We start from the raw sequence: 115343 nt of genomic DNA, 5'->3' as shown, positions 1-115343 counted from the left end.
GGTATCGCGCGACTTAAGCGCCTGGCGCGGTCGCTATCATCCGTACGCAACATAAGCCATTCAATCTGATAACCGACGAGGTTCGAACGTGGAAACTGGTTTTTGCGGCCCCGGCCTGATGGGCGCGCCGATGATCCGGCACCTGCTGCGCGCGGGTCATAGCGTGCATGTGTGGAACCGCACGCGCGCGGTCGAGCAGATCGTGTTCGGCCCGGCGGGGGAGCGCCTACGAGACCGGCACGCCGATGCCGGTCGGCGTCGACGGTCCAGCAATTGCTGCGACTGGGTGCGGCAATGGGGCTCGCCGACGCGGATTTTTCGGCCTTTATCGACATTCTGCAGACGCCGCGCAGCGGCTCGAGCGGGTGACGCGGGCCGCGCCGGAACAACTGTCCGGTTGAAAACTCCAAACCTGCTAAAATATTGGGTTTTTCGCCGATATCACATTCAAAGGGACGCGCTGTGCTGTCTACTGCCAATATCACCATGCAATTCGGGCCGAAGCCCCTCTTCGAGAACATTTCGGTCAAATTTGGGGGAGGGAATCGCTATGGCCTGATCGGTGCGAACGGCTGCGGTAAATCCACCTTCATGAAGATTCTCGGTTCGGATCTCGAGCCCAGCTCGGGCAACGTGATGCTCGAGCCGAACGTGCGTCTGGGCAAGCTGCGCCAGGACCAGTTCGCGTACGAAGACGTGCGCGTGCTCGACGTCGTGATGATGGGCCACGCCGAAATGTGGGCCGCGATGACCGAGCGCGACGCGATCTACGCGAACCCCGACGCGACCGACGACGACTACATGCACGCGGCCGAGCTCGAAGCGAAGTTCGCCGAGTACGACGGCTACACGGCCGAAGCGCGCGCGGGCGAGCTGCTGCTCGGCATCGGCATTGCGATCGAAGACCACAACGGCCCGATGAGCAACGTGGCGCCCGGCTGGAAGCTGCGCGTGCTGCTCGCGCAGGCGCTGTTCTCGAAGCCGGACGTGCTGCTGCTGGATGAGCCGACCAACAACCTCGACATCAACTCGATCCGTTGGCTGGAAGATGTTCTCAACCAGTACAACTCGACGATGATCATCATCTCGCACGACCGGCACTTCCTGAACCAGGTCTGCACCCACATGGCCGACATGGACTACGGCACGCTGAAGGTCTATCCGGGCAACTACGACGACTACATGCTCGCCAGCACGCAGGCGCGCGAGCGTCAGCAGGCCGCCAACGCGAAGGCGAAGGAGCGCGTGGCCGATCTGCAGGACTTCGTGCGCCGCTTCTCGGCGAACAAGTCGAAGGCGCGCCAGGCCACCAGCCGTCTGAAGATGATCGACAAGATCAAGATCGAGGAATTCAAGCCGTCGTCGCGGCAGAACCCGTTCATCCGCTTCGAGTTCGAGAAGAAGCTGCACAACATCGCGGTGGTCGCCGACAGCATCTCCAAGAAATACGAGCGCTCGATCTTCAATAACTTCAGCATCAGCGTGCAGCCGGGCGAGCGCATCGCGATCATCGGCGAGAACGGCGCGGGCAAGACCACGCTGCTGCGCTCGTTGCTCGGCAATCTGCAACTCGACCACGGCACGGTGAAGTGGGCGGAAAACGCCAACGTCGGCTACATGCCGCAAGACACGTACGAAGAGTTTCCGGGCGACGTCACGCTGATGGACTGGATCGACCAGTACCGCAAGGAAGGCGACGACGAGCAGATGGTGCGCGGCACGCTCGGCCGGCTGCTGTTCAATGCGGACGACATCCGCAAGTCGGTCAAGGTGCTGTCGGGCGGCGAGAAGGGCCGCATGATCTGGGGCAAGCTGATGCTGGGCCGCCACAACGTGCTGCTGATGGACGAGCCGACCAACCACATGGATATGGAGTCGATCGAGTCGCTGCAGATCGCGCTCGACAAGTTCGACGGCACGCTGATTTTCGTCTCCCACGACCGCGAGTTCGTGAGCGGCCTCGCGAACCGGATCATCGAAGTGAAGACCAATGGCACGCTGAACGACTTCGGTGGCAACTATGAGGACTTCCTGACGAGTCAAGGCGTGCAATAAGCGCTTCGGTTCACGCTGATCGAATCGCGTCACAGCAAAAAGCCCGCTTCGTCGAAGCGGGCTTTTTTTATGGTCGCGTCAACGTGCGATGCGCGCAACGAACACGCTCACACCTTGTCGTTCTGAAACCGCATCGCCGTGCCTTCCCGTTCGATCCGAGTCCAGATCGCGCGCTTTTCCTCGTCGCTCAGAAACACCCAGTTCGACACTTCGGTGGCGGTGCGGCCGCAGCCTTTACAGACCTCGTCGAAGAGCGTGGAGCAGACACCGATGCACGGGCTGTCGGGAAGATCGTGGAGATTCGAAGTCATCGGAAACCTTGAGGCGGGGAGGCGAAGTCCCGCTATGTTAACCGATGCGCGCCGTGCGCCTTGCATGCGTCGCTCAGCGTCGTGCGAACTTCATGTCAATTGCGCTGACCTTTGCGTCTGCGATCACGCCGAAGTCGCCAGTTGCCACATCAGCGCGCCATTGAGCGCAATGATGCACGCCGCCGACAGCCATGACAGCACGAGCGGCACGCCGTGCACGCGCCAGCCGCGCATCAGCGCCGCATCGGACGCGCAGCGGATCAGCGGCACGACCGCGAGCGGCAATTGCAGGCTCAGCACGACCTGGCTCGCGACCAGCAACTGATTCGAGCCATGCTGGCCGAACACGCCCACCGCGAGCAGGGCCGGCCCGATCGCGAGCGCACGCGTGAGCAGCGCGCGTTTCCAGCGCGGTAACCGCAGCCGCAGGAAGCCCTCCATCACCGTCTGACCGGCCAGCGTGCCCGTGACGGTCGCGCTGAGTCCGCACGCGAGCAGCGCCGTCGCGAACAGGATGCCGGCCCAGCGGCTGCCGACGAGCGGCGCGATCAGCCGATGCGCATCGGCCAGATCGGTCACGTCGCGATGACCGCTGGCATAGAACACGGCCGCCGCGACGATCAGCAGCGCCGCGTTGATCACGAACGCGAACGCAAGCGAGCCGAAAGTATCGAGATTGACGACGTGCAGCGCGGCTTTGATCTGCGCGTCGCTGCTGTCGGGCGCGTGATGCTTGACCAGCGCCGAATGCAGATACAGGTTGTGCGGCATGACCGTCGCGCCGACGATGCCGGCCGCTAGCCACAGCATGCCCGCGCTTCTGATCAGCTCCAGGCTCGGCGCGGTGCCGGCGAGCGCCGCGTGCCAGTCGGGCCGCGCGAGCGCGAGCTGCACGACGAAGCACAGGCCGACGAAGCCGATCAGCGAGGCGATCACCGCCTCCAGCCTGCGGCCGCCTTTCTGCTCCGGCAGGCGCCGGCGCCGGTCGGGACGCATCGCGAAAGGATTGGTGTTCATCGTGCCAGAGCTTGTGGGAAACGCATCCCGTTGCAAGTCAAATGCCGATCGCACGCGCGCAGCGGCTGGCCGGCCGTCGCGCGACGACGTCGCGCAATACGCATCAAAAGATCATGATAGGAGCATTCGTGGCGGCGCCGCGGCGCATGAAAGGCGCGCCGGACGCCGACGCGGCTCTGCACCGGCAAGCACCGTCCGGCACTCGCGCGCGCCAGAGCGGCGCACCGCCCAGGTGCGAGCCAACGCCGAGCTGACAACCAGATAACAGCGACGCGATGAAACCCTCGCAGCCTGTGCCCAGCGCGGATAAAGCGCGGCCGACGACCGCGTATTTTTCGGTAGACACGGGCCGATAACCCGTTAAAATTTCGGCCATTTTGCAAGGGTGCGGCCAGAGCCTGTACCGTTTGCGCGACAGCTCCGGGTTTTTTTTTGTGCGGGCAATAATTGGTGGTAGTTTTCGGGGTTTTCAGGGGACCGTGCGGGCGACGGCGCGGCTTGAGTGACGAGAGATCGGAGAACGGGATGAACAAGCGGATAGTGGGGCATATGGCGGCGCTGATCTTGTGCGCGGCGCCGTGGTTGACGGCCGCTGCGAAGGATACGCAGCTCAACGTGTATAACTGGTCCGACTACATCGCGAAGGACACGATACCGAACTTCACCAAACAGACCGGCATCCAGGTCAAGTACGACAACTACGACAGCGACGACACGCTGCAGGCGAAGCTGCTCACCGGTCACTCGGGCTACGACATCGTCGTGCCGACCAGCAACTACGCGGGCAAGCAGATCGCCGCGGGCATCTTCGAGCCGCTCGACAAATCGAAGCTGCCGAACCTGAAGTACCTCGACCCGTCGCTGATGGCGCTCGTCGCCGGCGCCGATCCGGGCAACAAGTACGTGGTGCCCTGGGCGTACGGCACGACCGGCCTCGGCTACAACGTGACGAAGGTCCAGCAGATCCTCGGCAAGGACGCGCCGCTCGATAGCTGGGACATCCTGTTCAAGCCGGAAAACATCTCGAAGCTCAAGGCCTGCGGCGTGTCGGTGCTCGACGCGCCGGACCAGATGTTCGCAGCCGCGCTGCACTACATAGGCAAAGACCCGATGAGCACGAACCCGGCCGACTACCGCGCCGCGCTCGCGATGCTGAAAAAGATCCGCCCGTACATCACGCAGTTCAACTCGTCGGGCTACATCAACGACCTCGTCGGCGGCGACATCTGCTTCGCGTACGGCTGGTCGGGCGACGTCGTGATCGCCAAGCATCGCGCGATCGAGGCGAACAAGCCGTACAAGATCGAGTACTTCGTGCCGAAGGGCGGCGCGCCGGTGTGGTTCGACGTGATGGCGATTCCGAAGGATGCGAAGCACAAGGAAGCCGCGCTCGAGTGGATCAACTACATCGAGACGCCGCAGGTGAACGCCGCGATCACCAACGCCGTGTACTACCCGAGCGTCAATATGGAAGCGCGCAAGTACGTGGACAAGGACGTCGCGAACGATCCGGCCGTGTACCCGTCGCCGGAAACCATCAAGACGCTGTTCCTGTTGAAACCGCTGCCGCAGGAAATCCAGCGGCTGCAAACGCGACTGTGGACCGAGTTCAAGTCCGGCCGCTAAGCGCGCCAACAAACAGATAAGCAGCCTATGAAGCCCTCGGTGTTCACCGGGGGCTTTGTTCGTCAAACGCCGGAGTGAAGCAGCATTATGATGAGTAGTGACCAGCCGGGCGCGCTGGCCGGGACGGCCGTGCCGTCGACGGGCTCGAACGCCGTGACGGGCGACGCAGCGGAGCAGTTCATCCAGATCGTCGATGTCGTGAAGAAGTTCGGCGAGACCGTCGCGGTCAAAGGGGTCAATCTGACGGTGAAGAAGGGCGAGCTGTTCGCGCTGCTCGGCAGCTCGGGCTGCGGCAAGTCGACCCTCCTGCGCATGATGGCCGGGCTCGAAACCGTGACATCGGGCAAGATCCTGATCGATGGCGAAGATCTCGCGCAACTGCCGCCGTATCGCCGGCCGGTCAACATGATGTTCCAGTCGTACGCGCTCTTTCCGCACATGACTGTCGAGGCCAACGTGGCGTTCGGCCTCAAGCAGGAAGGTGTGCCGAAGGCCGAGCTGAAAGATCGCCTGCACAACGCGCTCGAACTCGTGCAGATGGGCCGCTTCGCGAAGCGCAAGCCGCATCAGCTGTCGGGCGGGCAGCAGCAGCGCGTTGCGCTCGCGCGCTCGCTCGTCAAGCGGCCGAAGCTGCTGCTGCTCGATGAGCCGATGTCGGCGCTCGACAAGCAGATCCGCCAACGCACGCAGATCGAGCTCGTCAACATTCTCGACCAGGTCGGCGTCACCTGCATGATGGTCACGCACGATCAGGAGGAAGCGATGACGATGGCCAACCGCCTCGCCGTGATGAGCGAAGGCCAGATCGTGCAGCTCGGCACGCCGCATGAAGTCTACGAGTACCCGAACAGCCGTTTCTCGGCGGAATTCATCGGCTCGACCAATCTGTTCGAAGGCCGCACGGTCGAGGACGAGCCCGATCACGTGTTCATCGAAACGCCGGATCTGACGTGCCATTTGCACGTCAATCACGGCATCACCGGTCCGCTCGGCATGCCGGTGACGATCTCGGTGCGCCCCGAACGCATCGCCCTCACGCGTAAGCCGCCGGAGGGCGCCTACAACTGGGGCAGGGGCGTCGTCACGAATATCGCGTACATGGGCGGCTATTCGCTGTATCACGTGAAGCTCGACGGCGGCAAGACCGTGATCGCGAACGTGACGAGCCTGGCGCTCACCGAAATCGATCCGCCATCCTGGGGCGACGAAGTCTACGTGCGCTGGAGCGCATCGGCCGGCGTGGTGCTGACGTCATGAAAGAGGCGCTTTCGTCGTTTTTCGCGTGGCCCATGCGGCGTCTGAAGTTCAGGGGACGCACCGCGGTGGTGGCGGGGCCGTTCATCTGGCTGCTGCTGTTTTTCCTCGTGCCGTTCCTGCTGGTCGTGAAGATCAGCTTCGCCGATTCGCAGCTCGGCATTCCGCCGTACACGCAGCTCGTCACCTTCGCGGAAGGCGCGCTGCACATCACGCTCGATCTGTCGCACTACGCGTTTCTGTTGACCGACAGCCTGTACTTCGCGACCTATGTGAATTCGGTCGTGGTCGCGGCGATTTCGACCGTGCTGTGTCTGCTGATCGGCTATCCGATGGCGTACTACATCGCGCGCTCCAATCCGGCCACCCGCAATCTGCTGATGATGGCCGTGATGCTGCCATTCTGGACCTCGTTCCTGATCCGCGTGTACGCATGGATCGGCATTCTGAAGAACAACGGGCTGCTGAATAACTTCCTGATGTCGGTCGGCCTGATCCATTCGCCGATCGAGCTGTATCACACGAACACGGCGGTCTATATCGGCATGGTCTATTCGTACCTGCCGTTTCTCGTGATGCCGCTGTACGCGCATCTCGTGAAAATGGACCTGACCTTGCTCGAAGCCGCCTACGACCTCGGCGCGAAGCCGTGGAAGGCGTTCTGGCAGATCACGCTGCCGCTGTCGAAGAACGGCATCATCGCCGGCTGTCTGCTGGTGTTCATTCCGGCAGTCGGCGAGTACGTGATTCCTGAGCTGCTCGGCGGCGCGAACACGCTGATGATCGGCCGCGTGATGTGGAATGAGTTCTTCGACAACGCCGACTGGCCGATGGCGTCCGCCGTCACATGCGCGATGGTGTTGCTGCTGCTGGTGCCGATGGCGCTGTTCCAGCATGCGCAGGCGAAGGCATTGGAGGAGGGCCGCCAATGAAGCCGAATCGCATGCTGCAGCTGATCGCTCTGGGCATAGGCTTTCTGTTTCTGTATATCCCGATCGTCAGCCTCGTCGTGTATTCGTTCAACGAATCGCAACTGGTGACGGTGTGGACGCGCTTCTCGACGCGCTGGTACGCGGCGCTGTTGCAGGACGGCGAGCTGATCACGGCGGCGTGGCTGTCGCTGCGTATCGGCCTGCTCACGGCGTTCGCGTCGGTGATCATCGGCACGTGGGCCGGCTTCGTGCTCGCGCGCATGGGGCGCTTTCGCGGCTTCACGCTGTACACCGGCATGATCAACGCGCCGCTGGTGATCCCCGAAGTGATTCAGGGCATCTCGCTGTTGCTGCTGTTCATCGAAATGGCGCGCTGGATCGGCTGGCCGGCCGAACGCGGCATCTTCACGATCTGGATCGGTCACGTGATGCTGTGTATTTCGTACGTCGCGATCATCGTGCAATCGCGCGTGCGCGAACTGCATCCGTCGCTCGAGGAAGCCGCGCTCGACCTCGGCGCGACACCGCTGCGCGTGTTCTTCTTCGTCACGCTGCCGCTGATTTCACAGGCGCTGGTGGCGGGCTGGCTGCTGTCGTTCACGCTGTCGATCGACGACGTGGTGCTGTCCGCGTTCCTGTCGGGTCCCGGTTCGACGACCTTGCCGCTCGTCGTATTCTCGCGCGTGCGACTTGGTCTGAACCCGGAGATGAATGCGCTCGCGACGCTGTTCATCGCGGTCGTCACGGTCGGCGTCGTCGCGGCGAACTTCTTCATGCAGCGCGCGGAGCGCAGGCGGGCCGTGATGGCGGTTTGAGCTTGCGCGACGCGCGGGCATCGCGCGCCACGCGTGATCGAACTGGAAATCGCGGCCCTCACTTCTTCTGACGATAGCGATGATCGAGTCCCTTCTGCGCGTGCTGGACTGGCAGCCGCTCTATCGGCTGTGGGAACTGATCGTGATCATCGTGAAGTTTCTATGGGAGCTGTTGCAGTTGCTGGGCGGTGGCGGGTAACGAATGCGCCGGCCCATGCCCGCGGCGCCGGATTGCCATTGTGCGGACTCAGCGCGCGAAGCGGTAATCCTGCGGCCGCACGCGGCGCGTACGCTTGCGAAAGCTGAACGTGAAGCCGGGCCAGATCGCGGTGACTTTGCCGCTCTGCGTCTGATACCAGCTGTGGCAGCCGCTCGTCCACACCGCGTGCCGCATCTCCTGTTGCAAACGCGTGTTGAAATCGCGCTGCACGTCGGCGCGCAAGGTCATCGTGCGCGCATTCTGTTTGCGCAGCACGCGCAGGCAATCGCCGATATATCGCAGTTGCGACTCGATCATGTAGATCATCGAGTTATGGCCGAGCCCCGTGTTCGGGCCGACGATCATGAAGAAGTTCGGGAAGTTCGCGATGCTCGTGCCGAGATAGGCCTCGGGGCCATCGCGTAGCCATAGCGTGCTGAGGTCGGTGCCGTCGAGGCCGGTCACTTCGAACGGCGCAGGCACGTCGTTGACCTGGAAGCCGGTGCCGCAGATGATCGCGTCCGCGTGGTGGTGCACGCCGTCGTCGGTCACGATGCCATCCGCGACGATCTCGCGGATACCGCTCGTCACGACGTCGACGTTCGGCTGACAGACGGCCGGGTAATAGTCGCTCGACAGCAGCACGCGCTTGCAGCCGAGCCGGTAGTTCGGCGTGAGCTTCGCGCGCAGCGCCGGGTCCTTGACGCGTCGCTGCAGATAGCTGAGACCGAACTTCATCGGCATCTTCATCAGCTTCGGATTGACGACGAACGCGATCCCACGCGACTCGAGCTGCCAATAGATCGCGCTGCGAACGAAGCGCTGCGTGAACGGCAGCGTACGGAACAGCCATTGCGCGCGTAGGCCGATCGGCTTGTCGCGCTTCGGCATCACCCACGGCGCGGTGCGCTGGAACAGAGCCAGATGCGCGACGCGCGGCTGGATTTTCGGCACGAACTGGATCGCGCTCGCGCCCGTGCCGATTACCGCGACGCGTTTGCCGTCGAGCGGATAGGCGTGGTCCCAGCGCGCCGAATGGAACAGCTTGCCCTCGAAACGTTCGATGCCGGCGATGCGCGGCAGCGCGGGACGCGACAGCGGACCGTTCGCGGCGATCAGCACGTCGGCCTCGACGATTTCGCGCGCGCCGTTCGTGTCGAGCTCGACGAGCCAGATCTGCCGCGCTTGGTCGAAGCGCGCGGCGCTCACTTTCGCATTGCAACGCACGTAGCGATCGACGCCGTACTTGTGCGCGCAGTGCTGCAGATACGCGAGAATTTCGGCCTGGCTGCTGAACGAGCGCGACCACGCCGGATTCGCCTCGAACGAGAACGAGTAGAGATGCGAGGGGACATCGCAGGCCGCGCCGGGGTAGGTATTGTCACGCCACGTGCCGCCGATGCCGCTCGCGGCCTCATAGACCGTAAACGACGTGATGCCCATTTGCTGCAGACGGATGGCCATGCCGATGCCGGCAAAGCCACTGCCGACGATCGCAATGCGCAGCGCGGTGGATGAAGCGGAAGGGGCGGGCGTCACGGCGGTCTCCGGCACGGGGCGAAAGCGGCGGGTGAAACGATAGCGGCTACGGCGCGCTGGACTCGTGCGGCGCGACGGGCAGGGGCGAAATCGCGCGTCTACAGCTGTCTACACACGGCTTAACGCGCAGGGTAGACAACTGTACACATCGCGTCAAGATCGTTTAGAGTGCAGCTATTAAACGCGCATACCGCGCGATGATTGAACGCACGATGACGACCGTCCCCGAAGCAGCGTCCGTCGCCGGCCCGCAGTTGCCGCCCGGCAAGCGCAAGCTGATCGAAGCCGCGCTGCGGTTGACCGCCGGCGGCCGCAGTTTCGCGAGCCTCGGCTTGCGCGAGCTCGCACGCGAGGCGGGGCTCAATCCGAACACGTTCTACCGCCATTTCAGCGCGCTCGACGAGCTCGCGCGCGAAGCCGTCGCCTCGGTGAGCCGACGGCTTCGGCCGATGCTGCGGCGCGAGCGCTGGCTCGCCGCGCACGACGAACCGCACAGCGTGCCGCGGCGCGCGTGCGTCGCGTTTTTCGCGTTCGCGCTCGCGAACCGCGAGGCGTTCCTGAGCGCGCTGGCCGAATACCACGGCACGTCGCCGGCCTTGCGCGAAGCGGTGCGCGCGAACCTGCACGAGGTGTCGGCGGAGATGGCGGACGACGTCGTGCAGCTCGAATTGATGCCGCGACTCGCGCGCGAGACCGTCGACGAAGTCTGCACGCAGATCGTGCTGCAACTGTTTCATCTATCCGCTGAATACATCGATGCGAACCCCGCGCGCCGCGACGCATTGATCGATTACGCGGAACGTTTCATCGTGCGGCTGTTTGCGGGGGCGGTCGTGCTCGCGCAGCATGAGGGTAGCCAGGCGGAGTCGGCGCGGGCCTGACTTGAACGAAGGCGGTACACAAATCCGGCAGGCAAAAAACAGGCTCCGCGAAGGAGCCTGTCTTTTCATTCGACGCGGATCGATCGGGTTCGATCAGGTATCGGTCCAGCCGCCGGAATCGTCGTTGCTGCCCGTGTCGATGCCGCCGCTGCCGTCATCGTTCCAGTCGTTCGAACCCTGACCCAAGTCGAGGCCGCCGCCGTTTCCGCCGTCGTTGCCGCCCCGGCGCAGTTCGTCGGGGTCGACGACCACGTCGCGCTCGACTACGCGGTCACGCCCGTGACTGAGCGCCTCGCCAAGCAGCACGCCGGTCAGCAGGCCGCCCATGCCGCCACCCATGCCACCGCCTTGCTGCACGATGACCTGCGGCTGCTGCTGATAGGGACCCTGTTGCGGATAAGGCGGTTGCGGGTTGCCGAAGCGCTCGGCCTCCTGCGCGTACGTCGATTGCTGAGCGCTGCCCACGGAGGCGGCGGTCGGATCGGGCCGGCCGTCGGCGCGCGCGCGCAGGCTCGCGATGCGCTGCTCGAACTCGTCGAGTGCATAGGGCGGCAGCGGATTCTTGCCGTTCGACAGCGTTTCGACGGCGCCGCGCAACTGCTCTTCGGTCGCTTCGACGTCTTTCTCGAGCAACTCGTGACCCGGCGCGGTGGATAGCTTCACGTCGAGCTTGATCGAACGCACCGCGTTGAGCATGTCGGTGGCGCGCTTCAATTGCGCGCGGCGGTCCTCGTCGGCGCGCGTGTCTTCCTGGCTGCGCGCGCGGCGCAAGGTCCAGCGCAGCACGAGCGCGATCACCGCGATCAGAACAATGATACCGATCCACATACCCACCCCCGGACCATGCCGTTGTTGCGCTTGCGACATCATCGCCGACTGTTGCTGCACAGCAGGCGCATTCTGCTGCGCGAACGGATTCGCGGCGTGACGGGTGACGTTGCCGCCCGCGCGTTCCGCGTCGCGGCGCAGGCGCGCTTCGGTTTGCGCGAAGCGGCTCGGGTCGGTGAAGCGGATCTGCGGATCGAGCGTCTTTGCCTGTTGGAGCTGCGCGAGCGCCTCGGCGGAACGGCCTTCGCGATCGAGCACCTGGGCGTACAGATAGTGCGCGTGTGCGTTGTTCGGATGCGCTTGCAACACTTCGGTGAGGCCGGCGTCGGCCTGCTGCCAGTTGCCCTGCGACATCGCCGATTCGATTTGCTGGGCGGTCGGCACCGCGAACGCCGCGGCCGACACGAGCAGCAGCGAAGCGAAGGCGGTTGCGAAAAGTTTTTTCATTTGCGGACCGGGCGGGGCGCGCCCGTCTCCATCAGTCGATTGCGGTGGCCGCCTGTGGCGGCCGGTATGCCGGTGCGTTCAGAAGCGAGCGCACCGGCATGTACTGCTACTGCTGTCATTGCTGCGTGTACTTGCTGCGAGGAAGTACACGCATCCGGCATTTACTGCGCCGGCGTATTGAGCTGCTTCTTCAGCGCTTCGAGCCGATCATCGACGGACGGGCCGCGGTTCAGATCCGCGAGCTTGTCGTCGAGCGCCTTGCCGCTTTTTTCGTCGGCGGAGTTCAGACGTGCGTCGGAACGCGCGTTCGACAGCGCGACTTTATCTTCGAGCTTCTGGAAATCCTCGGACAGGTTCGTGCCGCCGATGCCGCCGAGTGCGGTGGCCGCGGTATCTTTCGCCTGCGCGATCTGCTGCTTGGCTTGCAGGATGTTCGAGCGCGCGTTCAGGTCGTTGCGGCGCGTGCGCATGTCCTCGATCTGGCTCTTCAGTTGCGCGACCGACGGCTCCAGCGAAGTCAGTTCTTTGGTCAGCGAATCGCGTTCGGCTTCGGCCGTGGCCTGCGCGCCGAGCGCTTCACGCGCGAGCGCTTCGTCGCCGGACTGCAGCGCACGGCGAGCACCGTCTTCATACTTCTTCGCCTTGTCCGCGGCAACATCGCGCTTGCTTTGCTGGGTGGCGACCTGCGCCTGAATCTCGATCAGCGAGTTTTCGGCCTTGCCGATGCTGTCGTCGAGTTCGCGCACGATCTGGCGCGAGTCGCGCGACGGATCCTGCACCGAATCGGCCGCATCGTTCAAAAGACCTTTGAGCGTGCGCGAAATGCTGTCAAAAAGCGACATGAAAACCTCCAGAGAATGTGAGCGGCGCCGACGATGCGTGCGCGCCTGACTGCCTTGAACTACTGCTACTTTACGCCGCCGTGCGCCATGCTGCGCAACGTTCGGACCGGAGTTCGGGGCGCACTTGCCAATTGCAATAGCGCGGTCCGTTTTTGTTGAGGCGCAATGCCGGTTGAGGATTGCCTCGATGATGGAAAGCCGCGATGGGCATGGACTTGACGGCGGATCATGGACTTGACGGCGGATATTACACCACCGGCTGTCTTAAAGATCGCTTAATCGATGCGGCTACCCGAAGGCTCGAAGGATGCGCGAAAAGCCGCTGTTTGCGGGTGTGGGCGGGCGTTACCGAGCGGCGTTTCACGCAGGTGTCACTGATGTAACGATATGCAACGGGGACTCGTTGCGTACGCTCGCCTGCTCGCTCGGATGCAGTGATTGCGGCTCGATGCGCAGTAATTTTCCGTCACGCTTTGCGTCACGCGAAACGGCCGCCTTCGGCGCTCGGGTCGCTGTGCGGTTCGTCGTCGTCGGAGTCCTGGTCGTTGGGGCGGCGCTTGAGTGAGTTGCGCAGACGCGCCGACGTGCCGGGCAGCCGTTTCGACGCGGCGTTGTCGATTGCGTCCGCTTCGGCGTTTTCCGCATTTTCGGCGGCTCGTGCTGCCGTCAGACGCGCGACGGCTTCGGCGGTGGCCGCGGCCTGTTCGTCCTGCTCGGCGGCGAGCGCGGCGGCGACGCCCGCCGGAAGCAGCGGGGCGGGGGCATCCACAGCGTCGGTCACGGGAGCGGGGCGACCGGCTTGCTGCATCGAGGGCGAATCCACGGCCTCGGCCGCGCCGGCAGCCGCCGGAGCCGCCGGAGCCGCCGGAGCCGCCGGAGCCGCCGGAGCCGCCGCGTCTTTCTCATCCGCTCGCAGCGCTACCGGCAGCGCGGCGCGCGCATAGCGCGTACCGCGCGCGACGCGCTGCAGCGCCGCGTTCAGCGGATCGGGCGCGCGCGGCGCGCGCAGCCGGTCGACGATGCTCGCGGCCTTGACCTGTTCGCTGGTCGCGCCGAAGCTCAGCACCGCGCGCCGCATCAGTTCACTCACGCTGATGCCCAGATCCTCGGCAGTCGCGGTGATCGCACGTTTCTGCGCGGTCGTGACGAATACGACGATGCGCTCACTGGGCTTGGACATGATCGACTCGCAGTCTTGTTAGCATGGGCGGATCGGCGCGTGCCTTCGGATACGGTGTCGGAACCCGTCATCGGAACTGCCGTTGGATCCCGCCGTTGGGGTCCCCGTCACGCGCATCGAGGGACGCGCGCGGGGTTCATCATATGACGAGTTGCGCCGCCACGGAACAAGCGCGGTGCGAAAATCCCGTGGCATCAATGAGTTGTAGTGTTTGCGGCCGGTTTGTCCACAGCCCTTTCAACAGAAAATGTTGATAACCCCGCATAAGCTGCGCGTCGCGCGCACGCTGCAATGCGCGCTGCGCGAAATTACAGACCCTTACCAAGGAAAAGGCGGCCGGCAAAGGGAATTCTTACAAAAAAACTGCCTTGGACCGCCGCCGATTTCTTTAAAATGCGCTGTTACGTTGCGCCGGACATGGTCCGAGGCGTGCCGTGCGGCCGGCCGGGGGCAAGGTCCGCAGGGCGGCGTACGTCCCGGCCAGGATGTCGAACACGACCCATGCGCACGCCGCGAGCGCGTGCAGACAGGCGCGCAGTTGCGGGCCCATTATTCCAGTCATGCCAATCATCAAACGACCGCATTCCTCGAACTCTCCGGCCGGTGAAGACCGGGACTCCCACCAACGCACCCCTGGACGCAATGCCGCTTCGCGCGAGCCCGAGCGCGGCCGTCGTTCGATCGGCGCGTCGCTCGTGCTGTGGTGCTTCGGCCTGATCGCGACCGTCGCCGTGGTCGGGGCGCTGATCGTCGGCTATGCGCTCGTCGTGATGGGGCCGCAATTGCCGTCGCTCGACGCGCTGACCGACTATCGCCCAAAAGTGCCGCTGCGCGTCTACACCGCCGATCACGTGCTGATCGGCGAATTCGGCGAGGAGCGGCGCAGCCTCGTGCGCTTCCAGGACATCCCCGACCAGATGAAAAAAGCGGTGCTCGCGATCGAGGACTACCGCTTTTACGAACACGGCGGCGTCGACTTCGTCGGCATCCTGCGCGCCGGTTTCGCCGACCTTGCGCATGGCGGCGCGTCGCAGGGCGCGAGCACGATCACGATGCAGGTCGCGCGCAACTTCTTCCTCTCCAGCGAGAAGACGTACACGCGCAAGATCTACGAGATGCTGCTCGCGTACAAGATCGAGCGCGCGCTGACCAAAGACCAGATCCTCGAGCTGTACATGAACCAGATCTATCTGGGCGAGCGCGCGTACGGCTTCGCCGCGGCCGCGCGCGTGTACTTCGGCAAGGACCTGAAGGACCTCACGCTGGCCCAGGCCGCGATGCTCGCGGGCCTGCCGAAGGCGCCGTCCGCGTATAACCCGGTCGTCAATCCGAAGCGCGCGAAGATCCGTCAGGAGTACATCCTGCGACGCATGCTCGTGCTGAACTACATCACGCAGCAGCAGTACGACCAGGCCGTGAAGGAAGAGATTCACACGAAGAATCCGGGCAACGAGTACAGCGTGCACGCCGAGTACGTCGCCGAAATGGTGCGGCAGATGATGTACGCGCAGTACAAGGACGAAACCTATACGCGCGGCCTGAACGTGACCACCACGATCGATTCCGCCGATCAGGACGCCGCGTATCGCGCGGTGCGCAAGGGCGTGATGGACTACGAGCGGCGCCACGGCTATCGCGGACCGGAAGGCTTCGTGCAGTTGCCCGAGGCGGGCGACGACCGCGACCAGACGATCGACGACGCGTTGACCGATCACCCGGACAACGGCGAGATCATCGCCGGCGTGGTGACGGACGCGAGCGCGAAGCAGGTGGCCGCGCAACTGGTCGACGGCACCCAGGTGACGGTGTCGGGCGACGGCCTGCGCTTCGTCGCCGCGGCGCTGAGCCCGCGCGCGAACGCGACGCTGCGCATCAAGCCGGGTTCGATCGTGCGCCTCGTCGCCGACGACAAGGGCAACTGGCAGATCACGCAGCTGCCGCAGGTCGAGGGCGCGCTCGTGTCGCTGACGCCGCAGGACGGCGCGATCCGCGCGCTGATCGGCGGTTTCGACTTCAACAAGAACAAGTTCAACCATGTAACGCAAGCGTGGCGGCAGCCGGGTTCGAGCTTCAAGCCGTTCATTTATTCGGCGGCGCTCGACAAGGGGCTCGCACCGGCGACGATCATCAACGACGCGCCGCTGTACTTCCCGCCGAGCACGCCGGGCGGCGACGCGTGGGAGCCGAAGGACGACGACCAGCCTGATGGTCCGATGTCGATGCGCCTCGCGCTGCAGAAGTCGAAGAACCTCGTGTCGATCCGCATCCTGTCGTTCATCGGCACCAGGTACGCGCAGGACTTCGTCACGCAGCGCTTCGGCTTCGACGCCGACAAGACCCCGCCGTATCTGCCGATGGCGCTGGGGGCGGGTCTCGTCACGCCGCTGCAATCGGCGGGCGCGTACTCGGTGTTCGCGAACGGCGGCTACCGGATCAATCCGTATCTGATCAACGAAGTGACTGACGCGCGTGGCGTGGCGATCTCGCGCGCGCAGCCGCTAGTCGCTGGGCACGACGCGCCGCGCACGCTCGAGCCGCGTAACGCATACATCATGAACAGCCTGTTGCACTCGGTCGCGACCGCGGGTACGGGCGCGGGCACCAACGTGTTGAAGCGCTCGGACCTGCAGGGCAAGACCGGTACGACCAACGACGCGAAGGACGGCTGGTTCGCCGGCTATCAGCAGTCGCTGGTGGCGGTCGCGTGGATGGGCTACGACCAGCCGAAGAGTCTCGGCAGCCGCGAATTCGGCGCGCAGCTCGCGCTGCCGATCTGGGTCGAGTACATGCAGCGCGCGCTGCGCGGTGTGCCACAGGCCGAGCCGCAGCAACCCGACGGTGTGACGGTGATGAACGGCGAGCTGTTCTTTACCGACAAGTTGCCGGGGCAAGGCTTCGTCGCGAGCATCGGTCTCGATTCGGGCAATCCGATGGCCGGCGCGACCGATGCGGTGGGCGGCGTCGGCCCGGCGGGCATGACGCCGCCGGTGGTGCCGCCGCCGAGCGTGTCGACGACCGAGAAGAAGCAGATCATGGATCTGTTCGAGTCGAACAAGCCTTGATGTCTCGGATGGCGGGTGCGCGGGGGGCCGCGGATTCTTAAGCGATACGGGCACCGGCCCGCTCTCGCCGCATACCGTCATGTCAGCGGCGAAACACCTCGACGCGAGGCACATCGTCGGAAAAAGCGGACTGAAGTGCCCACTCGTCGTAGCGTTTCGCGCCGGCAAGATGTTCCGATAACTTCATGGTCAGATCATGCCAGGCTGATGCATCGATCTGATAGCACGATTCAGTGATCGATAAACACCGTTGAGGCGCTGCAGAGCACGTGTACTGCGGCTTGCTTCTGATTCGTTTCGCACCGTACAAACAAATCGTATTAGGTTCAATGCGTTAGCCCGTTGTTCAGACAGTTTTCAACAGGCTCATCAACACGAACTGGGGATAAGTGCGCCGCGATCCGTACGGAATCCGAGATTTAGTTGGATGTCACCGTGTTCGTCGTCCCAACCGATGCAGGCGCAGAAGCCGAAGTCGCCGCAGCCGATGATGCGCCTGCCTGATCAACCGGCGGATTCCCCATCGCCTGAAACAGCGCGGCCGTATCCGTCAGCCGCGCGCTCATATAGCGGATCTCATCGAGCTGCGCGTTGCGCCATTGCTGCTCGCTCGAACGCGTCGCGGCGACGGGCAGCGCGCCGAGCCGATAGCGCGCCGAGGTCTCGTTGAACACACCCTGTGCCGAACGCGCGGCGACGTTCGCGGCGTCGAGCGACTGCGCGTCGTGCTCGAGCGAGGCGAGCGTGTCGGCGACGTTCTGAAACGCGGCCAGCACAGTCTGTTTGTACTGCGACACGCTCGCTTCGTACGTGTGCTGCGCCGCGCGGCGCTGCGCGAGGAGCGCGCCGCCATGAAACAGCGGTTGCGACAGCGACGCGCCGATGCTCCAGATGGCCCCCGCACCGGACATCGCGACCGGCCAGCTAAACCCGCCTTGTCCCATCGATGCCGACAGGGACAGACTCGGGAACATCTGCGCGGTGGCGACGCCGACATCGGTCGCAGCGGCCTTCAGCGCGGCGTCGGCGGCCTCGATGTCAGGCCGCGTGCGCAGCAATTCCGACGGCACGACGACCGGGACCTTCTCCGGCACATGCAACTGCGCGAGATCGATGTCGTCCGGCGCGGCATCGGGCGTGCGGCCGAGCAGCACCGCGAGCGCGTGACGTGTGGTGAGCCACTGCTGCTTCAGCGCCGGCAGACTTGCCGACACGCTCGCCGCGCTCTGCTGCGCGTTCAGCAGATCGGCATGCGATACCGCACCGAGCGCGAAGCGCCGCTCGGTATCGCGTGCCTGATCGTTGGCGAGGACCACGAGCCGCTCGGTCGTGTCGATCTGAGCATGCAGCGCGGCGCTCGTGATCGTCGCGGTCACGATGTTCGCGGCGAGCGCGCGCCGCGCCGCCTCGAGCTGGAAGACCTGCACGTTCACGCGCGCGGCGAGCGCCGCGTTCGCGAGACGCGCGGCGCCGAACAGATCGAACGTGTAGTGCGCCTGCAACTGACCGACGAACACGTTGTACAGAAACGTGTTCGGTCCGATCTCGGGGATCGCGAGCGCGCGATTGCGGGTGACCTGGCCGCCGGCGTCGATGGTCGGCAGCAGCGAGCTGCCGACCTGCGCGCGCAATTGCTCGCGCGCGGCGGCGAGGCTGCGGTCGGTCGCGTCGAGCGTCGGACTATTGCGCAGGCCTTCGTCGACGAGCGCGTTCAGCGCATCCGAGCGGTACAGCTTCCACCATTCGGGCACCGGCTGCGCGCCGGTCACGAACTGCTGCGTGACGCCCTGCGCGGGCACGGTTTGCGTCGGTAGCGGCTCGGCACCGTAGTGCGCGGGCTGCGGCATCGCGGGCGCGTCGCCGTTCGGTCCGAACGAGCAGGCGCCGAGCATGCAGGTGATGCTGGCGATGCTGGTGGCAAGCGTGGTACGGGCCAGCGCGTCGAAGCGCGCGCGGCGGTGGCGGGAGAGGGCAGGAATAGTCGTGCTCATGCTCAGTTACCCGTGTGCGTGGCGCCGGCACCGGACGGCGTCTGCGGCTCGCGCTCGTCGCTGCGCACACGGAACGACGCGGCGTACAACGCGGGCAGATAGAACAGCGTGAGGATCGTCGCGCTCGTGATACCGCCCATCAGCGCGGTCGCCATCGGCCCGAAGAAGTTCGAGCGCAGCAGCGGGATCAGCGCGAGCACAGCGGCCGCGGCGGTCAGCGTGATCGGCCGGAACCGCCGCACGGTCGCGCCGACGATCGCATCGAAGCGCTTGTGCCCCGACGCAATGTCCTGCTCGATCTGATCGACGAGAATCACCGAGTTGCGCATGATGATGCCGAACATCGCGATCACGCCGAGCATCGCGACGAAGCCGAACGGCTGGCCGAACAGCAGCAAGGTGAGCACGACGCCGATCAGGCCGAGCGGCGCGGTCAGGACGACCATCAGCACGCGCGCGAAGCTTTGCAGTTGGATCATCAGCAGCGTGAGCACCGCGATCACCATGATCGGAATCTGCGCGTTGATCGAGGTTTGACCCTTGGCGCTTTCCTCGACGGAGCCACCGATCTCGATCCTGTAGCCGACCGGCAGCGTCGCGCGGATCGGCGCGAGCGCGCGGTCCAGCGCGTGCGTGACGTCGATGCCTTGCGCGCCGGCCGACACGTCCGACTGCACGGTGATGGTCGGCTGACGGTTGCGTTCCCAGATCACGCCGTATTCGAGGTCGTTGCGCAGATGTCCGAGCGTGCCGAGCGGCACCGGGCCGTTGGGCGTCGGCATCGCGAGCGCGGTCAGCCGCGACGGGTCGACGCGTTCGGCGCGCGGCGCGCGCAGATCGACGCTGATCAGCTTGTCGCGCTCGCGATACTGCGTGACCGTGTAGCCGGACATCGTCATCGCGAGGAAGCTGGCGATGTCTTCGGACGTCACGCCGAGCTCGCGCGCGCGTTTCTGGTCGATCTCGAAGCGCACCGAGCGCTCGGCGGGTTCATCCCAGTCGAACTGCACGTTGCGCGTGCCGCGATTGGCGCGCATCGTCGCGGCGACGCGTTCGGCGATCGAGCGTACGGTCGCGATGTCGTCGCCGCTCACGCGGAACTGCACCGGATAGCCGACCGGCGGCCCGTTCTCGAGGCGCGACAGGCGCGTGCGGATCGCCGGGAAGTTGTTGAGCAACTCCGGTTCGAGCCACTGCGCGAGCTTCTCGCGATCCTTGACCGACTTCGCGGTGATCACGAACTGTGCGAAGTTCGGCTGCTGCAATTGCTGATCGAGCGGCAGATAGAAGCGCGGCGCGCCGGTGCCGACGAAGCTGACTGAGTGATCGATTTCAGGCCGCCCTTTGAGAACCTGTTCGAGGCGCTGCGCCTGGCGCAGCGTTGCATCGAACGACGCGCCTTCGGGCAGCCGCACATCGACCAGCAACTCCGGCCGGTCCGAGCTCGGGAAAAACTGCTGCGGCACGAGCGAGAAGCCGGCCATCGCGAGCACGAACAGCAGCACGGTGATCGCGAGCACGACGAAGCGCCGCTCGATGCACCAGCCGATCCAGCCGCGCAAGCGCGTGTAGAAGCGCGTGTCGTAGATGTCATGTTCGTGATCGTCAGGCTCGTGCGTATGGCGCTTGCGCTCGGGCAGCATGTGATAGCCGAGCAGCGGAATCAGCACGACCGCCGCGAGCCACGACGCGATCAGCGCGATCGCCGACACCTCGAAGATCGAGCGCGTGTACTCGCCGGTGCTCGACTTCGCGAGCGCGATCGGCAGGAAGCCGGATACGGTGACGAGCGTGCCGGTCAGCATCGGAAACGCGGTGCTGGTGTACGCGAAGGCCGCGGCGCGCGTGCGGTTCCAGCCTTGCTCGAGCTTCACCGACATCATTTCGACCGCGATGATCGCATCGTCGACGAGCAGGCCGAGCGCGAGCACGAGTGTGCCGAGCGATACCTTGTGCAGGCCGATATCGAACAGGTACATGCACAGCGCGGTGACCGCGAGCACCACCGGAATCGAGATCACGACCACCATGCCGGTGCGCACGCCGAGCGACACGAGGCTCACGATCAGCACGATCGCGACCGCTTCGGCGACCGCTTCGAGGAAGTCGTTGACCGAGCGCGCGACCGCGTGCGGCATGCTCGATACTTCGACGAGATTCAATCCGGCGGGCAGCGCGGCGCGCAGTTGGGTCATCTGCTGATCGAGCGCGCGGCCGAGCCGGATCACGTCGCCGCCCGGCTGCATCGTCACGCCGATACCGAGCACGGGTTTGCCGCCGAAGCGCATCTGCGTGACGACCGGGTCGTCGTAGCCGCGCTTGATCGTCGCGATGTCGCCGAGACGGAGCGTGCGGTTGTTGATGCGGATCAGCGTGTCGGCGAGCGCGCCCACGTCGTTGAACTGGCCGCTCGGGCGCACGAACACGCGGTCGTCCGTGGTGGTCAGCGTACCCGCGGGAGCGATCGTGTTCTGCGCGTTGATCGCCTGCCCAAGCTGTTGTGGCGAGATGCCGAGACGCGTCAACTGCGTGTTCGCGATCTCGATGTAGATGTGCTGATCGGGATCGCCGAAATAGTCGACCTTGCCGACGCCCGGCACGCGCAGCAGCACCGAGCGTAGCTGGTCCGCGTAATCGTGCAGTTGCGCGGCGGAAAAGCCGTCGCCTTCGAGCGTGTAGATGTTGGTGTAGACGTCGCCGAATTCGTCGTTGAAGAACGGGCCCTGGATGCCCGGCGGCAAGGTCGACGCGATGTCGCCGACTTTCTTGCGCACCTGGTACCACGTCTCGGGCACCTCGCTCACCGGCGCCGAGTCCTTCATCGTGAAGAAGATCAGCGATTCGCCGGGACGCGAGTAGCTGCGCACGAAATCGATGTACGGCGTTTCCTGCAGCTTGCGGCCGATGCGATCGGTCAACTGCTCCTGCACCTGGCGCGCGGTGGCGCCCGGCCAGAACGTGCGGATCACCATCACGCGGAACGTGAAGGGCGGGTCTTCGGACTGCGCGAGGCGCGTGTAGGCGAGGATGCCGAACGCGGTGGCCAGCGCGATCAGGAATACGACCAGCGCCTGATGACGCAGCGCCCACGCGGACAGATTGAAGCGTCCTTCTTCGTGCGACGTGCTCATGAAGCGAAGTCCTCGGGATGCAGCGGCGCGATCGCGCGGACTTTCTGGCCGGCGCTCACGGTGTGCACGCCCTGCAGCACGACGCTTTCGCCATCTTTCAGGCCATCGCTGACGACGAACGTGCGCTCGTAGTAGCGCGTGACGGTTACGCGACGCAGTTCGAGCGTGTTGTCCGCGGCGCGCACGACCCACACGGCCGGTTCGCGCCCCTCGTGAAACAGCGCGGTGACCGGCAGCGTGAACACGCCGTGCTGCGCGGCCGCCGCGGCGAGCGGCACGGCCGGCGTGACGTCGGCGGTCATGCCGAGGCGCACGTCGGCGCCGGCATCGAGCAGGGTCAGACGCGCGCGCCAGGTGCGGCTCTGCGGATCGGCGGCCGGCGACAGCTCGCGCACGCGTGCGCCGAGCTTGCGGCCCGGCAGCGCGGCGAGCGTGACGCTCGCGTTCTGGCCGACCGCGAATGCGGCGAGCGCGCTTTCGGGCACGTCGCACAGCACGTCGACGTCGCCGCTCCACGCGAGGTTGTAGACGGCCTGACCCGCCGACACGTTCTGGCCCGTGTCCGCCTGTTCAGCCGTGATGACGCCCGCATGACCGGCGACGAGCGTCGTGTACTGCAGCTGGTTCTTCGCGAGTGCCGCCTGCTGCTGCGCCTGATCGCGCTGCGCGAGCGCGGACGCGTAGGCGTTGGTGGTCTGTTCGAGCTGCGCGGGCGCGATCAGGTTTTCTTTGGCCTGCGCCCTGTCGCGTTCGAGCTGCTGCTGCGCGTAGACGAGGTTGTGCTGCGCGGCGTCGAGCTGCGCCTGCGTGCTCGCGGCGTTTTTCTGCGCATCGGCCGGGTCGAGCAGCGCGACGACTTCGCCGCTTTTCACCGTGTCGCCGAGCCGTACCCGCCGCTCGATGATCTTGCCGGCGACGCGGAACGACAGCGGCGTCGAATAGCGCGCCTGCACTTCGCCGGGCAGCGACGCCGCCTGCAGCGCGTGGCCGTCCGCATGCACGGCGAGCGCGACCACCGGGCGCGGCGCGGGCGCCGCGGCTTCCTTCTTCGAGCAGGCCGCAAGCGCGAGCACGCCTGCCAGCGCCAGCGCGCAGGTCTGCCTGGAGAAACCGCGGTGAGAGGATGGGGGAGATTGCTGGCGCATCGCTGACGATGCGGGAGAACCGGGACGCTTCACAATTACCCCAACTGGAGACAGCGAACGAACACGGCAAGCCGCGCGGCCCGCCAGCGAAGACCCGCATGCCACGTCATGCTAATGGCATACAGGGATGGCTTTGAATGAAGAAGCGCATTCTAATACACTCGTGTATCTGAATGCATAGATGGATTTGAATTCTTTTGGGTGCTAGGCTTGCGGCCATGAAACGTCAAAGACTGACAAGAGAGCAGAGCAAGGACCAGACGCGGGAGCGGCTGCTCGATGCCGCGCAGGCAATTTTCATGAAGAAGGGCTTCGTCGCGGCGAGTGTCGAGGACATCGCGGCGGCGGCTGGCTATACGCGCGGCGCGTTCTATTCGAACTTCCGCAGCAAGACCGAGCTGTTTCTGGAGCTATTGCGGCGCGATCACGAAGCGATGCAGGCGGGCCTGCATGCGATCTTCGAAAGCGCGGCGTCGCGCGAGGAGATGGAGGCGCGCGTGCTGCGCTACTACAGCTCGCTGCATCGTGAGAACAAGCGTTTTCTGTTGTGGGTCGAGGCGAAGCTGCTGGCGGTGCGCGACGGCCGTTTCCGGCTGCGCTTCAACGCGTTCATGCACGAAAAGATCGAACAGTTGAGCGCCTATGTGCGCGAGTTCTCGGAGCGCGTGGGCACGCCGATGTCGATGGCGCCCGAGCAGCTCGCGATCGGCCTGATGGGTCTGTGCGACGGCGTGCAGTTCTTCTACACGGTCGATCCGCAGAATGTCCCGGCGGAGATGGCCGAAACGGTGCTGGCGGGGTTTTTCTCGCGCGTGGTGTTCGGGCGCGATGCGTAACGGTAGGCGTTGAGCCTGGAGGCGCAGATGCGCGAATGCGCGACCCGGAGGGATCGCGCATCAGATACGGTTCAAGGCGGAAAAATCATTCGACCGGCAGTTGCGCGCAGGCCTCGGCGGCGGGCGCCGTGCACGCGAACGCGTATTGGCCGCTGGCGTCGAGGAATTTTTCCCCGGCGTGCAGGGCAACCTTGATATCGGGGCAGCGCTCGTAACCGATATAGGCCGAGCTCGCGGCGGCCGACCAGCAAACCAGCGAAAACGCGATCTTTTCCAGCAGACGAAAACGATGTGGCATGGCGATGTAGCGGTAACTTTCTTTGGCCGCCATCTTACCAGCAAACTAGGGTTTATACCTAGCTAAAATCCACGATAGACGCCGTAATAGTGGCGCGATGGACACGCCGCGCCGAATCTGACCGGAATGTCATGTCTGGGTCAGGGTTGGGACATGTCCTATCGCTAGAATCGGTTGCGTTGGGCGGACCCGCGCGCGCCCATGCGGCGCGGGTCGACACAGGCGGCAACGGTTGCGCCGGCCCGGCTTTACCGAGGCAGGAGTCGTCCCATGAATCAACTGCAGTCGATGCGCGTGTTCGTCAAGGTTGCGGACCTCGGCAGTTTCGTCGGCGCGTCGGGCGCGCTGGATGTGTCCACCGCGGTCGTCACGCGGCACGTCGCGGATCTCGAAGCGCGGCTCGGCACGCGACTGCTGAACCGCACCACCCGCCGTCTTTCGCTGACCGAATCCGGTGCGACCTATCTGGAGCGCGTACGCCACATCCTCGCCGATCTCGAAAGCGTCGAGCAGATGGTGGTGGCGCGCAATCACGAGCCGGTCGGCACGCTGCGCATCGTCGCGCCGGTCGTGTTCGGATTGCACAGTCTCGCGCCGGTCGTGCAGTCGTACGCGGCGCGCTATCCCGACGTCGTGCCCGACGTCACGCTCGCCGACCGCCACGTCGATCTGGTCGAAGAGGGCTTCGACGTCGGCATCCTGGCTGCGCGGCACATGCGCAGCGCGAGCATCGTCACACGGCGGTTGACGACCGGCTACATGACGGTTTGCGCGACGCCCGAGTATCTGGCGCAACACGGCACGCCGAAGCGCCCCGAGGATCTGCTCAGGCATTCGTGCCTGAGCAGGCCGGCCGAGCAGGGCGGCGAGGAGCGCCTGTTCAATGGGCCGGACGGCGAAGTGCGGGTGCGGCCGACCAACGCGATCGCGGCGAACAACGCCGAGATGCTGCGGCAGTTCGCGCTGCTCGGCATGGGCGTGGCGATCCTGCCGAGCTACCTGATCGGCAGTGATTTGACGGCGGGGCGGCTCGTGCGTCTGCTCGACGCGTACAGTCTGCCGCCCATCGAAATCACGATTGCGTATCCGAGCCGGCTGCATCTGCCGGCGAAGGTGCGGACGTTCATCGACCATCTGGTCGAGCATTTCCAGCCGGAAAGCGCGCAGGCACGGGATTCCCGTCGCGTGGCGCCGGAGCGGGTGGTGGCCGGGGTGAGCGGGTCCGACGCTCCGACGGCGCGCGAGATCGCCGATGACGCGCTCGGAAACAGCCGCACGACGCGCCGTGTGACGCGGGTGGCGCGCGCGCGGATCGCGGCGTCGTCGCAGTTCTGACGTGTGAGGTGAGGCGAGGCTGAATCCGGCTTCAGATCCCCAGGCCCGGGCCATAGTTGCCGCCGATCAAGCGCGTGACCGACTCGATGTCGACATAATCCTGCTCCGGCATACCATCGAGCATCGCCAACACCTCGTTGCTCGCGCCGGCTTCGCGCGCGGCGTCGACGAGTGCGTCCTTGTTGGTCGGGAATTCGACTTCGCTGAGAAAATCGGCGATCTGCAGATCGATCGATTCGCCGGGGATGTCCGAGGCCGTCATGCGCATGCTCCTGGTGAGCTTAAGTTAGTCACGTCGTTATTGCTGCCACGAAAAGCCAGCGCCTCGCCGCGATGAGTTTCTCGCAGTCTGTTGCAATCCCGCGCGCATCGCCACCCCATCGTCATGACAGCCGGCGCAAACCGGGCAGGCGCGCCGTCGTAGCCGCGCCACCGCCCGCCGTTGCGGCGGCCCTCACGTGGTCAGATGCTCGTTCTGCCCGGTCAGGCTGCGTTCCAGATGTCGGGACTTCGGCAGCGCAATATGCTCCCAGTGCTGCGGACGGCTGGCGTCGGTGCTCGACACGTCTGGGGCCGGAGGCGCGACCGGCGCGGCGTTCGCGCGTTGCGCAAGCGTGATGGAATCCGTGCTGTCCGAGGCGGTATGAACCGGCGCGGCAAAGCACGAGGCTGACAGCGTCACCATGATTAACAGTGTCGAGGTTTTCATCGCCCGACCTCCTAAAGCTCATGCGGCGCTGACAATCGAGCAAACCCTGTGCCGTCCCGCGTCGAGAGGACGGTGCAAGCCGAGGACGGCATGGCGCTGCGCGGCCCAGGCTCCTTACCATCTTAGATGGCAAATACTGCAACGCGCGCACATTTGCGGCAAAACCGTATTGTAGGTTCCATCATGGCACGAACAGGCGCGCGCGTCCGCCATGCGCTAGCGCAGCACCTCGAAGCGCGTCCACGGCCACGACGGCCGGTCGCGCATATAGCCGTTCAGCCAGTTCCACTGCGGATGCCGCTTCATGAACGCCTGCGCGTCGAACGGCCGGCCGCACGGATGCCCCCAGCGCGCGGTGAAGGCCATCTCGCGGGCCATTTCGCTGTCGACCACCTTGCCGTCGTTCGCGCCCCACGGATTGAACGGCCCGTGATCGGTGCCGCCGAAGCGCGCGTCGTCGAGCTCCAGATGCCCGCAGATCGTGCGCGAGCACGGGTTGTCGTTGCGATCGAGATAGACGTCGTGATGATCGGCGATCATCTGCTTCGCGAGCTCGACGTCGATGCTGCCGCGATGCAGTTCCTCGAGCTGCATGAAACGCAGACGCCGCGCGCCGTTCTTGCGCACGTCGGTATAGTCCTCGCCTTCGCCGATGCATTCCTGGTTGCGGATCTTCAGATCCGTCGCGGTGTTGTAGCCGCTGTAGAAACCGTCTTTGGTGGTCTCGAAGCCCGCATAGTGCAGCCCGAGTTCGTAACGCGCGATCTCGCCGGTCTTCGTGTCGCCGAGCAGCCAACTGTTCGCGTAGCCGCCGTTGTTCGCGAGCGAGAACATGTCGCACCATTCCTTGATGCTGTTCGCATATTGCGACGCGCGCCGCGAGCGATAGAACTCGGGCGCGCCGGCCGCGTTGTAGCCCGCGAAGTTCGAGATCGTCGTTTCGGTGATCATCAGGCCGGCCGCCGTGACCCAGAAATCGGTCAGGCTCGAGATGCAGCCCGGCAGGCCCTGCATCAGGATGCGGTTGCCGCGGTCGGGCACGATGTCGAACACGACGTTGAACGCGTCGCCGGCCGCGTAGCGGTCCCACGAGTTGTGCGCCATCACGATACGGCCGTCGCGCGTCGCGTTGCCGGTCGCGATGAACGCGCTGCAGTGGTGACCGCGCCGGCCGCGCCACAGTTTCGCGCCCAGATGCGGCTGCGCCTGCGCGGCGTGCGTCGGCCACCAGCTTTGCAGCAGATCCATGTAGCCGTTCCACGCGAGCACTTCGGCGAACGGCAGCTTCGCGCCGTCGGCGATGCCATGGATTTCATCGGCGAATTCGGTGTCGAGCTTGCTCGCGAACTGGCTCGTCGCGGCATTGACGAAGGTGTCGAACTCCTCGCCGGTGTCCCATTTGGCGAGATAGCGCGCGGTGCGGATCGCGTTTCTGATTTCGTCGGCGAGTAACTGGCCGTGCTGCTCGCCGCGATCGTACGGCTCGCCTTCGATATGCACGAAAATCCAGCCGGCCTGATCGCGGCGTACGGCCTCGGGGGACGGTTCGCTCATCTTCGCTCCGACGATACGGCGGGCGCTGTCGCTGCGCCCAAGCTGGGCTCACGCGTGCCGGCCGCGTGAAGGGCCGGCGGGTCTGTCCATTGTAGAGAATCCGCGGCGCTTTGCATCGCGCCCCGCGAAGCCTTCGAAAGCTCTAGCGCGACGGACTCATGCGGAAGTACGCATCGAGCAGCGAGGTCTTGTAGACGACGCCGGCGAGCTTCGGATGCGCGGTGCTTTCGATCACCGGCAGCCGCTCGCCCTGAAACGCCATGAAGTGCTGTAACGCGATGGCGAGCGACATGTCCGGCGTCAGCACGTCGAAATGCGGCTGCAGATAATCGGCGGCGGTTTTCATCGACGTGTCGCGCCGCTCGAGCAGATCGGACGTGATGTCCTTCAGCGCGACCACGCCGAGAAACGCGCCCGAGTCGTTCGCGACGTACAGATACTTGACCGGATACTCGAGGAACACGCGCGTCATGTCGTGCACGGTCGCGTTCGGCGGCACGACGGTCTGCGCGGGGCGGATCAGCTCGCGCATCTGCGTCGCGCGCAATCGCGAGCGCTCCTGCTCCTCGCGATTGCGGCGCAGCGTGATCTCGTACATCGAGGTCTTGCCGATCGCGCGCGCGATGAAATACGCGACCACGCACGACAGCATCAGCGGCAGCACGACCTGATAGCTCAACGTCATCTCGAAGATCATCAGGATCGCCATCAGCGGCGCCTGGGTCGCGCCCGCGAGGAATGCGCCCATGCCGACCATCGCATAGGCGTAAGCGGCCGACGTCGCATGCGGCCACAACGCGTGCATGCCCTGGCCGAACAGCGAGCCGACCGCCGCACCGACGAACAGCGTTGGCGTGAACACACCGCCCACCGCGCCGGAGCCGGCCGTCGCCGCGGTCGCCGCGAGCTTGCAGACGAGCACCAGCAGGAGCGCGGACCATGTCCACGGCGAATGCAGGATCGAGTTCACGACGCTGTAGCCGTTGCCCCACACCTCGGGCTCCGCGACCGAAATGATGCCGACCACGAGACCGCCGAGCGCGAGCCGCACCGGCAACGCCACCGGCAGTTTGCGAAAGGCCGCCTTCGATGCGTCGAGCAGCCGCAGAAACTGCGGCGCGGCCGCGCCGCACAGCGCGCCGAGCGCGACGAACAGCAGCACCTCGGGACCGGTCACGGTCGGAAACTCCGGCATCTCGTAGGGCGGCTTGTAGCCGGCGAACTCGCGCATCGTGATGTTTGCGACGACCGCTGCGACCAGCACCGGCCCGAAGCTTTCCATCGCGATCGAGCCGAGCACGATCTCGGTGACGAAAAACGCGCCCGCGATCGGCGCGCTGTACGCGGACGTGATACCGGCCGCCGCGCCGCACGCGACGAGCAGGCGCAGCCGTGGCGGATCGAAGTGGACCCAGCGGCCGATCAGCGACGAGGCGAGCGCCGCGAGCTGCACCATCGGACCTTCACGACCGATCGAACCGCCGCTCGCGATCGTAAACAGCGACGACACGCTGCGCCACAGGCTCAGGCGCACCGGCACGACGCCGTCGCCGATCGCGACCGCTTCCATGTAGTCGGTGTGCTTGTTCGTGTCGGCGTGACGCTGCGCGATCAGCAGGAAAATGCCGGCGACGAGACCACCCGCGGCCGGCAGCCAGATGCGCATGGTCCACGGTAGGCTGCGCGCCATGTCGACGAAGCTGCCGGAGCGGCCGGCAATCGCCAGTTGCAGCAGTTCGATGCCCCTGCGAAACACGATGGTCGCCAACGCGCCGGCAATGCCGACCACAACGGCCCAGACCAGCACCGTATGGGCTTCTGAGAGGCGGAAAACGCTTTGGGCGCGGGTGCGCAGCTTCAGCAGGAATGAAAGCACGTCGTCGGTACGGGGCGTGAAGGAAGGTTGAAAAAACCGCGGCACAACAGCAGCGCGCCCGCCTCGAATGGCGGGCGCGCGGCGGCGAGCGGGCGGGGGCGGGCGGCGCGGTTCAAGCCGCCGCCTTGTCGAGTTCAGGATAGTGCCGGAAGATGCAGCTTTCGTTATGGCCGATGCGCCGGTCCGAGTCCAGATACGCGGCGATGTTCGGTCTTGCGATCACGGCGTCGTGCAGCGCGGCGAGCCGCGGATAGTGCTCGCCGAAGCGCTTCAGCGCGCGCGGAAACGCGTACAGCAGACCGTCGATCAGCTGGAACATCGACAGGTCCACATAGGTCAGCGTGTCGCCGACCATGAAGCTGTCGCCGGCCGGATTCTGCGCGAGCACGCGCTCGAAGTACGACATGAACTTCGGAATCCGATGGTCGATGAAATCGTGCGCGCGCACCTTCGCCGCGTCTTTCTGCTCCTCGTAGTAGAGGCCGCTCGCGAGCGGATGGTGGGTGTCGTGCGCTTCGGTGACGACGTCGGCGATCGTCAGCTGCAGGCCGTTCGCGACATAGCGCAGGCTGTCCACCGCCGGCGCCAGCTTGAGCCGCGGGCCGAGATAGAACAGGATGTTGGCGGTCTGCGCGATCACCAGATCGCCGTCTTTCAGAAACGGTGGCGCGAACGGCGGATACGGCTCGTCGGGGCTTTGCATCACCGCCATCATCGCTTTGGTGCCAAGACCCTTCGAAGGCTTGCCGCGCGCGACTTCGACATAGTCGACGCCGGCTTCCTCCAGCGCGAGCCGCACGAATTCGCCGCGGCCTTGCAGGCCATCCCAGTAGTACAGTTCCAGGCTCATCGATCGATCCTCATTCCGGTCGCCCGGACGCGTCGCGGGAAGGCGGTTTCACCGCTGCCATCGGACGTCGCGCACGGGCGGGTTGGGGGGCAAAGTTCGCAGCAACGAGTATGCCGTGTGATCGGCCGGGATGGTGCACCAGAAAGCGCAAAACCCCGCGCGCGGCGGGGTGTCGGGGAAGGCGGGAGAGCCGGCGACGGCTCAGCGGAACAGGTGCTGGACGGTCCATGTGATGCCGAGTCCGCCGGCGATCAGCCATACATACAGAATCAGGCCGGTGGTCAGCGCGCGCGGACCCGCTTCGCGAATCTGCGAGAAGCGCGTTTCCATGCCGAGTGCGGTCATCGCCATCGTCAGCGCGAAGGTGTCGAACAGGTTCAGCGTCGAGGTGGCGCTTTCCGGCAGCACATGCAGCGAGTTGATCGCCACGCAGGCGAGGAAGCCGAGTGCGAACCAGGGGATCGCCAGCTTGCGCGGGGCGGCGCCGTCCGTGCCGCCATCCTTCGCGCCGCGCGTCGCGCGGTTCACCCACAGGCCGACCACCAGCAATACCGGCACGAGCAGCATCACGCGGGTCATCTTGACGATCGTCGCGATGTGCGTCGTTTCGGGGCTCACGTTGCTCGCCGCGCCGACCACCTGCGCGACCTCGTGGATCGTGCCGCCGAAGAACAGGCCGGCGCCGACCGTGTCGAGATGCAGCCAGCCTGCGTTGAACAGCACCGGGTAGAGGAACATCGACAGCGTGCCGAACAGCACGACGCTGCCGACCGCCATCGCGCTCTTGTGCGGCTTCGATTGCAGCGTCGATTCGAACGCGAGCACCGCGGCCGCGCCGCAGATCGCGCTGCCGGCCGCCGTCAGGAGCGCGGCGTCGCGGTCGAGCTTCATGATTTTCATGCCGGCCCAGGTGCCGATCACGAGCGTGCTGACGACGATCAGCACCGACTCCGCGAGACCCGGCAGGCCCACCTGGGCGATTTCCTGCAGGCTCACACGCAAGCCGAAGAACGCGACCGCGATGCGCAGCAGCTTGCGCGCCGAGAAATTCACGCCGGCCGCCCAACTGGCCGGCATGCTGTCGCGCAGCGCGTTGCCGTAGATCGCACCCGCGACGATGCCGACGATCAGCGGACTCAGGCCAAGGCCGGCAATCGCCGGAATCGCTGCGATGCGCGTGACCGCGGCGGCGAACAGCGCGACGAACAGTACGCCGTTGAGCTGGCCGCGGGTGGACAGCGCGGGGGAGGCGGCGGCGAGCGGGGCGGTGGGTGTGGACATGATCGGCGGCTTCGTAACGGACTTGCATGGGACTGCATAAGCAGCAATGGGGCTAATCCTAAATTAGATATATCGGTATGAAAAATCGTGATTTAGAATGTGAAGTATCGGTTCAACGGATATTTAATCGAGATGACCCCGGATCAACTTATAACGTTCGCCGCCGTCGCTGAGCATCGCAACATCAGCCGGGCGGCGGTGGCGCTGCATCTGTCGCAGCCGGCGGTGTCCGGCCAGCTGAGGCAATTGCAGGACGAGTTCGGCGAGCCGCTGTATCAGCGCGATGGCCGCGGGGTACGGCTGACGCCAGCCGGCGAGCAGCTCGCCGCCTATGCGGCGCGGCTGCGCGACACCTGGCGGCAGGCGCATGCCTATCGCGACGCGCTGCGCGGTCTCGAACAGGGCACCTTGCGGATCGGCGCGAGCACGACGCCGGCGAGCTACCTGCTGCCGTACCTGATCGCCGAATTCCATCGCCGCTATCCGCACGTGAGCGTGCATACCGCCAACGGCAACACGGCCGAGATCGTCGGTGCGCTCGGCTCGGTCGACATCGCGATGATCGAGGGTCCCGCCGGCGCAGATCTGCCGCCGGACACGGTCGTCCATGCGTGGCGCGAGGACGAGATCGTCGCGATCATGCCGCGCTCGCATCCGCTCGCGCAGGCGGACAATGGCGGGCGCATCGAACTGGCCGCGTTCGGCGCGTATCCGCTGGTGCTGCGCGAGGAAGGCTCGGGCGTGCGGCAGACGGTCGAGCGCGAGTTCGCGCGCGCGGGCGTGCCGATGCGCGTGGCGCTCGAAATCGCGGGGGTCGAAGGGGTGAAGGAGGCGGTGCGGGCAGGGATGGGTGTCGGTTTCGTGTCGGCGATGTCGATGCGGCATGAGAACGGTGCGCTGCGGCTCATGTCGCTGAGCCCGCAGCCGCTGACGCGGCGGCTGTCGATTCTGGTGCCGCATGCGAGCGCGCCGTCGCGGGTGGTCGAGCAGTTTCTGGCGATGTGCGTCGCGGACGAGGGCGGCTGACTTCCGCACTGGCAGCGTATGGGGTCGCGAATCCGAACCCGCGCGGGGCGCTGCCGTGGCCGACGCGCCTCGCTTTACGCTCGCCGTATGCCGGCCGCGCCTGGGGATTTCCTCTATGGTGCGCGATGCCTGTCCCGAGCACCATTCGCACATCGCAGCGCCTCGGCGCTTTTTTTCGAAGTTTAATTGGAACCGGTTCCAAAAACCGTTTCGCTTCAGAATTGCGTGAGTTGGACATGACTGATGCAGTGGAGATCGCGGTCGTCGCCAGCGCGTTCGGTGTGAACGCCGTGCGCGCCGACGGCCATCTGAAATGGTCGCAGGCGGCAAAGCGCGCCGGCGCGGCGGGTTTCGAAGTGCGCCGGGAGCTGTTCGCGAGCGACGCGGACGCGGACCCGCAACGGCTGCGCGCGCTCGGCGCGGCGTTGGCCGATCTCGGGCTGTGGTCGGTGTTCTCGACGCCGGCATCGTTGTACGCGGCGGACGGCCAGCTCGATACCGACGCACTGCGTGTCGCGCTCGATCAGGCGGCCGCGCTCGGCGCGCGCTTCGTCAAGCTGCAACTCGGCGGCTTCGCGGGCGAGGCTCACGGCGCGGCCATCGTCGCGCACGTCGCGAGCGGCTCGGGCACCACGGGCGGTGCGCAGCCACGGCTCGTCGTCGAAAACGGGCAACTGGCGCAGGGCGGCTCGCCCGCGCAGTTCGTCGGGTTGTTCGATGCGCTCGCGCGTGAAGGCCACGCGGGCGTGCTCGGCATGACCTTCGATACCGGCAACTGGGCGTGGCTCGACGTCGCGCCGCTGCCCATCGCGCCGCAGCTCGCGCCGTACGTCGAGTACATCCATTGCAAGACCACCACGGGCGAGGGCGCGCGGCGCTTTGCGAGCGCGCCGGCCGAGGATGACGCGCCATTGCGCGCGCTCCTCGACCGGCTGCCGCGCGATGTGCCGCGCGGCATCGAGTTTCCGTTCGATCCGAGCCGGATCGACGCGGATGCCGCGCGTTATGTGAGCTGGCTTGCGCGCGTGTAGACGCGCGGCGCGGCATCACGAAGCGCCTCGGTCGAAGCCGTATAGCAGACGAGGCAGCAACTCAGGCAGCAACCCAGGCAGCAACCCAGGCAGCAACCCAGGCAGCAACCCAGGCAGCAACCCAGGCAGCAACCCAGGCAGCAACCCAGGCAGCAACCCAGGCAGCAAAGAACGCATTCCACGCAACACCAATCACCGCATCAGCAGCACCACCAGGAGCCCAGCATGACGCACCCTTACCCCGCCCTCGACGTGATCACCTACGGCGAAGCGATGGCGATGTTCGTCGCCGCCGAAGCCGGCCCGCTCGCGGGCGTCGGGCACTTCACGAAGCGCATCGCCGGCGCGGATCTGAACGTCGCGATCGGCTTGTCCCGACTTGGCTTCAGGGTGGGCTGGATGAGCCGCGTCGGCGACGATTCGTTCGGCCGGTACGTGCGCGACACGCTGACGAAAGAGGGCATCGACCAGCAATGCGTGAGCACCGACGCGCACCATCCGACCGGCTTCCAGCTGAAGTCGAAGAGCGACGACGGCAGCGACCCGGCGGTCGAATACTTCCGCAAGGGCTCGGCGGCGAGCCATCTGTCGCTCGACGACTACCTCGCCGATTACGTGCTGCCCGCGCGTCATCTGCATCTGACCGGCGTCGCGCCGGCGATCTCGGCAAGCTCGCGCGAACTCGCATTCCACCTGGCCCGCGAAATGCGCGCTGCGGGCAGGACGATCTCGTTCGACCCGAACCTGCGTCCGATGCTATGGCCCTCGCGCGCGGCGATGGTCGAAGGCTTGAACGCGCTCGCCGCGCTCGCCGACTGGGTGCTGCCCGGCATCGGCGAGGGTGAGATGCTGACCGGCCACACGCAGCCGGAGGACATCGCGAAGTTCTATCTCGAGCGCGGCGCGCGCGGCGTGATCGTCAAGCTCGGCGCGCAGGGCGCGTATTACCGCACCGCGACCGATGCCGCGACGATCGCCGGCCGGCCGGTCGCGAACGTCGTCGATACGGTCGGCGCGGGCGATGGTTTCGCGGTCGGCGTGATCAGCGCGCTGCTCGAAGGCCGCACGCTCGCGCAGGCGGTCGCGCGTGGCAACCGGATCGGCGCGCTCGCGATCCAGGTGATCGGCGATTCGGAAGGTTTGCCGAACCGCGCCGAACTCGACGCGCTGGAGCTGGCCGAGGTACCGGGCATCGCAAGCGCGGCCTGACGCGGCTCGGACCGCATCGATAGCGCTGCATCCACAACCAGCATCGACGACAACAAGAGCGCCCACAGCGCGCCCAGATTTTTTCATCATTGATTCGGGACGACGCCGTCCAAGGAGACTTCCATGACCTCATCACTTGCGATTCGCCGTTGGTGGACGATCATGCCGATCGTGTTCATCACTTACAGCCTTGCGTATCTGGATCGCGCGAATTTCGGCTTCGCGTCAGCGGCCGGCATCAACCAGGATCTCGGCATCAGCAAGGGGCTCGCGTCGCTGATCGGCGCGCTGTTCTTCCTCGGCTATTTCTTCTTCCAGATTCCGGGTGCGATCTATGCCGAGCGCCGCAGCGTGAAGAAACTGGTGTTCTGGAGCCTCGTTCTGTGGGGCGGCTGCGCGGCGTTGACCGGCATGGTCAGCAACATTCCGTCGCTGATGGCGATCCGCTTCCTGCTCGGCGTCGTCGAAGCCGCGGTGATGCCGGCGATGCTGATCTTCATCAGCAACTGGTTCACGAAGAGCGAGCGCTCGCGCGCGAACACGTTCCTGATCCTCGGCAATCCGGTCACGGTGCTGTGGATGTCGGTCGTGTCGGGCTATCTCGTGCATTCGTTCGGCTGGCGGCAGATGTTCATCGCCGAGGGCGCGCCCGCGATCATCTGGGCGATCTGCTGGTGGTTCCTCGTCAAGGACAAGCCCGAGCAGGTGTCGTGGCTCACGCAGCAGGAAAAGGACGCGCTCGCGCAGACGCTGCGCGCCGAGCAGGCCGCGATCAAGCCGGTGCGCAACTACAGCGAGGCGTTTCGCACGCCCGCGGTCATCAAGCTGTGCGCGCAGTATTTCTGCTGGAGCATTGGCGTGTACGGCTTCGTGCTGTGGTTGCCGTCGATCCTGAAGAACGGCTCGTCGTTCGGCATGGTGGAAACCGGCTGGCTGTCGGCGCTGCCGTATCTGGCCGCGACGATCGCGATGCTTGCAGCTTCGTGGGCATCGGATAAACTCAACCGCCGTAAGGTGTTCGTGTGGCCGTTCCTGCTGATCGGTGCGATTGCGTTCGCGGCGTCGTACGGGCTCGGCTCCGCGCATTTCTGGGTCTCGTATGCGCTGCTCGTGATCGCGGGCGCGGCGATGTACGCGCCGTATGGACCGTTCTTCGCGATCGTGCCGGAGCTGCTGCCGAAGAACGTCGCGGGCGGCGCGATGGCGCTGATCAACAGCATGGGCGCGCTCGGTTCGTTCGTCGGCTCGTACGCGGTCGGCTATCTGAACGGCGCGACCGGGTCGCCCGCGGCATCGTATGCATTCATGAGCGTGGCGCTCGTCGCCGCGGTGATCCTGACGCTCGCCGTCAAGCCGGCCGCGGCCGAACAACGTGGCCCCGCTCGTCCCACCGTCGCAAGGAAAATTAGCTGATGAACAAGATCGTCGCCTGGAAGTCGCTGCCCGAGGATGTGCTCGCCTATCTGCAACAGCATGCGCAGGTCGTGCAGGTCGATCCGTCACAGCATGATGCGTTCGTCGCCGCGCTGCGCGATGCCGACGGCGGCATCGGCGCGAGCGTGCAGATCACGCCGGCGATGCTCGAAGGCGCGAGCCGGCTGAAGGCGCTGTCGACGATCTCGGTCGGCTACGACCAGTTCGACGTCGCCGACCTCACGCGCCGCGGCATCGTGCTCGCGCACACGCCGGACGTGCTGACCGAATCGACCGCCGATACCGTGTTCTCGCTGATCCTCGCGTCCGCGCGGCGCGTCGTCGAGCTGGCCGACTGGGTCAAGGCGGGGCAGTGGCGCACGAGCATCGGGCCCGCGCAGTTCGGGCTCGACGTGCAGGGCAAGACGATCGGCATCGTCGGCTTGGGGCGGATCGGCGGCGCGGTCGCGCGACGCGCGGCGCTCGGCTTCAACATGAAGGTGCTGTATACGAACCGCAGCGCGAACCACCAAGCGGAGCAGGCGTATGGCGCGCGGCGCGTCGAGCTGGCTGAATTGCTCGCGCAGTCCGATTTCGTCTGTCTGCAGGTGCCGCTCACGCGAGAGACGCGGCATCTGATCGGCGCCGCCGAACTGCGCGCGATGAAGAAGAGCGCGATCCTGATCAACGCTTCACGCGGCGCGACCGTCGACGAACCGGCGCTGATCGAGGCGCTGCGCAACGGCACGATTCACGGCGCGGGCCTCGACGTGTTCGACACCGAACCGTTGCCTGCCGACTCGCCGTTGCTCGCCATGCCGAACGTGGTCGCATTGCCGCATATCGGCTCGGCGACGCACGAGACCCGTCATGCGATGGCGCTCAACGCGGCGGAGAACCTGGTCGCCGCGCTCGACGGCACATTGACGACCAACATCGTCAACCGTGACGTCCTGGCGAAGTGATTCGCAGGGCGGCGCGCAAGCTCCCGTCCTCGGACCGGCACGAGCGATGAGCGAATGAGCACGACCCCGCCCCCGGCCAGCATGCCGCCTGGTCCCCCGAGCGCGCCGACGCGACGCGCGACGATCACCGATGTCGCGCGTGAAGCCGGCACCGGCAAGACCAGCATCTCGCGCTATCTGAACGGCGAGTTCAGCGCGCTGTCGCCCGAGCTGCGCGCGCGCATCGAAGCCGCGATCGCGCGGCTCGACTATCAGCCGAACCAGATGGCGCGCGGCCTGAAGCGCGGCCGCAACCGGCTGATCGGCATGCTGGTCGCCGACCTGACCAATCCGTACTCCGTCGAAGTGCTGCAAGGCGTCGAGGCCGCGTGCCATGCGCTCGGCTTGATGCCGCTGATTTGCCACGCGGCGAACGAAGTCGAGATGGAGCGGCGTTATCTGCAACTGCTGACCACGTATCGCGTGGAAGGTGTGATCGTCAACGCGCTAGGCGTGCGCGAGGAGACGTTGCGGCCGGTCGGCGACGGCGGGATTCCGGCGGTACTGGTCGATCGGCGCGTGGAGGGGCTGGTCGCCGACATGGTCGGTCTCGACAATGGCGCGGCCGCCGCGCTCGGTACGCGGCATCTGCTCGAACGGGGCTTCGAGCACATCTGGTTCGTCGTGCAGCCGTTCGAGCAGGTCAGCTCGCGGCAGTTGCGCGTCGAAGCATTCGATCGGGCGATGCGCGACGACGGCCGCGCGCGCGGTCGTACGCTGGTGCTCGATCTCGCCGATGCAACTGCGCTCGAGCGCGGTCTCGCGGAGCTGGATCGTGCGATCGACTCGCCAGGCGGGGCCGGTGCCGAGCCCGCCGGCGCCTCCCCACGCGTCGCGCTGTTCGCGGCCAACGCACCGGTCGCGTTGCGGCTCGCGCTGCATCTGAACGCGCGTTACGGCGCGCACTGGCAGAGCCGCGTCGCGCTGCTTTCCATCGACGATCCGGATTGGGCCGAGCTCGCCGGCATCACGACGATCCGCCAGCCGACCTACGACATCGGTTATCGCGCGGTCGAATTCCTGCACGAGCGCATCGAAGGCGCGCAGACGGGCGCGCGCGACTGCCTGCTGCCCGGCGAGCTGATCGTGCGTGCGTCGACCGCACGCTGATTTCCGGCCAATCTGCGATGATGCGGGCTGCGGCGCGCAGCGGTTGCGCGCCGGGGATTGCAAGGAACCCCGCAAGGATACTCATGGTCGTGCCACCGCTTACCCTCGCGAGCCTCGCGCTCGCCACGCTCGTCATCGCCGCTTTACCGTTTCTGATTTACCGACAATTGCGCCGTCCGCTCGCGCTTCGGCCGCGCGACGCGATCGCCGGCGTCGCGGTGTTCGCGCTGTTCGCGATGGTCATCGAGCGTGCGCTGCACGACTACCTGTTGCGCGGCAACGAGGCGACCGCGGCGTTCCTTTCGCAGCCGCTCGCGTTCGTTGTCTATGGTGCGCTGGCCGCGGGCGTTTGCGAGGAAGTGGGGCGGTTCTTCGGCATGCGGCTGCTCATGAAGCGCGCGGCGGCGCGGCCGGCGGTGCGCAAGAAGGCGAACGTCGACGCGCCCGCCGGCGTCGATGCAAGCGCGGGCGCGAGCCCCGCCGCCAGCACGACCGCCGACACGCGCACCGCCGCATTGCGCGCCGACGATGGCGCCGCGCTCAGCTACGGCCTCGGCCACGGCGGCGCAGAAGCGTGGATGGTCGGCGTGTTCGTGCAGTGCCAGTGGCTCGTGTTGGCGGTCCTCGAAAACCGTGGCCGGCTCGGCGATTACCTCGGCAATCTGCCGGCCGAAGCGGTGATGCGCGTGCATCTGATTCTCGCGAGCCTGACGCCGCAACTGGCCGGCATTTTCGCGCTCGAACGCGTCGCGGCGCTGGTGTTCCAGATCGGCCTGTCGGTGCTGATGTGGCGCGGCGTGCGGGCCGGCTCGCGCGGCATCCTGCCGCTCGCGATCGGGGTGCACGCGCTGATCGACGTGCCTGCGGCAATGACGCAGGCGCGGCTGTTGCCGCTCGCGGCGGCCGATACGGTCTATGTGGTGGCGGCGGTGTTCGTCGCGGGACTGCTGATACGGATTTACCGGCGGCCGGCGGCGGCGTGAGCGGATGAGCCGCTGGACGGCAGGCGCCTCGCTATCCCTTCAGCGTTTCTCTAAAATACGCCTACGTTTCAGGATCTTCTTTTCCCGGCAGCCTTCATGGAAGCTTACCAATACGACTGCGCGCATCCGGAGTTCGACGAGCTCGCGCGCGTCATCAGCGATCTGTTTCCCGAGCAGACGCAGTTCATCGAGCGTGCCGCCGACGATGGCACGCCCACACTGACGGTTCACTGGGTAGCAATGCGCTTCGGTTCCACCGCGCGCCGTATCGTGATGACGGTCGCGATCGCGCCGGCGGCGCTCGCGCGTTATCGCGCGATGCCGGCGCGGTTGCGTGGCCGCAGCTTTGCGGTATTGCGCGCGTACGTCGAAGCGAGCCTGGGCTCGCTCGAAGAAATGTACGCGAACGGCCAGGCGGTCCCGCGCGAAGTCACGGTCGATCTCGGCGGAGAGTTCGCGTGACGCGCGAATGAAGCGCGGGCGAAGCGGATTCAATCCGCGAGCCGATAGACCTTCGCGAAACGCGCGGCCTGCACGACGCCATAGTCGCCGGGCGCGTACTGCATGACCCAGTCGCCGGCCGCGCCGTGCAGCACGTCGCCGCCGCTCGCGGAGCGCGCGAGCGAGAAGGACTCGTCCATCCGGCGGGCGAGTACGACCGCCGGGCGATTGCGGTAGGCGCCGGCTTCGCCGTGCGCGAGCGCGGCATCGGCGGGCAGGTACTTCGCATCGAAGCGCTCGCGCGACACGACCCAGCGCTCGCCGGTCGAGCCGGTGATCAGCGCATCGCCGCGCACATAGCGGTTCGGGCCTTCGAGGCTCATCAACTGGCCTTCGGCGGCGGCGAATTCGACGCTTACCGTTTCGTCCTTGACGACGCGTTGGGCGTGCGGATCGTCACGCAAATCGAGATTCCTGAGTTCGGTCATGAAGCGGGTGGAAGATTAGGGGGTGAGCGTTGCGGCGAGACTTGCCGCTTTGCGGCGATCGTGCGTCGAGTCGCTGGGACGGGTAGTCGGCCCAGACAGCGCGCCCCGAATAATGCCAGATGCATGAGCCGGGCGGGGGAAGGCGAAAGGGTGAGACGTGGTGAGAAAGCCGCTGTTCGGGCGCCGGCGGAATTGCTGAAATCAACCGCGTCCGAACGGACCCGCGCCCGCAACGGGGCACCCCCCGCCGCGGGCGCTCTTTCATTATGGCTTGACAGTCGCGTCGCTCGGGGCTTCTGCCGCGGGCTTGCCGCCCTTGCCCTTGCCATGGTGGCCGCGATGATGACCCTCGGGGCCGCCCTGGTGGAACGTCGCGTCGGCGAGCTTCTTCTGCTCCGGCGACAGGCTGCTATACAGCGGATCGAACGCATCGACGAGCTTCTTCATGCCGTCCGCATGCGCCTGCGCGATCGTTGCGTACTGTTTCATGTCGTCGAGCGCGCTCACGTTGGTGGCCGCCTTGCGCTGCTCGAACAGCCGGCCCATCGTTTCGCCGTTGCTGCGCATGACGTCGGCGAACGCCTTCCATTGCGTTTCCTGCGCGGGCGTGATCTTCAGTTGCGAGTGCAGATAAGCGATGCGGTCTTCGACGTTGCGTTCGTGGCCGGCCTTGGCCGCGGAGGCCGAGGCTGTGGTGTCCGGCGCTGCGGCCGGCGCGGCGGTTTGGGCGAACGCGCCGCCCATCGAAACGGCCGTAGCCAGCATAACCAGTGCTTTTTTCATCGAAACTCCTGATGTCTGTTCGTTATTGAGACACGGCGCGCGGCGAGCGTCTTGCCCCGCGCCAGCGGCGAATGGCGCCGCACCGCAAGCGGCTGCCGCATTCGCCCGGCGCCGCTATTAGTAACACGTTAACCCTACAATACGGTGCGTGTGCGACAAACGCTTACAACCGAAACGAACGCGAAACGGCTCGCGCCTGATCGGCAATCGCGCCGACATACTGCGCCGGGCCGCCCCACAGTGTGCCGTGCATCTGTGACCGTACCGCGTGACATGGCGCCGCTGCGTGCAGACGCGCGATAATCCGCGACATTCCACACCAACTTCCTTCCCCTTCGATGAGACCTCCGCGCCTCGACCAGCTCGACGACCTCGACCGCAACCTCGTTGCACTGCTGCAAGCCAACGCGCGCGAGAGCGTCGCGAATCTTGCGCGGCAGCTCGGCGTCGCGCGCACGACCGTGATCGCGCGCATTGCGCGGCTCGAGCGCAGCAACGTGATCGCCGGCTACAGCGTGAGGCTTGGCCAGGATGTGCTCGATTCGAGCATCGTCGCGTATGTCGGCATCATCATCGCGCCGAAGCACGGACCGGCCGTGCAGAAACGCCTCGGCAAAATGCCCGAAGTGCAGATGCTGTGCGCGGTCAGCGGCGAGTTCGACTACGTGGCATGGCTGCGCGCCGATTCGCCCGAACGGCTCAACGATCTGCTCGATCAGATCGGCGGGCTAGAGGGCGTCGAGCGAACCACGACGTCGATCATTCTCGCGCGCAAGATCGACCGCGGCACGGTGTGAGTCGGCGCGCGGCGTAACTTCTTCGCGAGTGCTGCGAGAGTCCATCGTTGACGCCTTTTTTACGCTGTTTCGACAAATCGTTTGACCGGTTCGTCAGAACGTCGAACTGGATGGTCATACCGCAGCATTTTGCGCGTATGAACTGTTTTTGCTTCTTCCTACACTGTCATTCAAGGGTTCGGCCCGCAGGCGCCGCGCGCAACACGCGGCGCACTTCCCAAGCTCAGAGACAGCACATGGATAACAAGGAGAAGCAGATGAAAGTAGCTATCGTTGGCGCAGGTCTGATCGGTCACACCATTGCCCATATGCTGCGCGAGACGGGCGACTACGAAGTCGTCGCGTTCGACCGCGATCAGCACGCGCTCGACAAGCTCGCCGCCCAGGGCATTCCCACCCGCCGCATCGATTCCGCCGACGCCGCCGTGCTGCGCGCCGCCATCGAGGGCTTCGACGTGCTGATCAACGCGCTGCCGTACTACCTCGCGGTCAACGTCGCATCGGCCGCGAAGGGCGCGGGTGTCCATTATTTCGACCTGACCGAGGACGTACGCGCGACGCACGCGATCCGCGCGATCGCCGAAGATGCCGATCACGCATTCATGCCGCAGTGCGGTCTCGCGCCGGGCTTCATCGGCATTGCCGCGCACGAGCTCGCGAATCGCTTCACGGAAATCCGCGACGTGAAGATGCGCGTCGGCGCGCTGCCCGAGTTTCCGACCAATGCGCTGAAGTACAACCTGACGTGGAGCGTCGACGGCCTGATCAACGAGTACTGCCAGCCGTGCGAGGCCATCCGCGATGGCCGCACGCAATGGGTGCAGCCGCTCGAAGGCCTCGAGCATTTCTCGCTCGACGGCACCGAGTACGAAGCGTTCAACACGTCGGGCGGGCTGGGCACGCTGTGCGAAACGCTGGCGGGCCGCGTCGAATCGCTCGACTACAAGTCGGTGCGCTATCCGGGTCATCGCAACCTGATGCAGTTCCTGCTCGAAGACCTGCGTTTGTCGAGCGACCGCGATACGCTGAAGACCATCATGCGCCGCTCGGTGCCGTCGACCGCGCAAGATGTCGTGCTGGTGTTCATCACCGTGAGCGGCATGCGCGACGGTCAGCTGGTGCAGGAGGTGTTCACGCGCAAGATCTTCGCGAAGACCGTCTGCGGGGTGCCGATGAGCGCGATTCAGATCACGACCGCCGGCGCGATGTGCGCGGTGCTCGATCTGTTCCGCGAGCGCAAGCTGCCGCAAAAGGGCTTCGTGCGCCAGGAGCAGGTGTCGCTCGGCGATTTTCTGGCGAACCGCTTCGGCAAGTTGTACGAAGGGCAGTCGCTGGAGGCGATGGCGACGGTTTGAGGCCGGCATGGCTCGCGTCGAATGAAAATCCCCGTACGTCGCCGACGTACGGGGATTTTCCGTTTTTCAGCCATCATCGGGCCGGCGCGGCACTCGCCGGACAGAAGGGAGGGCCGTCATCCAGCCACGATTTGCGCGACGAGCGCTTCATGGTCCGCCGAACTGGGCGCGGTATTGTCGAACATCAGCAGACCCTCGCGGCTCGCGCCGCTCGGCTCGAAACGCCGCCGCCGGTAGACGTCCCAGTGCGCGAGCTTGTACGCATCGTTGGGATTCGCGCGCGCGACGATCCGCTGCCGCGCCACGTCCTCCGAGGTCCGCACCCACACGACACACAACCTCACGTCCGGCGCGACGCCGAGCCACGCATGATCGAACAGCCGCCGCTCGCGCACCTCGCGAGACAGCGGGCCGACGACCAACGCGCTGATGCCGAGTTCGAGATTGTCGCGCGCCGTATCGATGAGGCCGCGATACTCGGGGTCGCGCAGATGCTGCAGGAAAAGAGGGCTGTCGCGATCGTTCGGATTGCCGGTCAGCATCGCCATCGCGGCCGCGCTATAGCCGCCGTACAGCGTGTCCTTGTCGAGCAGGCAGAAGGGGATGCCGCTCACTTTCATCAGCGGGCCGAGCAGTTTTTTCGCCAGCGTCGTCTTGCCCGTGCCCGCATGACCGCAAAAGAAAACCAGAGAAGTCACGCAGGCTTGTCCTCACGCGGCGCGGCGGCGTCATCGGGGCGCGGGTCGCGCGCGAACGTGCCGTTGGCCTCGAGCCACATCACGTTGATGATGCCGAAGCCGAGCGCCACACCCACGCCGAGAATCCAGGTGAAATACCACATCGCAGTCTCCTTGATCGTGCGTCCGGCGACGCGGATCGACAGGCATGCCGGCAACCGACGATGGCCAGCCGCGAGCGCGGCCGCCTGCACCGATCATGAAGAAGAACGCCGCGCCATGCAAGAGGCGCGGCGCCCGAGCTCCGAGCTCCGTGCGCCGTGGCTGGCGGAATGTCCGCGCGTTGCTATGATGCGCAACGATCATGCGTACGAGCGTACCGTGTCCGCCGAACCGGCGGACGCGGAGCGACGACCCACACCGCGTAGTCGGAAACTCGGGCCGCAATCGAGAGCACAGGGGAGAACCAGCATGCCGAGGCGCCTGTCTTGCCGCTGCCGAGCCGCACGGATGGCCGGGTCCGCACGCTGCGCCGCGTTGGCCGCATGCGTCGCGCTCAGCGTGCTCACGCTGGCCGGCTGCGCGTCGACGCCGGCCGAGCCGGTACCGTTCAAACCGGTGCCTGCCGAGCGCATCGTCAGACAGGGCTATACGGCGCCGGGCCCCGGCCTCGTCGCGGTGGACGTGCGGCGCGAGCGTTCGCGCGACGTGATCGTGCGGTTCCGCAATGCGCTCGTCTATATCGACGGCGAGCGCGTGACCGACCTGATGAACGGCGAGCACGTGGTGTTCTATCTGCCGCCCGGCGCGCATCGGATCGGCGTATCGACGCAGTTCGATCCGGTCATCGAGCTGAACTTCGTCGTGACGGCCGACCCGCGCTACACGAACCGCGCCTCGGTCACGTTCAACGACGATCACCGCATCGGCCTGCAGCGGGTCGCGCAGTAGCCTGTCGTCGAGCATTAACAATTGGATACGCGCGGCTTAGGTATCGCGCCTTAACATGGCGGCTGATGCAAGCGGCCTGGAAGCGTGCTTGTCCGTTCATGCAGACCCGTCGACCGTCTTACGCAATGCTTACGCGAGCCGGTGGCGAGGTCTGCTTTTGTATGCAAGGTAATCCGAACATGCTGATCAATTGCGCCGCCTATCAGGACGGCCGGAAACTCGCCGACATCGATATCGACAGCATCAGCGACTACGTCGCGCGGCCCGAGTGCTTCGTCTGGGTCGCGTTGAAAGACCCGAGCCCCGACGAACTCGCGATGATGAAAGACGAGTTCAATCTGCACGAGCTCGCCATCGAAGATGCGCAATACGGCCATCAACGGCCGAAGATCGAGGAGTACGGCGATTCGCTGTTCACCGTGATGCACACGGTCGAGATGGACGAGCAGGGCGAATTCGTGATCGGCGAAGTCGACGTGTTCGTCGGCGGCAACTATGTGCTGTCGGTGCGGCGCGGCACGCGCACCGGCTTCAAGAGCGTGCGCGCGCGCTGCGAGCATGAGCCGCATCTGTTGAAGGAGGGCTCGGCGTTCGTGCTGTACGCGCTGATCGACGATGTGGTCGACCGTTATTTCCCGGTCATCGAGGCGATGAGCACCGAGCTCGAAACGCTCGAGGACCGCATCTTCGAGAAGAACGACTCGGCCGCCTCGCGCGCGATCGTGCAGGACCTGTACACGATGAAGCGCCGGCTCGTGATCCTCCAGCACCATATCGTGCCGCTGCAGGAAGCGGTCGGCAAACTGACGGGCGGGCGCATTCCGAGCGTCTGCGCCGGCATGCAGGCGTACTTCCGCGACGTCTACGACCACCTCGACCGGATCGTCAGAACCATCGAGGGGCGCCGCGAAATCGTCGTCACGGCGGTGCAGGTGAACCTCGGCATGATCTCGCTCGCCGAGAGCGAAGTCACCAAGCGGCTCGGCTCGTTCGCCGCGCTGTTCGCGGTGCCGACCATGATCGCCGGCATCTACGGGATGAACTTCGAGCGCATTCCCGAGCTGCATTTCAAGTTCGGCTATCCGGTCGTGCTGGCGGTGATGCTGGCGATCGACTTCGTGCTGTACCGGCGTTTTCGCAAGGCCGGCTGGCTGTAGCCGGCGCACCGTTCAATTTCCTCGGGGTTTCCCTTGCGGCGCGCGCGATACCAGGCCAGCATAAGCGGCCTGTGGGTCGCGCCGCACGCGACGCACAGGCGTCATCGACTGCACGGACTGAGCGAGGGAACCTTGCCACACGCTGTTGCCACACCCGCCCGGATCGATCGAGCGCATTGCGGCGCCGCAGATGTTGCGCGCCGGTGCGTTGCAACACCGCGAATCGTTGACATGCCGAAGAGCTTGCGCTGAGAATAGGCCCCGCAAACGTTTGCGCATCACAAAAAATACGGCTCGCCCGCGAGCCTGACAACCTTGGAGATACGCATGAGCCATCGAACCCGTCGTCGCATTCTTGCCGCCGCAGTTCTCGCCACCGCCTCCGCCGTCCTGCCTTTTTCCGCCGCCCACGCGCAGAACGCGCCGGCTCATAAGCCGAAGGTCGCGCTCGTGATGAAGTCGCTCGCCAACGAGTTCTTCCTGACCATGGAGACCGGGGCGAAAGACTATCAGAAGCAGAACCCCGGCAAGTTCGACCTGATCACCAACGGCATCAAGGACGAAACCGACACCGCCAACCAGATCCGCATCGTCGAGCAGATGATCGTGTCGAAGGTCGACGCGATCGTGCTCGCGCCGGCCGATTCGAAGGCGCTCGTGCCGGTCGTCAAGAAGGCGGTCGACGCGGGCATCATCGTCGTCAACATCGACAACCGGCTCGATCCGGACGTGCTGAAGTCGAAAGACCTGAACGTGCCGTTCGTCGGCCCCGACAATCGCAAGGGCGCGCGGCTCGTCGGTGACTACCTCGCGAAGCGCCTGAAGGCTGGCGACGAGGTCGGCATCCTCGAAGGCGTGTCGACCACCACCAACGCGCAGCAGCGCACTGCGGGCTTCAAGGACGCGATGCAGGCGGTCGGCGCGAAGGTCGTGTCGGTGCAGTCGGGCGAGTGGGAAATCGACAAGGGCAACGCGGTCGCATCGGCCATGCTCAACGAGTATCCGAACCTGAAGGCGCTGCTCGCCGGCAACGACAACATGGCGATCGGCGCGGTGTCGGCGGTGCGCGCGGCCGGCAAGCAGGGCAAGGTGCTGGTGGTCGGCTACGACAACATCAACGCAATCCATCCGATGCTGAAGGACGGCCGCGTGCTCGCCACCGCCGACCAGTTCGCGGCGAAGCAGGCCGTGTTCGGCATCGATACCGCGTTGAAGGCATTGAGCGAAAACAAGAAGCAGTCGCAGCTGTCGGGCGTCGTCGAAACGCCGGTCGTTCTGGTGACGAAGGACACCCTGAAGTAAGCGCGCCGCGCCCGGCGCGAAGCACGAGCCGGGCGCAGCCGGGAAAGCGTACGGGAAGCCGCAAAAATCACCACGAATTATGGATAGCGTGTTTTAGAGGCAAACCACCACCCAGCGATCCGCTTTTGTTCAACGAACGCTCAAGAATCCCGCCGCACCGCCGTTAATCCCAGAGATAAGCGTCATGACGGCGGCTCGCGTGGTGAGAGGGAGCGCGGCCATGAGCAGCTGTGCATTCCGCGCAATGGGGCGCCACGAAGGCGCCAGAAGCGCCATGCAACCAGGAGCGCGATGGATTCGACCGACCACGACGCCTTGCCTGTCGTACTGAGCGTCAGCGGCATCGGCAAGACCTATGCCGAACCGGTGCTCGCCGACGTATCGCTGTCGCTGCGAGCGGGCGAGGTATTGGCGTTGACCGGCGAGAACGGCGCGGGCAAGAGCACGCTGTCGAAGATCATCGGCGGGCTGGTCGAAGCGAGCGCGGGCACGATGCGGCTTGCCGACGCGCCGTACGCGCCCGCGAGCCGCACCGAGGCCGAGGCGCTCGGCGTGCGCATGGTCATGCAGGAGTTGAATCTGCTGCCTACGCTGTCGGTCGCCGAGAACCTGTTCCTGAAACGGCTGCCGCGAGCGGGCGCGTTCAGCTTCGGCTGGATCGATCGCGGCAAGCTGCGCGAGAACGCGCGCGAGGCGATGACGCAGGTCGGGCTCGACGCGATCGATCCCGACACGCTGGTCGGCGAACTGGGCATCGGTCATCAGCAGATGGTCGAGATCGCCCGCAACCTGATCGACGACTGCCGGGTGCTGATCCTCGACGAGCCGACCGCGATGCTGACCGCGCGCGAGGTCGATCTGCTGTTCGAGCAGATCGGGCGGCTCAAGGCTCGCGGCGTCGCGCTCGTCTATATCTCGCACCGGCTCGAAGAGCTGGCGCGGGTCGCCGAACGGGTCGCGGTGCTGCGCGACGGCCGCCTCGTGCATGTCGACGCGATGGCGAACCTGACGAGCGAGCAGATCGTCACGTGGATGGTCGGCCGCGAGCTCGGCGAGCATATCGATCTCGGCGAGCGCAACATCGGCGCGCCGCTCCTGAAAGTGGAGCGGCTCGCGCGCGGCAAGCTCGTGCGCGACGTGTCGTTCGAGGTGCGCGCGGGCGAGATTTTCGGTGTGAGCGGACTGATCGGCGCGGGCCGCACCGAGCTGATGCGGCTCATCTACGGCGCCGACCGCAAGGACGGCGGCAGCGTGTCGCTCGCCGCGACGCCGGGCGCGCCGCCTGCGCCCGTGCGAATCGACTCGCCGGCGGACGCGGTACGCGCGGGTATCGCGCTGATCACCGAAGACCGCAAGGGCGAAGGCCTGCTGCTGCCGCAACCGATCGCGGCCAACCTGTCGCTCGGCAATCTCGGCAGCGTCGCGCGGCACGGCCTCGTCGACGCGAAGCGCGAGAACGCGCTGGCGCACAAGCAGATCGCCGCGATGCGGATTCGCAGCTCGGGGCCCGCGCAGGTTGTCGGCGAACTGTCGGGCGGCAACCAGCAGAAGGTCGTGATCGGCCGCTGGCTCGCGCGCGACTGCCGCGTGCTGTTGTTCGACGAACCGACGCGCGGCATCGACGTCGGCGCGAAGTTCGATATTTACGGCCTGATGGGCGCGCTCGCTCGCGACGGCCGCGCGCTCGTCGTGGTGTCGAGCGATCTGCGCGAACTGATGCTGATCTGCGACCGGATCGGCGTGATGTCGGCGGGCAGCATGACAGGTGTGTTCGAGCGCGCGAGCTGGAGCCAGGATGCGCTGCTCGCGGCTGCGTTCGCCGGCTACCGCGGCCGTGACGCGCTGCTGCACACGCACGGCGTCAACGAAGCAGGGAGTCTGTGATGACCGATCAATCGTGGCGCAAGGCGGCGGGTGTCAAACAGGACGGCCAGTTGGACGGCCAGTTGGGCGGCCAGCAGGACGGCAAGCAAGGCGGTGCGCCGGACGCGCCCGCCGTGACGCCGCCCGCCGATCCGTCGGCGCCGCTCGCGAGCGGCAAGCCGGCCGGCACGCGGCTCGGCTTTTCGAACTACCTGGGCCTCGCCGGCGCGCTGCTCGCGATGATCGTGCTGTTCTCGCTGCTGAGTTCGCACTTTCTGAGCTACGACACGTTCAGCACGATCGCGAACCAGATTCCGGATCTCGTCGTGATGTCGGTCGGCATGACCTTCGTGCTGATCATCGCGGGGATCGATCTGTCGGTGGGCTCGGTGCTCGCGCTCGGGGCGTCGGTGGTCAGCGTGGTGACGCTGAAGTGGGGCTGGGGGCCAGCTGCCGGCGCGCTGCTCGGGGTCGCGGTCGCGGCGCTGACCGGCACCGTGACCGGCGCGGTGACGGTGGGCTGGCGAATTCCGTCGTTCATCGTGTCGCTCGGCGTGCTCGAGGCGGCGCGCGGCATGGCGTATCAGATGACCAATTCGCGCACCGCGTATATCGGCGATGCGTTCGATTTTCTGTCGAACCCGATCGCGCTTGGCATCTCGCCGGCCTTTCTGATCGCGGTCGCGGTGATGGTGATCGCGCAGCTGGTGCTGACGCGCACGGTGTTCGGGCGCTATCTGGTCGGGATCGGCACCAACGAGGAAGCGGTGCGGCTCGCGGGCGTCAATCCGCGGCCGTACAAGGTGATCGTGTTCGCGCTGATGGGCGCGCTGTCCGGACTCGCGGCGCTGTTCCAGATCTCGCGGCTCGAGGCGGCCGATCCGAATGCGGGTGTCGGCCTGGAGCTGCAGGTGATCGCGGCGGTCGTGATCGGCGGCACGAGTCTGATGGGCGGGCGTGGTTCGGTTATCAGCACGTTCTTTGGCGTGCTGATCATTTCGGTGCTGGCGGCGGGCCTCGCGCAGATCGGCGCGAACGAGCCGACCAAGCGCATGATCACCGGCGCGGTGATCGTGGTGGCGGTGGTGCTCGATACGTACCGCAGCCGTCGCAAACGCGCCTGAGGTGGGAGCCGCCGCGCAACGATGAATGAGTGTGGTCTGTCTTCGATGAAGACGTCCGTGGGTCGCCATGCGGCGCATCCGGCCGGAACAACAGACCTAACGGGGTTTTGCATGGGACCGGAGTAAGCGCTAAACCGCTAACTCCGTTCGACCGCGATGAAACTGCATGGGACCGGAGTAAGCGCTGAAGCGCTAACTCCGTTCGACCGCGATGAAACCGCATGGGACCGGAGTAAGCGCTAAAGCGCTAACTCCGTTCGACCGCGATGAAACCGCATGGGACCGGAGTAAGTGCTAAAGCGCTAACTCCGTTCGACAGGAGAGCAACAGGTTATGACGACGATCAAGGATGTGGCGGCGGTGGCGGGCGTGTCGTTCACGACGGTATCGCACGTCGTGAACAACTCGCGGCCGGTGTCGGCCGATGTGCGCGCGAAAGTCGAGCACGCGATCCGTCAACTGCACTATGTGCCGTCGGCGGTCGCGCGCTCGCTGAAGGCGCGCGCGACCGCGACGATCGGACTGGTGGTGCCGAACAGCACGAACCCGTATTTCGCGGAGCTCGCGCGCGGCATCGAGGACGGCTGCGCGCGCAATGGCTACTGCGTGTTCTTCTGCAACTCCGACGATGACCCCGCGAAGCAGCGCAACTATCTGCGCGTGCTGCAGGAAAAACGCATCGACGGGTTGATCGTCGCGTCGGCCGGCGACGACGCCGTGCTCGCGCAGGCGCTCGCCGACGCGCGCGAGCCGCTCGTGGTGGTGGACCGCAACATCGAGGGAGTCAGCGCGGACCTCGTGCAGATCGATCACGAGAAGGGCGCGTATCTGGCCACCCGTCATCTGCTCGAGCTCGGGCATGTGCGGATCGGTTGCATCACGGGGCCGGTGCAGACCGCGGTCAGCGCGATGCGGGTGCACGGTTTCATTCGCGCGATGGCCGAACGTGGCATCGAGATTCCGGCCGATGCGATCGTCGAAAGCGATTTTTCGGGGACGGGCGGACATCGCGCGGCCGCGCAGCTGTTCGATACGGTCAGGCCGTCGGCGATTTTCGCGGGCAACGACATGATGGGCATCGGCGCGTTGCGCGCGGCGGCGGAGCGCAATATCAGCGTGCCGCGCGATTGCTCGATCATCGGTTTCGACGATATCGAGCTGGGCCGCTTCACGTTCCCGTCGCTGTCGACGGTCGGACAGTCGGTGCGCGCGCTTGGCGACACGGCCGCGCAGACGCTGATCGACCGGATCGCCGAGGCGTCGTCGAACAGCACCGCGCGGGCGCCTGCGCGCCGCCGCGTGGTGTCGCCGCGGCTGATCGTGCGGGAGTCCACCGCGACATGGGCGGGCGCGGAACGGCGGGATCTGGCGGCCTGATGCGCCGGATCAAGGACGCATGAGGGGCGCTCGAAGGACGCGCGCGCAATGGCGACGCGACCCGTCGCGCAACGGAGGACAACTCGAGTGGCAAGCAACCCAACGCGCGCACGCGTCACGGTGGTCGGTAGTCTGAACATGGACCTCGTGGTGCGTTCGCCACGCCTGCCCCAACCGGGCGAGACGCTGGCCGGCCGCGGCTTCGCGCAGGTCGCGGGCGGCAAGGGCGGCAACCAGGCGGTCGCGGCCGCGCGGCTCGGCGCGCAGGTGTCGATGCTCGGCTGCGTCGGTGCCGATGCGAATGGCGCGCAGCTGCGCGCGGGCCTCGAAGCGGAGCGCATCGACTGCGCCGCGCTCGAAACCGGCAGGGAGCCGAGCGGTGTGGCGCTAATCGTCGTCGACGATGCGAGCCAGAACACGATCGTGATCGTCGCGGGCAGCAACGGCGAGGTCACGCCGGCCGCCATCGCGCGACACGAAGCGACGCTCGCCGCCGCCGCCGTCGTGATCTGTCAGCTCGAAACCCCGCCCGAATCGGTGCGCGCGGCGCTGGCGGCGGCGCGGCGGCTCGGTAAGACCGTGATCCTGAATCCGGCGCCCGCCACCGGCCCGTTGCCGGCCGACTGGCTGCCGCTGATCGACTACCTGATTCCGAACGAACTCGAAGCCGCCGCGCTGAGCGGTCTCCCCGTCGACTCGCCCGAGGACGCCGCACGGGCCGCCGCCGCATTGCGTGCGGCCGGCGCGCGCAACGTGCTGGTCACGCTCGGTGCGCGCGGCGTGCATGCGTCGCTCGAAGGCGCGGCCGCGACGCTGTACGACGCGCCGCGCGTCGAGGCGGTCGACACGACCGCGGCCGGCGACACCTTCATCGGCGGCTTCGCGGCGCAGCTCGCGCAGGGCGCGAGCGTCGATGCGGCGATCCGCTTCGCGCAGCGCGCCGCCGCGCTATCGGTGACGCGCGCGGGTGCCCAACCATCGATTCCGACGCGCTCCGAGGTCGACGCACTGGACTGATGCCGCGGCGGCATTGGCACCGGGCACGCTGCCTGATCGAACTGTCCTGCTACCGCTTCGGGCGACTCCGAACGGGTCGCATCTCCACCCATTCCCGCCGCCAAACCGTCAAAAATCGTGCTTTGACGAATATCGCCGCGTTTCCCTACGCGCCGCGAACACACTCATTTCCAGTCAACTTGCTTTCAACGTCTTACAACGTCTTTGTTCATACCTTTTAAATGCTTCAAGTCTATGAGTGCGCCGCCGTAAACGGAAATTAGAGCGCTCTTTCAAAAAAGCGCCGGACCCAACACACGCCGCTCCCACGCTGCGTAGGCAGCAGCCTCTCATTGAGTACAGCACACAGGACCAAGCATGTTGAATAAAGGCATCACGATCAAGGCGCGAATTGGCCTCACGATGGCGTTCCTCGCCGCGTTGCTGGTTGCGATCGGCGTTTTCGGTCTGTTCGGCATGAGCCGTTCGAACGACGCCCATGAGGACACGTTCACCAACGCGATGCCGGGCGCGGTGAACATCGGCAACGCGGAAATCTACGCGGCGCGCGAACGACTCGCGCTCGACCGCGCCGCGTTCCTGGTCGGCACACCGGAAGCGGCCACCACCATCGAGCGCGGGCGCATGCTCGGGGGCACGTCCGACATGTGGTGGAAAAAATATCTCGATCTGCCACGCGACGCGGACGAAGACCGGCTTGCGCAGGACGTCGCCGCGAAGCGCAACGCGCTGCATCAGCAACTCGAAACGTTCGCGGCGGTGATCACGGCGAACGATCAGGGCAAGCTGGTCGAGCACGCGAAGAATCTGCAGGTCGTCTTCAACGACCTCGTCGGCGCCGACGACGCGCTGCGCAAATACCAGTTCGATTCGGCCAGGGAGGGCTTCGACTCCGCGCAGAGCAGTTTCCAGACGTTCCGCGTGGTCAGCATCGGCGCGCTGGTGATCGGCGTACTGGCGGCGGCGCTGTCGTATCTGACGCTGAGCCGCTCGATCGCGCGTCCGCTCGACGAAGCGCTCGGCCACTTCGATGCGATCGCGTCCGGCGATCTGCGTCGTCCGGTGATCGCGACATCGCGCGACGAAATGGGGCAACTGCTCGAAGGAATCGCCAGAATGCAGCGCAGCCTCACCGAAACGGTGCGCAGCGTGCGCGGCGGTAGCGAGTCGATCGCGACCGCGACGCGCCAGATCGCGGCGGGCAACATCGACCTGTCGTCGCGGACCGAGGAGCAGGCGTCGGCGCTGCAGGAAACCGCCTCGAGCATGGAGCAGCTGACCGGCACGGTGCGGCAGAATGCCGACAACGCGCGCCAGGCGAGCGCGCTCGCGGCCAACGCGTCCGAGATCGCCAACAAGGGTAGCGCGGTGGTCGGCCAGGTGGTCGGCACGATGGGCGACATCAACCAGAGCTCGGCGAAGATCGCCGACATCATCTCGATCATCGAAGGCATTGCCTTCCAGACCAACATCCTCGCGTTGAACGCAGCCGTCGAGGCGGCGCGCGCCGGCGAGGAGGGGCGCGGCTTCGCGGTCGTCGCGGGCGAAGTGCGCAGCCTCGCGCAGCGTTCGTCGGCGGCGGCCAAGGAGATCAAGGAGCTGATCGATACGTCGGTCGAGCGCGTGCAGTCGGGCTCGGCGCTCGTCGACGAGGCCGGCCGCACGATGAGCGAAATCATCGGCGCGGTGCAGCGCGTGACCGACATCATGGGCGAGATCGCGGCGGCGTCGGAGGAGCAGAGCGGCGGCATCGACCAGGTCGCGCGCGCGGTCACGCAGATGGACGAGGTCACGCAGCAGAATGCGGCGCTCGTCGAGGAAGCGGCCGCCGCCGCGTCGTCGCTCGAGGAGCAGGCGGCGCGGCTGCGCAGCGCGGTCGCGGTGTTCCAGGTCGACGACAGCGGCCGTGGCGGTCACGAAGCGGCGTCGGCGCTTGCGGCGCCGAAGCGTCCGGTGTCCACGAGCCCGGTCGCTACACGCGCACGCAAGCTCACGCCGGCTACCGCGCAGGCGGCGTTGCCGGCGAAGTCATCGATCCCGGCCGCGGCCGCTGTCGCGCCGCCGGTAGCGGCCGCCTCCACGCCCACGCCCACGCGCGCGCCGGCCAGGTCCGCGGCGACGGCCGGCAGCGATCGGGATTGGGAGACCTTCTGAGCTGGCTCGGATTCAGGTGTACATGGGCGGCGGCGCTGTCGTGCCTCAGGTGAGTCGAGACGCGCCGTGCGGCGCAACAGCCGTTCCCGTTCCCGTTCGCTAGCTGTCCGGCATCCGCGTCGCACCCGCGACGATCGCTTCGCGAAAAGCCGCGCCTGGACACCCCATGCGCGGTTTTTTTTCAGCTCCGGCAAGAATTAACGTTTGCGCGCCGACGCCTTTCACCGGCGCGTGTCGCGATCCGGTACATTGACGGGCACGGCCCCGATCCGTTTGCGCGGCGCGCGGCTGCCCGCACCTCCAACAGGTGGTTCCCACATATTGCTACGTCCTGCGAACCCTGCCATGCGCCAGCCACAAAGAACCGACATGACGCGATACGATCTTGCGCAACGCCTCGTCGAGGCACGCCGGCAGCGCCGGCCGATCGACGCGCCCGCACCCGACAGCCTGCCGCCCGACGCGGCGACCGCCTACGCGATCCAGCAGGCGGTGATCGTGGGCCTCGGCGAGTCGACCGGCGCGTGGAAGATCGGCGCGAAGTCGCCGGGCGGCGCCGCGTCGGGCGCACCGATTCCGGCCTCGCTGGTGATGCCGTCGCCAGCGAGGCTCGCGCATGACGGCTTCTTTCGCGTGCTGGTGGAGCTCGAGATCGCGTTCCGCTTCGACGTGACGATCGAGCCGCGCGCTCAGGCGTATGCGCGCGACGAGGTACTGTCGAAGGTCGGCGCCGTGCTGCCGGCCATCGAGATCGTCGACAGCCGCTTCGCCGAATGGCCGAATGTCGCGCCGCTCGCGCAGTTGGCCGACGCGCAGAACAACGGCGCGCTGATCACCGGCCATCCGGCCGTCTATGCGAGCCTCGCGCGCGGCTTCGACTTCGTGTCGCCGGAACTGGAGCTGAGTTTCAACGGCCGCTCGCTGATACCGGAAGTGACCGGCAATCCGGCAGGCGATCCGCGCGAGCTGCTCGTGTGGTTCGTCAACCATTGCGCGGCGATGGGCATCACGATCGAGCGCAACTGGACCTTGACCACCGGTTCATACGTCGGCGCGCACAAGATCGACGAACCCGGCATCGTGCGTGGTCATATCGACGGATTGGGTGAAGTGGAAATTGAACTGACCTGATCGATGCTGCGGCGCTTGTAACCGCAAATTACAACGCTTGATTCCAAACGGCTGCCCGCGTGCAGCCGTTTTTATTTTGGCGAATTTGAAACGGTGGCAGTCTTTGAATCGTCAACCTGTTCGAATGCATTTGTTGCAACCTTGCCGCTTCCACACCTATGAGAGCGCCGCGCGTTCGTCACGTGCATGCTTTTTGTGACGAAGTGTGCGTGCGCAGACAGCCGCTTTTTGGTGGCGGGTCGACGGTGCGGGTACGGGATGTGCAATAGCAACGCGGTGACTTGACGCGATGCAGCGGTCCGGCGAAGTCCTGCAGGAGCACTGAATAGCGATGCGGTGCTGAAGAAAGTAGCGATACAGCGGTGCAGCAGATGATGTGACTGGTTGCTGTGTGAGTAAAAAAATTGTAGGTGGTCGAATCTCTGTTTCCAGGTGAGGATTGTAGCGTGGCGGTTACGGCGCGATTTTCGCAACGTAGTCCGTGAAAAAAAATTTAAAAGGGTTTAGGATGAATTCGAGCGATGTCGTTTCCGAATAGCGCGCCGCGCACGACATCGCCCCAGACTTCGGCGAGGAGGTAGCATGGATATCTACAGCAGTTTCGCGACCCGCTTCGAGAAAACACGGGAGGACGAACTCTCGCTCGAGGAGTATCTCGCGCTCTGCAAAGACAATCCCGCCGCGTACGCCACTGCGGGCGAACGCATGTTGACGGCAATCGGAGAACCGGAACAGATCGACACTCGCAACGATCCGCGTTTATCGCGTATCTTCGCGAACAAGGTCATCAAGGTATACCCCGCATTCCGTGAATTCTACGGAATGGAAGAGGTGATCGAGCAGGTGGTCGCCTACTTCCGGCATTCGGCCCAGGGGCTCGAAGAAAAGAAGCAGATCCTGTATCTGTTAGGACCGGTCGGCGGCGGCAAGTCGTCGATCGCGGAACGTCTGAAGCAATTGATGGAACGCGTGCCGTTCTATGCGATCAAGGGCTCGCCCGTCAACGAATCGCCGCTCGGTCTGTTCGACTACGAGGAAGACGGTCCGATCCTCGAAGAGCAATATGGCATTCCTCGTCGCTACCTGCGAGGCATTCTGAGTCCGTGGGCGGTCAAGCGCCTGCACGAGTACAACGGCGACATCCGCAAGTTCCGCGTGGTGCGCCGCTATCCGTCGATCCTTCGCCAGATCGCTATCTCGAAGACCGAACCGGGCGACGAGAACAATCAGGACATTTCGTCGCTGGTCGGCAAGGTCGACATCCGCAAGCTCGAACAGTACGCGCAGGACGATGCCGACGCGTACAGCTACTCGGGCGGCCTGTGCCTCGCGAATCAGGGCCTGCTCGAGTTCGTCGAAATGTTCAAGGCGCCGATCAAGGTGTTGCACCCGCTGCTCACGGCGACCCAGGAAGGCAACTTCAAGGGCACGGAAGGCTTCGGCGCGATTCCGTTCGACGGCATCATCCTCGCTCACTCGAACGAATCGGAATGGAAGGCATTCCGCAACAACCGTAACAACGAGGCACTGCTCGACCGGATCTTCGTCGTCAAGGTGCCGTACTGCCTGCGCTATAGCGAAGAGGTCAAGATCTACGAGAAGCTGCTGCGCAACTCGTCGCTGGCCAACGCGGTCTGCGCGCCGGGCACGCTGAAGATGATGGGGCAGTTGTCCGTGCTCACGCGTTTGCACGAGCCGGAGAACTCGAGCCTGTTCTCAAAGATGCAGGTCTACGACGGCGAGAATCTGAAGGACACGGACCCGAAGGCGAAGTCGTATCAGGAGTATCGCGACTTCGCGGGCGTCGACGAAGGCATGACCGGCGTGTCGACCCGCTTCGCGTTCAAGATTCTGTCGCGCGTGTTCAACTTCGACTCGACCGAGGTCGCGGCCAATCCGGTGCATCTGATGTACGTGCTCGAACAGCAGATCGAACGCGAGCAGTTCCCGCCGGAAACCGAGCAGAAGTATCTGTCCTTCATCAAGGACGTGCTCGCGTCGCGCTATGCGGAGTTCATCGGCAAGGAGATTCAGACCGCGTACCTGGAGTCGTACTCCGAGTACGGTCAGAACATCTTCGACCGCTATGTCACGTATGCGGACTTCTGGATCCAGGATCAGGAGTTCCGCGACCACGACACCGGCGAGAGCTTCGACCGTGCCGCGTTGAACGCCGAGCTGGAGAAGATCGAGAAGCCCGCGGGCATCAGCAATCCGAAGGACTTCCGCAACGAGATCGTGAATTTCGTGCTGCGTGCGCGGGCTGCGAATGCGGGCAAGAACCCCGCGTGGATCAGCTACGAGAAGCTGCGCGTCGTGATCGAAAAGAAGATGTTCTCGAACACGGAAGAGCTGTTGCCGGTGATCTCGTTCAACGCGAAAGGCTCGGCCGAAGAGCAGCGCAAGCATGAAGACTTCGTCAATCGCATGGTGGCGAAGGGCTATACGCCGAAGCAGGTGCGCTTGCTGTGCGACTGGTATCTGCGCGTGCGCAAGTCGTCATGATGCGCGCATGATACTCATGGTGTGCCGCCCGTACGGTTCGACCGTACGGGCAACCGGCGAGGCGCAAGCCGCATAGCGTTGCACTGCGCGGCGGGCGTCTCGCGCACCCGAAATATTAGTGCGGCCGCAGGGAATCGCGGTTGCATGGACGGGAGACCGGGCGTGCTTCATCAAATCATCGACCGCAGGTTGGCAGGCAAGAACAAGAGTATTGCGAACCGTGAGCGCTTTTTGCGCCGCGTCAAAAACTATATTCGTCGTGCCGTTTCGGAGGCGGTGCGCGATCGCAGCATCAAGGACATCCAGAACACCCAGAGCATCACCATTCCGCGCAAGGACATCGCGGAGCCGTCGTTCCGTCATGGACCGGGCGGCCGGCGCGAGATGGTGCATCCCGGCAACTCGGACTACATCCGCGGCGACAAGATCCAGCGCCCGCAAGGCGGCGGTGGCGGCGGCGGAGGCGGTCAGGCCAGCAACGAGGGCGAGGGTCAGGACGACTTCGTGTTCGAGCTGAGTCGCGAAGAGTTCATGCAGTATTTCTTCGACGACCTCGAACTGCCGCGTCTCGTCAAGACCCATCTGATGGCCGTGCCGACGTGGAAAAGCGTCCGCGCGGGCTGGGCCGCGGAGGGCACGCCAAACAATATCGACGTGGTGCGCTCGTTGCGCAGCGCGCTCGGCCGGCGCATCGCGCTCGGCGCGCCGCTCGTCAACCAGTTGCACGAAATGGAGCGGCAGCTGGAAGAGTTGAGGGCCGATCCCGCCGATCGCCGCGACGAGATCAAGCTGCTTGAAGACGACATCCACCATCTGAAAGGACGCATCTGGCGGATCCCGTTCATCGATCCGTTCGATCTGCGCTACGTGAATCGCGTGAAGCAGCCTACGCCGTCGAGCCAGGCGGTGATGTTCTGTCTGATGGACGTGTCCGGTTCGATGGACGAGCAGCGCAAGGATCTCGCGAAGCGCTTCTTCATCCTGCTGTACCTGTTCCTGAAGCGTAACTACGAGCGCATCGAAGTCGTGTTCATCCGCCACCACACGCGCGCCGAGGAAGTCGACGAAGACACGTTTTTCCACTCGACCGAAAGCGGCGGTACCGTGGTGTCGAGCGCGCTCGAACTGATGCGCAAGGTGATGGACGAGCGCTATTCGCCGACTGAATGGAACATTTACGGCGCCCAGGCGTCCGACGGCGACAACTGGACCGACGACTCGCCGAAGTGCCGCAAGATACTGTCGGATGACATCCTGGAGAAGGTGCGGTATTTTGCGTATATTCAGGTGACGCCCGAAGAGCAGAATCTGTGGCTCGAATACGCGCAACTGGCGCTGTCGCAACCGCACATGGCGATGAAGAAGGTCGAAACCGCGGCCGATATTTATCCGGTGTTTCGCGAGCTGTTCGAGAAGCAGGCGGCGACTTCCTGATGGGATGCTGGTGGCGCACGAAGCGCCTGAACGACGAAGCGCGCGGCGATTCGTACGACAAGGGGTGACCCGCCGTATGACCGCGCCGCAGCGCAACAAAGGCGTGCCGCAGCGACAGTCGGGGCATGCCGAGGCAGGAGCGGCCAGCACGGGAGCCGCTCGCGCCGGAGCAGTCCGCGATGCTGCAGCACGGGACACACCGGAACGCCCAACGAGGGCAAAGGGAAGTCCGTATGAACGTAGCCGATAGACGGCCTCTGCCGTGCCCGTCCGACTGGACCTTCGAATTGATCGAAGAGTACGACTCGCATATTGCCCGTGTTGCGGAGCAATACGAGCTCGACGTGTATCCGATCCAGCTCGAACTCATCAGCGCCGAACAGATGATGGATGCCTATGCGTCCGTCGGCATGCCGGTGAACTACCGTCACTGGTCGTTCGGCAAACATTTCCTTTCCACCGAAAAAAGCTATCGCCGCGGCCAGATGGGGCTCGCGTACGAAATCGTCATCAATTCGAACCCCTGCATCGCGTATCTGATGGAAGAGAACACGATGACGATGCAGGCGCTCGTCATCGCGCATGCGGCCTACGGTCACAACTCGTTCTTCAAGGGCAACTATCTGTTCCGCTTATGGACGGACGCGCACGCGATCATCGACTACCTCGTCTACGCGAAAAACTACATCGCGGAATGCGAGGAGCGCTATGGGCTCGATCGCGTCGAGGAATTGCTCGACTCGTGCCACGCGCTGATGAATTACGGCGTGGACCGCTACAAGCGGCCGCAGAAGCTGTCGCTCCAGAAGGAGTTCGCCGCGCGTCGCGAACGTGAGGCGTATCTGCAGTCGCAGGTCAACGAGTTGTGGCGCACGTTGCCCACGCGCCATACGCCGCTGCCCGAAGAGGTCGAGGGGCGCTATCCACCCGAGCCGCAGGAAAACCTGCTGTATTTCGCGGAGAAAAACGCGCCGCTGCTCGAAGCGTGGGAGCGCGAGGTGATCCGCATCGTGCGCAAGATCGGCCAGTACTTCTATCCGCAGCGGCAGACCCAGGTGATGAACGAAGGCTGGGCGACGTTCTGGCACTACACGCTGCTCAATACGATGTACAACCAGGGCAAGCTCGAAGACGGCTTCATGATGGAGTTTCTCCATTCACACAGCAACGTCGTCTATCAGCCGCCGGTCACGAAGCCGTATTACAGCGGCATCAATCCGTATGCGCTGGGCTTTTCGATGATGAGCGATATCCGGCGCATCTGCGAAGCGCCGACCGACGAAGACCGCAAGTGGTTTCCGAATCTCGCCGGCAGTCCGTGGCTGCCCGCGATGCACTACGCGATGCGCAACTTCAAGGACGAGAGCTTCATCGCGCAGTATCTGTCGCCGCATCTGATCCGCGAAATGCGCCTGTTCTCGGTGCTCGACGACGACATGCGAGACGCGCTCGAAGTGTCGGCGATTCACGACGATAGCGGCTACCAGTACGTGCGCCAGGCGTTGTCGCGGCAGTACGACATGCATCACCGCGAGCCGAACATTCAGGTGTGGGCCGTCAATACACGCGGCGATCGCAGCCTGACGTTGCGGCATTTCATGAGCGACAACCGGCACCTGTCGTCGGATAGCGACGAGGTGCTCAAGCACATGGCGCGCTTGTGGCAGTTCGACGTGTACCTCGAGAGCGTCGACGAAAACGGTACCGTCAGAAAACGGCACGACTGCCGGTATATGCCGCCGTCCGTGAGAATATGAGCGCCGCCTGACTCCCGCCTGAGCGGTCCGTGTCGCCCGTCAAGCCCCTGCCAGTCCCGAACTGGCAGGGGCTTCGTTCTGTTGGTGCGCAAATCTGGCCGACCCAGGGCTTTCATCAGGCCACGCTGACAAAAAACCTTCTGGTGCTTTCATTTATGTAAAATTCGCGCACCCGCGACGGCCGCTCAGGCTGGGCGCGCGACATCAAGGCGGCGCCACGACCGTCCTCTTCGTTTAAATAAGGAAAAAGACACCAGCATGAACGACCAAACCGAACAATACGTCGTGGCCTCGGCGCACGACACACGGCGGCGCATTTTTGCAATCGTCGGCGCTTCATCGGGCAATCTCGTCGAGTGGTTCGACTTCTATGTGTATTCGTTCACGGCGCTTTACTTCGCGCCGTCGTTCTTCCCGAGCGGCAACACGACCACGCAGTTGCTGAACACGGCCGGCGTGTTCGCCGCGGGCTTCCTGATGCGGCCGATTGGCGGCTGGTTCTTCGGGCGGCTCGCCGACAAACGTGGTCGCCGCACCGCGATGATGGTGTCGGTATTCATGATGTGCGGCGGCTCGCTGGTGATCGCGATGCTGCCCACCTACGCGCAGATAGGCGCGCTCGCGCCGGCGTTGCTGCTGCTCGCGCGGCTGTTGCAGGGGCTGTCGGTGGGCGGCGAATACGGCACCAGCGCGACCTACATGAGCGAAGTCGCGTTGAAGGGCCGGCGTGGCTTTTTCGCGTCGTTCCAGTATGTGACGCTGATCGGCGGCCAACTGTGCGCGCTGCTCGTGCTCGTGACCCTGCAACAGACACTGACGACCGAAGAGCTGAAGGCGTGGGGCTGGCGTGTGCCGTTCGTGATTGGCGCCATCGCCGCGTTGATCGCGCTCTATCTGCGTAAATCCCTTGATGAAACCACCACCGCGGCGATGCGCCAGCGCAAGGAAGCGGGCACGCTGCGCGGGCTGTGGGAGCACAAGACCGCGTTCATGACGGTGCTCGGCTTCACGGCCGGCGGCTCGCTGATCTTCTATACGTTCACCACCTACATGCAAAAGTACCTGGTCAACACGGCCGGCATGCACGCGAAGACCGCGAGCTCGGTGATGACCGCCGCGTTGTTCGTCTACATGCTGATGCAGCCGGCGTTCGGCGCGTTGTCGGACCGCATCGGGCGGCGCCGCTCGATGCTGTGTTTCGGCCTGTTCGCGACCCTCGGCACGGTGCCGCTGCTGCATGCGCTGAAAGACGTGACGAGCCCGTATGCGGCCTTCGCGTTGGTCGTGGTGGCGCTCGCGATCGTCAGCTTCTATACGTCGATCAGCGGCCTGATCAAGGCGGAAATGTTTCCACCGCAAGTGCGTGCGCTTGGCGTAGGGCTGTCGTATGCGCTCGCCAATGCGATCTTCGGCGGCTCGGCGGAATATGTCGCGCTGTGGCTGAAGTCCGCCGGTGTCGAGACGATGTTCTTCTGGTACGTGACGGCGCTGTGTGCACTCGCGGGTATCGTGTCGCTGCGCATGCGCGATCCGTCGTCGGAAGGATATCTGCGGCACGAGCCGTGAACCGCTAGTCGGGCACGGCGAAACGTCGTGCCGCGATGGCAGCGTTCAAGCGGCGGTCCAGGGCAACCGGGCCGCCGTTTTTCATGGCATCGACGTTTGCGCGTCAATCCGCAAGCGAGGATCAGCGCGCTTCGCTCAACTGACGACGATCCGTGTCCCCCACGCATGCAGCAGGTCGCGCAGGCTATCGGCCTGTTCCATCCTCGCGCCGCTGCGCAGATGAATCTGCACCGCGCGGCCGGCGATGCCGTCGATCGGTTGCGCGAACCATAACTCGACCGCGAGACCTGGTCCGCGCTCGCGCCGGTCGCGACGCGCCTGTCGCGGCTCATACCGGCTTCGGCCCGTTGTCGACGAACTCATCGACCCTCGCGGCCTCATTCACCGTGGCCGCGCCAACAGCCGCGACCGTCGCCATCGAAGGCGTCGCCGCTACGCCGGCGACAGCATCGGCCGCCGCGCGCGGCGTCGGCAGACGGCCACGCCAGGCCGCGCGCGCCAGCATCAGCAGATGGTAGTAAAGCCGCGCGCTAAAGCCGTAGTTGTAGGCGAACAGATGCGCGCGCGCGATGCGCCAGGCCGCGCGCGCCTCGCCGTTTCTCGCGTGAATCGACACCGCGATCGGTACGAGCCGCCGCAGCGCCTGCCGCCGCGACGGTTCGAGCGGCGCCGGCAGACGCAGCGACTTCACGAACGCATAGGCGCTCAACGTTGCGGCCATGCTCGTGCCGCGCGTGCTGTGCGAGACCGACGTCGCGGTCTTCCGATACACCGACACATAGTCGTGCAGATAAAACACCTCGCGCGCGGCCAGGCATAGCTCGGTGCCGAACACGTAGTCGCAGCAGACGCCATACCGCGCGTCGTAGCCGACCCGCTTGACGAGCCGCGCGTCGGCCATCCAGCCATTGTTCGGAAACATCTGGATCAGGCCGGTGCGGCCCGCGAGCGGCTGGAGACCCTCGCGGGCCTCAGTGCGCCGGAACGCCTCGTTCAGGCGCGCGCTCGCGGCGAGATCGATCGCGCCGTCGTGATCCGCTTCGTATTGCGCACCGAATGCCGCATCGAGCCGCGGATAGCGCTGCCATAACGACACGAGTTTGTCGACGGCGTCGCTCGTCAGCAGATCGTCGTCGTGGATCAGCAGGATCTTGTCGCCGCGCGCCCGCTCGAACAGGCTCGACACATTGCGCGCCTGGCCAAGCGGCGGCTCGTGCTTCTCGTAGCGCACGCGCGGCTCGTCGCGGTAACGCTGCAAGATCAGTTGCCGCGAGCGCGCGTCCGTCGAATCGTCGCCAATCACGATTTCGACATGCGGATAGCTTTGCGCGAGGCACGAGTCGACGCATTCGATCAGCAGGTCGGGACGATTGCAGGTGGGCACGCAGATGGACACATGGGCGACGGCCGCACGGGCGAGGGGAGAACTTGACGCGTTGGACATGATGACGCCTTTTATCGATCGGAAGCGGCAAAAACCGGCGGAAAGCGGCAGCCGGTTCGCAGGGCGCACACCTTGCTGCAAGCAGCAAAATAGTCCAAGGCGTCAAAAAAATATTCGGTAAAAATGAGGAAGAAATGTTTGCTTACAGAAAGGTGCTGGAAGGAAAAAGTGATGCGGCCCGGGTGCACGACGCAGCCAGGGCCGCTCTGATACAGGGTTCTATTTTTTCAACCGACTGACGGTTCGCCCTCGCCGGACTTTTTGCCCGGACGGTCCGCCGGAGACTGCTTGTGACCTTCGTCGTGGCGCTCGGGCATCTTGCTCTTCGCGTTGTCGCTATGCACGGCGCGGTGCGGATGCGCGAAATCCTCGGTCTGGGCGCTGGCCTCGCTTTTCGATTCGTTGTCGGCCGCGCTTTTTGCTTCGCCTTGGGATTTTTCCGTCGTTTTGCTCATCGCTGCTCTCCTGGAGGGAAGACAAGCCTCCGGCAGCAAGACCCGGACCCGGGCGGGAGCAAACAGACGTTCCGCGCTCAGGCAACCGCGTGGCGCGGCCTGCCGCCCGTCAGCGACATGATGAAGTCGAGAAACGCGCGCACCTTGGCCGGCGGATGGTGCCGCGACGGATACAGCGCATACAGCGGGTACACCTCGTCGCCCCAATCCGGAAAGAGCTCGATCAGCTTGCCGCTCGCGAGCAGCGACTCCGCGCCGAGCGCGAGAATCTGCGCGATGCCCTGGCCCGCGATGCATACGCTATGCAGCGTGCCGACGTCGTTGACGGTCAGCCGCCCCTGCGGCGTCAGCGCGAGCTGCTTGCGGCCGCGATGGAATTCCCAGCTGAACGGATAACCGGTGAGCGGATCGCGAAACTTGATGCAGATATGCCGGCCGTCTTCGAGCTCGCCCGGATTCGCCGGCTTGCCATGCTTCTTCAGATACGACGGCGCCGCGACGGTCAGGATGCGCGTATCGAGCAGCTTGCGGGCGACGAGCGTCGACACCGGCGGGTCGCCGAAGCGGATCGCGACATCGAAGCCGTCCCCGACCATGTCGCCCAACTGGTCGCGCGTGACGAGTTCGAGCTGCAGGTCCGGATGTTTGTCGATGAAGCCGCCGAGGCGCGGCCCGAGCACGAGCCGCGAAAAGAACGGGTCCATGTTGACGCGCAGACGGCCCCGCACCGCGGTCGCGCCCTGCGCGGCGGAGGCGGCCGCTTCCTCGAGTCCGCCGAGGAGCGGCACGATCTGCTCGTAGAAACGCCGGCCTTCGTCGGTCAGCGTGACCGAGCGCGTGGTGCGGTCGAACAGACGAATGCCGAGGCGTGCTTCGAGCCGGGCGACCGAACGGCTTACGCCCGATTGCGACATGTCGAGCGCTTCACCAGCGGCCGCGAAACTGCCGCAATCGACGATCGCAGTCAGGACGCCCATGCCGTTCAGCACGCGCTCATCGAATGGCATCGGGGCTCCCTGCCTGGTAGCCATGGATGCCCGACATGCTAACGCTAAGACCTTTCGAATGCATGCGCTGGCACGCGATGAAACGCGTCGCGTCTCAACGCCCCGCGCTCGCCGCAGCCTGGCCGCGAATCACGCGCGTGCCCGACGGGTCGTCGAGGTGGCGGAAGATCCACGCGGACACGAGCGTGATCGCGCCGACGCACACGAATGCGAGCCGGAAGCCGAGCGCCGCCGACCATTGCGCCGCGAACAGATTGACGAGCCCGCCGCCGATCGACACGCCAAGCCCGATCGCAAGCATCTGCACCATCGAGAACAGGCTATTGCCCATGCCGGCGTCTTCGTGCGACAGGTCCTTCAGCGTGACACTGTTCATCGCTGCGAACTGCATCGAGTTGGCCGCGCCGAACACCGCGAGGATCGCGATTTCGATCACGAGCGGCGTGCCGAGCGAAATCAGCGAGAACGCGACGATCGCCGAGCCGACGATGATCGTGTTGACGAGCAGGAACGTGTCGTAGCCGTAGCGGCGCACGAGCGGCGCGATCCAGCGTTTCGCGAGCGTGCCGGCGAGTGCCGCGGGCAGCATCATCAGACCCGAGTGCAGCGGCGAGTAGCCGAGCTGCAATTGCAGCAGCAGCGGCACGAGGAACGGCACCGCGCTCGAACCGACCCGGCATACGAGGTTGCCGATCAGGCCGACGCTGAAGTTCGGCTCGCCGAACAGCGACAGCTTGAACAGCGGATCGCGGCGGTTTCTGGCGTACGGAATGTAGGCGAGCGCGCTGGCGACGGCCAACGCGAACAGCCCCGCCGACCACGCCGCGCGATGCGAGGGGACCGGCGCGTCGATCGCGAGCGAAAACGCGATCATGCACGACGACAGCAGGGCGCAGCCGATCACATCGAACGGCGGCGCCTGCGCCTCGTCATGCGACGGCAGAAAGCGGTGCACCGCGTACAGACCGAGCGCGCCGATCGGCACGTTGATCAGAAAGATCCAGTGCCACGTGATCGCCTGCACGAACCAGCCGCCGAGCGTTGGCCCGGCGATCGGGCCGAGCTGCCCCGCGATCGATATGAACGCGAGCGCCGACACGTATTGCTCGCCCGACACGCTGCGCAGCACCGCGAGGCGTCCGATCGGCAGCAGCATCGAGCCGCCGAGGCCTTGCAGCACGCGCGCCATCACGAGCTGGCCGAGCGTGTGCGCGCTCGAGCAGCAGATCGAGCCGAGCACGAACACGAGAATGGCGGCGAAATAGACGCGGCGGGTGCCGAAGCGGTCGGCAAGCCAGCCGGAGGCGGGCGTCAGCATCGCCATCGTCAGCGTGTAGGCGACGACGACCGGTTGCATCGCGAGCGGCGCGACGCGCAGGCTGTTCGCGATCGACGGCAGCGCGGTGTTGACGATCGTCGTGTCCAGCGACTGCATGAAGAAGCCGGCGGCGACGATCCATAGCAGGGCGGTTTGAGAGGAATCCTTGGTCATGTTTTCGACAGCGGGCGCGGCGGCGGCAAAGCGGCGCCAGAGCGGGGCCAGGTGGAATTCCGTCATCTTATTGACATCCTCGTCAATCGGGAACCCCACTAAGCCCGCTGACTGTTATCGACAATGCCGATAAGCGGCGCCACAATCACGCATGCTCAATCCAATCTGGCTCAAGACCTTCTCGACCGTCGCGGCTTGCCATAGCTTCACCGAAGCGGGGCGGCGGCTCGACCTGACGCAGTCGAGCGTCAGCGAACATATCCGGCGCCTCGAACAGAGCGTGGGCCGGCGCCTGTTCCTGCGCGACACCCATTCGCTCGCGATGACACCCGACGGCGAAGCGATGCTCGCGCATGCGAGCGTGATCCTGCAGGCGCTGTCGCGCGCGGAATCGCAGTTTCGCGCGCCGCGTCTGAAGGGGCGCGTGCGGCTCGGCTCGTCGGACGACATCGCGCTCGGCCCGCTCCCCACCGTGCTCGCGGCGTTTCGCAACGCGCATCCCGACGTCGAACTGGAAATCACGATCGGCATGACGGGCAGGCTCTACGAGTTGCTCGACGCGGGCGCAATCGATCTGCTGGTCGGCAAGCGCCGGCTCGGTGACCGGCGCGGCGTGCCGCTTTTCACCGGGCGCCTCGAATGGCTCGCGCGGACCGGCACGCTCGTCGATCTGAGTCAGCCGCTGCCGCTGATTCTGGTCGCCGAGCCGAGCGTGACGCGCGCGGTCGTGCTCGATGCGCTCGCCGAAGCCGGCGCGAGCTGGCAGATCGTCTGCACGAGCAGCAGTCATTCCGGCTGTATCGCGGCCGCGCGCGGCGGACTCGGCATCACCGTGCGGCCGCAGTATCTGGCCGCGCGCGGCCTCGCGCCGCCGTTGAATGCGGCCGGACTGCCGACGCTGCCGTCGGTGGAATTCATCGCGCTGGCGGCGAAGCGCTTGAGTCGCCCGGCGGGCACGCTGCTGCAGTTGCTGCATGACAGCGACTTGCGCGGGTCGTGGATCGGGGAGTGAGGCGGGCAGTGCGTCGCCTCATGCTGCCGTCATGCCGCCGCTCAGGCCGGCATCTTCCGGAACGAGATCGCGAAGCGGTTCCATGCATTGATTGCCGAGACGAGCAGCGTCAGGTCGACCAGTTCCTCGTCGCTGAAATGCGGCCGCACCGCTTGCCATACCGCGTCGGGCACATGATCGTGCGACACCAGCGTGAGCGCTTCGGTCCACTCGAGCGCCGCGCGTTCGCGGTCCGCGAAGAACGGCGTTTCGCGCCACACGACGACGGTCGCGAGACGCCGCTCGGTTTCGCCGCCCTTGCGCGCGTCCGCCGTATGCGTATCGACGCAATACGCGCAGCCGTTGATCTGCGACGCGCGCAACCGCACCAGTTCTTGGCCGATTCCAGGTATTTTCAGGTAGCCACTTTCGGGCGTTGAGCGGGCACGCCTAGCACCCTTACCGTCGACGATGGCATCGTTGCCGCGTGCGGGCCGATTCGGTATGGTGGGTCATCGACGCTTCCATTACGCCTTTCACCGTGATCCGGAGACCTGCCCCATGACCGTTGCCACCGATCCGTCCGCTGTGCCCGCCTCGCCGATCCGCACCGATGTCCTGATCGTCGGCGCCGGTCCCGTGGCTCTGTTCGCGGCATTCGAGGCCGGCGTGATCGGCCTCACCTGTCAGATCGTCGACATACTCGGACGGGTCGGCGGCCAGTGCATCGAGCTGTATCCCGACAAGCCGATCTACGATATCCCCGCGATTGCGTCGTGCACCGCGCGCGAACTGGTCGAGCGACTGGTCGCGCAGTGCAAGCCGTTCGATGTGCCGATTCATCTGGAACAGCGCGTCGACACGGTCGAGCAGCGCGACGACGGACGCTGGACCGTGCGCACGCAGCGCGGCCTCGTGTTCGACGTCGCGGCGATCCTGCTCGCCGCCGGTAACGGCGCGTTCGTCCCGCAAAAGCTCACGCTCCCCGAGGCCGTGCCGCTGGAAAAGCGCTACGTGCACTACAGCGTGCCGCGCCTCGCCGATTTCGCCGACAAAAACGTGGTCGTCGCGGGCGGTGGCGATTCGGCGCTCGACTGGGCGCTGGCACTGCGCAAGGTCGCGCGGCGCGTGACCCTCGTGCATCGGCGCGCCGGCTTCAGCGCGGCCGATTCGAGCGTCGAGCTGATGCGGCGCGCGGTCGATGCTGGCGAGATGGACTTCGTCGTCGGCGGGATCGCGGCGCTCGATGTGGAAGACGGCGCGCTGCGTTCGCTAACGCTGCGGCAGGTCAACGGCGAGACACAGCTCGAAGCCGACCATCTGATCGCGCTGTATGGACTCGTCGCCGATCTCGGACCGATCGCGCAATGGGGACTGACGATTCATGGCGGGCGCGTCGACGTTGATACTTCGAACTACGAAAGCTCGCGGCCGGGCATTTTCGCCGTCGGCGACATCGCAAACTATCCGAACAAGCAGAAGCTGATCCTGTCGGGCTTTCACGAGGCGTCGCTCGCGCTGCGCAAGGCGTACGCGTACGCGTATCCCGACAAGAAACGCGTGCATGTCCATTCGAGTTACGACGCGAAGCTCGCGGAAAAGATCGGCGCGGTGGCTTGACGGGCGCGCCAGCGCAGCAGCGGTTTCGACTCGCGACGCGTGCCGATTCGCAGCGATGTCGTGCCGGGCCGGCCGTTGGCATCACGCGACGGTCGGCCGCCGTTATCTGCTCGTGTTCTCGCGGCAGGCAGTATTTTCCAGCGGGTCGACTCGCGGCGGCCGAGGCGCTCGCGGCCTTGTCTTTCTTTCTTTCTTTCTTTCTTCCTGGCCTCATGGCGGCCGATCGCGCAGCCCGCCGCGTCGTGAATACCTTTTTCAATTGACACGCCTGTTTTTGCCAACGAAGGGCAAAACGGAAAGCCGAAACCGCAGCGCGGCGACGTTTTCCGTCATGACCCGCTAGCTGTCGCGGGGCTCGTCGTTATAAGCTTGGCGCCTTATCAGCCGGCGCGCGAGCGCCCTTGGCGACGCATCCCGGCCCCTCCGTGGACCGCGCAACCGCTTGCGCGACGGCTTCGCCGCCGGCCAGGCGCGAGGTTTGCTTAAGACGAAAATTCCAATGACGTGTCCGCCATGACCCAGCTCGATGCTTCTTCTTCCCGCGACTACGGCGGGCCCGCTCCAGTGCAGGCCGAGGCCGCGCCGTCAGCGCCCGTCGGCGTCGATTATTTGTCGCTCGTGCAGGCGATTTCGGACTACGCGATCTTTCTGCTCGATGCGAAAGGCAACATCGTCAGCTGGAATGTCGGCGCGCAGAAGCTGAAGGGCTATGCGGAGAGTGAGATCGTCGGCCAGCATTTCTCGCGCTTCTATACCGAGGAAGCCGTTGCGCGCGGCTGGCCGACCTACGAGCTGGAACAGGCGGCGCTGACCGGCCGTTTCGAAGATGAAGGCTGGCGCGTGCGCAAGGACGGCACGACGTTCTGGGCGAACGTCGTGATCACCGCGATACGCAACCAGAAGGGCGAGGTCACGGGCTTCGCGAAGATCACGCGCGACCTGACCGCGCAGCGCGAATACCTCGAAGCGCTGCGCCAGAGCGAGGAGCGCTTCCGTCTGCTCGTCGATAGCGTGAAGGACTACGCGATTTTCATGCTCGATCCGCAAGGCTTCGTCGTCAGCTGGAATTCAGGCGCCGCGCGCATCAAGGGCTATACGCACGACGAAATCGTCGGCCGGCACTTCTCGCAGTTCTATGTGCCCGAGGAGGCCGCGGCCGGCAAGCCCGCGCGCGAGCTCGCGATCGCGCGCCAGATCGGCACCGTCGAAGACGAAGGCTGGCGCATGCGCAAGGACGGTTCGACGTTCTGGGCCAACGTGATCATCACGGCCGTCTATGACGAATCGCGACGCTTGCGCGGCTTTGCAAAGGTCACGCGCGATTTGACCGAGCGGCGCCGGCGCGAGGAACTGGAGCGCTCCGGGGAGCGCATGCGCGAATTTCTCGCGACGCTCGCGCACGAACTGCGCAATCCGCTCGCGCCGGTGCGCAACGCGATTGGCACGATGCAGATGGAAACCGATCTGAGCCCGGTGGTCGCGCGGGCGCGCGATCTGATCGATCGCCAGGTCACGCACCTGACGCGACTCGTCGACGATCTGCTCGATATCGGCCGCATCATGTCCGACAAGGTCGAACTGCGTATTGCGCGCGTCGATCTCGCCGAGCTCGTCGCGCGCGCGATCGAAGCGGCGCGGCCGTTCACCGACTCGCGCGAGCAGCGCGTGGTCGCGCATGTACCCGACGCTCCCGTGATGATTCGCGGCGACATGACGAGGCTCGTGCAGGTCCTGCAAAACCTGCTGCACAACGCGTCGAAGTTTTCGCCGAACGGCAGCGCGATCGAGCTGCAGGGACGTGTCGACTTTCGCATGGCGGTGCTCGAAGTGCGCGACCCCGGCTGCGGCATTCCGGTGCGCTCGCTCGACAAGATCTTCGAACTGTTCGCGCAGGAGAAGGAAGGGCAAAGTTTCGGCGAGGGCGGCCTTGGGATCGGCCTGACGCTGTGCAAGTCGCTCGTCGAAATGCACGGTGGCAGCATCGTCGCGAGCAGCGAAGGACTGGGACTCGGCAGCACGTTCACGCTGAGTCTGCCGCTCGCCTCCGCGCAGTCCGACACCGCGGAGAGCGGCACGATCAATGCCGCGCCCCACGTGCAGCCGCTGCGCATTCTCCTCGTCGACGACAATCGCGATTCGGCCGACAGCCTCGCGATGCTGCTCGAACTGAAGGGCCACGAGGTGCGTATCGCCTACGAGGGCGAGCAGGCGCTGCAGATCTCGCCACGCTTCTCGCCGCATCTCGCGCTGATCGACCTCGCGATGCCGAAGATGGATGGCTATGCGACGCTCGCGGCGATGCGCGCGCTGCCCGAGATGTCGCGCACGATGTACGCGGCGATGACGGGTTTCGGCCATGCGAGCGATCTCGATCGAACTCGCCACGCGGGTTTCCATGCGCACCTCGTGAAGCCGGTCGAGATGGTGGTCCTCGACGCGTTGCTCGCGAAGGCGGATGGACGTCTGAGCGGAAGCGGCGGGACGTAGCCGCTGTTTCGCTGCGCGGCTGCCTCGCCGGCCGGGGCACGGTGTTTGCTGCCACTCTGCATACGTTCCAGTCCGCCGCCGCCCGGCGGGCCGCGGATCTAACCGGTGCAGGGAGGCACGATGTTCGACACGCGCGACCACGCGGCCAGCTTCAAGGCCCAGTCACGGCAGGTCTCAAATCAGCACGGTGGCCGCGCACTACGCGCGAGCGCCCGCGCGCCGCAGCCCGGCAAGCCTGCTATCTCGCTCGACGATTTTTTGCGCGACGCGCGTTTCGATGCGAACGATCCCGCTGCCCTCGGATCACTGCTCGCTGAGCTGATCGAGCGCGGCTACGATCGCGCGCCGACCTTGCCATGGCCGGGGCATGGGGAGACGCTGGTGCGCTGGCGCGCGCTGGCCGCCGTCGCCGCATGCGACCTCGGCCTCGTCAAACTGTTCGAAGGCCATACCGATGCGCTCGCGATTCTCGCCGAGCTCAATGGTCCGCTGCCGCCCGCGGCAAGCCGCTGGGGCGTGTGGGCCGCCGAAGCGCCGCACGCGCGGGTGCGCGCCATCGACGAAGAAATCCAGACCGTTGCCGGCGAGGGCGCGCAGGTGCGCCTGTCCGGCACCAAAGCCTGGTGCTCCGGCGCGCAGGCGCTCACCCATGCGCTCGTGACCGCATGGCGCGACGACGAGCCCGTGCTCGCGGCGCTGGCGCTGGACCAGAGCTCGATCTCGATCGATACATCGAAGTGGCAGGCCGTCGGCATGCAGGCGACCGCGAGCGCGGATGTCACGTTCAAAGACACCGTGGCGACGCTCGTCGGTGCGCCGCATGCGTATCTGCGCCGCGCGGGCTTCTGGCATGGCGGCGCCGGTATCGCCGCATGCTGGTACGGCGCGGCCGCGCAAATCGCGCGCACGCTGCGCGACGCGTGCGCCCGGCACGCGGACGCGCATCGGCTGGCTCATCTCGGTGCGACCGATGTCGCCTTGCAGTCGGCCGCCGCGCTGCTGCGCGAAACCGCCGCGTGGATCGACGCGCAGCCGTCGGCCGATGCAGCGACGCGCGTGTTGCGCGCGCGTCTGGCCGTCGAGCAGGCCGCGAGCGCCGTGATCGAGCACGCTACACGCGCGCTCGGCGCGGGCCCGTTGTGCCGCGACGCGCGCTTCGCGCGGGCGCTCGCCGACCTGCCGGTGTTTCTGCGGCAGAGCCACGCGGAACGCGACCTCGCAGCGCTCGGCGAACGGCTCGTCGAGGCCGCTGACACGACTGCCGCGCCGGCATCGCATCAGGCGTCTTCGCAAACACTCGCGCCGTGGACGCTATGACTTTTTTCCCCAGCCTTGGGAGGATGCTGAGATGAGCTCGACGGTGCTGTACTTCGATGAACTCTACCGACGCAGCGACGATCCGTGGCGTTTGCGCGAAGGCTGGTACGAACGCCGCAAGCGTTCGCTGACGCTCGCGCTGCTGCCGCGGGCGCGCTATCGCAACGCGTTCGAGCCGGGCTGCGCGAACGGCGAGTTGACGGCCGGGCTCGCGACGCGCTGCGACGCGCTGCTCGCCGCCGATCTGCACGCGCGCGCCGTCGAGCTTGCCTGTGAACGCATGGCGGGCGCATCGAACGTGCGGATCGAGCAGCGCAGGGTGCCGCGCGACTGGCCGACGGAGCACGGGCCGTTCGATCTGATCGTGATCAGCGAGTTCGCGTACTACCTCGACGCGGCCGAGCTCGAAACGCTGGCCGCGCGCATCGGCGGGTCGCTGACGGCGGACGGCACGCTGCTCGCCTGTCATTGGCGCCGGCCGTTCGCCGAAGCGCGCGAATCCGCCGACCATGCGCACGCGCTATTCGATGCGCGCTGCGGTCTCGCGCGTCTCGCGCATCACGACGAAGCCGACTTGCTGATCGACGTTTGGTCGCGCGACGCACGTTCGGTCGCGCAGCGCGAGGGGCTTCTATGATCGGCGTGGTCGTTCCGGCGCATAACGAAGAGACGTTGCTCGCACGGTGCCTCGCGGCCTTGCTCGAAGCGTCGCGACACGAAGTGCTCGCCGGCGAGGAGGTGCGAATCGTCGTCGCGCTCGACGCGTGCAGCGATTTCAGCGGGGCGATCGCGCGCGCTTACGGCGTGCAGACGCTGACGCTGAAGGCGCGCAACGTCGGGATCGCGCGGGCGCTCGGCGCGTCGCTGCTGCTCGCGCACGGCGCGCGCTGGCTGGCGTTTACCGATGCCGACAGCCGCGTGTCGCCCGGTTGGCTGGCCGCGCAACTGGCGCTCGGCGCCGATGCGGTGTGCGGCTCGATCGCCGTCGACGACTGGAGCGCGCATCCGCACAGCGTGCGCGAATATTTTCGCAAGACGTATGTCGACGCCGACGGACATCGTCATGTGCACGGCGCGAATCTCGGCGTTTCCGCGGACGCCTATCGGCGCGCGGGCGGCTTTCCGCCGCTCAAGTGCAGCGAGGATGCCGCGCTCGTCGATCGCCTGATCGCGACTGGCGCGCGCATCGCGTGGAGCGCCGCGCCGCGCGTGACCACGAGCGCGCGCACCGTGGCCCGCGTGCGCGGCGGTTTCGGCGATACGCTCATCTCATGGGCGACGGACGGCGCGCTGGCCTGAGCGACGGCGATGCGTCGCGGGCTCGTCTCGCTCGCAACTATCCGGACACCAGAACATTCGCACGGCAATGCGCCGCGGGGAGGACGAACATGATGGACGCGTTTTTCGTTCTATTCGGCCAAGGCAGGGAGCTCGATCCGTTGCAGATGGGTATGCGCTCGATCGCCGTGTTCGTGATCGCGCTCGCGCTGATCCGTGTATCGGGGCGCCGTTCATTCGGGCAGCGCTCGCCGTTCGATTCGGTCGTCGTGATTCTGCTCGGCGCGACGCTGAGCCGCGCGATCGTCGGTGCGTCGCCGTTTATCGCGACCGTGGTCGCGTCGTTCGCGATCGTCGTGTGTCACCGGGCGCTCGCGTGGTCGTTCATACGCTCGCGCCGCTTCGAGCTGCTGGTGGGCGGCGCCGAGCGCGAGGTGTTCAGCGACGGCAAGTTCCAGGCGAACGAAATGCACGCGGCGCTCGTCACGCGCACCGACATCGAGGAAAGCGTGCGGCAGAAAACCGGCTCGCGCACGATGGACGACGTGGCCGCCGCGATTCTCGAACGCAATGGCGACGTGAGCGTGATTCGCAAGCGCGCGTGAGCGCCCGAACCCGTGAAGAGCGGGGCGCTTGCGCGGGGACACGGCAGCCGGCTCAGCCGCGCCCGCCTCGCGAAATCTCCGCGCCCGCGCCGCGCGGCAGGCGCAGCGTGACCGGAATCGACGCGAACGAGCATAGCCCGACCACGAGAAACGCGGGCCAGAAATCCGACCAGGTGATGCTCGGATGCCCATGCAGCGCGCGCGAAATCTGCAGCACGATGCCGCCGACCGTCACGCCGAGGCCGAGCGACATCTGCTGCACGACGCTGCCGAGGCTCGTCGCGCGGCCGACGTCGCGGCTCGCGATCTCCGCGTAGGTCAGCGAATTGAGGCTCGTGAACTGCAACGCGGGGAAGAAGCCGCCGAGCAACACGACGATCCAGATGATCCACGTCGGCGTGTGCGGGAAAAACAGCCCGCACGCGGCGATCGAAATGCCCGATAGCGCGGCGTTGAACACGAGCACCTGGCGAAAGCCGAAGCGGCGCAGCACCGTGGAGGCGATCGTGCGCATGAACATGCCGCCGAACGCGGACGCGCAGGTGATCAGCCCCGATTGGAACGCGCTCATGCCGTGACCTTCCTGCAGCAGCAGCGGCAGCAGGAACGGCAACGCGCCGAGACCGATGCGAAATAGCGAGCCGCCGAGCACGCTCGCCTGGAAAGTCGGCACCTTGAAAAAACGCAAATCCAGAAGCGGCAGTGCGACGCGTTGCGCATACGCGACGTAGATCACGAGCAGCGCCGCGCCGAGCGCGCACATGCCGAACGCGTCCGTATTCGAAATCAGTTCGCCGCCGACCAGCGACAAGCCGAGCAACAGCAGCACCGCGCCCGCCGCCGACAGCAGGAAGCCGATCCAGTCGAGCGGGCCGGGGTCGGGCTCGCGCGTATTGGCGATATAGCGATTGGTGAGATAGATGCCGAGAATGCCGATCGGCACGTTGATGAAGAAGATCAGCCGCCAGTGCAGATACGTGGTGATGAAGCCGCCGAGCAGCGGACCGGCGGCGGGGCCGAGCATGGCGGGCACGCTCAGGTAATTCATCGCGCGGATGAAGTCGGCTTTCTCCACCACGCGAAAGATGATGATCCGCCCGACGGGCACCATCATCGCGCCGCCGACGCCCTGGATGAAACGCGCAACCGTGAAAGTGGCAAGCGAGTTCGACGCGGCGCACAACAGCGAACCCGTCACGAAGACGCCGATCGCGGTGCGAAATACCGTGCGCGCGCCGAACTTGTCGGCGAGCCAGCCGCATACCGGGATGAACACGCCGAGCCCGAGCACGTAGCTTGTCACCGCGATCTTCAGCGTGACCGGATCGCGCCCGAAATCGCGCGCCATGGCCGGCAGCGCGGTGACGATCACGTTGGCGTCGACGCTTTCCATGAACATCGCGCACGCGACGATAAGAGGCGCAATCAGAGCTTTTTGGGTCTGGGCGACGGTCATATCGGCGAGCCTGCGGCGAAGCGTCGCAGGCAAAGGGAGCATTATTGCACCTGTACGGTGCGGATTGTTAATACCTGCACGACCGATGCGGCCCCTTTACGAATTTTCCGTATCCGGTACGCGACATTGGCATTCGCGACGTCGCCAAAAAATATTGTTTTGTTGCGCTGCGGCACGAGATCGCTATAATCGGGTTATTCCGTAGGTATAAACCCTGATAAGGAGCCGCCATGAACACCACATCGAATGTCGTCCGTTCCACCCCCGCTGCCAACACGTTCTTCGGCAAGCTGCGCGCGCTGGCGCTGCATGCGCTGAACCTGCATCTGCAGAACTGCGCAGTGATCGCCGAAGCGTACCGTCGCCCGAACTAAGCGCGAGTTTCCCGCGCGGGCCCCGCAAGCCCCAGCTGTCGTGTCAATGCCCGCTCGAGTAGCGGGCATTGTGCTTTCTGGCCCCGTCAAGCGGAGCACGTTCAGCGAGTCGGTTCCCCAGTCCCACCAGATAGACGCCCGCCGTCAGCCAATTCCGGGCTGCCATCGCCGTTTCCCTTCCTGATATCGTGCTTCCGCTCCTGATTACGGCACGCCCAGCCGTGATCTTGATGCCGCGGTTGCGCCGGCCCGATGCCTCGCATCACGCGAGGAAGCATTACAATCGCGCGCTTTTGACGCGCGACGCGCAAGTGAACTGACGGCAAAATTGCTAATGCTGTCAACCTTTTGCACGTTTTGCCGTTATCACTTTGTAATCGCCGCCACAGGCGATACCGCGCGTGACGACCCGTCGCCGCGACCGCTCCTCGCAAGGCCCGCATTGACCATGTTCCACCGACTTCAACACAGCTTCGAGCGCCTCCCCGCGCTGCTCGGCCGTGCATCGAAAGCGCTTGGCAGCCGGGGACTTCTGTCGCCCGTGCTCGCGCTCGTCATTTGCGGGCTGCTGCTGGTCGTGCTGCAGCATCTGTCCGAGGCAGTGAATTACCGTTCGGTGATCCGCGAACTGCGCCAGTTGTCGGCGCGCGAGTGGATCGGTGCGCTCGGCGCGACCGCGCTCAGCTACGTCGCGTTGGTCGGGCGCGACGCGGTCGGCCTGCGCTATCTCGGCGCGAGCGTGCCGCGCGCGGCGCTGTGGGTCGGCGCGACGGCCGGTTCGGCGCTCGGCAATGCGACCGGTTTCGGCGCGCTGACAGGCGGAGCGGTGCGCGCGCGCGTGTACGGCGTCGCGAACATCACGCCCGCGCAGATCGGCCGCATGACGGTGTTTACGAGCGTGTCGCTCGCGCTCGCCCTCGTCTTGATGACCGCGCTGGGCATGGTCTGCATGGCGGGCCAGCTCGCGCCGATGCTGCATCTGTCGCCAGTCGCGCTGCGCTGGAGCGGCGCTGCGCTGCTGCTCGCGCTGGCGCTCGCCGCGGCCGCGTGCCGTCGGCAAACCCGGCCGATCCGCACGCGCTGGCAGTGGCTCTCGTTCGATATTCCCGCGCGCCGCGATCTGCTCGCGCAGGTTGCGCTGGCGGTGCTCGACGTGGTCGCCGCGGGCCTCGCGTTGTGGGCATTGCTGCCGCATGCGAACGTGAGCTTCGTCGGCTTCATCACCGTCTACGCGGCCGCGATGCTGCTCGGCCTGATTGGCCATACGCCAGGCGGCGTCGGCGTGTTCGAAGCGGCGATGGTGTTCACGCTGAGCGGCAGCGTGCCGATGCATCAGATGGTCGCCGCGCTGCTCGCGTATCGCGCGATCTATTTCGGCGTACCGCTGATCGCCTCCGCGGCGCTGCTCGCGGGCTTCGAGGGGCGCGCGCTGAAGAATCGTCTGTCGATGTTGCAGGCGGAGCGCGTGTCGGAACTCGCGCCGCTGTTTCTGAGCCTCGTCACGTTCGTGGTCGGCGGCATGCTGGTCATTTCGAGCGCGACGCCGGCGTTCTGGCAGCGCATTCATATGCTGCGCGACCTGGTGCCGCTGTGGGTGCTCGAAAGCTCGCAGATGCTATGCAGCGTGCTCGGCGTGCTGCTGCTGTTCGTCGCGCGCGGCCTGCTGCGGCGGCTCGATGCGGCATGGTGGATGACGCTCGCGCTCGCGTTGCTGAGCCTCGCGCTGTCGCTGACCAAGGGTCTCGCGTTCGTCGAAGCCGGTGTGCTCGGCATGCTGATCGTGCTGTTGCTCGCGACGCGCAAGCGCTTCAACCGTCATTCGTCGCTGTTCGCGGAGCGTTTCACGGCCGGCTGGCTCGTGTCGGTCGCGATGGTGCTGATGCTCGCGACGTGGGTCATGCTGTTCGCTTTCCGTGACGTGCCGTACACGGGCGATCTGTGGTGGCAATTCGCGTTCGACGAGCGCGCGCCGCGCGCGCTGCGCGCGACGCTCGCCGCGAGCGTGTTCGCCGCGACCTTCTCGTTCTGGCAATTGCTGCGTCCGGCGCCGGGCCGCTTCGTGAAGCCGGCGCCCGAAGATCTGCACGACGCCGCGCGCATCGTGCGCGCGCAGGAACGCAGCGATGCCGGTCTCGCGTTGATGGGCGACAAGAGCTTCCTGTTTTCGGAGTCGCGCGAGGCGTTCCTGATGTACGCGAAATACGGCCGCACGTGGGCCGCGTTGCACGATCCGGTGGGGCCGCGCGAAGAGTGGGCGGGTCTCATCAGCAAGTTCGTCGCGCTCGCGCATGCACATGGCGGCCGCGCCGCGTTCTACCAGGTGCGCGCGAATGCGCTGCCGCTGTATCTCGACGCTGGCCTCACGCTGCTGAAGCTCGGCGAGGAAGCGCACGTCGTGCTCGACGACTTCGATCTGAAGGGCTCGCATCGCGCGCATCTGCGCTATGCGCTCAAGCGCGGCGAGCGCGACGGCTTTAGCGTCGAAGTGATCGATCAGGCCCATGTGCCGGCCTCGCTCGAAACGCTACGCGGCATTTCCGACGGTTGGCTCGACAGCCGCGACGCGCGCGAGAAGAGCTTCTCGGTCGCGGCTTTCCATGACGAATACCTGGCCGCGCAGTCGGTGATGCTGGTGCGCCAGAACGGCGAGCCGGTCGCATTCGTGACCTTCATGACGACCGATATGAATACCGAGGCGACCGTCGGCGTGATGCGTCACGTCGAAAGCGCGTCGCCGTATGCGATGGAATATCTGTTCACGCAGCTCGCGCTGCACCTGAAACAGGCGGGCTTCCGCTCGCTCAGTCTCGGCATTGCGCCGCTCTCCGGCGTGCAGCCGACACCGCTCGCGTCACGCTGGCATCGGCTGGCCGGCATCGTGTGGCGCTTCGGCGGCCGCTTCTACAACTTCCGCGGACTGCGTGCTTTCAAGAGCAAGTTCCAGCCGCGCTGGGAGCCGCGTTATCTCGCGGCATCCGGTTCGGGCGTGTTCTTCACGCTCGCGGACCTGTCGCTGCTGGCAGGAGGCCGGCGTTCATGACATTGCATCCGTTGTTCCGGCTCGCCGTCGCGGCAAGCGTTCTGAGTTGCGGCGCACTCGCGCACGCGGCCACCACCACCGTGCCCGGCGGCCGCTATGGCGACGTGCGCGTGACGCAGCCCGAGGGGCCGCTGCGCGGCTTCGTCGTGCTGTATTCGCAGGCAAGCGGTTGGAGCGCAGCCGATCAGCAGAGCGCCGATGCGCTCGCGAAAGCGGGCGCGATGACGGTCGGCGTCGATACCGCGCACTACGCGGCCAACCTTGCCGCGAAAAAGGAAACCTGTCATCAGTTGGTGGGCGATGCCGAGGCGCTCAGCCATCAGCTCGAACGGCAGTCGCAGTCGAGCCGCTACTTCGCGCCGATCGTCGCGGGTACGGGGCAGGGCGCAACGCTCGCGATGCACGTGCTCGAGCAGGCGCCGTCCAATACGATCGCGGGCGCGGTGTCGGTCGACGCCGATCACACGCTCGACGCGCGCTTCGAACCGTGTCCGCCCGACCCGACCGTGATTCGCGACAAGGTGCCGGGCTTCGTCGAAAAGGCGAGCACGGGCAATGCCGATCGCGCGCGTCTCGTTGCATTGCTGACGCCGCATCTGCAGCCGGTCTCGATTAGCGCCGACGACGTGTCCGACCTGCCGCTGATCGAATTGCCGGCCGCGCATCCGAACGGCTTGATGGCGATCGTGATTTCCGGCGATGGCGGCTGGCGCGATCTCGACAAGACGATCGGGCAGGCACTGCAGAAAGATGGGGTGTCGGTGGTCGGCTGGGACAGCCTGCGTTATTTCTGGAGCGAGAAGCCGCCCGCGCAAACGAGCCGCGATCTCGCGCGGGTGATGCAAACCTATGGCGAGCGCTGGCACGCGCAGCATATCGCGCTGATCGGCTATTCGTTCGGCGCCGACGTGCTGCCGTTCGCGTATAACCGTCTGCCGCAGGCGCAGCGCGATAAGGTGTCGCTGATTTCGCTGCTCGGCTTCGCGCCCGACGCCGATTTCCAGATCCGCGTCGGCGGCTGGCTCGGCATGCCCGCGAGCGACAAGGCGCTGAACGTGCGCCCCGAGTTGACGCATGTGCCGCCGTCGATCGTTCAATGCTTCTATGGCGAGAGCGAGACCGACACGCTGTGTCCGGCGCTCGACAAGACCGGCGTCGAAGTCATCCGCACGACCGGCGATCATCACTTTGGCCGCGATTACAACGCGCTCGAGCAACGCATTCTCGCGGCATTCAGAAAGCAGAGCGGCGTGCGCGATTGATGTCGGTGTTGGTCGTCTCAGCGGGGCGCGCTTGCCGGTGCGCCCGTTTTTCTTGTGTGGCACTGCCGCACTGCGCGGAGATTGACAAAGCTTGCCGAGTCGACGAAGATCGCCGACATGAACTGCCTCGACATCCGTATTGCGCTGATTATTAGCATCATTCATCGAATGGTGGGTTAGCGCGCGTCGATTTGCAGTCACACATAACCCGCCAAACGAGGCGGGTTTTTTTATGTCCGCTTTCAGGTTCATTCTCTGCCTGCCTCCTGGCGAACATGCCGCGATTGCTATCGTTCGATGTCGATCGCCGTTGATGCGTTGTTGCATCGAATGTTGCCACCCAGGAGCTTGCCGTGCTGTTAAACGAACTCGAACAGGCCGCCGCAGCGGCCGGGCGCGTCGCGCCGTCTCACGACTACCTGAAAAAGACCCTGACCGCGCGCGTCTACGACGTGGCGCGCGAGACCGAACTCGAACGCGCGCCGAACCTGTCGGCGCGGCTGCGCAACCCGGTCTATCTGAAGCGCGAGGACAACCAGCCGGTGTTCTCGTTCAAGCTGCGCGGCGCATACAACAAGATGGCGCATATTCCGGCCGAGGCGCTCAGTCGCGGCGTGATCACCGCGTCGGCGGGCAATCATGCGCAGGGCGTGGCGTTATCGGCGGCACGCATGGGCGTGAAGGCGATCATCGTCGTGCCGGTGACGACGCCGCAGCTCAAGGTCGACGCGATCCGCACGCATGGCGGGCCGACCGTCGAGATCGTGCAGTTCGGTGAGTCGTATAGCGACGCCTATGGTCACGCGGTCAAGCTGCAGGAAGAGCGCGGCCTGACTTTCGTGCATCCGTTCGACGATCCGTACGTGATCGCGGGCCAGGGCACCGTCGCGATGGAAATCCTCAGCCAGCACCAAGGGCCGATTCACGCGATCTTCGTGCCGATCGGCGGCGGCGGTCTCGCGGCCGGTGTCGCCGCATACGTGAAATCGGTGCGCCCCGAGATCAAGGTGATCGGCGTGCAGACCGATGATTCATGCGCGATGGCCGCGTCGTTGCAGGCGGGCGAGCGCGTGACGCTGAACGAAGTGGGCCTGTTCTCCGACGGCACCGCGGTGAAGCTCGTCGGCGAAGAGACCTTCCGTCTGTGCCGCGAATATCTCGACGAAGTGCTGCTCGTGAACACCGATGCGCTGTGCGCCGCGATCAAGGACGTGTTCCAGGACACGCGCAGCGTGCTCGAACCGGCGGGCTCACTCGCGGTGGCCGGCGCCAAGCAGTATGCCGAACGGGAAGGCATCGAGAACCAGACGCTGATCGCGATCACGTCGGGCGCGAACATGAACTTTGACCGCATGCGCTTCGTCGCCGAACGCGCGGAAGTGGGCGAAGCGCGCGAAGCGGTCTTCGCGGTGACGATCCCCGAAGAGCGCGGCAGCTTCAGGCGCTTCTGCGAGCTGCTCGGCACGCGCAGCGTCACCGAGTTCAACTACCGGATCGCCGACGCGAACTCGGCGCATATTTTCGTCGGCGTGCAGATCCGCAATCGCAGCGAATCGGCGCAGATCGCCGGCGCCTTTGAAGCGCACGGCTTCGCCACCGTCGACCTGACCTTCGACGAACTGTCGAAGCAGCACATCCGCTACATGGTCGGCGGCCGCTCGCCGCTCGCGCGCGACGAACGACTGTTTCGCTTCGAGTTTCCGGAACGTCCGGGCGCGCTGATGAAATTCCTGTCGTCGATGGCGCCGAACTGGAACATCAGCCTGTTCCACTACCGCAACCAGGGCGCGGACTACAGCTCGATTCTGGTCGGCATTCAGGTGCCCGGAAGCGACCACGCGGCGTTCGAGCGCTTCATCGAAACGCTCGGCTATCCGTGCTGGGAAGAGACGAAAAATCCCGTCTATCGACTGTTTCTTGGCGAGTTGAAGCTCGTTTAGCGGATCGGGGTTTACCTGAGGGCACGCCATGCCGCAGCACGAGCCGCGGGTCGTCCAAATCGCCGGAAAACCCCACCAGACTTGCGTTTTCGGCCGAAACAGCCGCGCGGCGCTGGCTCCCGCCTTACACCTTCTATCGCGCAGCGCGATACGGCCTATCCGCTATATCGCATTGCGGGATAGGTGTCGCGATCGTCACACTGAGCGCAAATTTCATCACCGCATTCAGGAGACTACATGCGCACCCAAGTCGGCATCATCGGTGCAGGGCCCGCTGGCCTGCTTCTTTCCCATCTGCTTCATTTGCGCGGTATCGACTCGGTCGTGCTCGAAACGCGCACGCGCGATCAGATCGAATCGACGATTCGCGCCGGCGTCCTCGAGCAGGGCACGATGGACCTGCTGACGCAAACCGGTCTCGGCGAACGCATGAAAGCCGAAGGCGCGCTGCATCACGGTTTCGAACTCGCGTTCGAAGGCAAGCGTCGCCGCATCGATCTGACCGGCCTCACCGGTCATGCGATCACGGTTTATGCCCAGCACGAAGTAATCAAGGATCTAGTCGCGGCGCGCGTCGCCGCGGGCGCCGAACTGCGTTTCGGCGTATCGGAGACGTCGGTGCACGGCATCGATACCGATAAGCCGTCGATCCGCTATCGCCACGAAGGCGCGGAGCACGAACTGCAATGCGACTTCGTGATCGGCTGCGACGGCTCACAAGGCGTGTCGCGCCAGGCGATCCCGCAGACGCTGCGCAAGGATTTCGAGCGCGTCTATCCGTTTGGCTGGTTCGGCATTCTGTGCGAAGGCCCGCCGTCGTCGGACGAGCTGATCTACGCGCGCCACGAGCGCGGCTTCGCGCTGATCAGCACGCGCTCGCCGAACGTGCAGCGCATGTATTTCCAGTGCGATCCGAAGGACTCGGTCGACAACTGGTCCGACGATCGCATCTGGGCCGAGCTGCATGCGCGCGCCGATTCGGACGAAGGCCACAAGATCGTCGACGGCAAGATCTTTCAGAAGAACATCGTCGGCATGCGCAGCTTCGTGTCGACGACGATGCAGTACGGGCGCCTCTTCCTCGCTGGCGACGCCGCGCATATCGTGCCGCCGACTGGCGCGAAGGGCATGAACCTCGCGGTCGCCGACGTGAACGTGCTCAGCAAGGCGCTCGACGCGTTCTACAAGGAAAACCGCGCCGATCTGCTCGACCGTTACAGCGAAACCGCGCTCAAACGCATCTGGCGCGCCGAGCACTTCTCGTACTGGATGACCAGCATGCTGCATCGTATCGAAGGCGCTTCGGCGTTCGAGCAGCAACTGCAGGTCGCCGAGCTCGAGTACGTGACGACGTCGCGCACGGCCGCGACAGTACTGGCGGAGAACTACGTCGGCGTCGCCGGCGCGCAGATGCAGGCGCAGCTGTAAGCGCTACTGCAAGCACCACGCGATCATCGGGATCGCTAATTGATCGACAGATCCCGATGCGCGGCCGCCTGAAACTCCTTGGGCGTGACGCCGGTCTGCTTGCGGAAATAGCGGCTGAAATAGGCCGCATCTTCGAAACCGAGCGCATGCGCGATCTGTTTGATGCTCGAACCCGAGTAGACCAGATCGCGCTGCGCCTCGCGTATCAACTGATCGTTGACAAGCGACAGCGGCGAATGGCCAAGCTCCTCACGACAGATGCGCCCCAGTTGCGCCGCGGTCACCCCCAATTTTTCCGCATAAAAATCGATTGGCAGATGCTCGCGCACATGCGTGGCGATCAGTTCGCGTAGCCGTTTGATCTGCGCGGCGCGCCGGTCATTGACGCTCGCGCCCGCGCTCGAGGCGGCATCGGTCAGCCGGGCGACCTGCACAAAAAGTGCAATCATCAGCGACATGCCCGCGGCGATATGGCCGCGCGCGCTGCCGCGAAATTCCTGCTCCAGCAAACCGAACAAGGGCATCAACGTGCGCTCGCCGACCGAGGGCCGCACGGGAATCAGCGCGGGCCGTTGCAGCACCGGCACGAGGCCCGGCGACACCGCTTTAGAAATCGACTCCAGCGCGCGCTGCGCGGCCGTAATCACGAGCCCGTCGATCTCCGGCGAAAACACGAAACCATGCACCGTTTGCGCTGGAATCAGGATCAGGCATGGCGCGTCGATCGTGAGCTTTTCGCTTTCGATCAGCACGTGGCCCGAACCGCTGCGGATATAGAGAATCTGCAGCAATGCATCGTGCCGGTGCGCGGCGATATGCCAGTCGTTCGGACGACTGCGCTCGACGATCCATTCGAAATTGAACGCGTCGTACCACGGCGGCCGCGCGGACTCTCCGTACAGATCGTAGTTAGGGATATTCCTCATGCGGTTTTGTCTCCAATGTTCGAATTGTCCTGCGATGCGCTGCCTTTGTCCAATTTCGTCCCGAACCGCGTGGCTATACTTTTTTCCATCGAAGACGCGGTCGAATGATGCAGTTTGGTGAAGCCGGCCAACCTAAGCTCGCCGCGATCGTGAACATGGAGATCGGGAGGACTAAGCAAATGAATCAACGGAAAGATCGGCGCGACACACCCGCCAACGCGCGACACTGGCTCGGGCTCGAAGGCAGCGTCTGCGTCGTGAGCGGCGCGGCGGGCGGCATCGGCAGCGCGATTGCTCAGGTGTTGGGCGACGCTGGCGCACGCGTGGCGCTGCTCGATCGCGATGAGCAGAAGTGCCGTGACGTCGCGCAAGCGCTGAGCGCGAGCGGTGTCGAAGCGCTGGCGCTCGCCTGCGATATCGGCGACATCGATAGCGTGCGCGGCGCGGTGTCGGAGCTCGAAGCGCGCCTCGGCGTCGCCGATGTGCTCGTGAACAACGCGGGCCTGTTGCGGCCGGGGGGCATCGAAGAGATTGGCCTCGATGCATGGAATGCGATGCTGCGCGTGAATCTGACCGGCTACATGCTGTGCTCGCAGCAATTCGGTCAACGCATGCTGAAGCGCGGCGCTGGCGCGATCGTGCATGTCGCGTCGGTGGCCGCGCATCATCCGCAGACCTATAGCGGCGCTTACAGCGCGGGCAAGGCCGGCGTCACGATGCTGTCGAAGCAGATCGCGGCGGAGTGGGGACCACGCGGCATTCGCAGCAACACCGTGTGCCCGGGCATGATCCGCACGCCGCTGTCGGCGGCGTTCTACGAGCACGGCGATATCGAACGCCGGCGCAGCGCGATGACGGCGAGCCGCCGGATCGGCGAGCCGAACGATATCGCCGATGTCGTCGCGTTTCTCGCGAGCGAACGCGCGGCCTATGTGAACGGCGCCGAAGTCGTCGTCGATGGCGGCTTCGAAAGTATGCTGATGGACCTCGTGCCGCGTCCCGGCTTCGAAGCCACCCAGGCCGCGCAAGCCACCCAGGCCGACCGCCAGGTCCGCGGGTAAGGAGACCATCATGACCAACGCAACACGCGGCGCGACACTCACGTGCGACGTGCTCGTGATCGGTTCGGGTGCGGGAGGGCTGTCGACCGCGATCACCGCGCGCAAACACGGTCTCGATGTCGTCGTGATCGAGAAGGAGCCGTTCTTCGGCGGCACGACCGCGTTTTCAGGCGGTGTGCTGTGGATTCCGGGCAACCGTCACGCAAAGAGCAACGGCGTCAGCGATACGCGCGAAGCGGCGCTGACCTATATGCGCAGCGAAACCGGCGCGTGCTTCGATGCCGCCGCAGTCGACGCGTTTCTCGACACGGGCCCTGAGATGCTCGACTTCTTCGAGCGCGAAACGACCGTCAAATTCGTGCCGACGCTGTATCCCGACTATCACCCGAACGTGGGCGGCGGTGTCGACATTGGCCGCTCGGTCGTCGCCGCGCCGTTCGATGCGCGCGCGCTGGGCGAGGACATCTCGCGATTGCGCCCGCCGCTGAAGACGATCACGTTCATCGGCATGATGTTCAACTCGTCGAACGCGGACCTGAAGCACTTCTTCAATGCGACGCGTTCGCTCACCTCCGCGCTGTACGTCGCGAAGCGCCTCGCGAGCCATCTGAAGGATCTTGCGCTGTACCGGCGCGGCGTGCAGATCACGAGCGGTAACGCGCTCGCCGCGCGGCTCGCGAAGTCCGCGCTCGATCTCGGCATTCCGATCCATACGAACACGGCCGCTCGCGAGCTGACCGTGGAGAACGGCGGCGTGACCGGCGCGCTCGTCGCCGGACCGCAAGGCGAGATGCGCATCGTCGCGCGACGCGGCGTGGTGCTCGCGTGCGGCGGCTTCTCGCATGACGTCGCGCGGATCGCCCGTGCGTATCCGCATCTGCGGCGCGGCGGCGAACACCTGTCGCCGGTGCCGCGCGGCAATACGGGCGACGGCGTCGGCATGGCCGAACGTCTCGGTGCGCGGGTGGCGATCCGTTTTCCGCAGCCCGCCGCATGGATGCCGGTGTCGCGCGTGCCGATGAGCGACGGCAGCGTCGGCGTGTTTCCGCATCTGGTGGATCGCTACAAGCCTGGCGTGATCGGCGTGACGCGCGCGGGCAAGCGCTTCACCAACGAAGCGAATTCGTATCACGACGTGGGTGCCGCGATGATCGAGGCCTGCGCGAACGAACGCGAAACCGCGATGTGGCTGATCTGCGATCACGCGACGATCCGCAAATACGGGCTCGGTTATGCGAAGCCGGCGCCCGTGCCGCTCGGCCCGCTGCTGCGCAACGGCTATCTGAGCAAGGGCCGCACGCTCGCGGAACTCGCGCGCAACGCGGGTCTCGACGGCACGGCGCTCGAGGCGACCGTGAAGCGCTACAACGCCGACGCGGTGCGTGGCGAGGATCGCGAATTCGGCCGCGGTACGACGTCGTTCAATCGCTATCTGGGGGACCCGGAGCACCAGCCGAACCCGTGCGTCGCGCCGATCGGCGACGGTCCGTACTACGCGCTGAAGGTCGTGATGGGCGATCTCGGCACCTTCGACGGCATCTCGACGAACATCACCGGCGAAGTGCTCGACGTGAAAGGCGCACCGATCGCCGGCCTGTACGCGGTCGGCAACGATCGCGCGAGCGTGATGGGCGGCAACTATCCGGGCGCGGGTATCACGCTCGGGCCGATCATGACGTTCGGCTATATCACCGGCCGTCATCTCGCGGGCGCGAGTGTGACAAGCGCAAACAGCGCGAAGAGCGCAAGCAACGCGGCCCCCCGCGCAGCCGAAACCGTATTAAGGACCGGCACATGAGCCAGGGCAAACCTTTCGTCGATCATCGCATCTACACGATCCGTCCGCGCGGCATGGCGGAGTTCATCGACGTTTTCGACCGGCTCGCGATGCCGATTCAGCTCAAGTATCTGGGCGCGCCAGTCGGCTTTTACATGAGCGATATCGGCGCGCTGAACCAGGTCGTGCATCTGTGGGGCTACGAGAGCATCGGCGACTACGATCAGCGCCGCACCGCGCGCGATGCCGATCCGGAGTGGCCCGCGTATCTGCAGGCGTCTGCGCATCTGATCGTCGCGCAGGAAAGCCGCATCATCAGGCGAGTCGACTTCAGGACGCTGACGATGCTGCGCTAGCCGCCCGTTCGAGGAGGAGACAGGCATGAACGAACGGACAGCGCGACGCTCGCAAGCACGGTCGCGACCACCGTCGCGGCGTCCGCGTGTTGAACAGCAATTCGAACAATAAGAAAACACCTCTTCATCTCAAGGAGACATCGCAATGAACCAGCTGAAAGGAGCATGCACATGAGCCGCTCCGAACGCAGTGTAGACGTGCAGGCCTTTATCGACGGACAGCGCTTCTCGCCGTTTCAATGGACGATTCTGGTGCTGTGCTTTCTGGTCGTCGCCGCCGACGGTTTCGACACCGCCGCGGTCGGCTTCATCGCGCCGTCGCTCGTGCAGCAGTGGGGCATCGCGCGCAGCGCGCTCGGCCCGGTGATGAGCGCGGCGCTGGTGGGACTCGGCATCGGCGCGCTCGCGGCCGGCCCCTGCGCGGACCGCATCGGACGCAAGACGGTGCTAGTGCTGTCGGTGTTCTTCTTCGGGCTGTGGAGTCTCGCGGCGGCCCGCGCGAGCTCGATCGAATCGCTGACCTTGCTGCGCTTTTTCACCGGCCTCGGTCTCGGCGCGGCGATGCCCAACGCGGTCACGCTGATGGCCGAGTACGCACCCGCGCGGATTCGCGCGGTCGCCGTCAATGCGATGTTCTGCGGCTTTTCAGGCGGTCTCGCGATCGGTGGTCTCGCATCCGCATGGCTGATTCCGCATTTCGGCTGGCCGAGCGTGCTGGTCGCCGGCGGCGCCGGTCCGCTCGTGCTGAGCGTGATGCTGATACTGTTTCTGCCGGAATCGGCGCAATTTCTCGTGGTGCGTAAGCGCGCCGATCAACGGATCGCGCGAATCCTGCAACGCATCGCGCCCCACGACCGCTTCGACGGATGCCGTTTTTTCGCGGTCGACGTGCGCCGCAATACCGGCGACGCACGTTCGCAATGGGCGCTCGCGATCATCCTGTCGGCGCGCTACCGCTTCGGCACGCTGATGCTGTGGCTCGCCTATTTCATGGGGCTACTGATTTACTATCTGCTGACCAACTGGCTGCCGACGCTGTTCAAGGACACCGGCTTCTCCGGTGAAAAGGCCGCGTTGATGACGTCGCTGTTTCCGCTCGGGGGCATCCTCGGCAATCTGTGCGTCGGCTGGGTGATGGATCGCTTCGCCGGGCATCGCGTGATCGCGTTCACCTATGTCCTCGTCGGCGCGCTCGTGTTGCTGGTCGGGCGGGGCGTCGGCCATCAGGTCTGGCTCGGGACGCTGATCTTCCTGACCGGCACGGTCGCGACCAGCGCGGTCACGTCGATGTCGGCGCTCGCGGCGAGCTTCTACCCGACCCGGGCGCGCGCGACGGGCGTGGCGTGGATGCTGGGAATCGGCCGCGTCGGCGGCGTGGCGGGCGCGCTCATCGGTGCGGCGTTGATGGGGCTCGGCTGGCACTTCGGCGCCGTGTTCAGCCTGCTCGCGGTGCCGGCCGTGATCGCGGCGGGCGGGGTGGTATTGATGATGCGGCGCGAGCCGCTCGATCACGCATCGGTCGATGAAAACGTCGGCGCCATAGCGATCGAATGAGCGCAGCGTCGGGCGTGCCGCTACGCTCGAACAACGCGCGACCGCTCAGGACGCGCGCAGCAACGCCATTTCGTTGTGCAGCAACGCGAGCAATTCGTCGTCGGTTGGCCGCGTGCCCCAGTGGCGCGCGCCGGCCACCGACGCGATCGCCATCCACGAATGCGGCGGAAACCATTCGCGCACCAGCGTGCCGTCCTGGCGCAGGCACAGCTGGCCGGTCAGCTCGCTGTATTCGGCGCAAATGTGCGCGCCGTCGACCTGCGCGGTTACTCGTCTCGGATCATTGCGTAGCACGTCGTCGCTCCTGTCAAAGGGGTGGCGCGAATGCAAGCGCGACACGGTGGCGCGATGGACGCCACCTGCCGTCTATCAATGGTCATGCCCGCGATCGTCATGACCATGACCGTGCCAGCCGTTGTCGTGCCAGTCGCCGTGCGGGCCGCGTGCATCGCGCCATTCGCCGTGGCGACGTTGCCACTCGCGCCGCTCCCACTGGCGACGCTCCCAATAGCGATGACCATCGTAGTAGCGTTCGCCGTACCAGCCCGGAGCGACTATGACCGCGGGAGGCGGCGCAGGCGCATAGACGGGCGCGGGCTGCACATAGACGGGCGGCGGAGCCTCGACCACGGCGGGCGCGACCGCGATGCCCGGCACGCCGATGTTCACGCCGACATCGACGTGCGCGAAAGCGGCCGATGATGCGCCGATCGCGAGACCCGCGACGACGGTCAACGATACCCAGCGGCTGCGTGAAAGACTCATGATTGTTCTCTGTTGTGTGGATGTCTGTGATGGAGTGGCGAGCCGGACGCGCACCTACTGCGCGTGATGGCCCGTCAATAACGTTCGTAGTAGTGGTCATGATGCGGATGATCGTCAGGGACGACGATGCAGCCGCTCAACGCGCCACCGAGCGTGGCGGCAAGAATGACCAATGCGAGGATTTTTTTCATGATGTTGCTCCCTGAAATCTGTGATGCGAGTGCCTGTCGTGCGAAGCATTTCATCTGATGCGCTTTCGTTTGAACCGAACTCTACTGAGCGGCGCGATTACCGGTGTGTTTGTGTGTAACAGGACGTGTCGATCCGAGCTCGCGCCGAAACGTCGATGCGAGTGCGATGAACGAGGAGGGAAGGCGCCGCGGGTTACGGGTCGAAATGCCGGGCGACTGTCAAGCGCGCGGGCAAACCCTTGAAGGGTCTATGAAAAAAAACGCCTTCAAAGGCAGACGAAGCATGGATTCGAAGCGAAGGTTCGGCGCCTCGATTGCTGAAAAAAGAAGCGCATCGATTTTCGGCATGTGTATGCGGCGCAGATACATTCGGTTGCAGACTGGGTAAGAAGTTCGGTAGTGAGCTCGGGCGAGCGTGATGGAAAGACGCTACACCTGTAGCGTCATCAGCTTGTCTTAAGCTTCGGTGGGATAGGTAAAAACGCATCGCGCGCGCAACCTACTGCGCGGCCGCGGGCTCCGGGGCGGTCGCTTCGCGATAGCCGAGCCGCGTCGAAATCGCGAGACCGGCCTCTTTGAGCAACGCGACGTAATGCTGCTTCGTGTCGGCACCGCAGCGCATCGTCGGAAACGAAATCGACAGACCGGCGATCACACGGCCGAAGCGGTCGAACACGGGCACCGCGATGCATTGCAGGCCTTCTTCCTGCTCCTCGTTGTCCTCGCCGTAGCCCTGCTCGCGTACGCGCGGCAGGATGCTCAACACCGCTTCGGCGCAGGTCAGGGTTTTTTGCGTCGACTTGCGAAATTCGATGTGCGAGAGCACGTCACGCGCGTCGGCCGGGTCCATCCATGCGAGCAGGACCTTGCCGATCGCCGTGCTATGCAGCGGATTGCGTCGGCCGATCCGCGACTGCATGCGCAGCCCGTAGTCGGCGTCGATCTTGTGGATGTAGATGATGGCGTCGTCGTCGAGCGCGCCCAGGTGTACCGCTTCGCGTGTCATCTGGCCGATGCGGCGCATCTCGATGTCGGCCTCGCGCACCAGATCGACGCTTTCGAGCGCTTTCGCGCCGAGCTCGAACAGACGGATGGTCAGCCGATAGCGTTCGGTTTCGACTTCCTGGCTCACGTAGCCGAGCGCCTTCAGTGTTTGAATCACACGATGCACGGTCGTCTTCGACATGCCGAGCCGTTGCGACAGCTCGCTGATGCCGATCTGTCCGGTGTCGCCGATCGCGCCGAGAATCGCGAACACGCGCCCGATCGACGACGCCGATTCGCCGCGCTCACCGCTGTCCGCATCGAGCGACGCTGCGCCGGCGGGTTCCTTGCGGGCTTTGCCGCGGGTCTTATCGAGCGTCTTGTCGAGCGTCTTGTCGCGCGCAGTGTTCCTCGCAGTGTTCCTCGCAGTATTCCTGTGTGTTCCCGTTGCCGCCATGTTCGTCATTCCCTGTCTGTGCCAACTCGCCGCTGCCGCATCGAGCCGATGCTCGCCGGCGCCAGAGCATAGCGCGTCGCGCGCACTCGTGGCGAGCTTGTGCCGTCCCTAGCGCGCGAGCCAGCCGCCATCCACCGCCAGTGTATGCCCATGCACGTAGTCCGACGCCGACGAGGCGAGAAAAACCACCGGCCCCGCGAGATCGTCGGGCACGCCCCAGCGGCCGGCCGGAATGCGGCCGAGTATCTCCTCGTTGCGCTGCGCGTCGTCGCGCAACGCCGCGGTGTTCGCGGTCGCCATGTAGCCGGGCGCGATCGCGTTCACGTTGATGCGTCGCGCGGCCCATTCGTTCGCGAGCAGTCGCGTCAGACCGAGCACGCCGCTTTTCGACGCGGTGTACGACGCGACGCGGATGCCGCCCTGGAACGACAGCATCGACGCGACGTTGATGATCTTGCCGCCGCTTTGCTGGCGCACGAACTGACGCGCCGCGGCCTGCGACAGGAAGAACAGGCTCTTGAGATTCACTTCCATGACCGCGTCCCAGTCGTCTTCGCCAAACTCGAGCGCGTCTTCGCGACGGATGATGCCTGCGTTATTGACGAGCACGTCGATGCGGCCGAACGCTTCGAGCGCGGCGCGCACGATGTCGTCGACCGAAACGGTCGACGCGAGATCGGCGCGCACGTCGGCGAAGCGGCGTCCGAGCGCCTCGACGCGCGCGGCGGTCGCGCCCGCGTCCGCGCGACTGACGCCGACGATGTCGCAGCCGGCCGCGGCGAGCGCGACGGCCATGCCGGCGCCGAGGCCGGTGCTGCTGCCGGTCACGATGGCGACCTTGCCGGTCAGATCGAAAGTATTCAATGTGTTCGGACTCATGTTCGCTCAGCGCAGCTCGCGGACCGCGAGATGGTCCATGTCACCGAACACCTGGTTCTCGCCGACCATGCCCCAGATGAATGTGTACGCGCGCGTGCCGACGCCCGAATGGATCGACCAGCTCGGCGAGATCACCGCCTGCTCGTTGCGCACGACGATATGCCGGGTTTCGTGCGGCTCGCCCATCATGTGGAAGACGGCGGCGTCGTCGGCGACGTCGAAGTAGAAATACACTTCCATGCGGCGCTCATGCGTGTGGCAGGGCATCGTGTTCCACAGGCTGCCCGGTTCGAGCTTCGTCATGCCCATCGACAGCTGGCAGGTCGGCAGCACGTCGGGCACGATGAACTTGTAGATGGTGCGGCGGTTGCTCGTGGCCGGATCGCCGAGGGTTTCGGGCGAGGCGTGGTCGAGCGAGATCGTGCGGGTCGGATAGCTGGTGTGCGCGGGCGCGCAGTTCAGATAGAACTTCGCCGGCCGGGTGGCGTCGGCGCTGCCGAACCCGACCGCTTGCGCGCCCTTGCCGATATAGATCGCCTCTTCGCGGCGCACCGTGTGGCGCGTGCCGTCGACGTCGACCCAGCCGTCGCCGCCGATGTTGATCGCGCCGAGTTCACGCCGCTCGAGCAGATAGTCGACGCCGATCGCCTTGCCGAGCGAGCCCGGCACTTCGACCGCGCGCTCGACCGGCCACACGCCACCGACGATGATCCGGTCGATATGGCTATACGTGAGCTTCAACGCATCGCGCTCGAAGATCTGCTCCACCAGAAACTCGCGACGCAGCCCGGTGGTGTCGAGCGTCTTCGCGTATTCGCTGTTGATCGCCTGTCTCACGTCCATTGATCGTTCTCCTGTCGGTATGCGGGGCGCGGCGCCGCCATGTGCCCGAGACTGTAACGCAGAATCGTGGTTTCGGAACGCTGGTCCGAAAATATTGCGACGGGTGATCGCGGCTGGCAACGCATAGCGCGAACGACCGGGTAAACGATAGTCAGGTTTAAGAAATGAAACGGAACGGCGTTCCTTTCATGATGCTATATTGCGCCGGACAGGGAGAGCCCGGCGTAGAACGGGACACCAACGCGGGTCATTAGCCCGTCAACGGGACGTCACCGTCCATGGAGGAGGCATGAAGATCAAGAAGGCCATCGACCGCATTCCTGGCGGTCTGATGCTGGTGCCGCTGCTGCTCGGCGCCTGTGTGCATACGTTCGCGCCGGGCGCGGGCAAATACTTCGGCTCGTTCACCAACGGCCTGATTACCGGCACCGTGCCGATCCTCGCGGTATGGTTCTTCTGTATGGGCGCGACGATCGACCTGCGCGCGACCGGCGCCGTGCTGCGCAAGTCGGGCACGCTGCTCGCCACCAAGATGCTGGTCGCGTGGATCGTCACGCTGATCGCGGCGCGCTTCATTCCGATCGATGGCATCAAGACCGGGCTGTTCGCGGGACTGTCGATGCTCGCGATCACTACGTCGATGGACATGACCAACGGCGGGCTGTACGCGGCCGTGATGCAACAGTACGGCACGAAGGAAGAGGCGGGCGCGTTCGTGCTGATGTCGGTCGAATCGGGGCCGCTGATCAGCATGATCATTCTGGGTGCGACGGGGGTCGCGTTCTTCGAGCCGCGCCTGTTCGTCGGCGCGGTGCTGCCGTTCCTGATCGGGTTTGCGCTCGGCAACTTCGATAGCGAGCTGCGCGAGCTGTTCGGCCGCTGCGTGCATCCGCTGATTCCGTTTTTCGGCTTTGCGCTCGGCAACGGCATCGATCTGAACGTGATCGTCACGAGCGGCCTGCCGGGCATCGTGCTGGGGCTTGGCGTGATCGTCGTGACTGGCGTGCCGCTGATTCTCGCCGATCGCTGGATTGCCGGCGGCAATGGCGCGGCGGGGCTGGCGGCGTCGTCGACGGCAGGGGCCGCGGTCGCGAATCCGGCGATCATCGCCGACATGATTCCGAGCTTCAAACCGCTGGTGCCGGCCGCGACCGCGATGGTCGCCACCGCTTGCCTCGTGACCGCGATTCTGGTGCCGATCCTCACGGCGCTGTGGGTGCGCCGGCATCATGCGCGCGACGCGCTGCGCGAGGAGTTCGCCACCGCGACGCAGGCGGCGCCGCTCAACGAGCAGCGCGATGCGCCCGTTTGAATGAGTCGGTAGCAGGAAGCCGGCGCGCCGCTCAGCGCGCCAGCTTCGCTTCGAGCATCGCTTTCACCGCCGGCCATTCGTCGTCGATGATGCTAAAGCGCACCGAGTTGCGCTTGCGCCCATCGGGCATGATCCGCTCGTGCCGCACGATGCCTTCCTGTTGCGCGCCGATGCGCAGGATCGCCGCGCGCGATTTGTCGTTGAGCTCGTCGGTCGTGAACTGCACGCGCACGCAGCGCATCACGTCGAACGCGTGGCACAGCAGCAGATATTTCGCCTCGGTGTTCACGACCGAGCGCTGCGCCGAGGCGGCGAGCCACGTATGGCCGATTTCGAGCTTGCGGTTCGCGCGATCGATCTTCCAGAACCGCGTGCTGCCGACGATCCGGCCAGCACGGTCATTCTCGTCATCCTCGTCGCGCCGCACGATCACAAACGGCATCACCTTGCCGGCCGCACGGCCGGCGAGCGCGGTGGCGATATAGGCGTCGATCGTCGCCGGGCCCGGCACGACGGTCAGCTTCATGCCCCACAGTTGCCCGTCGGCGGCGGCGTCGACGAGGGCCTGCGCGTGCTCCTCGCGCAGCGGCCGCAGCTCGACGAACGAGCCGCTCAGCGTGGGCTGCATCGATTCGGCGGAAATATCGTTCATGGCAATAAAAAAGGTCCGCGAGCGGAAGACTCGTGGACCTGGCAGATCGGTTGAGCCGCGCTCGGGAACGATGCGAGCGGCAAAACCGCGGTGCCGTTCCCGAAGCGCGTGATTGGCGTGATTAAACCGACATCACCGTGACCGCCTTGGTCACGAGGTAGGCTTCCATCGCCTCCGGGCCGCCTTCCGAGCCGTAACCGGAATCCTTGACGCCGCCGAACGGCATTTCCGGCGTCGGCGTGGCAGGCTGGTTGATCCACAGCATGCCGACTTCCATGCGCTGCGACAGCAGGTGCACGTTGGCGAACGACTTCGTATACGCGTAGCCGGCGAGGCCGAACGGCAGACGGTTCGCTTCGGCGATCGCTTCTTCGAGCTTGTCGAAGCCGCGAATCGCGGCGACCGGGCCGAACGGCTCGTTGTTGAACACGTCGGCGTCGAGCGGCACGTCGGTCAGCACGGTGGCCGCGAAGAAGTTGCCTTCGGTACCGACGCGCTCGCCGCCCGTCGCGACCTTCGCGCCGGTCTTGCGGGCGTCGTCGACGACCTTGGCCATCGCCGTCAGACGGCGCGCGTTGGCGAGCGGCCCTAGCGTCGTGCCTTCGGCGAGACCGTCGCCGAGCTTCAGGCTTTCAGCGTGCTTGACGAGCGCCGCGGCGAACTCTTCGCGGAGGCTGTTGTGCACGAGAAAACGCGTCGGCGAGATGCAGACCTGGCCCGCGTTGCGGAACTTCGCGGCGCCGGCTGCCTTGACGGCGAGGGCGACGTCGGCGTCTTGCGCGACGATCACCGGCGCGTGGCCGCCGAGCTCCATCGTCGCGCGCTTCATGTGCGAGCCGGCCAGCGCCGCGAGCTGCTTGCCGACCGGCGTCGAGCCCGTGAACGTGACCTTGCGGATCACCGGATGCGGGATCAGGTAGCTCGAGATTTCAGCCGGATCGCCGAACACGAGGCCGACCGTGCCGGCCGGCACGCCGGCCTCGACGAAGGCTTGCAGCAGCGCCGCCGGCGACGCCGGGGTTTCTTCCGGCGCCTTGACGAGGAACGAGCAGCCGCAGGCGAGCGCCGCCGACAGCTTGCGCACGACCTGGTTGACCGGGAAGTTCCACGGCGTGAACGCCGCGACCGGGCCGATCGGCTCCTTCAGCACCTGCGACTGCGCGGCAAGGTTGCGCGACGGCACGATGCGGCCATACACGCGGCGGCCTTCGTCCGCGAACCATTCGATGATGTCCGCGGCCGCCAGCACTTCGCCGCGCGCCTCGGCGAACGGCTTGCCCTGTTCCTGCGTCATCAGGCGGCCGATGTCCGCGGCGCGCTCACGCACGAGGGCGGCGGCACGGCGCATGACGGTTGCGCGCTCGTTGGCCGGCACCTTGCGCCAGGCTTCGAAGCCGCGCTGCGCGGCTTCGAGCGCGCGGTCCAGATCGGCGATGCCGGCATGCGCGACCTTGCCGATGGCCTGGCCGGTCGCGGGGTTGATCACGTCGAGGGTCTTGCCGCTGGCGGCGTCGCACCATTCGCCGTTGATCAGAAGACGGGTATCGGTATAGCTCGAGATGGCCATGCTGGGTTCCTGTGAGTGGGAAAACAACTGGCCGCGCGGACGTGCGGCACGAGGCGACACTCCTGCGCGGCCATGGACGGATTGCGGATACCATTTATCTTATCTGATTGCGGGCAATCGCACCGGGCGCGGCCCGCAGGCGCCCGGGCGCGGCATGCGGCTTGCTCAGGCTTGGCACCGGAGCGATTTTGCGGGTCGTGCCGGGGCGCCGCGTCAGCGCTGCACGAAACGCTTGCAGGACGCAGCGCTTCATCCATTCAACCGCTACTACAGCGCATCACGAGGACATCGCCATGCCAACCGGAACAGTGAAATGGTTCAACGACGCAAAGGGCTTCGGCTTCATCACTCCCGATGACGGCGGCGAAGATCTGTTCGCCCATTTTTCGGAGATTCGATCCGAAGGATTCAAGTCGTTGCAGGAAAACCAGAAAGTCAGCTTCGAAATCAAGCAGGGGCCGAAAGGCAAACAGGCCGCCGACATCAAGCCCGTGTGACGCCGGCCGGGCGGCTCATCCGCATGCGAGGCAACCATGGATAAGGACGCCGCCTACGCGGAGATCGAGCGCAATGGCGGCGCCGCCTATGCGAAAACCTTCGCCGCGCGCTATCCCGACGAACCGCTGACGCCGTTCTGTCATCGCTATCTGTTCGAGCAGACGCAGCGCGATGACGCGGCGCGTGAGGCGGCCGCCGCCACGCACGACGACGAGCGCGGTTTCGCGCTGAGGTCGCTCGCGCGCATGGAGGCGTCGTCGCATATCGCGCAGGCTGCGGCGAGCGCGTCGCGCGACGCTGCGGCGGCCGCCCACACGTCGGCGCGCGCGGCGCGGCGCTCGGCCTTCTGGACCATGATCGCCGCACTCGCGTCGGCGCTCGGCGTAGTGGTAAACGCGGCCCTCAATCTCGGCTGGCTCGAATGGGCGAGGCATCTCGCGCGATGAGCGACGCGTCGGGCCGAGCGTTCGCGCCCGTGAAGGTGGTGTGAATCGGCGGCGCCGGCGGGGCTCGCCCGCACGCCACGCGAGAACCTATCCATTTACCACACCGATACGACATCGATGCGACACGATTGCACGAGCGCGTCGATTGCACAAATCGCCCCATCGGAGCATGCCGCGCGCGGTCTGAACGCAGTATTATTCTTCAGGTTTCCTTCAGCTTTGCTCCGTACTATTTGCGCCACTGCCCGTGGCCTTTCCGGACCGCGGCCACCGCTACGTGCAGGTCGAGCACAGGCTTTCCCGACCTGCATTCGGGCAATGGAACAGAATAGATTCCCGACTGAAAACCGAAAGCGCCTATAAAGGCTTGCTGGAGCATCCATGAAAACTCTGTTCTTGCAGGCGCCGTCGTACGACGGCTTCGATGGTGGTGCGGGTTCGCGCTATCAGGCCAAGCGTGAAGTTCGCTCGTTCTGGTATCCGACGTGGCTCGCCCAACCCGCGGCACTGGTTCCCGACAGCCGCGTGCTCGACGCCACGGCAGACGGCCTGTCCGTCGACGCCGCCCTCGACATCGCCTCGCAATACGAGCTGGTGGTGATCCACACCAGCACGCCATCCTTCCCGACCGACGCGTTGTTCGCCCAGGACCTCAGGAAGCGCAAGCCGTCGCTGCTGATCGGCATGGTCGGCGCGAAGGTCGCGGTCGATCCGCACAATTCGCTGACCGCGACCGAGGCCATCGACTTCGTGTGTCGCGAGGAATTCGATTTCACCTGCAAGGAAATCGCCGAAGGCAAGCCGTTCGCGCAGATCCTCGGCTTGAGCTATCGCACCCCCGACGGCTCGATCGAGCACAACGAAGCGCGCCCGATCCTCGAGAACATGGACGAGCTGCCGTTCGTCGCGCCGATCTACAAGCGCGATCTGACCATCAAGAATTACTTCAACGGCTACCTGAAGCATCCGTACGTGTCGCTCTACACTGGCCGCGGCTGCCGCTCGAAGTGCACGTTCTGCCTGTGGCCGCAAACGGTCGGCGGCCATCGCTATCGGGTGCGTTCGGTCGAGAACGTGCTCGAGGAAGTCAAGTGGATTCGCGACAACATGCCCGAAGTCAAGGAGATCATGTTCGACGACGACACGTTCACCGACTTCAAACCGCGCGCCGAAGAAATCGCGCGAGGCATGGGCAAGCTGGGCGTCACATGGTCGTGCAACGCGAAGGCGAACGTGCCTTACTCGACGCTGAAGATCATGAGGGAAAACGGCTTGCGCCTGCTGCTGGTCGGCTACGAATCCGGCGACGACCAGATCCTGCTGAACGTCAAGAAGGGCTTGCGGACCGACATCGCGCGGCGCTTCGCCCAGGACTGCCGCACGCTGGGCATCAAGGTGCACGGCACCTTCATTCTCGGCTTGCCGGGCGAGACGCCGGAAACGATCCAGAAGACCATCGAGTACGCGAAAGAGATCAATCCGCTGACGATCCAGGTGTCGCTCGCCGCGCCGTACCCGGGCACTACGCTCTATAACCAGGCGGTCGAGAACGGCTGGCTCGCGGAGAACAAGGTGATCAATCTCGTCAGCAAGGAAGGCGTGCAGCTGGCGGCGATCGGCTACCCGCATCTGTCGCGAGACGAGATGTACCACCAGCTCGAAAACTTCTATAAACGCTTTTATTTCCGGCCGTCGAAGATCTGGGAGATCCTGCGCGAAATGCTGACGAGCTGGGACATGATGAAACGGCGCCTGCGCGAAGGCGTCGAATTTTTCCGCTTCCTGCGCGCGCACGAGGCGTGAGCGCCGCACACCTCGCCGCCGTCACGCTCGCGTACGCGTGCGCGGCGGCGACCGTTGTCGGCATCGGCTACACCGTGCTCGCGAGCGCGCTGATCGGGCGCTTCTTCGCGAGGGATGTAGCCGAACCCTCCAGCTTTCCACCCATTACGGTGATCAAACCGTTGCATGGCAACGAGTGGGCGTTGCTCGACAATCTGTCGAGCTTCTGCGCGCAAAATTATCCCGGGCCCGTGCAATTCCTGTTCGGCGTGCATGACTGCGCCGACCCCGCGCTGCAAACCGTCAACGAACTGCGGCGTCTCCATCCGCAGGCGGACATCACCGTAGTCGCCGATGCGCGTCTGTACGGCCCGAATCGCAAGATCAGCAATATCCTCAACATGGTGCCGCAGGCGCGCCACGACGTGCTCGTGTTCGCCGACAGCGACGTGTGCGTCGGCCCGGACTATCTGCGCAACGTGATCGGCGAATTGCAGCAGCCGGGCGTCGGGCTCGTCACCTGCGCATATCGCGGCCAGCCCGATCCGGGTTTCTGGCCGCGGCTGTCGGCGATCGCAACCAACTACCAGTTCCTGCCGGGCGTCGTCACCGGACTCGCGCTCGGGCTCGCGCGGCCGTGCTTCGGCCAGACCATCGCGATGCGGCGCGACACCTACGAGCGGATCGGCGGCTTCAAGCCGTTCGTGCAGCATCTGGCCGAGGACTACGAGATCGGCGCGGCGGTGCGCGCGGCGGGCGAGCAGGTCACGATTCCGCCGTTCGCAATCGCGCATGCGTGTGTCGAAGCGAGCGCCGCACAACTCGTGACGCACGAACTGCGCTGGAGCCGCACGATTCGCCGCATCGATCCGCTCGGACACTTCGGCACGGCGCTCGTGCATCCGTTGCCGTTCGCGCTGCTCGCGCTCGCGTGCTCGGGCGGCGCGCCGTGGGCGTGGCTGCTCGCGGCAGTGACGCTGGTCGCGCGTCTCGCGTTGAAGTGGCGCGCGGATCGGGCGTTGCGTCAGCGCTGCCGCGATCTGTGGCTTCTGCCGTTATGGGATATCGTATCGTTTGCGATTTTCGTCGCGAGCTTCCGCTCGTCGCGGGTGATCTGGCGGGGCTTCAGCTTCAAGGTCGACGGCGACGGGCTGCTGTCGGCGGCGCAGGACGAATGACGAACGAACGGCAGATTGGGCTGGCAATGAACGAAGAGGTTTCGAGCGGGCGAAACGGGAGCGCCCTGGAGACGCATGGCAGCGCCCCGGCGACACGCGGCGTGCGGCGCATCACGTATATCGAGGTCGTGTGCGAGGTGCCCGCATGATGAAGCATCTGGGCCGCGCGGCTGCGCTCGCGGGTTTGCTGATCTCTTTGTGGCTCGTCTGGCGCGAAGATCCGCGCGCGGTGCTCAGCGCGTTGCGCGCGGCTGGCGCGGGCCTCGTGGTGGCCGCGCTCGCGCATGTGCTGCCAATGATCGCCAACGCGTGCGACTGGCGCTCGCTGATTCGCGGCGCGAACCGCCCCAGCTTCGGCAGGATGCTGCATCTGGTGTGGGTGCGCGAATCGGTCAACTGCATGCTGCCGGTCGCGCGGATCGGCGGCGAACTCGTGTCGTTCCGTATGTTCAAGCGCTGGGGCGTCAGGCCGTCGACAGCGGTGGCCAGCACCATCGTCGACATGCAGCTGACCGTGATCAGCCAGCTGATGTTCACGATGGTCGGGATTGGTTTTCTGTTCGCCAATGCGCAATCGGGCGCGCTGCGGCTCGCCGGGCAGCTCGCGTGGGGCGTGGTCGCGTTGACGCCGGTGCTGTTGCTGTTCGGGCTCGTCCAGCATGCCAATCCGTTCGAGCGCATCACGCGCGTGGCGAACCGCGTGACGAGCGGCAAGCTAACCGCGCTGGTCGGCCAGTCCGCTCAGATCGATCAGTCCATCAAGATGATCTGGCGCCGCCGCGCGGTCGTGCTGCGCTATCTGTTCTTCTGGCAGCCGCTGCAATGCGTGCTGACCTCGCTCGAAATCTGGCTCGCGCTGTATTTCCTCGGCGCGCGCGTGACGCTCGTCGAGGCGATCGTAATCGAATCGCTGATCCAGGCGGTCAGCAGCGCCGCGTTCTTCGTGCCGGGCGGTCTCGGCGTGCAGGAGGGCGCTTTCGTACTGATTGGCGGCGCACTGGGGCTCGACCCCGCCATCTGTCTCGCGCTCGCGGCCGCGCGGCGAATTCGCGATCTGCTGATATTCGTGCCGGGCCTGATCGCGTGGCAGCTGTTCGAGGCGTCCGGCAGCGCGCGGCCGCATGCCGCACCGCACGGCGTGCGCGCCGAACTGGCCAAGCAGCGTTCGGGCGTCGCTGACGCGAACCGGGGCGGCGAGCGGCGCTGAGCGATTGGCGCGCCTTCAGCGCGTCGCGCGATAGGCCGGAAACGACACCCGCACCGCAAGCCCCCGGTCCCCGATCCCGGCGCCTAGCTGCAGACTCGCGCCGAAATGCTCGGCGATCCGCGCAACGATCGACAAACCGAGCCCGCTGCCGGTCGCCTGATTGCCGGTCGCGCGGAAAAAGCGGTTCGTGAGCCGCGCGAGATCGTCCGGCGCGACGCCGGGGCCGTCGTCGCGCACGATCAGCTGCACCTGCTCGTCGGCATGGCGCACCGCCACTTCGACATTGCCGCCCGAGCGTCCGTACTTGATCGCGTTATCGAGCAGATTGTCGAGCAGGATGCCGATCAGCACGGGCTCCGCGTCGATCTCGGCGAGCATGTCGCCGACCAGCATCACATTGATGTGCTTCTGTTGCGCGTTGCGCCTGTTCGCGAGCAGCGTATCTTTCGCGATCGCCGCCGGCCTCAGCGGCTCGGTGGGCAGCTTCTCCTGCACGTCGAGCCGCGCGAGCAGCAGCAGTTGCTCGGCGAGCCGCGCGCTGCGATCGACGCCTTGCACGACGCGCTCCATCGCGAGCCGCTGCAGCGCGATGTCGGGCTCGGCGAGCGCGACCTGCGCCTGTACCTTGATCGCGGCGAGCGGCGTCTTCAGTTCGTGCGCGGCATCGGCGGTGAAGGCGCGCTCGTGCTCGCGCGCATGGTGCAGACGCGCCAGCATCTGGTTGATCGCGTCGACGAGCGGGCGCACCTCGAGCGGCGTGCGGCCGATGCCGACCGGTTCCATGCGGTTGATGTCGCGCGAACGGATCGCGGCCGACAACACCTTCAGCGGCGCGAGACTCCAGCCGATGCTGAGCCACACGAGCACCGCGAGCACTGGCAGCGCGATCAGCGTGGGCCGCGCGATGCGGCTCGCGACACCGCTTACCAGGTCGCTGCGGGTGTTGGCCGGTTCGAACACGCGCACGCTGTGACCGAGTGCCGTTTCGCGCAACGTGAACGAGTGATAGAGCTGACCGCCCAGCGTGACGTCCTGCGCGCCGCTCGCGGGCGGCAACGGCAAGTCCCACGCGGCGAGCGCATGCAGTTGCGGGCTGCCCGCCAGAATGGCGCCGTTGGCCGCGCGCACCTGGAAGAGGGCGTCGCGCGGCAGCGTGTCGTCGTCGTCGAGATCGCTCGCGCCGGGCTCACCGCCTCTTTCTTCTTCGCGCACGTCGATGCGCGCATTGGCGAGCGTCATCAGATTCGTCGAATCGAGCAGCGCGAGCATCTGCGCGAGTTCGGCGATACGCGCTCGTTCCCACGCGGCGACTTCGTGGATGGCTTGCCGGTAGCTCGACACGAGCGCGCCGCCCCATACGATCGCGATGCTCGCGAGCACGAGCAGCACGAGGCGCCGCCGAATCGACGGACCGATCATTCTTTCTCCATCACATAGCCGATGTTGCGCACGGTCTTGATCAGGCTTGCGCCGAGCTTCTTGCGCAGGTTCGACACGTGCACCTCGATCGCATTGCTTTCGATCTCTTCCTGCCAGCCGTACAGGCTTTCTTCGAGCCGCGAGCGCGACTGAGGAATGCCGAGATTGGTCAGCAGTTGCAGCAGGATCGCCCATTCGCGCGACGTGAGCGGCACGCGCGCCTCGTCGATCTGCACCGTTTGCGCGGCCGGATTCACTGTCAGATTCTGGTAACGAATCAGATCGATACTGCGACCTTGTGCGCGGCGCAACAGCGCGCGGCACCGCGCCACCAGTTCGGTGAGATCGAACGGCTTGCCGAGATAGTCGTCGGCGCCCGCTTCGAGTCCGCCGACGCGATCCACGACCGTGCCTTTTGCGGTCAACACCAGCACCGGCACGTCATTGCCGGCGTCGCGCACGCGTTTGAGCAGCTCCGTGCCGCTCACGCGCGGCAGGCCGAGGTCGAGTACCACCAAGGCATATTGAGTCGTGTCGAGCGCGAGGCCGGCCTTGTGGCCGTCGCGTGCCCAGTCGACTGTGAAGCCGGCCTGACGAAGGCCCGCCTCGACACCGCAGCCGATGAGTTCGTCGTCTTCTACGAGGAGTAAGCGCATGAGGCAAATATCCCATTGTGGGGCTTTATTGCATAACGTCGAGCATTTTGACGCAAGCGGCATTGATGCACATAGACGAACAATCTGCCGCGTTCCGAAGTGTAACCACGCCGTTCGTTAGCCGCTTCATGCCATGCGCGTGCTTAAGGTTTCCTTCAGCTTGAATCGATACCATCGACGCGCTATAAAATGGTCGTCGCAGATCGTCATGCATGTGCGAGACCAGGTCGTCGTCAGACCATCGCAACCTGATCGTAAGGACTTCGATTGAGCGACGCGCGAGGTATTCTTTATGCTGGTCGATGGCGTCAACGGACGATCTCGACGAGTCGCGCCCATTGCCAGCATCCGGTCAGGCCGCAAGGCCGCGCACGAGGCACGTTATGAAGCGAGTCACCATCGACATGCTACGAGCCCACCTGCTAGTCGCGTCTCTGACGGCCGCGGGCACCGAAGCGCTGCTGTGCATGGCGTTGCCGGTACTGCCGGTCTCTGACGCTTTTTTCGCTTCGGCATCGTTCAGGCTGTTCGCGCTCGCGCTGATCATCGGCGGCGTGGTGATCGCGCGCGAATTTGCCGAGGTCGCCTTCGAGGTCGCGGTGCGGCGCGACTGCGCGACTCGCGCTGCTCGCGGCGCATGGCCCGCCGTGATCGCAGCGAATTGTCCGCGCCGGTGGCTCGTCGTGCTTCATCTGCGGCTAACGGGGCAACCTTTCGTGCTGGCCGAGCACTGACGGATACGGACGACACACAATGGCGGCGCACGCGTTGATGGCATGTCAATGGCTTCTGTTAGCCGCCTGCGTTAGCGCCTCGATCTACACGGTAGCCGCCGCGCTCGCCATGCCGTTTTTCACCGCTCGACATAAATCGAACCATCATGGGGGCAGGGCCGTCAATCGCGCGCTCAGCCGTTCGCTGATGGATTCGCTCGATTGTCCAACCGGGCCGTTCGCGCAAGTTGGTGTCAGCGTGCTGAAGCCGCTGTGCGGCGCCGAGCCGCGTCTCTACGAAAATCTGCGAACCTTCTGCGAACAGCGACATCAGCATTTTCAGCTGGTGTTGGGCGTGTCGTCGCCGCACGATCCCGCCATCGCGGTGGTGCGCCGTTTGCAGGCCGCCTATCCGAAGCGCGACATCGAGCTTGCAATCGACACACGCATACACGGCAGCAATCTGAAAGTCAGCAACCTGATCAACATGGCGGCACGCGCGCGCCACGACATGATCGTGATCGCCGACAGCGACATCGCGGTCGACTCGGACTATCTCGACAGCGTCGCCGCGCCGCTCGCGGACCCGAACGTCGGCGTGGTCACGTGCCTGTACGTGGCGCGCGGCGTCGGCGGCTTCTGGCCGCGTGTCGGTGCGCTGTTCATCAACGAGTGGTTCGCACCCTCGGTGCGGGTCGCCCATGCGATCGGCTCGCGCCGCTTCGGCTTCGGCGCGACGCTTGCGTTGCGGCGCGCGACGCTGGAGCGCATCGGCGGCTTCGAAGCGCTGAAAAACTGCCTCGCCGACGACTACTGGCTCGCCGAGCACGTGCGCGCGCTCGGTCTGCAAACGGTGCTGTCGCGCGTGATGGTCGCGACCGACGTGATCGAGCCGACCTTCGCGGCGCTGTGGCAGCGCGAAACGCGCTGGCTGCGCACGATCCGCTCGGTCAATCCGCCGGGCTTCGTGTCGCTGCTGATCACCTTCCCCACGCCGTGGCTGTTGACGAGCGCGGGGCTGACCGTGTCGCTCGCGACGTGTGCTCACGCGCCTTTCGCGGCGGTGGTCGCGAGCGCGTCGGCCACCGCGGTCTGCGTTGGCGCGCGCCTGCTGCTGCACCTGCGCGCGGCACGCCGCGCGCGCACGTTCTGGCGCGATCTGCCGCTGGTGCCGTTGCGCGATACGCTGCTCGCGCTCCAGTGGCTCGTCAGCGCGTTCGGTTCGCACGTCGTGTGGCGCGGCGAGCGCATGCAGCTCGGCACGCCGTCCGCCGAGCGCAGCGGCCGGCTGGACAGCCTCACGTGATGGACAGCGCAAGACCCACCCAGTCGCGCGGACTGATCATCACCGCCGACGATTTCGGTCTGCATCAGCGCGTCAATATCGCGGTCGAGCGCGCGCATCGCAACGGTGTGCTGCGCGCCGCGAGTCTGATGGTCGGCGCGCCGGCCGCCAAAGACGCGGTCGCGCGCGCGCGTATGCTGCCGGAACTGCGCGTGGGCCTGCATCTGGTGCTGGCCGACGGCGCCGCGCTGGCGCCGCGCGAGCAGGTCGCCGCGCTGCTCGACGAGAATGGCCGCTTCGGCAGCAACATGGTGCGTGACGGCGTGCGCTTCTTTTTTCTGCCGCACGTGCGCCGGCAGCTCGCGCACGAAATTCGCGCGCAATTCGAAGCCTTCGCCGCGACCGGCCTTACGCTCGACCACGTGAACACGCACAAGCATTTTCATCTGCATCCGACCGTGCTCGGCCTGATCCTCGACATCGGCCGCGACTACGGCATGAAGGCGATGCGTCTGCCGTTCGAAGCGAACGCGCCGCTGTGGCTGCGGCCGTGGATCGCGCACGTGAAGACGCGGCTCGAGCGCGCGGAGATCGCGCACAACGACTACGTGGTCGGCATCGCGGCGAGCGGGCGCATGGATGAGGCGACCTGGCTCGCCGCGCTCGCGAATCTGCCGCATGGTGTCGGCGAAATCTACTGTCATCCGGCGCTGGCCGGCGACGCGCTGAGCGACGGCATGCACGACTACCGGCATGCCGACGAGTTGCAGGCGCTGCTATCGCCACGGGTGGCCGCCGCGATCCGCGCGCTTGGGGGGCGGCTCGGCGGGTTCGCGGATGTGCTTGCGTAGCGCCATGCTTCGCGAAACGCGGAAAACTTTGGCCACGCTCACAGCGGCTGCTTTTTCATCAACAGCTTCAGCAACGCCGGCAGCAGCAACAGCACGAGCGGCAACTGCACGATCAGTCCCGAAATGATCGCGATCGCGAGCGGTTGCTGCATCGCCGAGCCTTGCCCCAGCGCGAACGCGAGCGGCAACAGCGCGAGGATCGCGGCGATCGTCGTCATCGCGATCGGCCGCAGACGGTTGCGGCCGGCGGCCTGCAACGCGTCGTCGAAGGGCATCTCGTCGTCGCGCACCAGCGCCTGCAATTCCGACACATAGAAGATCGCGACCTCGGTCACGATGCCGATGATCATCGTCATGCCCATCATCGCGGAGATGTTCAACTCGATGCCGGTGATCCACAGACCGATGAACACCGCGCCGGCCGCGAGCAGCGGCATCGCCAGCACCGCGAGCGCGACGCGCAGGCGCTCGTACAGGAACAGCAGGAGGCCGAAGACGAGTGCGATCGCGGCGCCGAACACGGTCAACAGACCCTTGAAGGCGATCTGCTGTTGCTGGTACAGACCGCCGAGCTCGTAATAGACGCCGGACGGCAGCAGGTTCGCATCGCCGAGCGCCTTCTGCACGTCGGCGATCGTCGAGCCGAGATCGCGCCCGTCGATACGCGCGGTGACCGCGACCATCCGCTTCAGATTCGAGCGGCTGATCTCGGGCTGACCGGTGACGCTCACGCGATCGGCGACGCGCTTCAGCGCGAACAGATGTCCGTCCGGCGCGCGTATCTGTAGCTGACCCAGTTGCGTATCGGTCATCTGGCGCGCGCCGTTCACGCGCACGCGCACGCCGACCGTTTTCGGGCCGCTCTGGAACTGCGTTGCGACATTGCCTTCGAGCATGTCGGTGACGGCCTGCGCGATCGCTTGCGGGTCCATGCCTTCGGCCGCGGCAGCGGCGGGCAGGATGTGCAGTTCGATCGCGTCGCCGGCGGGGTTGATGCCGTCGTTCACGTCGACGATGCCCTGAATCCGGCCGATGCGCGCGGCCACCTTGCGCGCGGTGGTGTCGAGCGTGTGCGGGTCGTCGGAGAAGATCTTGATCTGCACCGGCTGCGGCACCGCGGTCAGATCGCCGATCAGGTCTTCCATCAGCTGCGCGAGCTCGATGCTGACGCCCGGCACCTGCGTGTCGATCTGCGAGCGGATTTCTTTCATCACGGCGTCGATCGGCTCGCGTTTGCCGGACTTCAGCCGCACGAAGAAGTCGCCCTTGTTCGGCTCGTTCAGATCGCCGCCGAGACCCGCGCCGGTGCGGCGAGAATAGGTCGCGACGTTCGGGTTCGCGCGCACGATCTGCTCGATCTGCTTCATCAGCCGGTCCGTTTCGGTGATCGACGTGCCCGGCTGCGTGTGATAGTCGAGCACGAAGCCGCCTTCGTCCATGCTCGGCATGAAGCCGCTGCCGACGCGCGTGAACGCGAACGCCGCGACGACGATCAACGGCACGACGCCGAGCAGCACGAGCGGCGGCCTCGCGATCACACGCCCGACCGTCACCGCATAGCGTCGGTTCAGCCACGCGGCGAAACGTGTTTCCTGGTGCTCCTCGGCGTCTTTGGGCTTCAGCCAGTGGTCGCACAGGATCGGCACCGCGAGCCATGTGACGAGGAACGAAATGAACAGCGCGCTCGCCATCGTCAGCGACAGTGCCTTGAAAAATGCCCCCGTCACGCCCGACAGAAACGCGAGCGGCACGAAGATGATCAGTGTCGCCGCCGACGAACCCGCGAGCGGCCGCGTGAATTCGAGCGCCGCGGCCATCACGCGGCCGTGGAACGCGCGCGCGCCGGCTTCGCGCATGCGCCGCACGATGTGCTCGATCATCACGATCGCGTCGTCGATGACGAGGCCGACCGCGGCCGCCATACCGCCCAGCGTCATGATGTTGAAGCCCATGCCGAACACGTCGAGCAGCAGGATCGTCGCGGCCATCACGACCGGCACCAGCGCGACCGCGATCGCGGTGATCTTCCAGTTGCGCAGGAAGAAGAACAGCGTCAATGCCGCGAGCACGATGCCGATCATGATCGCGTCGCGCACGCTGGTGGCAGACGCGAGCACCAGTTCGCTCTGGTCGTACCAGTTCGACAGATGCACGCCCGCGGGCATCTGCGGCTCGAACGCCGCGATCTTCGCGCGGATCGCGCGCGCCATCGCGACACTGTTGGCGCCGGGCTGCTGGTACACGTTCAGTAGCACCGCATCCTGACCATCGGCGGTGACGCGTATCCATTGCGGCACCACGCCCCGGCTCACCGCCGCGACGTCGCCCAGACGGATCTGCGCGCCGTTCGCATTGCCGTTGGCGGCCACGACGACGTTGCGCAGTTCGTCGAGCTGCGTGATCGTCGAGTTCGTGACGACGAGGTACAGCTTGTCGTGATCCTCGATGCGGCCGTTCGCCATCAGCACGTTGCTCGCGCCGATCGCCTTCGATACATCGGCGAGCGATAGCTTGTACGCGGCGAGGCGGGCGGGATCGACCGCGACTTCGAACTCGTCCTGCGCGCCGCCGGTCACCTCGACGCGCGCGACGCCTTCCACCGACGACAGCAGCGGCCGCATCTGGAACTGCGCGAGATCGCGCAGCGCGGACAGCGATTGCCGCGTCGACGTCAGGCTGTACGCGAGCACCGGAAACACGGTCGGGTCCATGCGCCGCACGTGCATCGTCGTGCCGGGCGGCAGCGTCGCGAGAATTTCGCTGATCGCCGATTGTGCTTGCAAGGTCGCCTGCGCCATGTCGGTGCCCCAGTCGAAGTTCAGCGAGATCTCCGCGGCGCCGCGGCTCGTCCTCGATTCGACGTCGCGCACGTTCGGCACGCGGCGCAGCGCTTCCTCGACCGGCATCGTGACGAGCGTCGTCATCTGCTCGGCGGGGCGGTCGCCCGCGTCGAGCGACACGACCGCGCGCGGAAACGCGACGTTCGGAAACAGCGAGATCGGCAGACGGAATGCGCTCAGCGCGCCGGCTATCGCGAGCAAGGCGATGACGAACAGCAGCGAGCGGCGATGCGTCTGCATCCATTGACCGAAGTTCATCGCGCGCCATCCCCGCCGGCGCGTACCGCCATGCCGTCTTTCAGCTCGTAGTTGCCGCTGCTCACGACGCCGAGCATGGGGTCGAGCGGCCCGTCGACGCCGTAGCGCTCGCCGTTTTCGACCGCGATGCTCACCGCGACGCGGCGCGCCCTGTTTTGCGGCGTGATCTGGAACACGTACGCGTGTTGGCCATCCTGCAGCACGGCCGCGCGCGGCACGATCCAGTGCGTGCCGGTGCGGGTCGCGATGTCGCCAGAAACGCGTGTGCCGGGGATGAACGGCGTCTGCGCGAGCGGTACCGTCGCGCCGATGTTGACCAGTTGCGATTGCGGATCGATCGCGGCTCCGACCAGCACCACGCGGCCTTCGATCGACGTCTGTGCGAGTGCCGTGGACAGGCCGTGCAGCGTGACGATGTCGCCGGGATGGATCGTTGCGGCGTCGGTGGGCTCGACGCCGAGCGTCACGTTTGCGCGCGCGTCGCGGCTCGCGCCACTCGCGAGTTGCAGAATCGCCGCGCCGGCCTGCACCTGGTCGCCTTGTGCCGCCGATAGCTGCAGCACCACGCCGTCGAACGGCGCGGTCACGACCTTGTTGCCGCTCGCGATGCCGGTCTGATTCTGCGCGGCGAGCGCTTCGCGCGCATCGTCGACGGCCTTGCTCGCGCTGGCGAGCTGCGATTGCGTCGCGAGCCCCTTGTCGTACAGCGACCGGGTACGCACGAGTTCGCCTTGCGCGAGCGTCAGCGCGCTTCTCGCCTGGGTTGCGGCAAGCACCGCGGCAGGATCGGCCTGCACGACGAAGAGTGGTGTGCCGCGTTTGACGGTCTCGCCCGCCTGCACGCGCATCTGCACGATACGCGACAGGTAGGGCAGGTTGATCGTCGTCAGGTTCGACGCGGTGGCCGCGACGATCCCGAAGCCGCGCACCGGCTGCGCGATTGCGGCGCGCTGCACGCGCACGGTCTGTACCGCGACCGACGGTTGAGCTTGGCTGGCGGCGTTGTCGTCCGCACGAACCGGATGGACCGATGCATACAGCAGGATCGCGCAAACGAGCGGCGCGGCGACGGCCGCAACGCGCGGCCACGGATGCCGCGACGAGAATAGGCTATTTCGCATGAGTGTCGATGAAAGTCTGAGCGGAAGAGAAAGCATCGGGAATCGCGCTGCCGAGCAGCGCCTGCAAGCCGATGCGTTGTTCGGCGAGCGCTTCGCGCAGCGTCGCGACGTCGATGCGTTTCGCGAGCGCGGCGCTTTGCGCATCGGTGTATGCGCCGAGCACGAGGTTGTGTTCGGCGTAGGCCGCCGCGGCTTCGCGCGCGGCGCGCTCGACGCCGGGCAGCGCGGCTTCGGTCTGCTGCAATTGGCGCGCGAGAATCGCGCTGTCTTCGCGTAGCCGGGCGACGTCCGCATACGCCTGGTTCAGGCGGGTCTGGTACTCGTCGCGAAGCCGCTGGCGGGTCGCTTTTTCGATCGCGACGTTGCCCTGGTTGCGGTTGAAGATCGGCAGACTCAGGTTGACCTGAAAGCCGCTCGTGTAGATGTTCGACGTGTCGCGCGCCCGCACGAAGCCGACCGACAGACTCGGGAACTGGCTCAGAATCGCCGCGCGATATTTCTGCTCCTGCGCTTCGTAGCCTGCCTGCAGCGCGATCAGGTCGGGGCGGCGGCGGGCGAGCTCGGCGAGCGCTGAGTCGAGTGTGGCGTCGGGGAGCGGCGCGACGACATCGTCGCTGCCCGATTGCAATTGCAATTGCACGTCGGGCGCGAGGCCCAGCAACGCATTCAGATCGTGATGGGTTTGCGCGGCCGCGCGCTCGGCATCGGTGTATTGCTTGCGTGCGTCGCCGTAGGCGAGCAGCGCGGCGGTGAGCGTATCGTCGGTCAGATTGCCAGCGGCGCGCGCCGCGGCCATGCGCTCGTAGCGCGTGCGCGCGAGCTCGCGCTGCTGTTGCAACAGCGGCAGCGTGCGCTGCTGGAAGCAGCGCTTCACGAACAGCTGCCGCGCTTGCGCGACGACCTGCCATTCCTGCCACAGCAGGCCGAGATCGGTCTTCGCGAGCGTCGCGTCGGCGGACTGTTTATTCGCGCTGCGCAGCACGATCGCCATCACGTCGATGCTGAGGCCATAATTGAACGCGCGCGTGGTGCCGGCCGCGCCCGGATAATCGCTCGACACGCTCAGTTGCGGGTCGGGCAGCAGACCCGCCGAATATGCCTGCGCGCCGGCAATGCCGAGATCGTCGCGGGCCAGTTTCAGATCGGGGTTGTTGGCGACCGCGAGCATCGCGACTTCATCGATGTCGAGCCCGTCGGCGGGATCGAAACGATGCGCGGCCAGTTCGGGCAGCGGCATGCTAGCGGGATCGATGCGGATCCGTTCGAGCGATCGCGCGGACGTCGAGGTGTCCTGCGGCGCGAGCGGCTCGCGGTGATAGGTCGCACAGCCGCTCATCAGCAGCACGCACAACGGCATCAGTGCGCGCCGACGCAGGGCCGCCACGGGATGGAAATCAGGCAAAATCCGGCTCCTGCGAATCATCGGAAGGGGCGAGCGACTCGCGAACGAGGCCTCGCAGAGAGCTGATTTTCCGCAGCGCGCGCTTAAGACAGGCTTAACGTCGAAGCGCGCGAGCCGGGCCGTGCGAAATCGACGCGTCATCAGCACCCCGTAAGGGTTCGTTAAGCTGCGACGGCCGATAATGCGGCGGCCAAAACCGCACCAAGGAGAGGAGAGGCCATGCGCCTGCTACTGGTCGAAGACGACGACATGATCGCGGAATCGGTGCTGGGCGCGATGCGCCGCGCCGGCTACGCGATCGACTGGGCCGAGGACGGCCGCGCGGCGGAACTGTCGCTCGATAACGGCGTGTACGACCTCGTGCTGCTCGACCTCGGCCTGCCGAAAAAAGACGGCATCGACGTGCTGAACGCGTATCGCCGCAACGGCGGCGCGGCGCCCGTGATCATCCTGACCGCGCGCGACGCGGTCGACGAGCGCATCCGCGGTCTCGACGCCGGCGCCGACGACTACCTGAT

97 protein-coding genes and 3 pseudogenes (1 of these 100 only partly in view) are annotated in these 115343 nt (G+C 65.6%); 60 read left to right on the top strand and 40 right to left on the bottom strand.

Annotation, left to right across the window (positions count from 1 at the left end):
* Window positions 1–118 precede the first annotated feature (118 nt).
* From HDG32_RS09840 to HDG32_RS09835, 3 genes and pseudogenes are all read left to right on the top strand, one after another.
* A pseudogene (locus HDG32_RS09840) lies at window positions 119–194 on the top strand (NAD(P)-binding domain-containing protein); the annotation flags it as partial.
* A 27-nt stretch (window positions 195–221) separates the two neighbouring features.
* Window positions 222–369, top strand: a pseudogene (locus HDG32_RS37225) (NAD(P)-dependent oxidoreductase); the annotation flags it as partial.
* Window positions 370–462: 93 nt separating this feature from the next.
* Window positions 463–2055 carry an ABC-F family ATPase gene (locus HDG32_RS09835; RefSeq protein WP_090800503.1) on the top strand — a complete coding sequence of 531 codons (1593 nt, stop codon included), beginning with the start codon at window positions 463–465 and terminating at the stop codon, window positions 2053–2055.
* Window positions 2056–2162: 107 nt separating this feature from the next.
* Here the strand turns inward: HDG32_RS09835 and HDG32_RS09830 are convergent, their stop codons facing one another.
* Together HDG32_RS09830 and HDG32_RS09825 are read right to left on the bottom strand one after the other, a co-directional pair.
* On the bottom strand, window positions 2163–2366 hold the full coding sequence (locus HDG32_RS09830; RefSeq protein ID WP_090800501.1) for a DUF1289 domain-containing protein: 204 nt from the start codon (window positions 2364–2366) through the stop codon (window positions 2163–2165).
* Window positions 2367–2489: 123 nt separating this feature from the next.
* Window positions 2490–3332: pseudogene (locus tag HDG32_RS09825) on the bottom strand (divalent metal cation transporter); the annotation flags it as partial.
* Between the two features lie 576 nt (window positions 3333–3908).
* On the opposite strand from HDG32_RS09825, the gene HDG32_RS09820 reads away from it, so the two are divergent.
* The 4 genes from HDG32_RS09820 (at window position 3909) to HDG32_RS09805 (ending at window position 8010) form a co-directional block, all read left to right on the top strand.
* Window positions 3909–5009 carry a polyamine ABC transporter substrate-binding protein gene (locus HDG32_RS09820; protein WP_184066065.1) on the top strand — a complete coding sequence of 367 codons (1101 nt, stop codon included), beginning with the start codon at window positions 3909–3911 and terminating at the stop codon, window positions 5007–5009.
* Between the two features lie 90 nt (window positions 5010–5099).
* Window positions 5100–6266 (top strand): ABC transporter ATP-binding protein, encoded by a 1167-nt coding sequence (locus tag HDG32_RS09815; protein WP_184022680.1) that lies wholly within the window; start codon window positions 5100–5102, stop codon window positions 6264–6266.
* Window positions 6263–7195, top strand: coding sequence for an ABC transporter permease subunit (locus tag HDG32_RS09810; protein ID WP_184066062.1), 933 nt, complete (start codon window positions 6263–6265; stop codon window positions 7193–7195). The genes HDG32_RS09815 and HDG32_RS09810 overlap by 4 nt, the downstream gene beginning before the upstream one ends.
* Window positions 7192–8010, top strand: coding sequence for an ABC transporter permease subunit (locus HDG32_RS09805; RefSeq protein ID WP_184066060.1), 819 nt, complete (start codon window positions 7192–7194; stop codon window positions 8008–8010). The genes HDG32_RS09810 and HDG32_RS09805 overlap by 4 nt, the downstream gene beginning before the upstream one ends.
* 247 nt (window positions 8011–8257) lie before the next feature.
* On the opposite strand, the gene HDG32_RS09800 is transcribed toward HDG32_RS09805, so the two are convergent.
* The gene (locus HDG32_RS09800) at window positions 8258–9748 is read right to left on the bottom strand and encodes an NAD(P)/FAD-dependent oxidoreductase (protein WP_184066057.1); all 1491 of its coding nucleotides are present in this window, start codon (window positions 9746–9748) and stop codon (window positions 8258–8260) included.
* Between the two features lie 212 nt (window positions 9749–9960).
* On the opposite strand from HDG32_RS09800, the gene HDG32_RS09795 reads away from it, so the two are divergent.
* The gene (locus HDG32_RS09795; protein ID WP_260336421.1) at window positions 9961–10629 is read left to right on the top strand and encodes a TetR family transcriptional regulator; all 669 of its coding nucleotides are present in this window, start codon (window positions 9961–9963) and stop codon (window positions 10627–10629) included.
* Between the two features lie 93 nt (window positions 10630–10722).
* On the opposite strand, the gene HDG32_RS09790 is transcribed toward HDG32_RS09795, so the two are convergent.
* The 3 genes from HDG32_RS09790 to HDG32_RS09780 form a co-directional block, all read right to left on the bottom strand.
* Window positions 10723–11904: a tetratricopeptide repeat protein gene (locus HDG32_RS09790; protein WP_184066051.1), complete on the bottom strand. Its 1182-nt coding sequence runs from the start codon at window positions 11902–11904 to the stop codon at window positions 10723–10725.
* A 161-nt stretch (window positions 11905–12065) separates the two neighbouring features.
* Entirely contained in the window at window positions 12066–12746 is a 681-nt protein-coding gene (locus HDG32_RS09785; protein ID WP_184066048.1) for a PspA/IM30 family protein, read from the bottom strand.
* A 478-nt stretch (window positions 12747–13224) separates the two neighbouring features.
* A complete protein-coding gene (locus HDG32_RS09780) occupies window positions 13225–13926 on the bottom strand; it encodes a hypothetical protein (protein WP_184066045.1) in 702 nt (233 codons plus the stop codon).
* Between the two features lie 560 nt (window positions 13927–14486).
* Between HDG32_RS09780 and HDG32_RS09775 the strand changes: the two genes are divergently transcribed.
* Entirely contained in the window at window positions 14487–16988 is a 2502-nt protein-coding gene (locus tag HDG32_RS09775; RefSeq protein ID WP_184066042.1) for a penicillin-binding protein 1A, read from the top strand.
* 419 nt (window positions 16989–17407) lie between these two features.
* On the opposite strand, the gene HDG32_RS09770 is transcribed toward HDG32_RS09775, so the two are convergent.
* The 3 genes from HDG32_RS09770 to HDG32_RS09760 are packed head-to-tail and all read right to left on the bottom strand — an operon-like array spanning window position 17408 to window position 23255.
* On the bottom strand, window positions 17408–18979 hold the full coding sequence (locus HDG32_RS09770) for an efflux transporter outer membrane subunit (protein WP_184066039.1): 1572 nt from the start codon (window positions 18977–18979) through the stop codon (window positions 17408–17410).
* Between the two features lie 2 nt (window positions 18980–18981).
* Entirely contained in the window at window positions 18982–22110 is a 3129-nt protein-coding gene (locus HDG32_RS09765; protein ID WP_184066037.1) for an efflux RND transporter permease subunit, read from the bottom strand.
* Window positions 22107–23255: an efflux RND transporter periplasmic adaptor subunit gene (locus HDG32_RS09760; RefSeq protein ID WP_184066035.1), complete on the bottom strand. Its 1149-nt coding sequence runs from the start codon at window positions 23253–23255 to the stop codon at window positions 22107–22109. Before HDG32_RS09760 ends, HDG32_RS09765 begins: the two co-directional genes overlap by 4 nt.
* A gap of 218 nt (window positions 23256–23473) precedes the next feature.
* On the opposite strand from HDG32_RS09760, the gene HDG32_RS09755 reads away from it, so the two are divergent.
* On the top strand, window positions 23474–24091 hold the full coding sequence (locus HDG32_RS09755) for a TetR/AcrR family transcriptional regulator (protein WP_184066033.1): 618 nt from the start codon (window positions 23474–23476) through the stop codon (window positions 24089–24091).
* An 85-nt stretch (window positions 24092–24176) separates the two neighbouring features.
* Here HDG32_RS09755 and HDG32_RS09750 read toward each other — a convergent pair whose 3' ends face one another.
* On the bottom strand, window positions 24177–24389 hold the full coding sequence (locus tag HDG32_RS09750) for a hypothetical protein (protein WP_184066032.1): 213 nt from the start codon (window positions 24387–24389) through the stop codon (window positions 24177–24179).
* Window positions 24390–24659: 270 nt separating this feature from the next.
* On the opposite strand from HDG32_RS09750, the gene HDG32_RS09745 reads away from it, so the two are divergent.
* On the top strand, window positions 24660–25724 hold the full coding sequence (locus HDG32_RS09745; protein ID WP_184066031.1) for a LysR family transcriptional regulator: 1065 nt from the start codon (window positions 24660–24662) through the stop codon (window positions 25722–25724).
* 31 nt (window positions 25725–25755) lie between these two features.
* Here the strand turns inward: HDG32_RS09745 and HDG32_RS09740 are convergent, their stop codons facing one another.
* The 6 genes from HDG32_RS09740 to HDG32_RS09715 form a co-directional block, all read right to left on the bottom strand.
* Window positions 25756–25986 (bottom strand): DUF2795 domain-containing protein, encoded by a 231-nt coding sequence (locus tag HDG32_RS09740; RefSeq protein ID WP_184022698.1) that lies wholly within the window; start codon window positions 25984–25986, stop codon window positions 25756–25758.
* 192 nt (window positions 25987–26178) lie between these two features.
* Window positions 26179–26433, bottom strand: a complete 255-nt coding sequence (locus tag HDG32_RS09735) for a hypothetical protein (RefSeq protein ID WP_184003891.1) — start codon at window positions 26431–26433, stop codon at window positions 26179–26181.
* Between the two features lie 216 nt (window positions 26434–26649).
* Complete coding sequence (locus HDG32_RS09730) at window positions 26650–27987, bottom strand: C45 family peptidase (protein ID WP_184022699.1); 1338 nt, start codon at window positions 27985–27987, stop codon at window positions 26650–26652.
* Window positions 27988–28129: 142 nt separating this feature from the next.
* Window positions 28130–29863, bottom strand: coding sequence for a ClcB-like voltage-gated chloride channel protein (locus HDG32_RS09725; protein ID WP_184066030.1), 1734 nt, complete (start codon window positions 29861–29863; stop codon window positions 28130–28132).
* A gap of 112 nt (window positions 29864–29975) precedes the next feature.
* Entirely contained in the window at window positions 29976–30713 is a 738-nt protein-coding gene (locus HDG32_RS09720) for a glutathione S-transferase (protein WP_184066029.1), read from the bottom strand.
* 201 nt (window positions 30714–30914) lie between these two features.
* On the bottom strand, window positions 30915–31994 hold the full coding sequence (locus HDG32_RS09715; RefSeq protein WP_184066028.1) for a YeiH family protein: 1080 nt from the start codon (window positions 31992–31994) through the stop codon (window positions 30915–30917).
* Window positions 31995–32126: 132 nt separating this feature from the next.
* Here HDG32_RS09715 and HDG32_RS09710 point away from each other — a divergent pair, with 132 nt between their 5' ends.
* The 8 genes from HDG32_RS09710 (at window position 32127) to HDG32_RS09675 (ending at window position 40232) form a co-directional block, all read left to right on the top strand.
* Window positions 32127–33020, top strand: a complete 894-nt coding sequence (locus HDG32_RS09710) for a LysR family transcriptional regulator (RefSeq protein ID WP_184066019.1) — start codon at window positions 32127–32129, stop codon at window positions 33018–33020.
* Between the two features lie 236 nt (window positions 33021–33256).
* Window positions 33257–34051, top strand: a complete 795-nt coding sequence (locus HDG32_RS09705; protein ID WP_184066018.1) for a sugar phosphate isomerase/epimerase — start codon at window positions 33257–33259, stop codon at window positions 34049–34051.
* A 225-nt stretch (window positions 34052–34276) separates the two neighbouring features.
* Window positions 34277–35260 carry a sugar kinase gene (locus HDG32_RS09700; protein ID WP_260336420.1) on the top strand — a complete coding sequence of 328 codons (984 nt, stop codon included), beginning with the start codon at window positions 34277–34279 and terminating at the stop codon, window positions 35258–35260.
* A gap of 123 nt (window positions 35261–35383) precedes the next feature.
* Complete coding sequence (locus HDG32_RS09695; protein WP_184066016.1) at window positions 35384–36673, top strand: MFS transporter; 1290 nt, start codon at window positions 35384–35386, stop codon at window positions 36671–36673.
* A complete protein-coding gene (locus tag HDG32_RS09690; RefSeq protein ID WP_184066014.1) occupies window positions 36673–37638 on the top strand; it encodes a D-glycerate dehydrogenase in 966 nt (321 codons plus the stop codon). Before HDG32_RS09695 ends, HDG32_RS09690 begins: the two co-directional genes overlap by 1 nt.
* 54 nt (window positions 37639–37692) lie before the next feature.
* Window positions 37693–38787 (top strand): LacI family DNA-binding transcriptional regulator, encoded by a 1095-nt coding sequence (locus HDG32_RS09685; RefSeq protein ID WP_184066012.1) that lies wholly within the window; start codon window positions 37693–37695, stop codon window positions 38785–38787.
* Window positions 38788–38870: 83 nt separating this feature from the next.
* The gene (locus HDG32_RS09680; RefSeq protein WP_184066008.1) at window positions 38871–39770 is read left to right on the top strand and encodes a YhfC family intramembrane metalloprotease; all 900 of its coding nucleotides are present in this window, start codon (window positions 38871–38873) and stop codon (window positions 39768–39770) included.
* 96 nt (window positions 39771–39866) lie between these two features.
* Complete coding sequence (locus HDG32_RS09675; RefSeq protein WP_184066005.1) at window positions 39867–40232, top strand: DUF3022 domain-containing protein; 366 nt, start codon at window positions 39867–39869, stop codon at window positions 40230–40232.
* A 29-nt stretch (window positions 40233–40261) separates the two neighbouring features.
* On the opposite strand, the gene HDG32_RS09670 is transcribed toward HDG32_RS09675, so the two are convergent.
* Both HDG32_RS09670 and HDG32_RS09665 read right to left on the bottom strand, forming a co-directional pair.
* Window positions 40262–40699 (bottom strand): PGDYG domain-containing protein, encoded by a 438-nt coding sequence (locus HDG32_RS09670; protein WP_184022710.1) that lies wholly within the window; start codon window positions 40697–40699, stop codon window positions 40262–40264.
* Window positions 40700–40963: 264 nt separating this feature from the next.
* Window positions 40964–41482, bottom strand: coding sequence for a Spy/CpxP family protein refolding chaperone (locus HDG32_RS09665; protein WP_184066002.1), 519 nt, complete (start codon window positions 41480–41482; stop codon window positions 40964–40966).
* 338 nt (window positions 41483–41820) lie between these two features.
* Between HDG32_RS09665 and HDG32_RS09660 the strand changes: the two genes are divergently transcribed.
* Together HDG32_RS09660 and HDG32_RS09655 are read left to right on the top strand one after the other, a co-directional pair.
* On the top strand, window positions 41821–42279 hold the full coding sequence (locus HDG32_RS09660) for an Lrp/AsnC family transcriptional regulator (protein WP_090805298.1): 459 nt from the start codon (window positions 41821–41823) through the stop codon (window positions 42277–42279).
* 257 nt (window positions 42280–42536) lie between these two features.
* Window positions 42537–43634 carry a saccharopine dehydrogenase family protein gene (locus tag HDG32_RS09655; protein ID WP_184022712.1) on the top strand — a complete coding sequence of 366 codons (1098 nt, stop codon included), beginning with the start codon at window positions 42537–42539 and terminating at the stop codon, window positions 43632–43634.
* 116 nt (window positions 43635–43750) lie between these two features.
* Here HDG32_RS09655 and HDG32_RS09650 read toward each other — a convergent pair whose 3' ends face one another.
* Complete coding sequence (locus tag HDG32_RS09650) at window positions 43751–44332, bottom strand: ATP-binding protein (RefSeq protein ID WP_184065999.1); 582 nt, start codon at window positions 44330–44332, stop codon at window positions 43751–43753.
* Window positions 44329–44475, bottom strand: a complete 147-nt coding sequence (gene cydX / locus HDG32_RS09645) for a cytochrome bd-I oxidase subunit CydX (RefSeq protein ID WP_184056699.1) — start codon at window positions 44473–44475, stop codon at window positions 44329–44331. Before cydX ends, HDG32_RS09650 begins: the two co-directional genes overlap by 4 nt.
* Window positions 44476–44821: 346 nt before the next feature.
* Between cydX and HDG32_RS09640 the strand changes: the two genes are divergently transcribed.
* From HDG32_RS09640 to HDG32_RS09580, 13 genes are all read left to right on the top strand, one after another.
* Window positions 44822–45262, top strand: a complete 441-nt coding sequence (locus tag HDG32_RS09640) for a DUF2846 domain-containing protein (RefSeq protein ID WP_244145012.1) — start codon at window positions 44822–44824, stop codon at window positions 45260–45262.
* Between the two features lie 179 nt (window positions 45263–45441).
* Window positions 45442–46419, top strand: coding sequence for a magnesium/cobalt transporter CorA (corA, locus tag HDG32_RS09635; RefSeq protein ID WP_184065994.1), 978 nt, complete (start codon window positions 45442–45444; stop codon window positions 46417–46419).
* A gap of 327 nt (window positions 46420–46746) precedes the next feature.
* Window positions 46747–47721: a sugar ABC transporter substrate-binding protein gene (locus HDG32_RS09630; RefSeq protein ID WP_184022717.1), complete on the top strand. Its 975-nt coding sequence runs from the start codon at window positions 46747–46749 to the stop codon at window positions 47719–47721.
* Window positions 47722–48012: 291 nt separating this feature from the next.
* Window positions 48013–49605, top strand: a complete 1593-nt coding sequence (locus HDG32_RS09625) for a sugar ABC transporter ATP-binding protein (RefSeq protein WP_184065991.1) — start codon at window positions 48013–48015, stop codon at window positions 49603–49605.
* Window positions 49605–50708: an ABC transporter permease gene (locus tag HDG32_RS09620; protein WP_184065988.1), complete on the top strand. Its 1104-nt coding sequence runs from the start codon at window positions 49605–49607 to the stop codon at window positions 50706–50708. The genes HDG32_RS09625 and HDG32_RS09620 overlap by 1 nt, the downstream gene beginning before the upstream one ends.
* A gap of 333 nt (window positions 50709–51041) precedes the next feature.
* Complete coding sequence (locus HDG32_RS09615) at window positions 51042–52085, top strand: LacI family DNA-binding transcriptional regulator (RefSeq protein WP_184065985.1); 1044 nt, start codon at window positions 51042–51044, stop codon at window positions 52083–52085.
* A gap of 87 nt (window positions 52086–52172) precedes the next feature.
* A complete protein-coding gene (rbsK, locus tag HDG32_RS09610) occupies window positions 52173–53102 on the top strand; it encodes a ribokinase (protein ID WP_184065982.1) in 930 nt (309 codons plus the stop codon).
* Window positions 53103–53459: 357 nt separating this feature from the next.
* Window positions 53460–55256, top strand: a complete 1797-nt coding sequence (locus HDG32_RS09605) for a methyl-accepting chemotaxis protein (RefSeq protein ID WP_184065979.1) — start codon at window positions 53460–53462, stop codon at window positions 55254–55256.
* A gap of 369 nt (window positions 55257–55625) precedes the next feature.
* The gene (locus HDG32_RS09600) at window positions 55626–56387 is read left to right on the top strand and encodes a 2-keto-4-pentenoate hydratase (protein WP_090805819.1); all 762 of its coding nucleotides are present in this window, start codon (window positions 55626–55628) and stop codon (window positions 56385–56387) included.
* 582 nt (window positions 56388–56969) lie between these two features.
* The gene (locus tag HDG32_RS09595; protein WP_184022724.1) at window positions 56970–58892 is read left to right on the top strand and encodes a PrkA family serine protein kinase; all 1923 of its coding nucleotides are present in this window, start codon (window positions 56970–56972) and stop codon (window positions 58890–58892) included.
* A 162-nt stretch (window positions 58893–59054) separates the two neighbouring features.
* Entirely contained in the window at window positions 59055–60326 is a 1272-nt protein-coding gene (locus tag HDG32_RS09590) for a YeaH/YhbH family protein (RefSeq protein WP_184065976.1), read from the top strand.
* A 233-nt stretch (window positions 60327–60559) separates the two neighbouring features.
* On the top strand, window positions 60560–62083 hold the full coding sequence (locus HDG32_RS09585) for a SpoVR family protein (RefSeq protein ID WP_184065973.1): 1524 nt from the start codon (window positions 60560–60562) through the stop codon (window positions 62081–62083).
* A gap of 258 nt (window positions 62084–62341) precedes the next feature.
* On the top strand, window positions 62342–63649 hold the full coding sequence (locus HDG32_RS09580) for an MFS family transporter (RefSeq protein ID WP_184065970.1): 1308 nt from the start codon (window positions 62342–62344) through the stop codon (window positions 63647–63649).
* A gap of 135 nt (window positions 63650–63784) precedes the next feature.
* Here the strand turns inward: HDG32_RS09580 and HDG32_RS09575 are convergent, their stop codons facing one another.
* The 5 genes from HDG32_RS09575 to HDG32_RS09555 form a co-directional block, all read right to left on the bottom strand.
* Window positions 63785–64012, bottom strand: a complete 228-nt coding sequence (locus tag HDG32_RS09575; RefSeq protein WP_184066341.1) for a hypothetical protein — start codon at window positions 64010–64012, stop codon at window positions 63785–63787.
* A complete protein-coding gene (locus HDG32_RS09570) occupies window positions 63978–65093 on the bottom strand; it encodes a glycosyltransferase family 2 protein (protein ID WP_184065967.1) in 1116 nt (371 codons plus the stop codon). The genes HDG32_RS09575 and HDG32_RS09570 overlap by 35 nt, the downstream gene beginning before the upstream one ends.
* Window positions 65094–65320: 227 nt before the next feature.
* Window positions 65321–65548 (bottom strand): hypothetical protein, encoded by a 228-nt coding sequence (locus HDG32_RS09565; RefSeq protein WP_184065963.1) that lies wholly within the window; start codon window positions 65546–65548, stop codon window positions 65321–65323.
* Between the two features lie 77 nt (window positions 65549–65625).
* Window positions 65626–66555: a LysR family transcriptional regulator gene (locus HDG32_RS09560; protein WP_184065960.1), complete on the bottom strand. Its 930-nt coding sequence runs from the start codon at window positions 66553–66555 to the stop codon at window positions 65626–65628.
* A gap of 94 nt (window positions 66556–66649) precedes the next feature.
* Window positions 66650–68047, bottom strand: a complete 1398-nt coding sequence (locus HDG32_RS09555) for a DHA2 family efflux MFS transporter permease subunit (RefSeq protein ID WP_221307682.1) — start codon at window positions 68045–68047, stop codon at window positions 66650–66652.
* 151 nt (window positions 68048–68198) lie between these two features.
* Here HDG32_RS09555 and HDG32_RS09550 point away from each other — a divergent pair, with 151 nt between their 5' ends.
* Window positions 68199–69059, top strand: coding sequence for a LysR family transcriptional regulator (locus HDG32_RS09550; protein WP_184065957.1), 861 nt, complete (start codon window positions 68199–68201; stop codon window positions 69057–69059).
* Between the two features lie 41 nt (window positions 69060–69100).
* Here the strand turns inward: HDG32_RS09550 and HDG32_RS09545 are convergent, their stop codons facing one another.
* A complete protein-coding gene (locus HDG32_RS09545) occupies window positions 69101–69457 on the bottom strand; it encodes a carboxymuconolactone decarboxylase family protein (RefSeq protein WP_409340017.1) in 357 nt (118 codons plus the stop codon).
* A 142-nt stretch (window positions 69458–69599) separates the two neighbouring features.
* On the opposite strand from HDG32_RS09545, the gene HDG32_RS09540 reads away from it, so the two are divergent.
* The 6 genes from HDG32_RS09540 (at window position 69600) to HDG32_RS09515 (ending at window position 76345) form a co-directional block, all read left to right on the top strand.
* Window positions 69600–70658, top strand: coding sequence for an NAD(P)/FAD-dependent oxidoreductase (locus HDG32_RS09540; protein WP_184065954.1), 1059 nt, complete (start codon window positions 69600–69602; stop codon window positions 70656–70658).
* A 513-nt stretch (window positions 70659–71171) separates the two neighbouring features.
* The gene (locus tag HDG32_RS09535) at window positions 71172–73145 is read left to right on the top strand and encodes a PAS domain S-box protein (RefSeq protein WP_184065951.1); all 1974 of its coding nucleotides are present in this window, start codon (window positions 71172–71174) and stop codon (window positions 73143–73145) included.
* Between the two features lie 120 nt (window positions 73146–73265).
* The gene (locus tag HDG32_RS09530) at window positions 73266–74462 is read left to right on the top strand and encodes an acyl-CoA dehydrogenase family protein (RefSeq protein WP_184065948.1); all 1197 of its coding nucleotides are present in this window, start codon (window positions 73266–73268) and stop codon (window positions 74460–74462) included.
* A gap of 31 nt (window positions 74463–74493) precedes the next feature.
* A complete protein-coding gene (locus HDG32_RS09525; protein WP_184065945.1) occupies window positions 74494–75099 on the top strand; it encodes an SAM-dependent methyltransferase in 606 nt (201 codons plus the stop codon).
* Window positions 75096–75761, top strand: coding sequence for a glycosyltransferase family 2 protein (locus tag HDG32_RS09520; protein ID WP_184065942.1), 666 nt, complete (start codon window positions 75096–75098; stop codon window positions 75759–75761). Before HDG32_RS09525 ends, HDG32_RS09520 begins: the two co-directional genes overlap by 4 nt.
* Window positions 75762–75850: 89 nt before the next feature.
* Complete coding sequence (locus tag HDG32_RS09515) at window positions 75851–76345, top strand: DUF421 domain-containing protein (protein ID WP_184065938.1); 495 nt, start codon at window positions 75851–75853, stop codon at window positions 76343–76345.
* A 52-nt stretch (window positions 76346–76397) separates the two neighbouring features.
* Here HDG32_RS09515 and HDG32_RS09510 read toward each other — a convergent pair whose 3' ends face one another.
* Entirely contained in the window at window positions 76398–77801 is a 1404-nt protein-coding gene (locus HDG32_RS09510) for an MFS transporter (protein WP_184065936.1), read from the bottom strand.
* Window positions 77802–78031: 230 nt separating this feature from the next.
* Between HDG32_RS09510 and HDG32_RS09505 the strand changes: the two genes are divergently transcribed.
* The 5 genes from HDG32_RS09505 to HDG32_RS09485 all read left to right on the top strand — a co-directional run bounded on the left by HDG32_RS09505 (window position 78032) and on the right by HDG32_RS09485 (window position 85845).
* The gene (locus tag HDG32_RS09505) at window positions 78032–78175 is read left to right on the top strand and encodes a hypothetical protein (protein WP_184065933.1); all 144 of its coding nucleotides are present in this window, start codon (window positions 78032–78034) and stop codon (window positions 78173–78175) included.
* Window positions 78176–78623: 448 nt separating this feature from the next.
* Entirely contained in the window at window positions 78624–81215 is a 2592-nt protein-coding gene (mprF, locus tag HDG32_RS09500) for a bifunctional lysylphosphatidylglycerol flippase/synthetase MprF (RefSeq protein ID WP_184065930.1), read from the top strand.
* Entirely contained in the window at window positions 81212–82477 is a 1266-nt protein-coding gene (locus HDG32_RS09495; protein ID WP_184065928.1) for a virulence factor family protein, read from the top strand. The genes mprF and HDG32_RS09495 overlap by 4 nt, the downstream gene beginning before the upstream one ends.
* Window positions 82478–82830: 353 nt before the next feature.
* On the top strand, window positions 82831–84417 hold the full coding sequence (gene ilvA / locus HDG32_RS09490) for a threonine ammonia-lyase, biosynthetic (RefSeq protein ID WP_184065926.1): 1587 nt from the start codon (window positions 82831–82833) through the stop codon (window positions 84415–84417).
* 237 nt (window positions 84418–84654) lie between these two features.
* Window positions 84655–85845 (top strand): 4-hydroxybenzoate 3-monooxygenase, encoded by a 1191-nt coding sequence (locus tag HDG32_RS09485; RefSeq protein ID WP_184065924.1) that lies wholly within the window; start codon window positions 84655–84657, stop codon window positions 85843–85845.
* Window positions 85846–85880: 35 nt separating this feature from the next.
* Here HDG32_RS09485 and HDG32_RS09480 read toward each other — a convergent pair whose 3' ends face one another.
* Window positions 85881–86771, bottom strand: coding sequence for a helix-turn-helix domain-containing protein (locus tag HDG32_RS09480; protein ID WP_184065922.1), 891 nt, complete (start codon window positions 86769–86771; stop codon window positions 85881–85883).
* Window positions 86772–86950: 179 nt separating this feature from the next.
* Here HDG32_RS09480 and HDG32_RS09475 point away from each other — a divergent pair, with 179 nt between their 5' ends.
* The 4 genes from HDG32_RS09475 (at window position 86951) to HDG32_RS09460 (ending at window position 91519) form a co-directional block, all read left to right on the top strand.
* Complete coding sequence (locus tag HDG32_RS09475; RefSeq protein WP_184065920.1) at window positions 86951–87832, top strand: SDR family NAD(P)-dependent oxidoreductase; 882 nt, start codon at window positions 86951–86953, stop codon at window positions 87830–87832.
* A gap of 10 nt (window positions 87833–87842) precedes the next feature.
* A complete protein-coding gene (locus HDG32_RS09470) occupies window positions 87843–89630 on the top strand; it encodes an FAD-dependent oxidoreductase (RefSeq protein ID WP_184065918.1) in 1788 nt (595 codons plus the stop codon).
* The gene (locus HDG32_RS09465; protein ID WP_018417780.1) at window positions 89627–89965 is read left to right on the top strand and encodes an NIPSNAP family protein; all 339 of its coding nucleotides are present in this window, start codon (window positions 89627–89629) and stop codon (window positions 89963–89965) included. Before HDG32_RS09470 ends, HDG32_RS09465 begins: the two co-directional genes overlap by 4 nt.
* 171 nt (window positions 89966–90136) lie before the next feature.
* On the top strand, window positions 90137–91519 hold the full coding sequence (locus HDG32_RS09460) for an aromatic acid/H+ symport family MFS transporter (protein WP_184065915.1): 1383 nt from the start codon (window positions 90137–90139) through the stop codon (window positions 91517–91519).
* A 45-nt stretch (window positions 91520–91564) separates the two neighbouring features.
* Here the strand turns inward: HDG32_RS09460 and HDG32_RS09455 are convergent, their stop codons facing one another.
* The 5 genes from HDG32_RS09455 to kduI form a co-directional block, all read right to left on the bottom strand.
* Window positions 91565–91813 carry a hypothetical protein gene (locus tag HDG32_RS09455; protein ID WP_026225344.1) on the bottom strand — a complete coding sequence of 83 codons (249 nt, stop codon included), beginning with the start codon at window positions 91811–91813 and terminating at the stop codon, window positions 91565–91567.
* 75 nt (window positions 91814–91888) lie between these two features.
* Entirely contained in the window at window positions 91889–92284 is a 396-nt protein-coding gene (locus HDG32_RS09450; RefSeq protein ID WP_184065913.1) for a hypothetical protein, read from the bottom strand.
* Window positions 92285–92974: 690 nt separating this feature from the next.
* Window positions 92975–93925, bottom strand: coding sequence for a DNA-binding transcriptional regulator KdgR (kdgR, locus tag HDG32_RS09445; protein WP_184065911.1), 951 nt, complete (start codon window positions 93923–93925; stop codon window positions 92975–92977).
* A gap of 99 nt (window positions 93926–94024) precedes the next feature.
* Window positions 94025–94795, bottom strand: coding sequence for a 2-dehydro-3-deoxy-D-gluconate 5-dehydrogenase KduD (kduD, locus tag HDG32_RS09440; protein WP_184065909.1), 771 nt, complete (start codon window positions 94793–94795; stop codon window positions 94025–94027).
* 6 nt (window positions 94796–94801) lie between these two features.
* Window positions 94802–95638 (bottom strand): 5-dehydro-4-deoxy-D-glucuronate isomerase, encoded by an 837-nt coding sequence (kduI, locus tag HDG32_RS09435; RefSeq protein ID WP_184065907.1) that lies wholly within the window; start codon window positions 95636–95638, stop codon window positions 94802–94804.
* A gap of 289 nt (window positions 95639–95927) precedes the next feature.
* Between kduI and kdgT the strand changes: the two genes are divergently transcribed.
* Window positions 95928–96950 (top strand): 2-keto-3-deoxygluconate transporter, encoded by a 1023-nt coding sequence (gene kdgT, locus HDG32_RS09430; protein ID WP_184065904.1) that lies wholly within the window; start codon window positions 95928–95930, stop codon window positions 96948–96950.
* A 31-nt stretch (window positions 96951–96981) separates the two neighbouring features.
* Here kdgT and HDG32_RS09425 read toward each other — a convergent pair whose 3' ends face one another.
* Complete coding sequence (locus HDG32_RS09425) at window positions 96982–97602, bottom strand: GNAT family N-acetyltransferase (protein WP_184065901.1); 621 nt, start codon at window positions 97600–97602, stop codon at window positions 96982–96984.
* Between the two features lie 121 nt (window positions 97603–97723).
* Entirely contained in the window at window positions 97724–99169 is a 1446-nt protein-coding gene (locus HDG32_RS09420; protein WP_184065898.1) for an NAD-dependent succinate-semialdehyde dehydrogenase, read from the bottom strand.
* 293 nt (window positions 99170–99462) lie between these two features.
* On the opposite strand from HDG32_RS09420, the gene HDG32_RS09415 reads away from it, so the two are divergent.
* From HDG32_RS09415 to HDG32_RS09395, 5 genes are all read left to right on the top strand, one after another.
* Complete coding sequence (locus HDG32_RS09415) at window positions 99463–99666, top strand: cold-shock protein (RefSeq protein ID WP_007181784.1); 204 nt, start codon at window positions 99463–99465, stop codon at window positions 99664–99666.
* 36 nt (window positions 99667–99702) lie between these two features.
* On the top strand, window positions 99703–100113 hold the full coding sequence (locus HDG32_RS09410; protein ID WP_184022753.1) for a hypothetical protein: 411 nt from the start codon (window positions 99703–99705) through the stop codon (window positions 100111–100113).
* A gap of 381 nt (window positions 100114–100494) precedes the next feature.
* The gene (gene hpnJ, locus HDG32_RS09405) at window positions 100495–101916 is read left to right on the top strand and encodes a hopanoid biosynthesis associated radical SAM protein HpnJ (RefSeq protein WP_184043334.1); all 1422 of its coding nucleotides are present in this window, start codon (window positions 100495–100497) and stop codon (window positions 101914–101916) included.
* Window positions 101913–103073, top strand: a complete 1161-nt coding sequence (gene hpnI, locus HDG32_RS09400) for a bacteriohopanetetrol glucosamine biosynthesis glycosyltransferase HpnI (protein ID WP_184065896.1) — start codon at window positions 101913–101915, stop codon at window positions 103071–103073. The genes hpnJ and hpnI (HDG32_RS09400) overlap by 4 nt, the downstream gene beginning before the upstream one ends.
* A 145-nt stretch (window positions 103074–103218) precedes the next feature.
* Window positions 103219–104280 carry a lysylphosphatidylglycerol synthase domain-containing protein gene (locus tag HDG32_RS09395; protein WP_184065893.1) on the top strand — a complete coding sequence of 354 codons (1062 nt, stop codon included), beginning with the start codon at window positions 103219–103221 and terminating at the stop codon, window positions 104278–104280.
* A 15-nt stretch (window positions 104281–104295) separates the two neighbouring features.
* Here HDG32_RS09395 and HDG32_RS09390 read toward each other — a convergent pair whose 3' ends face one another.
* On the bottom strand, window positions 104296–105699 hold the full coding sequence (locus HDG32_RS09390; RefSeq protein ID WP_184065890.1) for an ATP-binding protein: 1404 nt from the start codon (window positions 105697–105699) through the stop codon (window positions 104296–104298).
* The gene (locus HDG32_RS09385; protein WP_090805227.1) at window positions 105696–106355 is read right to left on the bottom strand and encodes a response regulator; all 660 of its coding nucleotides are present in this window, start codon (window positions 106353–106355) and stop codon (window positions 105696–105698) included. Before HDG32_RS09385 ends, HDG32_RS09390 begins: the two co-directional genes overlap by 4 nt.
* 383 nt (window positions 106356–106738) lie before the next feature.
* Here HDG32_RS09385 and HDG32_RS09380 point away from each other — a divergent pair, with 383 nt between their 5' ends.
* From HDG32_RS09380 to hpnK, 3 genes are read left to right on the top strand one after another with little or no spacing between them, the layout of a single operon-like run.
* Window positions 106739–107089, top strand: coding sequence for a hypothetical protein (locus HDG32_RS09380; RefSeq protein WP_184043340.1), 351 nt, complete (start codon window positions 106739–106741; stop codon window positions 107087–107089).
* A 19-nt stretch (window positions 107090–107108) separates the two neighbouring features.
* Complete coding sequence (hpnI, locus tag HDG32_RS09375; protein ID WP_184065887.1) at window positions 107109–108374, top strand: bacteriohopanetetrol glucosamine biosynthesis glycosyltransferase HpnI; 1266 nt, start codon at window positions 107109–107111, stop codon at window positions 108372–108374.
* On the top strand, window positions 108374–109204 hold the full coding sequence (hpnK, locus tag HDG32_RS09370; protein ID WP_184065884.1) for a hopanoid biosynthesis-associated protein HpnK: 831 nt from the start codon (window positions 108374–108376) through the stop codon (window positions 109202–109204). Before hpnI (HDG32_RS09375) ends, hpnK begins: the two co-directional genes overlap by 1 nt.
* Before the next feature lie 38 nt (window positions 109205–109242).
* On the opposite strand, the gene HDG32_RS09365 is transcribed toward hpnK, so the two are convergent.
* The 3 genes from HDG32_RS09365 to HDG32_RS09355 are packed head-to-tail and all read right to left on the bottom strand — an operon-like array spanning window position 109243 to window position 114825.
* Entirely contained in the window at window positions 109243–112302 is a 3060-nt protein-coding gene (locus tag HDG32_RS09365) for an efflux RND transporter permease subunit (RefSeq protein ID WP_184065880.1), read from the bottom strand.
* Entirely contained in the window at window positions 112299–113423 is a 1125-nt protein-coding gene (locus HDG32_RS09360; RefSeq protein ID WP_184065877.1) for an efflux RND transporter periplasmic adaptor subunit, read from the bottom strand. Before HDG32_RS09360 ends, HDG32_RS09365 begins: the two co-directional genes overlap by 4 nt.
* Window positions 113413–114825, bottom strand: a complete 1413-nt coding sequence (locus HDG32_RS09355) for a TolC family protein (RefSeq protein WP_184065874.1) — start codon at window positions 114823–114825, stop codon at window positions 113413–113415. Before HDG32_RS09355 ends, HDG32_RS09360 begins: the two co-directional genes overlap by 11 nt.
* Window positions 114826–115044: 219 nt before the next feature.
* Here HDG32_RS09355 and HDG32_RS09350 point away from each other — a divergent pair, with 219 nt between their 5' ends.
* A protein-coding gene (locus tag HDG32_RS09350; protein ID WP_018417800.1) for a response regulator crosses the window boundary here: on the top strand, window positions 115045–115343 show its beginning. Its footprint extends 364 nt past the window's final position; 299 of the gene's 663 nt are visible here — the first part of the coding sequence; its start codon is at window positions 115045–115047; its stop codon lies off the right edge, out of view.

The organism is Paraburkholderia sp. CI2 (assembly GCF_014201055.1).
Lineage (GTDB): Bacteria > Pseudomonadota > Gammaproteobacteria > Burkholderiales > Burkholderiaceae > Paraburkholderia > Paraburkholderia tuberum.
Note: the sequence above shows the minus strand (reverse complement) of the source record. Positions and strands in the feature narration are given on the sequence as shown.

What these genes read in the sequence shown, in the direction of transcription:
- HDG32_RS09830 (WP_090800501.1), bottom strand. Translation starts at nt 2,366, where the DNA reads ATGACTTCGAATCTCCACGATCTTCCCGACAGCCCGTGCATCGGTGTC.
- HDG32_RS09820 (WP_184066065.1), top strand. Translation starts at nt 3,909, where the DNA reads ATGAACAAGCGGATAGTGGGGCATATGGCGGCGCTGATCTTGTGCGCG.
- HDG32_RS09815 (WP_184022680.1), top strand. Translation starts at nt 5,100, where the DNA reads ATGAGTAGTGACCAGCCGGGCGCGCTGGCCGGGACGGCCGTGCCGTCG.
- HDG32_RS09810 (WP_184066062.1), top strand. Translation starts at nt 6,263, where the DNA reads ATGAAAGAGGCGCTTTCGTCGTTTTTCGCGTGGCCCATGCGGCGTCTG.
- HDG32_RS09805 (WP_184066060.1), top strand. Translation starts at nt 7,192, where the DNA reads ATGAAGCCGAATCGCATGCTGCAGCTGATCGCTCTGGGCATAGGCTTT.
- HDG32_RS09795 (WP_260336421.1), top strand. Translation starts at nt 9,961, where the DNA reads ATGACGACCGTCCCCGAAGCAGCGTCCGTCGCCGGCCCGCAGTTGCCG.
- HDG32_RS09790 (WP_184066051.1), bottom strand. Translation starts at nt 11,904, where the DNA reads ATGAAAAAACTTTTCGCAACCGCCTTCGCTTCGCTGCTGCTCGTGTCG.
- HDG32_RS09785 (WP_184066048.1), bottom strand. Translation starts at nt 12,746, where the DNA reads ATGTCGCTTTTTGACAGCATTTCGCGCACGCTCAAAGGTCTTTTGAAC.
- HDG32_RS09780 (WP_184066045.1), bottom strand. Translation starts at nt 13,926, where the DNA reads ATGTCCAAGCCCAGTGAGCGCATCGTCGTATTCGTCACGACCGCGCAG.
- HDG32_RS09775 (WP_184066042.1), top strand. Translation starts at nt 14,487, where the DNA reads ATGCCAATCATCAAACGACCGCATTCCTCGAACTCTCCGGCCGGTGAA.
- HDG32_RS09770 (WP_184066039.1), bottom strand. Translation starts at nt 18,979, where the DNA reads ATGAGCACGACTATTCCTGCCCTCTCCCGCCACCGCCGCGCGCGCTTC.
- HDG32_RS09765 (WP_184066037.1), bottom strand. Translation starts at nt 22,110, where the DNA reads ATGAGCACGTCGCACGAAGAAGGACGCTTCAATCTGTCCGCGTGGGCG.
- HDG32_RS09760 (WP_184066035.1), bottom strand. Translation starts at nt 23,255, where the DNA reads ATGCGCCAGCAATCTCCCCCATCCTCTCACCGCGGTTTCTCCAGGCAG.
- HDG32_RS09755 (WP_184066033.1), top strand. Translation starts at nt 23,474, where the DNA reads ATGAAACGTCAAAGACTGACAAGAGAGCAGAGCAAGGACCAGACGCGG.
- HDG32_RS09750 (WP_184066032.1), bottom strand. Translation starts at nt 24,389, where the DNA reads ATGCCACATCGTTTTCGTCTGCTGGAAAAGATCGCGTTTTCGCTGGTT.
- HDG32_RS09745 (WP_184066031.1), top strand. Translation starts at nt 24,660, where the DNA reads ATGAATCAACTGCAGTCGATGCGCGTGTTCGTCAAGGTTGCGGACCTC.
- HDG32_RS09740 (WP_184022698.1), bottom strand. Translation starts at nt 25,986, where the DNA reads ATGACGGCCTCGGACATCCCCGGCGAATCGATCGATCTGCAGATCGCC.
- HDG32_RS09735 (WP_184003891.1), bottom strand. Translation starts at nt 26,433, where the DNA reads ATGAAAACCTCGACACTGTTAATCATGGTGACGCTGTCAGCCTCGTGC.
- HDG32_RS09730 (WP_184022699.1), bottom strand. Translation starts at nt 27,987, where the DNA reads ATGAGCGAACCGTCCCCCGAGGCCGTACGCCGCGATCAGGCCGGCTGG.
- HDG32_RS09720 (WP_184066029.1), bottom strand. Translation starts at nt 30,713, where the DNA reads ATGAGCCTGGAACTGTACTACTGGGATGGCCTGCAAGGCCGCGGCGAA.
- HDG32_RS09715 (WP_184066028.1), bottom strand. Translation starts at nt 31,994, where the DNA reads ATGTCCACACCCACCGCCCCGCTCGCCGCCGCCTCCCCCGCGCTGTCC.
- HDG32_RS09710 (WP_184066019.1), top strand. Translation starts at nt 32,127, where the DNA reads ATGACCCCGGATCAACTTATAACGTTCGCCGCCGTCGCTGAGCATCGC.
- HDG32_RS09705 (WP_184066018.1), top strand. Translation starts at nt 33,257, where the DNA reads ATGACTGATGCAGTGGAGATCGCGGTCGTCGCCAGCGCGTTCGGTGTG.
- HDG32_RS09700 (WP_260336420.1), top strand. Translation starts at nt 34,277, where the DNA reads ATGACGCACCCTTACCCCGCCCTCGACGTGATCACCTACGGCGAAGCG.
- HDG32_RS09695 (WP_184066016.1), top strand. Translation starts at nt 35,384, where the DNA reads ATGACCTCATCACTTGCGATTCGCCGTTGGTGGACGATCATGCCGATC.
- HDG32_RS09690 (WP_184066014.1), top strand. Translation starts at nt 36,673, where the DNA reads ATGAACAAGATCGTCGCCTGGAAGTCGCTGCCCGAGGATGTGCTCGCC.
- HDG32_RS09685 (WP_184066012.1), top strand. Translation starts at nt 37,693, where the DNA reads ATGAGCACGACCCCGCCCCCGGCCAGCATGCCGCCTGGTCCCCCGAGC.
- HDG32_RS09680 (WP_184066008.1), top strand. Translation starts at nt 38,871, where the DNA reads ATGGTCGTGCCACCGCTTACCCTCGCGAGCCTCGCGCTCGCCACGCTC.
- HDG32_RS09675 (WP_184066005.1), top strand. Translation starts at nt 39,867, where the DNA reads ATGGAAGCTTACCAATACGACTGCGCGCATCCGGAGTTCGACGAGCTC.
- HDG32_RS09670 (WP_184022710.1), bottom strand. Translation starts at nt 40,699, where the DNA reads ATGACCGAACTCAGGAATCTCGATTTGCGTGACGATCCGCACGCCCAA.
- HDG32_RS09665 (WP_184066002.1), bottom strand. Translation starts at nt 41,482, where the DNA reads ATGAAAAAAGCACTGGTTATGCTGGCTACGGCCGTTTCGATGGGCGGC.
- HDG32_RS09660 (WP_090805298.1), top strand. Translation starts at nt 41,821, where the DNA reads ATGAGACCTCCGCGCCTCGACCAGCTCGACGACCTCGACCGCAACCTC.
- HDG32_RS09655 (WP_184022712.1), top strand. Translation starts at nt 42,537, where the DNA reads ATGAAAGTAGCTATCGTTGGCGCAGGTCTGATCGGTCACACCATTGCC.
- cydX (WP_184056699.1), bottom strand. Translation starts at nt 44,475, where the DNA reads ATGTGGTATTTCACCTGGATTCTCGGCGTGGGTGTGGCGCTCGGCTTC.
- HDG32_RS09640 (WP_244145012.1), top strand. Translation starts at nt 44,822, where the DNA reads ATGGCCGGGTCCGCACGCTGCGCCGCGTTGGCCGCATGCGTCGCGCTC.
- corA (WP_184065994.1), top strand. Translation starts at nt 45,442, where the DNA reads ATGCTGATCAATTGCGCCGCCTATCAGGACGGCCGGAAACTCGCCGAC.
- HDG32_RS09630 (WP_184022717.1), top strand. Translation starts at nt 46,747, where the DNA reads ATGAGCCATCGAACCCGTCGTCGCATTCTTGCCGCCGCAGTTCTCGCC.
- HDG32_RS09625 (WP_184065991.1), top strand. Translation starts at nt 48,013, where the DNA reads ATGGATTCGACCGACCACGACGCCTTGCCTGTCGTACTGAGCGTCAGC.
- HDG32_RS09620 (WP_184065988.1), top strand. Translation starts at nt 49,605, where the DNA reads ATGACCGATCAATCGTGGCGCAAGGCGGCGGGTGTCAAACAGGACGGC.
- HDG32_RS09615 (WP_184065985.1), top strand. Translation starts at nt 51,042, where the DNA reads ATGACGACGATCAAGGATGTGGCGGCGGTGGCGGGCGTGTCGTTCACG.
- HDG32_RS09605 (WP_184065979.1), top strand. Translation starts at nt 53,460, where the DNA reads ATGTTGAATAAAGGCATCACGATCAAGGCGCGAATTGGCCTCACGATG.
- HDG32_RS09600 (WP_090805819.1), top strand. Translation starts at nt 55,626, where the DNA reads ATGACGCGATACGATCTTGCGCAACGCCTCGTCGAGGCACGCCGGCAG.
- HDG32_RS09595 (WP_184022724.1), top strand. Translation starts at nt 56,970, where the DNA reads ATGGATATCTACAGCAGTTTCGCGACCCGCTTCGAGAAAACACGGGAG.
- HDG32_RS09585 (WP_184065973.1), top strand. Translation starts at nt 60,560, where the DNA reads ATGAACGTAGCCGATAGACGGCCTCTGCCGTGCCCGTCCGACTGGACC.
- HDG32_RS09580 (WP_184065970.1), top strand. Translation starts at nt 62,342, where the DNA reads ATGAACGACCAAACCGAACAATACGTCGTGGCCTCGGCGCACGACACA.
- HDG32_RS09575 (WP_184066341.1), bottom strand. Translation starts at nt 64,012, where the DNA reads ATGAGTTCGTCGACAACGGGCCGAAGCCGGTATGAGCCGCGACAGGCG.
- HDG32_RS09570 (WP_184065967.1), bottom strand. Translation starts at nt 65,093, where the DNA reads ATGTCCAACGCGTCAAGTTCTCCCCTCGCCCGTGCGGCCGTCGCCCAT.
- HDG32_RS09565 (WP_184065963.1), bottom strand. Translation starts at nt 65,548, where the DNA reads ATGAGCAAAACGACGGAAAAATCCCAAGGCGAAGCAAAAAGCGCGGCC.
- HDG32_RS09560 (WP_184065960.1), bottom strand. Translation starts at nt 66,555, where the DNA reads ATGCCATTCGATGAGCGCGTGCTGAACGGCATGGGCGTCCTGACTGCG.
- HDG32_RS09555 (WP_221307682.1), bottom strand. Translation starts at nt 68,047, where the DNA reads ATGACCAAGGATTCCTCTCAAACCGCCCTGCTATGGATCGTCGCCGCC.
- HDG32_RS09550 (WP_184065957.1), top strand. Translation starts at nt 68,199, where the DNA reads ATGCTCAATCCAATCTGGCTCAAGACCTTCTCGACCGTCGCGGCTTGC.
- HDG32_RS09540 (WP_184065954.1), top strand. Translation starts at nt 69,600, where the DNA reads ATGACCGTTGCCACCGATCCGTCCGCTGTGCCCGCCTCGCCGATCCGC.
- HDG32_RS09535 (WP_184065951.1), top strand. Translation starts at nt 71,172, where the DNA reads ATGACCCAGCTCGATGCTTCTTCTTCCCGCGACTACGGCGGGCCCGCT.
- HDG32_RS09530 (WP_184065948.1), top strand. Translation starts at nt 73,266, where the DNA reads ATGTTCGACACGCGCGACCACGCGGCCAGCTTCAAGGCCCAGTCACGG.
- HDG32_RS09525 (WP_184065945.1), top strand. Translation starts at nt 74,494, where the DNA reads ATGAGCTCGACGGTGCTGTACTTCGATGAACTCTACCGACGCAGCGAC.
- HDG32_RS09520 (WP_184065942.1), top strand. Translation starts at nt 75,096, where the DNA reads ATGATCGGCGTGGTCGTTCCGGCGCATAACGAAGAGACGTTGCTCGCA.
- HDG32_RS09515 (WP_184065938.1), top strand. Translation starts at nt 75,851, where the DNA reads ATGATGGACGCGTTTTTCGTTCTATTCGGCCAAGGCAGGGAGCTCGAT.
- HDG32_RS09510 (WP_184065936.1), bottom strand. Translation starts at nt 77,801, where the DNA reads ATGACCGTCGCCCAGACCCAAAAAGCTCTGATTGCGCCTCTTATCGTC.
- HDG32_RS09505 (WP_184065933.1), top strand. Translation starts at nt 78,032, where the DNA reads ATGAACACCACATCGAATGTCGTCCGTTCCACCCCCGCTGCCAACACG.
- mprF (WP_184065930.1), top strand. Translation starts at nt 78,624, where the DNA reads ATGTTCCACCGACTTCAACACAGCTTCGAGCGCCTCCCCGCGCTGCTC.
- HDG32_RS09495 (WP_184065928.1), top strand. Translation starts at nt 81,212, where the DNA reads ATGACATTGCATCCGTTGTTCCGGCTCGCCGTCGCGGCAAGCGTTCTG.
- HDG32_RS09485 (WP_184065924.1), top strand. Translation starts at nt 84,655, where the DNA reads ATGCGCACCCAAGTCGGCATCATCGGTGCAGGGCCCGCTGGCCTGCTT.
- HDG32_RS09480 (WP_184065922.1), bottom strand. Translation starts at nt 86,771, where the DNA reads ATGAGGAATATCCCTAACTACGATCTGTACGGAGAGTCCGCGCGGCCG.
- HDG32_RS09475 (WP_184065920.1), top strand. Translation starts at nt 86,951, where the DNA reads ATGAATCAACGGAAAGATCGGCGCGACACACCCGCCAACGCGCGACAC.
- HDG32_RS09470 (WP_184065918.1), top strand. Translation starts at nt 87,843, where the DNA reads ATGACCAACGCAACACGCGGCGCGACACTCACGTGCGACGTGCTCGTG.
- HDG32_RS09465 (WP_018417780.1), top strand. Translation starts at nt 89,627, where the DNA reads ATGAGCCAGGGCAAACCTTTCGTCGATCATCGCATCTACACGATCCGT.
- HDG32_RS09460 (WP_184065915.1), top strand. Translation starts at nt 90,137, where the DNA reads ATGAGCCGCTCCGAACGCAGTGTAGACGTGCAGGCCTTTATCGACGGA.
- HDG32_RS09450 (WP_184065913.1), bottom strand. Translation starts at nt 92,284, where the DNA reads ATGAGTCTTTCACGCAGCCGCTGGGTATCGTTGACCGTCGTCGCGGGT.
- kdgR (WP_184065911.1), bottom strand. Translation starts at nt 93,925, where the DNA reads ATGACGAACATGGCGGCAACGGGAACACACAGGAATACTGCGAGGAAC.
- kduD (WP_184065909.1), bottom strand. Translation starts at nt 94,795, where the DNA reads ATGAGTCCGAACACATTGAATACTTTCGATCTGACCGGCAAGGTCGCC.
- kduI (WP_184065907.1), bottom strand. Translation starts at nt 95,638, where the DNA reads ATGGACGTGAGACAGGCGATCAACAGCGAATACGCGAAGACGCTCGAC.
- kdgT (WP_184065904.1), top strand. Translation starts at nt 95,928, where the DNA reads ATGAAGATCAAGAAGGCCATCGACCGCATTCCTGGCGGTCTGATGCTG.
- HDG32_RS09425 (WP_184065901.1), bottom strand. Translation starts at nt 97,602, where the DNA reads ATGAACGATATTTCCGCCGAATCGATGCAGCCCACGCTGAGCGGCTCG.
- HDG32_RS09420 (WP_184065898.1), bottom strand. Translation starts at nt 99,169, where the DNA reads ATGGCCATCTCGAGCTATACCGATACCCGTCTTCTGATCAACGGCGAA.
- HDG32_RS09415 (WP_007181784.1), top strand. Translation starts at nt 99,463, where the DNA reads ATGCCAACCGGAACAGTGAAATGGTTCAACGACGCAAAGGGCTTCGGC.
- HDG32_RS09410 (WP_184022753.1), top strand. Translation starts at nt 99,703, where the DNA reads ATGGATAAGGACGCCGCCTACGCGGAGATCGAGCGCAATGGCGGCGCC.
- hpnJ (WP_184043334.1), top strand. Translation starts at nt 100,495, where the DNA reads ATGAAAACTCTGTTCTTGCAGGCGCCGTCGTACGACGGCTTCGATGGT.
- HDG32_RS09395 (WP_184065893.1), top strand. Translation starts at nt 103,219, where the DNA reads ATGATGAAGCATCTGGGCCGCGCGGCTGCGCTCGCGGGTTTGCTGATC.
- HDG32_RS09390 (WP_184065890.1), bottom strand. Translation starts at nt 105,699, where the DNA reads ATGATCGGTCCGTCGATTCGGCGGCGCCTCGTGCTGCTCGTGCTCGCG.
- HDG32_RS09385 (WP_090805227.1), bottom strand. Translation starts at nt 106,355, where the DNA reads ATGCGCTTACTCCTCGTAGAAGACGACGAACTCATCGGCTGCGGTGTC.
- HDG32_RS09380 (WP_184043340.1), top strand. Translation starts at nt 106,739, where the DNA reads ATGAAGCGAGTCACCATCGACATGCTACGAGCCCACCTGCTAGTCGCG.
- hpnI (WP_184065887.1), top strand. Translation starts at nt 107,109, where the DNA reads ATGGCGGCGCACGCGTTGATGGCATGTCAATGGCTTCTGTTAGCCGCC.
- hpnK (WP_184065884.1), top strand. Translation starts at nt 108,374, where the DNA reads ATGGACAGCGCAAGACCCACCCAGTCGCGCGGACTGATCATCACCGCC.
- HDG32_RS09365 (WP_184065880.1), bottom strand. Translation starts at nt 112,302, where the DNA reads ATGAACTTCGGTCAATGGATGCAGACGCATCGCCGCTCGCTGCTGTTC.
- HDG32_RS09360 (WP_184065877.1), bottom strand. Translation starts at nt 113,423, where the DNA reads ATGCGAAATAGCCTATTCTCGTCGCGGCATCCGTGGCCGCGCGTTGCG.